Origin of the sequence: Pseudarthrobacter sp. LT1 (genome assembly GCF_035621795.1) — a bacterium.
GTDB lineage: Bacteria > Actinomycetota > Actinomycetes > Actinomycetales > Micrococcaceae > Arthrobacter.
Genome location: NZ_CP141830.1, coordinates 1 through 112,660 on the forward strand (window position 1 = coordinate 1; position 112,660 = coordinate 112,660).

Here is a 112,660-nt window from a genome sequence, read left to right on the forward strand (position 1 = left end):
GACTGTGCATAACCCTGTGGATTAAGCTGGGCCAGCACCCTGGTTCCGGACTTGGGGCTGCAGGCAATGCAGGCATAGCAAGTTTTGAGGGAACCGATTGATGACAGTAGACGAAGCCAACCACGCCAATACTGTCGGAAGTTCCTGGCGCCGGGTTGTCAGCCTGCTGGAACAGGACCACCGCGTATCACCCCGCCAGCGTGGCTTTGTCATCCTTGCCCAGGCGCAGGGTCTCATTGGTTCCACGCTTTTGGTTGCCGTACCCAACGAACTCACCCGCGAGGTGCTCCAGACCCAGGTCAAGGAAGCCCTTGACGATGCACTTCACAATGTCTTCTCCGAAGACATCCGCTGCGCCATCGACGTGGACACCGATCTGGTCCCCATCCACGAGGAACCCGAAGCCACCGTCGAGCCGGCTTTCGCACCGGACCAGGTCGTCGAGCAGAAACCGCAGCCCATGCTGCCCAGCACCTCGCACGAATTCGGCCGGCTGAACCCCAAGTACGTCTTTGACACCTTCGTGATTGGTTCCTCGAACCGTTTCGCCCACGCCGCCGCCGTTGCTGTTGCCGAAGCGCCGGCCAAGGCCTACAACCCACTCTTCATCTATGGTGACTCCGGCCTGGGCAAGACCCACCTCCTGCACGCCATCGGCCACTACGCCCGGAGGCTGTACAGCGGGATCCGCGTCCGCTACGTAAATTCCGAAGAGTTCACCAACGACTTCATCAACTCCATCCGCGATGACGAGGGCACGAGCTTCAAGACGACCTACCGCAATGTGGATGTCCTGCTGATCGATGACATCCAGTTCCTGGCCGGCAAGGACCGGACGCTGGAGGAGTTCTTCCACACGTTCAATGCCCTGCACAACAACAACAAGCAGGTGGTCATCACCTCGGACCAGCCGCCCAAGCTGCTGGCCGGCTTCGAGGACCGCATGAAGTCACGCTTCGAGTGGGGCCTGCTGACGGACATCCAGCCGCCGGAACTCGAGACCCGAATCGCCATCCTCCGCAAGAAGGCGCTCAGCGAGGGCCTGTCGGCGCCGGACGACGCCCTCGAGTACATCGCGTCCAAAATCTCCAGCAACATCCGCGAGCTTGAAGGCGCACTGATCAGGGTAACGGCGTTCGCCAGCCTGAACCGCCAGCCGGTGGACGTGGCCCTTGCCGAGATGGTCCTGAAGGACCTGATTACCGACGACGGCGCCCAGGAGATCACGTCCGCCCAGATCCTCCAGCAGACCGCTGACTACTTCAAACTCAGCATGGAAGAACTGTGCAGCAAATCCCGGACCCGGACGCTGGTAACTGCACGGCAGATCGCCATGTACCTCTGCCGGGAGCTGACGGACATGTCACTTCCCAAGATCGGCCAGGAACTCGGCGGCCGCGACCACACCACCGTCATCCATGCCGACCGGAAGATCCGCGAGCTGATGGCGGAGCGCCGTGTGATCTACAACCAGGTGACCGAGTTGACCAACCGGATCAAGCAGCAACAGCGCGACTCCTGAATCCACACTGCGCCCGGCACTCTATACCTTATTAACAGGGGCATGTGGATAAGCCTGTGGATACTTAAGGGGACAAGCGCGGTTAATGGGCTTAAAACCCTTAAGCCGTCTGTGGATCGTTAAAAATGGCCCTTTGCGTTGTCCCCATCCACACCCTGTTTAAAACCCACTTAACGCACAGCCGGTGAACAGGGCTTAAGCGCGGAACCGCGCGGCAGAACTGGGTTATCCACAGTTTCCACAGCAGTTATTAACACTATTAATCCCAAAAAATTGAAATCCCTCAAACAACAAGAACGATCCGCACATCCGGCAGAGGGGGCCTGCGGGCCCCCGGCGGGCTGGACCGGACCCCGGGGGATGGGTTAATCCCCGATCTTCCGGCTAAGCTGTCAGCAGCGCTCCCATCCCTGGGTTTTCGTGTGGTTTCCGTCTTCGCGGACCATGCACCAGCCGGGGTGCGCCCAACTTCTTCCGGAGTTTCCTGCGAAATTCCCGGGTTTTACATGGCAGCAGCAATGAAAGGCGGCACCCTTCCGTGAAGTTCAGAGTCGATCGGGACGTCCTGGCAGAAGCCGTCACCTGGACAGCCCGGTCGTTGTCTCCGCGGCCGCCCGTACCTGTCCTCTCCGGCCTGCTTTTGAAGGCTGAAGCGGGAACCGTCAGCCTTTCGAGCTTTGACTACGAGACCTCGGCACGGCTCGAAATCACGGCCGACATCAGGGACGAGGGCACCATCCTGGTATCCGGCCGGCTGCTCGCCGACATCTGCCGGAGCCTGCCTTCTGCTCCCGTGGACGTGGAAACCGACGGCAACAAGGTCACGCTCACCTGCCGTCGAAGCAGCTTCCATCTCGCCACCATGCCGGAAGCCGAATACCCGCCCCTGCCTTCTCTGCCGGCCATCAGCGGAACCGTCCCCGGCGATGCCTTTGCGCAGGCCGTCTCACAGGTCATCATCGCGGCAAGCAAGGACGACACCCTCCCCATCCTCACCGGTGTGCGGATGGAGATCGAGGACGATCTGATCACCCTGCTGGCCACCGACCGTTACCGGCTCGCCATGCGCGAAGTTCCGTGGAAGCCGGTCACGCCCGGCATCTCCACCAGCGCCCTGGTCAAGGCCAAAACCCTCAACGAGGTAGCCAAAACGCTTGGTAACAGCGGCGACATCAACCTCGCCCTGTCCGACGACGACAGCCGGCTTATCGGCTTCGAAAGCGGCGGGCGCACCACCACATCACTGCTGGTGGACGGGGATTATCCGAAGATCCGTTCTCTGTTCCCCGAGTCCACACCCATCCACGCCACAGTGCAGACCCAGGAGCTGGTTGAAGCTGTCCGCCGTGTATCGCTCGTGGCAGAGCGCAACACTCCGGTCCGGCTGGCCTTCACGGCAGGCCTGCTGAACCTCGATGCCGGCACCGGTGAGGATGCCCAGGCATCGGAAGAACTCGAAGCCCAGCTGTCCGGTGATGACATCACGGTCGCCTTCAACCCGCACTACCTGATCGAGGGACTCAGCGTCATCGAGACTAAGTTCGTCCGGTTCTCATTCACCACCGCTCCGAAGCCCGCCATGATCACGGCCCAGGCGGACGCAGACGGCGAAGACCAGGATGACTACCGCTACCTGGTGATGCCGGTCCGACTCCCCAACTAGGCCCCACCCACCGCCAACCCGGTTCCTCCCACTAGCGCAGAAAAGAGTTCCACCATGCACATTGGACTGATCGGCCTCGGCAAAATGGGATTCAACATGCGTGAGCGCCTGCGCAAGGGAGGCCTGGAAGTCACCGGCTACGACCGGAACCCTGACGTCACGGATGCCGCCAGCGTTGATGACCTGATCGCTGCCGTTCCGGCGCCCAGGATCATCTGGGTGATGGTGCCCTCGGGCCCCATCACGGACGCCGTCATCACTGAGCTCAGCGAGAAGCTGGAAACCGGCGACCTCGTCATCGACGGCGGCAACTCCCGGTTCACCGAGGATCAGAAGCACGGCGAACTCCTCGCCGCCAAGGGAATCCGCTTCGCGGACTGCGGCGTGTCCGGCGGAGTCTGGGGCCTGCAGAACGGCTACGGGCTCATGGCCGGCGGCGACGCCGCGGATATCGAACGTGCCCTGCCCGTCTTCGATGCGCTGCGGCCGGAAGGTGAAAGGGCGGACAGTTTTGTCCACGTCGGCGGCATCGGGGCCGGCCACTACGCCAAGATGGTCCACAACGGAATCGAATACGGCCTGATGCAGGCCTACGCCGAAGGCTACGAACTGCTCGCCGCCAAGGACATCGTCACCGACCTTCCCGGCACGTTCAGGGCATGGCAGAAGGGAACGGTAGTCCGTTCATGGCTCCTAGACCTCATGGTCAAGGCCCTTGACGAAGATCCCGGTTTGGCCACCATTGACGACTACGTGGAGGATTCCGGCGAAGGCCGGTGGACCGTGGAGGAAGCCATCGCCAACGCGGTCCCCGCCCCGGCCATCACCGCCGCGCTGTTCGCCCGGTTCGCATCCCGGGAGGACACCTCGCCCGCCATGAAGATGGTTTCCGCGCTGCGCCACCAGTTCGGCGGCCACGCAACCCGTCCCGCCAAGTAGTACCCACCGGGAACCAGCAGAGTTCCCAGAATTGCCGAAAACCGCGTGTATCTGGAACACCTTTCCCTGACCGACTTCCGCAGTTATGCCCAGGTTGACCTCACCCTGGGACCGGGCGTCACCGTCCTGGTGGGTTACAACGGCATCGGCAAGACCAACCTGATGGAGGCCATCGGGTACCTGGCCACGCTCAGTTCCCACCGGGTCAGCTCGGACGCGCCCCTGCTCAGGTTCGGGACGGAACGCGCACTGGTCCGCGCGCGGCTGGTCCGCGGCACGCAGACCACGGTCCTTGAGCTGGAAATCAACGCCGGCCGCGCCAACCGGGGACGCATCAACCGCAGCAACCCCGTCCGGGCCCGCGACATACTCGGCATCTGCCAGACGGTCCTGTTTGCCCCGGAGGACCTGGCACTGGTCAAGGGGGATCCATCGAACCGCCGCCGCTTCCTGGACGAGCTGCTGGCAAGCCTTATCCCGCACCATGCTGCCACCCGCAGCGACTATGACCGGGTCCTGAAACAACGCAACGCCCTGCTCAAATCGGCGCGCGCGGGCAGGTTTACCGCCGCACACGAATCCACCCTGGACGTGTGGGACCAGCACATGGCCCGGGCGGGAGCGGAGTTGCTGCACGCGCGGCTGGAACTGGTCGAACGGCTCCGCCCGTATCTTGCCCGCGCCTACGCCCAACTCACGGACGCCTCCAAGCCGGCGGATGCCACCTACCGGTCGACGCTCCAAAGCCAGATGGACGACGACGGCGTCCCTGCGGGAAGTGCGCAGCGCTCCGCAACAGGAGGTGCTTCAGACGGCCAGGATGATCTTCGCCTTCTCTCCGTGGAACAGCTCACCGAACGCTACGTCCAGGCGTTCGCCGAATCCCGCAAGAAGGAACTGGAACGGGGCATATCCCTGGTTGGACCGCACCGAGACGAACTGGAACTCATGCTCGGGCAGGCGCCCGCCAAAGGATATGCGTCGCATGGTGAGACCTGGTCCATGTGCCTGTCCCTCCGGCTGGCCTCGTACTACGTAATGCTGGACGACGCCCGGACCGGAGGTTCTGCCCCCATCCTCATCCTTGACGACGTCTTTGCCGAACTGGACGTCCAGCGGCGGCGTAAACTGGCGGCAATAGTCTCCGGCGCGGAACAGGTCCTGGTGACCGCCGCCGTCGACGCCGATATTCCGGAGGAACTGTCCGGGCGGCGGGTGAAGGTCATCCCGGGAGGTATCGATGAGCAGTGACCAGGGCGGCGGGCTCCAGCCCGGACGCGAGCCTGACGACATCGATGCGCCGCAGGCGGCGCTGAACCGGATGCGCGAAGCGGCGGCCGCGCGGGGCGAAGTGCGCCGGAAAGTTGCACGGCCCGGTTCCCCAAAGGCTAAAGGCAGTATCCGGGACACCCGCGGCTTCAGCCAGTTCCACGCCACCGGCCGGGACCCATTGGGCCTGGGGAAGGTGGTCGGACGGCTGGTTGCCGAGCGGGGCTGGACTTCACCTGTGGCTGTCGGATCGGTCATGGCCGAGTGGCCCACGCTGGTGGGGCCGGAAATCTCTGCCCACTGCACGCCGGAAAGCTTCACCGACACCACCCTGCACGTGCGGTGCGATTCCACTGCCTGGGCCACCCAACTTCGTCTTTTGAGCAGCAGCCTGCTCGACAAATTCCGCCGCGAACTGGGCGACGGGGTGGTCACCAGCATCCAGGTGCTGGGACCCTCCGCACCAAGCTGGCGCAAGGGCGGACGCAGTGTCAACGGCCGTGGTCCGCGGGACACGTACGGATAGTCAGGACGGCGGCTCTTGAAACTGCGCGCAACGGCGTGTAGGGCGCTGTAAGCACCGCGGCGTGTATAGGCACCCGGAGGCCGTACCGCTGGGCCGCCCTAGGCGCGGCCAAGAGCCTCGCACAGCCATATTCACCGGCGCTGAAGGCTCCGGAATGCGGGAATATGTCCTGGTTCACGGTAGAATTGGTGCAGATAACTGGGCGCGGATGAAACGTTGACTTCAGTCCGTTCTGCGCGCGCTCTCCGCGCGCGGAGCGCGGACCACCAACCGTCAGCAGGTCACCGGCGCCATAAGTTTGTGCCTGTTGGCGGGTGCCTTTTCCCTGGGAAAAGGCACCGGCCGGCCATCATCGAGAACAGAGGAGTCGCAGCGCCTGTGGCTAACGACAATACAGATATTCTGGCAGCAGATACAGCAGTCGAGGATGGCCGCACCCCTGATACTCCACCCGCGCCAGCCACCCCAAGGGAGTACGGCGCCAGTGACATCACCGTGCTGGAGGGCCTTGAAGCTGTCCGCAAGCGTCCGGGCATGTACATCGGCTCCACCGGTCCCCGTGGCCTGCACCACCTGGTCTACGAAGTGGTGGACAACTCTGTGGATGAGGCGCTGGCCGGTTACTGCAGCCATATCGAGATCGTCCTGCAGGCCGATGGCGGCGTAAAAGTGGTCGATGACGGCCGTGGCATTCCGGTGGATATGCACCCCACGGAACACAAACCCACCGTCGAGGTGGTCATGACCATCCTGCACGCGGGCGGCAAGTTCGGCGGCGGCGGATACGCCGTTTCCGGTGGCCTGCACGGCGTGGGCATCTCGGTGGTCAACGCACTGTCCAGCCGCGTGGATACCGAAGTGCGCCGCCAGGGGCACGTGTGGCGGATGTCCTTCGCTGACGGCGGCAAGCCGCAGGGCAGCCTGGTCAAGGGCGAAGAGACAGACGCCACCGGCACCACCCAGACCTTCTACCCGGACCCGGCGATTTTCGAAACCACCGAATTCGATTTCGAAACGCTGCGCGCCCGCTTCCAGCAGATGGCCTTCCTGAACAAGGGACTGCGCATCACCCTGACGGATGAGCGTGCTGCAGCCAGCGACGACGCCGACGGTGACCTGGACCTCGACGACCTCAGCACCGAGGGTGAGGTCAGCGCCGAACACCGCACCGTGGTGTACCAGTACAACGAAGGCCTGCTGGACTACGTCAGGCACCTGAACTCGGGCAAGAAGGTGGAGGTGGTCCACGAGGACGTCATCGCCTTCGAAACCGAGGACACGGAGCGCCGCATTGCCCTGGAAATGGCAATGCAGTGGACCAGCGCCTACTCGGAAAGCGTCCACACCTACGCCAACACCATCAACACCCACGAGGGCGGCACGCACGAAGAAGGCTTCCGCGCCGCCATGACCTCCCTCATCAACCGGTATGCCCGCGAAAAAGGCATTATCAAGGAGAAGGACGACAACCTCACGGGCGACGACATCCGCGAGGGCCTCACCGCCGTCATCTCGGTCAAGCTGGCCGAACCCCAGTTCGAGGGCCAGACCAAGACCAAGCTGGGCAACTCCGAGGTTAAGGGCTTCGTCCAGCGCGTGGTCACTGACGGCCTGGGCGACTGGCTGGAGCGCAACCCCGGTCCCGCCCGCGACGTGATCCGCAAGGCGATCTCTGCCGCGCAGGCCAGGATGGCGGCACGGAAGGCCCGCGACAACGCCCGGCGCAAGAGCCCGCTGGAATCCTTTGGCATGCCTGGCAAGCTTTCGGACTGCTCCTCCAAGGACCCGGAAAAATGCGAGGTCTACATCGTGGAGGGTGACTCGGCCGGCGGCTCCGCCAAGCGCGGCCGCAACCCCGAGACCCAGGCCATCCTTCCCCTCCGCGGCAAGATCCTGAACGTGGAGCGCGCACGCCTGGACAAGGCCCTGGGCAACGCGGAAGTGCAGTCCATGATCACTGCCTTCGGTACCGGCATCGGCGAGGACTTTGACCTGGCCAAGCTGCGGTACCACAAGATCGTGCTCATGGCAGATGCCGACGTGGACGGCCAGCACATCACCACGCTGTTGATGACACTGCTGTTCCGTTACATGCGGCCCCTCATCGAGAACGGCTACGTATACCTGGCCCAGCCGCCGCTGTACCGGATCAAGTGGTCCAACGCACCGCACGATTATGTGTACAGCGACCGCGAACGCGATGCCAAGCTTGTGTCCGGCCAGGCCGCCGGCCGCCGCATCCCCAAGGACAACGGCATCCAGCGCTACAAGGGCCTTGGCGAGATGGACTACACCGAGCTCTGGGACACCACCATGGACCCCGACCACCGCACCCTGCTGCAGGTGACCATGGACGATGCCCTGGCTGCCGACCAGATCTTCTCCGTCCTTATGGGCGAAGACGTCGAATCCCGCCGCAACTTCATCCAGCAGAACGCCAAGGACGTCCGGTTCCTGGACATCTAAGGATCCGCTCCAAAGTATTCGGAACCAGACATATACCTGAAACGGAAAATATTTAATGAGCGACGAAACCCCCGAGAATTCCGCCCCTGAGGCCGGAACTCCGGACACCGTTCTTGAAGGCGACGTGCTGATCGACCGTGTGGAACAGGTGGACCTGCAGACGGAAATGCAGCGGTCCTACCTGGACTACGCCATGGCCGTCATCGTGGGGCGTGCCCTCCCGGACGTTCGCGACGGCCTCAAGCCGGTGCACCGCCGCGTGCTCTACGCGATGTTCGACGGCGGTTACCGCCCCGACCGGTCCTTCAACAAGTGCGCCCGCGTGGTCGGCGAGGTCATGGGCCAGTACCACCCCCATGGCGACACCGCGATCTACGACGCCCTGGTACGCCTCATCCAGGACTGGACCATGCGCTACCCGTTGGCGCTCGGGCAGGGCAACTTCGGCTCGCCGGGCAACGACGGCGCCGCCGCACCGCGGTATACCGAAACCAAGATGGCGCCCCTGGCCATGGAAATGGTCCGGGACATCGACGAGGAAACCGTTGATTTCCAGGACAACTACGACGGCAAGAACCAGGAACCCACCATCCTGCCGGCACGGTTCCCCAACCTGCTGGTGAACGGTTCCTCCGGTATCGCTGTTGGCATGGCCACCAACATCCCGCCGCACAACCTCCGCGAAGTGGCTGACGGCGTGCAATGGTACCTGGCCAACCCCGGTGCCACGCGCGAGGAACTCCTCGAGGAATTGCTGGTGCGGGTCAAGGGCCCGGATTTCCCCACCGGAGCCACCATCCTTGGCCACAAGGGCATTGAGGACGCCTACCGGACCGGCCGCGGATCGGTCACCATGCGCGCAGTGGTCGCAGTAGAGGAACTGCAGGGCCGCACGTGCCTGGTGGTCACCGAACTTCCGTACCAGGCCAACCCGGACAACCTGGCCATCAAGATTGCCGAACTGGTCAAGGACGGCAAAATCTCCGGCATCGCCGACCTCCGCGATGAGACCTCCGGACGCACCGGCCAGCGCCTGGTCATTGTGCTGAAGCGTGACGCAGTTCCCAAGGTGGTGCTGAACAACCTCTACAAGCACACCGAACTGCAGAGCAACTTCTCCGCCAACATGCTGGCCATCGTTGACGGTGTGCCGCGGACGCTGAGCCTCGATGCGTTCATCCGCCACTGGGTGACGCACCAGATGGACGTCATTGCGCGCCGCACCCGGTACCGCCTGCGCAAAGCGGAAGAGGAAGCCCATATCCTCCGTGCCCTCCTGAAGGCACTGGATATGCTCGACGAGGTCATCGCCCTCATCCGCGCTTCCAACACCACCGAAGCCGCCCGCGACGGGCTGATGGAACTGCTGGACATCGATGAGCTGCAGGCCCGGGCCATCCTGGACATGCAGCTGCGCCGCCTGGCCGCACTGGAACGCCAGAAGATCCAGGACCGGCATGCCGAACTTGAGGCCCTGATCGAGGAGTACAACGCGATCCTGGGTTCCGAGCAGCGACAGCGCGAGATCATCAGCGTCGAGCTGGGCGAAATCGTGGACAAGCACGGCGACGACCGGCGGACCAAGATCCTCATGGGCTACGACGGTGACATGTCCATGGAGGACCTGATCCCCGAAGAGGAGATGGTGGTCACCATCACCCGCGGCGGCTACGTCAAGCGCACCCGCAGCGACAACTACCGGTCGCAGCAGCGCGGCGGAAAGGGCATCAAGGGTGCCCAGCTTCGTGGTGACGACGTGGTGGAACACTTCTTTGTCACCACCACCCACCACTGGTTGCTGTTCTTTACCAACCTGGGCCGCGTCTACCGTGCCAAGGCGTACGAACTGATGGAAGCGGGCCGGGACGCCAAGGGCCAGCACGTGGCCAACCTCTTGGCGTTCCAGCCGGATGAACATATTGCCCAGGTTCTGGACCTGAAGGACTACCAGCAGGCGCCGTACCTGGTGCTGGCCACCAAGAGGGGCCTGGTGAAGAAGACCAGGCTGGAGGATTACGACACCAACCGTTCCGCCGGCGTGATCGCGATCAACCTGCGCGACGGCGACGAACTGGTCTCCGCCCAGCTGGTGTCGGAAACCGACGACCTCTTCCTGGTTTCCCGCAAGGGCCAGTCCATCCGCTTCACCGCCACCGATGACGCACTGCGCCCCATGGGACGTGCCACATCCGGCGTTACCGGCATGAAGTTCCGCGAGGACGACGAACTGCTGGCCGCCGACGTGGTCACCGACGGTTCGTTCGTGTTCATCGTGACCGAAGGCGGGTACGCCAAGCGCACGGCAGTGGAGGAATACCGCCTGCAGGGCCGTGGCGGACTGGGTATCAAGGTCGGCAAATACCAGGAAGAACGCGGCCACCTGGTAGGTGCGCTGATCGTCCAGGAAGAAGATGAAGTCCTGGTGGTCATGGAAGGCGGCAAGGTTGTCCGTTCCTCCGTTACCGGGGTTCCGGCCAAGGGCCGCGACACCATGGGCGTCATCTTCGCCAAACCGGACAAGAATGACCGGATTATCGAGGTGGCACGTAACAGCGAACGCGGTCTTGAGGACGAGGAATCCGCCGGGGATGACGTAACGTTGGCTGAAGATGGCGGGACCGCTGGGGAATCCGCCGCGCCAGCAATGGCAGAAGAATCACCGGCCGTTGAGTCAGAGGACGCCTCGGGCGACGCTGAGCCGAACGAAGACAACACGGAGGTAACGAGTGAGTAATTCCGACTCATTTCCCAAGCCGAACAGTACTGTTCCCGACGGGAACCGGCCTTCAGCGGCACCCCGCGTGAACGCCCCCGTTCGTCCGCAGCAGCGCCCCGCGGCGCCAGCCGGCGCTCCGGGCCAGCGCCCTGCCGTCCCTGGCCAGCGGCCGCAGCAGGGCGACCGCCCCGTGCAGCCCGGCCAGCGCCCCTTCCAGGGCCAGCCCGGACAGCGTCCTGCGCAGGGCGCCTCCAGCCAGGGAACCCCTGGCCTGGTGAAGCCGGCGCCGAAGGCAAAGGTCCGGCGGGCCCGGCTCCTTATCAGCAAGGTGGACCCGTGGTCCGTCCTGAAGATGGCATTCCTGCTGTCCGTGGCACTGGGGATCGTGACTGTGGTGGCCGCCATTGTCCTGTGGACGGTCCTGGACCTCACCGGGATCTTCGACCAGGTGGACAGCCTGCTCGGCACGCTCGCCGGCTCGGAAAGCGGCGGCTTCGAACTGAAGAAGGTGGCTTCGCTGGGCCAGGTTGCCTCGTTCGCCACCATCATCGCCGTGGTTAACGTTGTCCTGCTGACAGCACTGTCCATGCTTTCGGCTGTCCTCTACAACATCTCTGCCACCCTGGTGGGCGGCATTGGCGTGACCCTCACCGACGATTAGGAACCATTTTCGCCGGGCCCGCACCGGCGAAAAGGCCCGATTTGAGATCGGGCCGGGGTGTGCTGTAGAGTCATGTCTCGGCCCGATGAGGGTTTGAGGGCGTATAGCTCAGGCGGTTAGAGCGCTTCGCTGATAACGAAGAGGTCCCAGGTTCAAGTCCTGGTACGCCCACGGAACCTGTGCAGGTTTCAAACGGAGGTTTGGTCCGGATTCATCCGGTACCGGATCGGAACGGGGAGCATTGTGAAAAAGTTGCTTGTACTGGCAGCGGCAATCGCAGGCTTCCTGGTCTACCGGAAAGCACAGGAATCCGAAGCCCGGAAGACAGTCTGGAGCAAGTCAACCGATACGGTGGACTAGGCCGGACACCCCCTCTGGGAGCCTGTCAAGGGCTTCCTGGTTCTAGGGTATGATGGACGGGTTGCTTCTTATGGGGGCATGGCGCAATTGGTAGCGCACCTGCTTTGCAAGCAGGGGGTTCGGGGTTCGAGTCCCCGTGCCTCCACCATAAGGAAGTCCCGGTCAGCGGAAACGCCGGCCGGGACTTTTTGCTTTCCATCTGCGCAAGGAACCAGCACCAAGGGGGCTGCATTGAACTTCTTCTTCGCTGCCCTGGGGGTCCTGGGCGTTGCATCATCCGGGCCCTTGATCGCGGCCACGCTCGGCGCCACGAGTGTCAGCGCCCTTGCCATCGCCTTCTGGCGCAACGCCATCGGCGCCGCCGTCATGGCCTCCCCCACTCTGGTCCGGGAGCCCGGCCAGTTCCGCAGGATCAGCCGCCGCGAGTTCCGCTGGTCGATGCTGGCTGCCATCGCGCTTGCGCTGCACTTCGCCTGCTTCATCACATCCCTTCAGCTGACATCCGTTGCAGCTGCCACCGCGCTGGTCTGCCTGCAGTCAGCCTGGATTGCCGTCTTCCAGCTCTTCCGCGGCGTCCGCCATCGCTGGCAGGTCCTGGCGGGGCTGGGAATCGCCTTTGGCGGGGTTGTGGCGATCACCGGCTTCGATATGGGCTCTTCCCCGCAGGCCCTCACGGGAGACCTGCTGGCGATGGCCGGGGGCGCCCTTGCCGGCCTTTACACGCTCGCGGGTGGCAAGGCACGGCAAAGCATGACCACAGGAACCTACACCACGCTCTGCTACGGAATGTGCGCCGCCCTCGTGGCCGTCCTTGCCCTGTTCGCGGGCCAGCCCCTGACAGGGTTTGAGCCGGCCGGGTGGCTGGGCATCGCAGCAATCACCGTCTGCGCACAATTGGTTGGCCACACCGCCTTCAACCACCTGCTGGCCACCATGAGCCCGCTCATCGTCTCCATGATCATCCTCCTGGAAATCCCGGGGGCAGCGCTTTTGGCAGCCGTGTTCCTGCACGAGACCCTGCCCGCAGGCACCTATGCCGGGCTCGGCCTGATCCTGGCGGGACTCGCCGTCGTGGTCCTCGGTCAAAGGAACAGCAGAAGTCAAAGGAGCAGCAGGGGCCAGGGGAGCGGCAGGCGCGGCAGCCGTGGAACGGCACCCACGGAGGAACCGCCGTCGGACCGCCTGGCCGGGCTGGGAACTGACTGAGCGCTACTGTCCGCCGCGGCGGACCGGCTGCGCAGTGTTGACCGTGTGGATGGCCCTGAGGAGCTTGGCCGGAAAGTACACCGAGAAGAAGACCACCATGGGGGCCTTGAGCGCCATCTTCCTGACGTTGTGGGCTTTGTAGGTCCGGTCAAAGCGGGTGACGTAGTAGCGGTAGTCCCGCGGTGAATCCTCCAGGCGGCGCGCGGACATCCCGGACACCATTTGCGGCCAGTAACGCACCGGCAGTTCATGGTCGGCCAGGTGCAGGGACAGGTCGATGTCCTCGTGCATCTCGTCCTTCTCGTCGCGGCAGGTCTCGGAACGGATGGTCTCCCAGGCGGTGCCCCGCAGGGCCATGTTGGAGCCGAACAGGAAATGGTACTGGTGCTTGGCCAGCTTCAGCATGAGCTGGCGCATTTTGTCGTCCGCCTTGAGTCCGAACCGGCGCATCGGCATGTCGTAATAGACCACGGGGCCGGTGGCGGCCTGGACCGACTGGTCAGCGAAGGCCTTCTGCACCTGTTCAACCCAGTCGGGTTCCACGATGGAGTCAGCGTCAATCCGCCCCAGGATGTCCCCGGTGGCACTGTCCAGACCGAAGTTCCTGGTGGGGATGAGTCCCTGCTCCCGGTCCTGGCTCAGGAGGATGATGGGGCTTTCCGGATACTCGAGCTGCATCTGGCGCACAATGTCAGCGGTCCGGTCCTTCGAAAGGTTGTCCACCACGATGACCTCGTGGGCGGGAACGGACTGGTAGATCGCAGCTATCAGGCACTGCCTGATCACGCTCTCCTCGTTGTACGCCGGGATGACGATTGACACGCGGAGCTGTACGGCTGCGTCGTTCACGGCATCCCCAGAGGATCGATTGGCTGACATCACTTCAAATCTAGCATCCGGGAAACGTCCTGCCACGGTCACCGCGGTCCGGATGAACCGCGGTCAGGGGGTCTGGGACAGCCGGTTTCCAGGGCCTGTCCGGGCATGCAAAAGGGGCCCCGTCGCAAAACGGAGCCCCTTGCAACAGCGTGAGAACTAGGCCTGGCTGCTGCCCTTGTCTTCATCGGCAACCGTCTTGGCGCCGCCTTCGGTGTCGTCGGCAACGTGCTTGGCCTTGTCGGCAGCTTCTGCGGACTTTTCCTTGACCGCGTCCGCTGCGTCGGCGGACTTGTCGGCCACGGCACCGGCACCGGAAGCAGCCGCGGAAGCACCCTTGTCAGCGGCGTCAGCAGTGGTTTCCTTGACATCGCTGACGGTGGTGGCCGGAACCGGCGCAGGAGTCGGCGTGACCGGCGAGGGGGTCTTCCACGGGTCTTCCACGGGCTTGGATGCCTTCCATGCGGCAACGCCCGCGGCAACGGCAGCGGCCACGACGCCGAAGATCAGCCAGCCACGCTTCTTGGGCTTCTCCGGCTGGGCAAGCTGCACATCGACGGCGCGGCTTGCTCCTGCCGCGGCTGCCTTCAGCTGCGTCCCGGTGGCCTGGGCCTGCTCCTGGAGGGCGTGGATGATTCCCACGTCCCCGAGCTTCTGCGCGACTGCGTCAACCCGTGCCGGGGTGTTTTCCAGGGTGCGGTGAACGGCGCCGGACGCCACGCCAATCTGGTCCGAGAGCTTGGGCAGGTACTCCACCACTACCCGGTCACGGGCATTCAGGACCACCGGGGTGGCCTTGTCCAGGGCTTCGTGCAGCCTGGGCGATGCGCCTTCAACCACGTCATTGATCTTCGGGGCCAGGTGGGCCAGTCCGTCCTGGATCCGCGGAGTCACAGTGGCCACGCCGTCGGCCAGGCTGTGGGCCGCCGTCTTCAGTCCTTCCTGGATCTTGGGAGATGCGCTGTCCAGGCCCTGCTGCAGCCGGGGAACAGCCCAATCCACGGCAGCTTCCACCCGGGGGGCCGCCCAATCCTTGGCGTTTTCCACCGCACTGGTGACCGACTGCTCAAGGTCACGGGCAATACGATCCGATTTCTTCACAACTACCTCCCGATTAATGTGACGGTTCTGTCGCTAGCCTACGTGCCCAGATCACCACGGGCTATTCACTCTGCGGATTTTAGGGTGATTTCACCCAGCGCGGAACTGCCCCAACCGCCGTGGCTGCCCAGGACCGGCATGGGAGAATCAACCCATGACTGCCATCGCAACTGCAAAAGCAACCATCCACACCAGCCTCGGCGACATCGTGGTTAACCTCTTCGGCAACCACGCGCCCAAGACGGTCAAGAACTTCGTTGGCCTTGCCACTGGCGAGCAGGCGTGGACCCACCCGGAAACCGGTGAGGACAAGACCGGCACGCCGCTTTACAACGGAACGATCTTCCACCGCATCATCAAGGACTTCATGATCCAGGCCGGCGATCCCCTGGGCCGTGGAACCGGTGGCCCCGGCTACCGCTTTGACGACGAGATCCACCCTGAACTGAGCTTCAACCAGCCTTACAAGCTGGCCATGGCCAACGCCGGCATCCAGATGGGCAAGGGCACCAACGGTTCACAGTTCTTCATCACCACCATTCCCACGGACTGGCTCCAGGGCAAGCACACCATCTTCGGTGAAGTGGCTGACGAGGAATCCAAGAAGGTCGTAGACGCCATCGAGGGTGTCCGCACCGGCATGGGTGACCGCCCGGTCGAGGACGTCACCATCAACAGCATCGACATCGAACAGCTGTAACGCCCCGCCATGAGTTACGGAATTCCGTCGGCTGAGCCGTCCGCCCAGGTCCCGGTTTGCCCCCGGCACCCGGACCGGCCGTCCTATGTGCGCTGCCAGCGCTGCGGGCGCCCCGCCTGCCCGGACTGCCAGCGGGCGGCCGCCGTCGGATTCCAGTGCGTTGACTGCGTGAACGAAACAAAACGTACGACGCCGGAAGTACGGAGCGTCTACGGCGGTGCCGTTGCCACCGGCAGACCTTTGGTGACGTACGGCATCATTGCAGCCTGCGTTGTCGTCTACGCGCTGCAGATGCTGATTCCCGGGGACTGGGTATATAAACAGTTCGCGTACAACAACATCTTTGCCGCCCCCCAGTACGGCGCCTTTGAGCCGTGGCGGATGGTGACCTCGGCCTTCCTCCATTCCCCGGATTCGCTGCTGCACATCCTCCTGAACATGTACACGCTGTGGATTTTCGGCCAGGCCCTGGAGCCCATCCTTGGCCGGGTCCGCTTCCTGGCGCTGTACCTTATCTCCGCCTTTGGGGGTTCAGTGGGCTACCTGCTGATGAACCCTGTGCTGGTGCCAGGGCAGGGCCTGGTGGGGTTGGTGGGCGCCTCCGGTGCCATCTTCGGCCTCTTCGGCGCCATGCTGCTGGTCCAACGGCAGCGCGGCGGGGACACACGGCAGTTGTGGGTTCTGATCGCCATCAACGGCGTCATCGGCTTCCTGATTCCGCATATCGCCTGGCAGGCCCACCTGGGCGGGCTCATCACCGGCGGCCTCTGCGCCGCAGTCCTTGCCTACACACCCCGGGGACGCCGCCAGGGCCTGCTCCAGGCACTGGGGCTGGCCGCCGTTTTTGCGCTGCTTGTGGCCGCGAGCTGGGTGCGCGTGACGCTTTAGGCGCCGCTGGTCCACAATCAACCGGAATGCCCCCGTCACCAATGGTGACGGGGGCATTCGTGTTTTCCACAGTGCTTTTCCACAGTGTTGGTAACTTACATAGCTGTAGTTCAGGTGCCAATTTGGCCCATACCAGCCCCTGGCAGCTGATATCGATCCAACTGCCGGCGCTTCTCCACAGTTGTGGATAACCTGTGGGGATATTGCTGTGCGTAAGTGGATAAGCCGTACTTTGTGAGCGCTTCTGTGGAAAAGCTGGTCCATGGAACGCCCGCAGGACCGCTCTGCCGTCCTTTGCGGCAGGTTTTCGACACCGGTATCCACACTGTTAATAAGTCACAATGCTGTGGTTCGGATCGCCGTGCGTCCCGCGGCAGTAGGGGCGGCCCCGGCCAGGGGCGCGGATTTCCACGCGGTTTCCCACAGCTGTGGATAACTTGTGGGTATCGCGTTGTTGGTAAGTGGATAACACCACGGGCCGGGACGTGGAGGCCTGCCTATGATGGTTGCCTGCCAAGCCGTTCAACCGACAAGGACATCTGTGACCACCACCGACCACCTGTACCTGGATAAACAGCATCCGGCCCTGTGGAGGGCGATCAGTGGCCTGGGCCTCAAGGTGCAGGAAGCCGCAGAAGACGCCGGGATCGCGAGGGGCTTGCTGGAACTGCTCAACGTGCGGATCTCCCAGATCAACGGCTGCGCCTATTGCCTGGACCTCCACGTGCGGAAGGCCGGCGAGGCGGGAGAAAGCGCGCAGCGGCTGGCGGTGTTGCCTGCATGGCGTGAGACTGCCCTGTTCACGGACCAGGAGCGGGCGGCGCTGGCCCTGGTGGAAAGCATCACCGAACTCGGGGATGAGGAGGCTCGGGAGCATGCAGAGGCGTATGCGCGGGAGCGCCTGTCTGCTGATGAGTTTTCAGCGGTGAGCTGGGTTGCAGTGACCATGAACGCGTTCAACAGGGTGTCCATCACCAGCCACCACCCGGTCCGGCGGAACCGCCCGTAGCCTCAAGGGCCGGCACTCCGCGGATGTGTACCCTTTTAGGCTCCTGGACTTATCCACAGGTATTCCACACTGTTAATAACCACATCTTGCGGGCACGTTTTGGCGGAAGGGGCGCTGCAGGGGCATGCTGGCGCCTTCTGCAGAAACCAGGGGAAGGTTGTCCACAGTGTGGATAACCTTCCCAACAGTTGGGGATAACGGGCGGCGGTAGGGTCTTTAGGCCTGCATGGACCAGATTCCGGAGGAGCCGCGACGGTGGCTGTCCAGCAGATGGGTGTCCACGATTCCCACGGCCTCCATCAGGGCGAACATGGTGGTGGGGCCTACGAAGGAGAAGCCGCGTTTCCGGAGCGCCTTGGACAGGGCCACCGATTCCGGCGACTGCGTGGGGATATCGGCAGCCACCGCGGGCTCCGGGGTGGCTGACGGGCGGAAGCTCCAAACAAAGTCGACCAGTCCGCCATCGTTGCGAAGTTCCAGGGTGGCCTGTGCATTTTTGACTGCGGCAAGGATTTTGAGCCGGTTCCTGATGATTCCCGGATCCTGCATCAGCCGTTCCACGTCCGCGCCGCTGAACAGGGCCACCTGCTCGGGGTCGAACCCGGCAAAGGCGGCACGGAAGGCAGGGCGCTTGCGCAGGATGGTGGCCCAGGAAAGACCGGCCTGAAAGCCCTCCAGGCAGATGCGCTCGTACATGCCCTGCTCGTCAGTGACGGGCAGTCCCCATTCCTGGTCGTAGTAGTCGCGCATGAGCGGATCCGTGGCGGCCCAGGCAGGACGGGCCAGGCCATCCTCGCCAACGATCACGCCGCTGGAATCGGGAGCCAGTGTGGTCCTCCTTGGAACAGTTCCGCGGCAGGCGCTAGGAGCGCCAGCGGGTGGTCATCAGGAACCCGACGATGGCGATGCCGAAGCCTGCCACGATGTTCCATGACTGCCAGGCCTGGACCGGGAAGCGTCCCTCGCTGATGTAGAAGGTGATGATCCAGAAGAGCCCGATGATCATGAGACCGAACATGACCGGCTTGAACCACACGGGGTTGGGCTTGTACGCCTGCGGGGATGCCGGCTGGGCGGTGCTGGCGGTCTTCCTGCGAGGCTTTGACTCTGGCACTGGCTCTCCTTGGCGGGCTGGGCAAGCTCGGCGGTCCGGGCTTGGTATCCTGCAAGAAGGAACTTGCCAGCGGTCTGCGCGATCTTGGTCAAATCTGGATTCTTACTAGCAGCCAATTCTAGCCGCAGTTGATGGGCACCCGGTGCCCAGGGTGAATGCCCGGAGGGGAACGCGTGGTATTGCAGGAGAAGGCGGAGCCCGCCACTGCGCCCGCGCGCCGTCGTGCCCTCCTCAGTGGCACCATCTCTGTGCTGGGCGAGCTGCTGATTACTGCCGGCGTCATCCTCCTGCTCTTTGTGGCGTGGCAGCTGTGGTGGACCAACGTGGAATCCGATGCCAAGCAGAGCCAGGTCATCAAGGAATTCGCCCAGGACCTGGGCAGTGCCGCTCCCGCGCCGGCAGCCTCAGCCCCCGCGGCGCCACCTGCCGGCGGCGAGGATTTTGGAAAACCCATGGTGGGGACCGCTCCCGGCCACGCCGGCACCATCGGCATCATGTACATCCCCCGGTTCGGCCCCACCTACACGCGTCCCATCGTTCAGGGGACCAGCCAGGATGTCCTGGACACGCTCGGCCTGGGGCACTACAGCAATACGGCAATGCCCGGCGCGGTGGGTAACTTTGCCGTCGCAGGGCACCGGCAGACGCACGGGGCGGTGCTGGACAACATCCACACGCTGGTGCCCGGCGACAAGATCTACGTGCAAACCAAGGACGGTTACTACGTCTACGTCTTCCGGAACAACCAGATCGTGATGCCCTCCCGCACTGACGTCCTGGAACCTGTCCCCACCCAGCCGGGCGTCGCGCCCACCGAAAGCTACCTCACCATGACCAGCTGCAACCCCCGTTTCGGCGCGGAAGAACGCATCATCGCCTACGCCCTGCTGGACAGTTGGCGGCCGGCAGCGGCAGGGCCGCCGGCCGAGATCGCGGCGCAGGTTGCAGCAGCCACCGGAAGGAGCTGACCGTGTACGCCTGTATTTTCCGCCACCTTCCCGGGCCGCTCTGGCTCAGGATCATCATCTCGCTGGCGCTGATCTTCGTTGCCCTGGTCCTGATGGTCCAGTTTCTTTTCCCCTGGATGTCCCACTTCACCCAATTCACCGACTCAACGATTGGTTCCGCACACCAGCCATGACCACAACCAAGATCCTTGTAGTGGATAACTACGACAGCTTCGTCTACACCCTGGTGGGCTACCTCCAGGAACTCGGTGCCGAGACCACGGTGGTCCGCAACGATGACGTCACCCTGGCCGAGGCCATCGAGCTTGCCAGTACCCGGGACGGCGTCCTCATTTCCCCCGGTCCCGGAAATCCTGCGGAGGCGGGCGTCTGCATCGAGCTGATCAAGTGGTGCGGTGAGAACAGCGTTCCCATGTTCGGCGTGTGCCTGGGCCATCAGGCCCTGGCAGAGGCCTTCGGCGGCAAGGTGACCCACGCCCCCGAACTCATGCACGGCAAGACGTCCCAGGTGGAGCACATCGGCACCAGCGTGTTCGCCGGGCTCCCCTCCCCCGTCACTGCCACCCGCTACCACTCGCTGGCGGCGGTCCGGGAGTCCATTCCCGATGTTTTGGAAGTGACGGCGCAGACCGCGTCCGGCGTGGTCATGGGGCTGCAGCACCGGACTGCACCGTTGTGCGGGGTGCAGTTCCATCCTGAATCGGTCCTCACCGAAGGCGGGTACCAGATGCTCGGCAACTGGCTGGAGTCGCTGGGCATGAAGGGCGCGGCCGCGCGGGCTGCGAAGCTGAGCCCGCTGATCCAGCACTAGCAGGGCCCGCACCCGCCAGGCCGGGCGTCAGCCCTTCCTGGTCGGCTTCGGCGTCGGCGTCGGCGTTGCTGTCGGCGTGGGCGTTTCCGTGGGGGTTTCCGTGGGCGCCGGTGGTGGCGGCGGAGCCTTGGCCACCACGATGGTGATGGTCTTTCCCTGGTCGACGGCGGCGTTGACGGGGTCGCTCTGGTCCGTGACCCGGCCTGGCTCCACCTGTGAGTTTTCCGCCTCGACCACTGAAGCGACCAGGCCCCGTTCCTTCAGTGTGGCCTCGGCCTCTTCGCGGGTCATGCCGCGCAGTTCGGGGACAACCACCTTGCCGGTGGAGACGATGAGCTCCACGCTGGTGCCGACGCCGACGCTTTGCCCCGGTGCCGGGTTGGAGGTGATGACGATTCCGGCCGGGACAGTGGCACTGTTGGCGGTGGTGGTTGACGGAGCGCCAACCAGCCCCACCTGGCGGAGGATGTCCCGTGCTGCTGCCTCGGTCTTGCCGGGGAGGCTGTCCGGGATCTTCACCGAGCTGGGGCCGTCAGAGACGTTGAGGATTACCTCGGCCCCCGGATCCAGGGAACCGCCCGCCGCCGGATCCGTCCCGATGGCGGTCCCCTTGGGCACCGTGTCGTTTGCCGACCTGGCGATCCTGGGGCGAAGGCCCGCGTTGTACAGTTCCTGGAGTGCAGCGGTTTCCGTCATGGACGCCACCGATGGGATTGCTACCTTTGGCGGAGCGGGAGCTGGCCGGTTCACCGTTTGGTACAGCCACAGCCCGCCGCCCGCAAGAATCAGCAGGGTGAAGATCACCAGGGTGGCGATCCAGGCACGACGGCGGGACTTCTGGCGGGTGGACCGCTCGCCTTCGGGAGCGAGGCCAAGCGGGAGCGGACCGGCCCCGAAGGCATCCGCACCATACCCATCCGGCCCGTGCCCATCCGAATCGTGCCCATCCGCCAGCTCCAGGGGAACCGCGGATCCGCCGTCGTCACCGAACAGGCTGGTGGCAGCCAACCGCCCGGTGGGCGCGTCATCAAGGAAGCCTGCCCCCGCTGCGGCGAACGCCTCGGTGGGCGGCGCCGCCTGGGGTACGTGGTCATTCGGATCGGTGGGTGCCTCAGACGCCGGCACAGCCGGGACGGCCACTCCGGCCTTTGCAGCGCGCAGGGCACGCCGGAAGGCTGCCGCATCCTGGAAGCGGTCTGCGCGGTTCTTCTGCAGGGCCTTGGCGAGGACGGTGTCCAGTGCCGGTGACACCTCGGGGTTGAGGCTGCTGGCCGGCTCCGGGATTTCGCGGACGTGCTGGTAGGCCACGGAAACCGGGCTGTCCCCGACGAACGGCGGCCGCGAGGTCAGCATTTCGTAGAGCAGGCACGCGGCGGAATAGAGATCGCTGCGGGCGTCGACGGTTTCGCCCCGGGCCTGTTCCGGCGAGAGATACTGGGCCGTTCCCACCACTGCCTGGGTCTGCGTCATGGTGGCGGAGGAATCGGCGATGGCCCGCGCAATGCCGAAGTCCATCACCTTCACGGAGTTGGTGCCCGGGCAGTACATCACGTTGGCAGGCTTGATGTCCCGGTGCACAATGCCGGCCTTGTGGCTGTATTCGAGGGCTCCCAGGACGCCCAGGCAATAATCGATTGCCTGGCTGATAGTGACCTCGTTGGCGCGGATCAATTCGCGCAGGGTCCTGCCCTCCACGTATTCCATGACGATGTACGGCACCCGCACGTCCTCGGCGGAACCGTCGTGGACCACGTGTTCCCCGGTGTCGAAAATCGCCACGATGGAGGGGTGGTTGAGGGCGGCCACCGCCTGCGCTTCACGTTTGAACCGTGCCTGGAACTGCGGATCCCGGGCCATGTCGGGCCGGAGCAGCTTGACGGCGACTGTCCTGCCCAGGCGGGTATCGGTGCCCTTGTAGACGTCCGCCATGCCGCCGCGGCCAATGAGGTTACCCAGCTCGTAGCGCCCGTTCAGGACACGCCGGTTGTCCACCGGCAGGCTGTCCTCCCGGTGCAACGGTGTGCGTGGTGACTCATTCACTGGTGGTGGTCCCGAGGCTTAAGGTGCGCAGGTCGGGGGCGTTCCCGCCGTTTGACCGGCCGCACAGGTTGCCAGGGGCGAGATGGGCGTTGGTCCCGCTACCGGGGACGAGGACGTGGGGGCAGGGCTTGGCGCCGCCGTGGTGGGCGCGGGGCTGGGAGCCGTGGCGTAGATGACGGTAATGAGCGAACCCTTGGGCACTGTCCCGGTGGGGTTGAGCTCCAGTACAGTACCGGGCGTCTCGGTGCTGCTCTCCTGCGGAAGGACGGTCACCTGGAGTCCCAGGCCTGCCAGCGCGGACTGGACCTGGCGGTAGTCCTTGCCGAGGTACGCGGCCGGTATTACGTTGACCGTGGCCTGGGTGGGCTGCGTGGTGGGTGTGGGCGTCGGCGTGCTGCGCGTCTGCGTGGGCGTGGCCGAGGCGCTGGTCCGCGTGGGCGTTGCGGACGACGGCGGTGCGCTGCTGGCGGTGGCGGTGGAGCTGGGGGTGACGGCCGGCGAGAAGAGCCCCACCTGGTTCAGGAGGAAGCCCACCAGGGCGAAGAGGAGCAGCAGGATCAGGGCCACCAAGGGCCAGGTCCACGGACTGCGTCCCTTGCGCCGGGGCTCATCGGAGGGCGCGTCGTCGTACGTTTCCTCCTCCTGGTCCCAGTTCCGCTCGGCAGCCAATGCGTTGGCGCGGGCCAGCGGTCCCGGCGCACGCTCCCCGCCATCGGCTGATGCGCCGTGGGCGCTGGCAGCCATACCGGCGGCAGCGCCGGCCGCGGCCGCGCCCATCACCGGGAGCGCGGATGTGGCGGTGGGGGCGGAGTCACGCTGCGTGCCGATGACGCCCGTGGGGGCCGTGGCCGTGTCCACGGGTGCGGTGATGGGGCCGGTTTCGGCGTCGAAAAGAAGCATGCCGGGCACCGCGGCACGGGCCGCTCCCACATCCCCGTTGCGGATGGCTTCCGCAGCTTCGGCGAGCTTGATGGCATTCGCCGGCCGGTCCTTGGGATCCTTGGCCAGCATCGACATCAGGAGCGCGCGGACCGGCGTGGGCAGGCTCTCCGGAAGGGGCGGCGGGGCGTCGTTCACCTGGGCCAGGGCAATGGCGATCTGCGATTCGCCGGAGAACGGGCGGTGGCCGCTAAGGCACTCGTATCCGATGACGCCCAGTGAGTAGATGTCCGACGAACCGGTGGCGGTCTGGCCCGTCGCCTGTTCGGGTGCCAGGTACTGGGCGGTTCCCATGACCTGCCCGGTCTGGGTGAGGGGCACCTGGTCGGCGAGGCGGGCGATGCCGAAGTCGGTGACCTTGACCCGGCCGTCAGGGGTGATCAGGAGGTTGCCGGGCTTGACGTCGCGGTGGACAAGGCCCTGGGCATGCGCAACGGCCAACGCGCGGGCGGTCTGCGCGATGATCGACAGCGTACGGTCCGGCGACAGCACCTGCTCGTGTTCGATGATGCTGCTCAGCGGCTGGCCCGGGACCAGTTCCATGACCAGGTAGGCTGAGCCCTCTTCTTCGCCGTAGTCGAAGACGTTGGCGATCCCCACGTGGTTCAGGAGGGCAGTGTGGCGGGCCTCGGCGCGGAAGCGCTGGAGGAATCCCGGGTCGCCGGTGTACTCCTCCTTCAGCACCTTGATGGCGACGATGCGGCCCAGGACGAGGTCTTTGGCCTTCCAGACTTCCCCCATGCCGCCGATCGCAATCCGCGTGGTCAGCTGGAATCTGCCGCCGAGGGTGATTCCCGTTGTAGGCCTCACTTATTCAACACCGCCTCAAAAATCTTCTTCGCGTTAGGACTGGTCAGCTTTGCTCCCGCGTAGATGTCTACGCCTTCCATGACGATCGTGACGCTGACCTTGGGATTGTCAGCGGGGGCGAACCCGGTGAACCACGAGTTGTTGGTTCCGTTGCCGAGTTCGGCGGTGCCGGTCTTGCCCGCGACCTGCACGCCGGGCACCGCAGCACCCTTGGCGATACCGTCCGTCACCACGCTGGTCATCCATTCGGTGATTTGCTTAGCGATCTCCGGGCTGGTGGATGTCCTGAGCTGGGCCGGCTGCGGCTCATCTATGACCCGCAGGTCCGGGGACCGCAGCGTTTTGACCAGGCTGGGCGCCATCTGGACGCCGCCGTTCGCGATGGCGTTCGTCATCATGTTCACCTGCAGCGGCGTCACCCGGACATCTTTCTGGCCGATGGCGGACTGGGCCAGGCCCGGCGCGTCCAGCTTGTCAGGGAAGCCGTTCCCCGTTGCGTGGCCAAGCTTCAGCTGGTTCCCGACGTCCTCGCCGAACCCAAACTTCTTGTACTGGGCGGCGATGGCGTCGCGGCCAAGGTCCAGGGCGATGCTGGCGAACGGGGTGTTGCAGGACTGCTGCAGGGCGAAGGCAAAACCGGCGGTGTCCCTGGTGTAGCAGTTGCCGCCGGCGTAGTTGGGAAGCTTGTACTGGATGCCATCGAAAGGCATCTCTGCCGGGTTGGGCAGGACGCTGTCCTTGTTGTACTTCCCCGACGCCAGGGCCGCGGCTGTGTCCACCAGTTTGAAGACCGATCCCGGGGCGAGGAGCTCGCCGGTGGGGCCGCTGACGTTCTGGTTCAGGTTGATGCCGGGGACCTTCACCAGTTCGTTCATGTTCGCGCTTTCGGCGGCGGCATCCTGCGTGGCGGCGAGGTTCGGGTTGTAGGACGGCTTGGATGCCATGGCCAGGATGGCACCGGTCTTGGGGTTGGTGACCACGATCGAGCCGCGCTGGCCGTCCGGGATCAGGCTGTAGGCAAGCTGCTGGATCTGGGGGTCGATGGTCAGTTCCACCGAGGCGCCCTTGGGCTGGTTGCCCAGGAAGAGCTGGCCCACCCGGTCCAGGAAGAGCTGGTCCGAGTTGCCTGCCAGTTCGGCGCCCATGGCCTGTTCAAGGCCCGTGGCCCCGTAGTTCTTCGAGAAGTAGCCGGTGATCCCGGCATACAGCTCCGGCTGGGCGTAGGTGCGCTGGAACTTGCAGGTCTCCGAGCCGGTCTCCACCGACTCGGCCACGGGAGTGCCGCCAACGATGATGGCGCCGCGGTCATTGCAGTAGTTCTGGAGAATGGCGCGCTGGTTCAGCGGATTGGTCTTGAGATCGTCGGCGCCCACCACCTGCACAAAGCTGATGGCGCCGAAGAGCAGCGCAAACATGGCCACTGCGGCTACCCATGAGTGTCGGATTGCCTGGTTCACGCCTGCTTCACCGCCTCGGTTGGAGTGTCAATGCCGGTTGCCGCCGCCACGCCTGCGGGCGGGAGCGGAGTGGTATCCACGGGTCCGCGGGCGGCGTGCGAAATCATCAGGAGCAGTCCCACGATGATCCAGTTGGCCAGGAGGGACGATCCGCCGGCCGCGAGGAAGGGGGTGGTGAGCCCGGTCAACGGAATGAGCCGGGTGACGCCGCCGATGACCACGAAGCACTGGAGGGCGACCGCGAAGGAAAGGCCGCAGGCGAGGAGTTTCCCGAACGCGTCCCGGGTGCCCAGGGCGGCGCGGAAGCCACGGGTGATGAACAGCAGGTACAGCAGGACCACTGCGAACAGGCCGATCAACCCCAGTTCCTCGCCCAGTGAGGCGATGATCATGTCGCTGTTGGCGAAAGGGACAAGGTCCGGACGCCCCTGGCCAAGGCCGGTTCCCACCAGGCCGCCGTTGGCCATGCCGAACAGGCCTTCGATGACCTGCCGGCTGCCGTTCTCATAGACGTCGGGGGAGAAGGCGTTGAGCCAGCCGTAGACGCGCTGCTGGACGTGGGCGAACACCTGGGCCGCCACGAAGCCGCCGCCAATGATCAGGGCCAGCCCGATCACCACCCAGCTGATCCGGCTGGTGGCCACGTAGATCATGACGATGAACAGGCCGAAGAACAACAGGGAGGAGCCCAGGTCGCGCTGGAAGATGAGCACGCCGATGCTGACCAGCCAGGCGGTGATCATGGGGCCCATGTCCTTAAACCGCGGGAACTGCATGGGGCCGATCTTGCGGCCGGCGAGCAGAATGAGGTCGCGGTTGGAGGACAGATACCCGGCGAAGAATATGGCCAGCGTAATCTTGGCGACTTCGCCGGGCTGGAACGTCATGGGACCGACCCTGATCCACACCCTCGCGCCCAGGATTTCGCCGGCGCTGATCCCCGGGACAAGCGGCAGGATCAGCAGCAGGGCCGAGGCTGCCAGCGAAATAAAGGTGAACCGGCGCAGGATGCGGTGGTCCTTGAGGAAGAAGACCACGGCGATGGCCACCGCCATGGCGATGAGGGTCCACCGGAGCTGGTTGTTGCCGGTGTCCTCGCCAGGCGCGTCAAGTCGATGGATCATTGCCAGACCCAGGCCGTTCAGGGCAACAACAATGGGAAGTATTACTGGATCGGCATATTTAGCACGGAACCGCAGGACGCCGTGGAACACCAGGGCGGCCACCGCCAGCAGGCTCGACTGGAACCAGAAATCGGAGTCGAAGGCCTTTTCCTGGTCCACGCCCACCATCATGTTGGCGCCGATGCCTACGGCAAGGGCCAGCAGCAGCAACGCAAGTTCCACGTTGCGGCGAGGCTTGGGCATGGTGCTTACCTGGCTCATTTGGCCGCCTCGCAGGTGATGGTGGGAGTAGGTGAGGGTGACGGTGCAGACGGCGCCGGGGCAGGAGCGGACGCATCCGGTGCCGGTGGCGGCGCCGCTGCACTGGCAGGGGGCGCACTGCTGGAGGGTGCCGGGGCACTGGCGGACGCGGAAGGCTTGGGGCACTCTTCCTCGGGCGAAGTTGTCCCGGTGAGCTCCAGGTTCTTGACGATCCGCTGGGCGTCGTAGAGGTCATTGGCGGGAACCGTCTGGCGCACGCGCTGCTGCGAGAACGGCGGGAGGGAGTCCATCCGGATATCCGTCACTGCTTCGAGGGAGGAAAGCTGGATGGGACCCAGCCTCTGCGACACCCCGTTGTAGATGGCCACCCGGGAGTCGAACTCACCCACGTAGTAGCGGGTCTGCGTCCACGCGTAACCAAGCCAAAGGCCAACGGCCACCACAACCAGCACGGCGGCCGCGATGGACCAGGTCAACCAGCGGCGGGGACGCAGTGGCGGCAGGGTGTCTTCCCCGTCAGCCGGTTCCGCCTTGTGCGTGAGGAGCGTTGCTGCCCGACGGGCCACGGTACGGCCCGCGACGGTGGGGATGGAACCGGACTCTGCGGCAGCAGCGGCGGCGCCCACCAGCTCATGCGGGCGGGAGGCAAGTTCTTCGCGCAGGACCTCAGCGGAGAGGTGTTCCCCAAGGTGGGGGTCGGTGCCGCCGGAGTCAGCCGGGTTGGCGTCGCCGTCCCTGGCGTCGGCGCCGCCTGCCGATTCCTTGGCAGGCCCGGAGCCCGGCCTGGCAGCTCCGGATTCCGAACCGGCTGCCTCCTGGCCATCGGGCGGGGCGGCGGCAGCAGCCTGGGCCGCCGGGGAAGCATCCGCCGCGGCAGCGGGCCTGCTGCCCTGCACCGGGGGGACAATTTCGACGGCGGCCGTGCTGACGTCGTCGGGCGTTTCCTCCACGATGTCCACCATGACCACGGTGACGTTGTCCGGGGAACCGGCCTCGAGGGTCAGCTCAACAAGGGTTTCGGCGCACTCATGCAGGTTGTGGGTTTCGCGGACAGTCCGCTCCACGGCATGCGCGGCTACGTAGTTCAGGCCATCCGAGCACAGCAGCCAGCGGTCCCCGGGCCGGGCATCCAGGGTGTCCAGGTCCAGCTCCGGGCTGGCGTCAACGTCACCCAGGACGCGCATGAGGACGTTCTTGTGCGGGTGCGTTTCCGCTTCCTCAGGCCGCAGCCGGCCTTCGTCGATGAGCCGCTGGACGAAAGTGTGGTCCACGCTGACCTGCTTGAACTCGCCATCGCGGAGCCGGTAGGCGCGTGAGTCGCCGATGTGGGCGAAATGCAGTTTGCCATCCGCCAGCAGGAGCGCGGTGACGGTGGTGCCCATACCCGCGAGCTTGGGGTTGATGTGCACCAGTTCAGAGAGCAGGGAGTTGGCAGTTTGGATCTCGTCGGCCAAAACGGTCCCGGCGTCCTCGCCGTGGTCCGCGCTGTCCAGGTGGATCATGTCCAGGACGGTCGCGGCTGAGGCAACATCGCCGCCCGCGTGGCCGCCCATGCCATCCGCGACCACTGCGAGGTGGCGGCCGGCGTAGGCGGAATCGTCGTTCTTGGAACGGATCCGGCCGACGTCCGACCGCGCGGCGAAGCGCATGATGAGGGGCCGCTGAGCCGGACTCGAGCCGGTTGCGGGGTTTTCAGCCTCGGCCACAGTTACGGCCTCAATTCAATGACCGTCTTGCCGATTCTCACGGGTACCCCTGGCTCGACAGGCAGGGCACGGGTAAGTTGCTGGTCTCCCAGGTAGGTTCCGTTGGTGGAACCAAGATCTTCGATGAACCAGCGGCTGCCCTGCGGGAAGAGCCTGGCGTGGCGGCCGGAGGCGTAATCGTCCTCAAGGACCAAGGTGGCTTCCTGGGCGCGTCCCAGCAGGATGGGGCTGGCAGCCAGGGGCAGGGTCCGGCCCTTGAGCGGACCCTCGAGCACCACCAGTTGCCGGGCCTGCTGCTTAACAGGCTGTGGCGGCGCTTCAGCCAGTTCCGGGTTGCGCCGGAGCTGCCGGGCCGTGGGCGCGCCGGCGGCAGCCTTGCGGCCCAGCATCAGGTCCCGGCGCATGGCGGAGACGATGCTGAAGATCAGGACCCAGAGGAGCAGCAGGAAGCCGAACCGCAGCGCGGTGATGGTGAGGTCGCTCATGCGTGGCCACCCTGGTTGGCAGGAAGCAGGCGGAAGATGATCTTTGTCCGTCCCATCGTGATGGTGGAGCCGTCTGTGAGTTCGGTGCTTCCGGAGACCTTCTGGCCGTTGACGTAGCTGCCATTGGTGGATCCCAGGTCCACGGCGCTGGTGACACCGTTGGCCGTGCGGATCTCCAGGTGGCGCCGGGAAACGCCCGTATCTTCGATGTGGATATCTGCCTCTGAGGACCGGCCCAGGACGATGGACGGGGCGTTGAGCGAATAGCGCTGGCCGTCAATGTCCAGCACCGGCTGGAGCCTGACAGGCTGCCGGCTCGGGGCCGCGGGAACGTTGGGCTGGGGCTTCGGCTGGGCGGCTCCGGATCCCTGGGACTTTTCGGTGGAGGAAGCTATTTCGAAATCGCCGGCGCGAAGTTCGGAGTCGCGCCGGAACGAAATGCGGACGGGGCCCTGGAGGGTGTAGCCCTGGCTGCGGACGTGGTTGATGACCACGTCGCAGAGCTCTTCGGCCAGCGGCGTGCCCCATTCCTGCGCGCGGCCAAAGTCATCGTCACTGAGCTGGACGTCGAAAACGTTGGGTACCAGCGTGCGCCCGGCAGCCACCGTAAGGGCTTTGTGGTCCACCTCGCGGCGGAGCCGGCTGGCGATCTCAACGGGCTCAACCTGTGCTTTGGAACCGGTGGAGAAGACACCGCGGACGGCCTTTTCAATGCCACGTTCAACCTTGTCCAGCAGACCCATGGTTCTTCTCCTTTCCCCCCGGCTCCGGGGCAGTAGTTGTTGCTGGCCAGCACCTGCAGGGCAGTCCACCGATGTGCGGTGATGCCCGCGGGCAGTGGCCACTCCTACATCCGATACTAATGGCCAGCCCTGCGAATGACCTTAATCCACAACGGCCGGGCGCCGGCAAAAGTTCGGATGCTTGACTGCTCCGGCCTGTTGCGGCGGGGAATGACGGACGCGGCCGATTGCCCGGTGATCCCTGCTTTTGCGCGGTTTTTTGCCTGGTGTGGAGGTATGCGGGGGCGTGGACGGGGGCCAATTGGTAATTTGCGGCATCTGTCCGTTATGCTTGATCTCGCTGCTTTTACGAGGCGCGGAACGGGAAACCGGCCCCGCTGAGTGGAAGAAGTTGCGCGCGAGTGGCGGAACGGCAGACGCGCTGGCTTCAGGTGCCAGTGTCCGAAAGGGCGTGGGGGTTCAAATCCCCCCTCGCGCACGCAAATGGAAGAGCCCCGGTCTTGGACCGGGGCTCTTTTGCGTTTCGCGCATGGATCGGCGGTTCTGAAGGATTGCACCCGCGCACGGACTTTGCACCCGCGCGTTCCAGGGTGGTTCGTCCGGTGGCGGGTGCGTTGAGCGCCTGTCCGGCACCGCAAACTGACGGGGCTCTAGCTGGACGGGCGCGCCGAAGCCTTGAACCGGCGTCGTGAGTTGGCCAGATGGCTGCGCATGGCTGCCGCCGCGGCAGCCTCGTCACGGTCGGCGATCGCCTCCAGGATGGACCGGTGCTCCTGGACCACCTGGTCAAAATGGTCCCGGGCGTAATGCTCGACGCCGGTCATCAGGCGGGTGCGGGGCATGGCAATCATGGTCTGGCCCAGGGCCGCCAGGCAATCCGAGTAATAGGGGTTGCCGGATGCTGCAGCCACGGCCCGGTGGAACTCAAAGTCCGATTTCATGGCATTGGCAGGATGGCCGGCGCTTCCGTTGAAGGCGTCCAGTGCCGTACCGACGGCGCGCAGTTGCCGGTCCGTGTGGTTCCGGGCGGCCAGGGCCGCAGCCTCCGTCTCCACGCCCATGCGGAAGGCCAGCAGGTGCAGCCGGTCCTCTGTCGTGGCCACGGGGCGGGCTCCGGGCACTGCCAGCGGCCCCTCCGCGGGGGGAGTAAGGGCGAAGCTGCCGCGGCCGCGCTCGGTTTCGACGAGGCCCTCCGCCTGCAGCCGGGTGAGGGCGGCCCGGACCACAGTGCGGCTGACGCCGAAGTCGCTGATGAGCGTGTTCTCGCTGGGCAGCTTTTCGCCCGGCTGGATCACGCCGTCCACGATGCGGTTGCGGAGGTCAGCGGCAAGGTCCGCGGTGAGGTTCCGGCTCATGGCTCAAGGGTACGGGTTCGGGGTTACGCGCCGAACTCCACGCTCTCGGTGGTCCAGGCGCGTGCCTGGTCGCTTAGTGTGACGCCCAGGCCGGGGCGGTCCGGGACGATCATCCGGCCGTCCTTGGTTTCCAGGCGCTCGTTGAACAAGGGGTCCAGCCAGTCGAAGTGCTCCACCCAGGGCTCGCGCGGGTATGCGGCAGCGAGGTGGAGATGGATCTCCATGGCGAAATGCGGGGCAAGTCCCAGTCCGCGCTCGTCCGCAAGGGCGGCGAGGCGGAGGAACTGGGTAATGCCGCCGACGCGCGGGGCATCCGGCTGGATGATGTCGCAGCCGTTCGCGGCAATGAGGCCCTTGTGCTCCGCCACGGAGGCAAGCATTTCGCCGGTCGCAATAGGGGTGTCCAGGACCTGGGCCAGGTGGGCGTGGCCTTCGAAGTCGTAGGCGTCCAGCGGCTCTTCAATCCAGATAAGGTCGAATTCCTCGAGGCGGCGGCCCATGCGCAGGGCAGTGGCGCGGTCCCACTGCTGGTTGGCGTCCACCATGAGCGGAACGTCAGGGCCGAGGTGGTCTCGGATTCCGGCAACGCGGCGCAGGTCTTCCTTGCTGTCCGGCAGTCCCACCTTGATCTTGATGCCGCCGATGCCCTCCTCGATCGACTGGGTGGCGCGTGCCTTTACTTCCTCCAGCGTGGCATTCAGGAAGCCGCCGGAGGTGTTGTAGGTCCGCACGGAGTCGCGGTAGGAGCCAAGGAATTTGGCCAGCGGAAGTCCGGCGCGCTTCGCCTTGAGGTCGTACAAAGCGATGTCGACGGCGGCGAGGGCCTGGGTGGCGACGCCGGACCGTCCCACGGACGCGCCTGCCCAGAGGAGCTTGGTGTAGATCCTGGCGATGTCGTTGGGGTCCTCACCGATGAGGCCTTCGGCAACTTCTTTGGCATGGGCATACTGGGCCGGTCCGCCGGCGCGCTTGGAATAACTGAAGCCGATTCCGGAGTGGCCGAGTTCGGTGGTGATCTCCGCGAACAGGAACACCACCTCGGTCATGGGCTTCTGCCGGCCGGTGAAGACCTTGGCGTCACTGATGGGAACGGCGAGGGGAAGCCTGGCGGTGGACAGCTTAACGTGCCGGATGAGATCGACGGTGCTCATTTATTCTCCTTGGGCGGGACGGGGCTCCTTCGCCCACCTTTTTAGGATATAAGTTACCTACTTGTATTACAAGAAGGTGGGGCTGTTCGTGCGATGCACCACTAACGGTGCGCAGCCGGAATAGCTGCAGGCCAGGAGGCTGTTGATGCAGGCATGAAGGCGATCACTTACAGCGAATATGGCAGCCCTGACGTCCTTGAGCTCACTGAGCAGCCAATGCCGAAAGTGGGACCCGGCATGGTCCTGGTCAAGGTCAAAGCGGCTTCGGTGAACCCTGTGGACTGGAAGATCATGGCCGGTTACCTGGATGCTGCGATGGACGTGCAGTTCCCGGTGGTCCCGGGATGGGATGTGGCGGGCGTGGTGGAATCCGTGGGAATTGATTCCCGGCAGTTCCAGCCCGGGGATGAAGTCATCTCCTATGGCCGGAAGGATTATGTCCACAGCGGCAGCTTCGCCGAATACATTGCCCTTCCTGAACGGCTCCTGGCCCGAAAGCCCGCCTCCCTCGAATGGAACGAATCGGCAGGGCTACCGTTGGCGGGATTGACTGCCTACCAGGTCTTGAACCGTCTTGGCCTCGCGTCCGGCGAGACCGTGCTGATCCACGGCGGAGCCGGCGGCGTGGGATCCCTGGGTATCCAGATCGCTGTGGCCCTGGGTGCCCATGTCATTGCGACGGCGTCGGAAAAGAACCACGATTTCCTCCGGTCCCTGGGCGCGGATCCCATCACCTACGGCGACGGCCTTGCCGACCGGGTCAGGTCGCTCCGTCCGGACGGGGTTGAGGTGGTTGCCGATTTTGTCGGCGGCAATCTCGGGGCCACCCTCGCGGTGCTTGCCGACGGTGGCAGGCATGCCTCCATCGCCGACAGCGACGTCGAGGAACATGGTGGAACCTGGATGTGGGTAAGCCCCGTGGGCGCCCAGCTCCAGGAGCTTGCCGACCTGGTGGACGACAGGAAGATGCGCGTGGAGGTTGCCGAGGTATTCCCGCTGGACCAGGCCGCAGACGCATTCCGGCTCAACATGGCCGGGCATACCCGCGGCAAGATTGTTGTGGCAGTGGACCAAACCCCCTGACGCCCGGGGCAGCCGCTAGGTCCTGATGGCCCCGAACCCGGCAATCAGGGCCTCGAGCCCCAGTTGGAAGGCGGTGTCGGCCGGGCGGCCACGTTCCTGCCCGGCCGGCTTGTCCTGCCCCTGGGCCGAACTCTGCACGGCCGCCGTGAAATGGGGCGTGGACCCGGCCATGGAGCCGGAATCGAAGATGTCCTCCGGTGCCGTGACGTCGTACGCAGAGCCGAAAATAAAGGACTCCAGTGCCACGATGGCGGGGACAATGCGCTCCCGGGGGAACCCGGCGTCGGAAAACCCCTTGCTGACGGTTTCATACATGGCAAGGGTCTGCGGGGCGTCCGTCACCGGCAGGACTGCGATGACGGGAATGAGCGGGGTATGTTCGGCGAAGACATCCCGGTAGCTCCACGCCCAGGTGCGGACGGCGTCTTCCCAGCTGCCGTCCCCGAAGCCTGAGACGTCCACCAGCGACATCAGATGGTCCTCCACCAGGAGCAGTACGTCCTGTTTTGATGCCACATGGTTGTAAAGGGCGGAAGGTGCCACGTCGAGCAACTTGGCCAGCGCTGCCATGGTCAGGCCGTCGTAACCTTTGCGGCTTACCAGTTCCAGGGCGGCTGCGGTGATCCCCGCCTTGTCCAGCACTGCAGCCGACGGCCGGCCTGCCCGCCTCCTTTGTGCGCCGCCATTGCTGGCGGAGCGCCCCTGTGCGGCTGATACTGCCGGCATTGCTGCCCTTTCGTCGGTGTCCCCTGCATTATTCCATCCAGCACTTCCGCTCCCGGCAGGCACCGGCTATAGTTCTAGCTAAATGAATGATATTCATTTAGTGGTCCCCGTCACCAAGGGCCGCAGAGAGGACATCATGCTGAACCTGAACCGCGACGTCGTGGTCGTTGGAGCCGGGCCGTCCGGACTCACCGCCGCCCGTGAACTGAAGAAAGCCGGCCTCACCGTCGCCGTGCTCGAGGCCCGCGACCGGGTGGGCGGCCGCACCTGGACCGACACCGTGGATGGCGCCATGCTCGAAATCGGCGGCCAGTGGGTCTCTCCGGACCAAACCGCCCTCCTGGAACTGCTCCAGGAACTGGGCCTGGAGACCTACCCGCGCTACCGCGAAGGGGAGTCCATCTACATCGGCGCCGACGGCTCACCCGTGCGCTACACCGGGGACACCTTCCCGGTGAACCCGGACACCGCCGTCGAAATGGACCGCCTGGTGGCGCTGCTGGACGGACTCGCCGCAGAGATTGGACCAACCGAACCCTGGGCACACGCCAAAGCGCGCGAACTGGACACCATCTCCTTCCATCACTGGCTGCGGCAGAACTCAGCCAACGAGGAAGCCTGCAGGAACATCGGCCTGTTCATCGCCGGCGGCATGCTCACTAAACCCGCGCACTCCTTCTCCGCCCTGCAGGCCGTCCTGATGGCCGCCTCCGCCGGATCCTTCACCCACCTGACGGACGAGGACTTCATCCTGGACCGCCGCGTCGTGGGAGGAATGCAGCAGGTCTCGCTGCTGCAGGCACAGGAACTGGGGGAAGACGTGGTCCTTGGCTCCCCGGTACGCACCATCAACTGGGAGCCGGATGCCGACGGCGGCCACCGCGTCACCGTTGAATCCGACCGGGCCACAGTGAACGCCCGGTTCGTCATCATGGCCGTTCCGCCCAACCTGTACTCCCGTGTCTCCTTCAACCCGCCGCTGCCGCGCCGCCAGCACCAGATGCACCAGCACCAGTCCCTGGGCCTGGTCATCAAGGTGCACGCCGTCTACAGCACCCCGTTCTGGCGGGACAGGGGACTCTCCGGGACCTGTTTCGGTGCCGACGCCCTGGTGCAGGAGGTCTACGACAACACCAACCACGGCGACGCCCGCGGCACGCTGGTGGGCTTCGTCTCCGATGAGAAGGCCGACGCCGTTTTCGAGTTGAGTGCCGAAGAGCGCAGGAAGGCGATCCTTGACTCGATCGCCGGTTACCTGGGTGCGGAAGCCCTGGCGCCGGAGGTCTACTACGAGTCCGATTGGGGCTCCGAGGAGTGGACCCGCGGCGCCTACGCTTCCAGTTACGACCTGGGCGGACTGCACCGCTACGGGAAGGACCAGCACGCGCCCGTGGGGCCCATCTACTGGTCATCCTCCGACCTCGCCGCCGAGGGCTACCAGCACGTGGACGGCGCCATCCGGATGGGCCGCATCACCGCTGCCCGCATCGCCGAGGTCGCGAAGGTGCCGGTAACCGCCGGCTGGTAAATAAGCATGCTTACTAATAGGCTGGCGGCGGGGAGCGTCCCCGACTTTCGACGAACGAGGTGAGGCATGACTGACGCCCAGAGCATCAGCAAGGTTACAGACATCATCAACGATTCCAAGATCGGGATGGTCACCACCATCAACGAAGAAGGCGCCCTCGTCAGCCGGCCGCTGGCCGTCCAGGAAGTGAAGGACGACGGCGACATGTGGTTCTTCACGGGCCTTGGCACGTCCCAGGTTGCGCATGTCCGGGCTGATTCGCGCGTCAACGTCGCCTTTGGCAAGAGCACTGAATGGGTGTCCGTGGCCGGAACCGCCGAGGTGGTCACGGACCGGGCCAAGATCCATGAACTGTGGAACCAGGCGGTTGAAGCCTGGTTCCCCGACGGCCCGGATACTCCCGAGGTGTGCCTGCTGCGCATCGATTCGGACTCTGCCGAGTACTGGACCAGCCCGGGCGGCACGGCCGCCACGGTTCTGCAGTGGGTGAAGTCAAAGGTCACCAACAGCCGGATGAGCGTCGGCGAAAGCGGCACTGTGGAGCTGTAGCGCGGGCTGTTGACAAGGGGCGGGGCGGCTACTGCTGCTCCGCCCCTTTCAATGTCTCCAGGACTGCAGGCAGCAGCACGTCATTGCGGCCCCACACAGGATCCAGGATTTCCACATACCAGGAATCCGCGAGCAGGAGGGCCAGTGCATCGTTGGTCTCCCCGGCCCAATCCTGGATCTGGGCCTCCTCCACGGGGTTCTCGCTGGAGCCGAGCACCGTGGCGATCTCTGCTCCGGCCAGGGTGACGGGAATGGCGGCGCTGCTTGCCTCACCGGGAGCGTGGGCTACCGTCACCAGCTCGGTCCGGGTGGAAAGTGCCAGCAGGCCGCGCGCGGTTTCCGCGCTGCAGAAGCCAGTGATGTACTGCCGCTGCGCCGCCCCATCGGCCAGGATGCCCGGCTGGGACTCCTTGGTGAACAGTCCGCTGCGGTTCAACTCCGCCAACTCCGCGGCCAGTGGTTCCGTCTCGGCGTCGAACGCTGCAGCGAAATGGCCCGGCTGGTACGAACTTCCGCCTTCCAGCCACCGTGCCGTCAGCTCGCCGGCCGCCTCCAGCGTGGTGGCCTGCCGCCAGACTCCGCGGTCCTCCAGCAGCCGGCCGTACTCGTCATGGACAGGCAGTTCCTCAGGCTTCATCTTGGGATGCTATCGCCGGGCCTCCGCGCCGATCCAACCCCTTCGACACAGCCGTTAACCTCAGCCGGCCTGCTTCACCACCGGCATGGCCGCCGGAATTCCCGCCGCCCGTTCCGCTGCTGCGAGCGATGCAGCCAGGCTTCCGACGGCGTCCGGGTAGCCCTTGTGCGTGGCCGTCCGCAGCTGGTCAGCGGTCCGCATGGCCTTGATCAGCGCGGACGTTTCCGGCAGCCGCACGTCGGTCAATGCCGGGTAGTCGATGCTGCAGCCAGGATCCAGTTCGTAGCGCCGCCAGCGAAGCATGAGCTCGTCGTGCTGTATCCGCGCGGCCTGATGGGCGGTGAGCTGTTCCCGGTGTTCACGCCGGGCGGCGCGCCACGCCAGGAACTTCGGGCTGCCCCGGTAGGCCGCAAGGCCCGAAGCCGCAGCTGCCCCGGCGAGCACCAGCCCCGCCCAGGGCGAAACCAGGGCCGGGATCAGAAGGGCCGGAAGCGCCACGCAGGAACCAAGGAAGAGGTCCCAAAACAGCTGGTCCGGAGCCTCCGGAGCACCGCCTGCGGACGCCAGGGACCGTCGTCGTACAACGAAAACCGTGGCCGCGACGCTGGCAACCAACACGGGACCGCACAGCAGGACCACCCCCGCACCTTGAAGCAGTCCCTGGGTCAAGGACTCCGCCACGACTGACATCCTGCACCTCCCGCGCCCGTCATTCCCCACAAAGACTTGGCCCCGGCCGGAAAGCCCGGGCTGGTCCTTCCATTGGACCGTCTTCCGGGCACAGCGTCAATGGCTGCAAAATGCGGAGGCAGGCACTCCAAAGGGCGCCATGATGGGCGGTAGCGTGGGACCATGCGACTCAAAATGTGCAGCATCCACGTCCAGGACCCCGCAGCCGCCCACGCGTTCTACACCGGCACGCTCGGCTTTGACACGCTCATGGCCATGCCGGAGTACAACCTGTACATCATCAAGGATCCGGGGGCGGCCGACAGTTCGGTGGGGCTGCTCCTGGAACCCAGCGACAACCCGATCGGCGCCAGCTACATGAACGCCGTGCGTGAGGCCGGCCTCCCCGCCATCGTTTTCGGGGTAGCCGACGTCCAGGCAGAGTATGACCGCTTGTCGGCTGCCGGGGTCAGCTTCAAGACCCCGCCCACCACCGATTCATTCGGGACCAGCGCCGTGTTCGACGACGGCTGCGGCAACTACATCCAGATCCACCAGGACTGAGGGCCCGGGACGAACGGAGTGGCTGCGCCTGTTACGCCTGCGCGCGGTCCTTCTTGGCCTGCTTCTTCGCGGCCTCGTCCTTGACCCGCTGGGCTTCGGCGCGGACGGCAGCGTGCGTGGCGCGTTCGGTGACGAGCCACTGCGGGGGAGCCTGCAGCAGCGCGGTGATCTCCGCCGTCGTAAGCGCTTCCTCCACGCCGCCGCGTGCCAGGCCGCTGATGGACACGTTCAGCTTCTGGGCCACCACGGGGCGGGGGTGCGGCCCGTTGCGGCGGAGTTCGGCAAGCCATTCCGGCGGGTTGGCCTGGAGTTCGGCAAACTCCTCGCGGGTAATGGTTGAATCCTGGAACTCCTGCGGGGTGGCCGGCAGGTAGATGCCAAGTTTCTTGGCAACGGTGGCCGGCTTCATGGACTGGGAGTTTGCAGAGGTCATGCTTCAAGGGTATCCGGGCGGCGGGTACTGTGAAGACGTGCCCGCCGACGATACCCCCACGCCTGATGCCCAGCCCGCCCCTGACGAGGCGGCCCCGCGGGTGCTGCGCATCGCGTATGTGGCAGGGGTGACGCCGGGCAAGTGGATCCGCCGCTGGGAAGAGCGGATGCCGCATATTCCCCTTGAAGCATTCATGATCGACGACGACGCCCAGCGTGAAGTGCTGGATGACGGCAGAGCGCATATGGGCTTCGTCCGCCTTCCCATTGACCGGGAGGGCCTCAGCGTCATCCCCCTGTACGAGGAACAACCGGTGGTGGTTGCTCCGAAGGGCCACGAGATTTCCGTGTTCGAGGAAGTGGCGCTTGCCGACCTCGCCCAGGAATCCTTCCTCGATGCTGCTGCCCTGGGCGGACCCGAGGCGGCGCTCCAGGTGGTGGCCTCCGGGGCCGGGCTGCTGATCCTCCCGATGTCAGTGGCGCGCCACTTCAACGTCAAAGACACCGTGGCGCGCAGGCTCACCCGGGCTGAGGGGACCGAGATCGCCCTGGCCTGGCCCGCGGAGGCCACCGACGACGTCCTGGAGGAATTCATTGGCGTCGTGCGCGGCCGCACCGCGCAGAGCTCCCGGCAGCCCTCCGCCCAGCCGCAAAAGGTGAAGAAGGAACCCAAACCCGACCGCCGCGGCACCGGCACCAAGAAAGCGCCCAAGGTGGCCCAGCGCTATGCCCCCAACCCGGACAAGGGCCGCGGCAAGGGGTCGCGGAAGAAGGGCAAGCGCTAGCCCAGGGGCCTCCAGGTATTTGGTGGGTGGCCGGATAACAGAAAGCCGGCCCCGCATGATGCGGAACCGGCTTTGCTGCAGTCCGTTGCTGCCCGCGCGGACTAGGTGTTTTGGATGTTGTCTTTGGCGTCTGTGGCGCGGTCTTTGACGTCGGAGGCTGCGTATTGGCCTTCGGTTTTGACGTTTTGGGCGGCGTCGGTGGCGGTGGCCTTGACGTTTTCCATGGCTTCCTGGGCGGGTTCCTTGAGGTCCTGGGCCATGGTTTTGGCGGCTTCGGTGACCTGGGTTGCCAGGGGCTGGGCTGCGGTTTTGAGTTGGTCCGCGGCTTCGCGTTCTTTGTCGCTGGCCGGGATCAGGGAGGAGATCAGCATGCCGGCGCCGAACGCGATGAGCCCGGCGGCCAGGGGGTTGCCGGCGGTTTTGGCTTTGACCTGGTCCGGGGCGTGGGAGACGGCCTGGCCGGCGTCGGAGAGTTTCGCGGAGACGGTGTCCGAGGCCTGGTGCAGGCTGTCGCCGGCGGTGTTCATGGCGTTGGTGGTGTGCCCGGCGCCGGTGGCGGTGGTGTCGTGGACTTTGGTGGTGGCGGTGTCTGCTGCTCCCATGATTTTCTCCTTCACCCCGGTCACGGCGTCGCGGACCTTGTCTGTTTGGCGGTGGACGATGTTGGACGGGGTGACTTTGTCGGCCACGGCGTCCACGTTGGTGCCCAGGCGTGCCCGGGTGGCTTCTATGTCTGCGCGGATGACGTCAGGGTTGTCGCTCATCGGTTTACCTCACGTGGTTTTAGGGTTGGGGGAATTTCTGAGAGGGTTTCCCCGGTTTGGGGCAGGCCCTTGATCTGCTTGAGTTCCTTGCGGCCGATGGAGGCCAGGACGGCGGCGATGATGGCCCAGATCACGGCGACGATCAGCGCGGACCAGCCCAGGGGCATGATGGCGCCCAGGGCCCACATCAGGGCCAGGGAGAGGAAGAGCAGGACGAAGTGTCCGCCGATCCCGGCGCCGGCGAGCATGCCGGCGCCTTTGCCTGCGCGGGAGGTGGATTGTTTGAGTTCGGCTTTGGCCAGTTCCACTTCCTGGCGCATCAGGGTGGACAGGTCACGGGTTACGTCCCCGAGCAGGTCACCGAGTGAGGCGTTGTCCGCTTTCACATGCGCCGCGCTGGGCGGCGGCTCCGGAATCTGACTACTCATCACAGACCACCCGTGCCGTGACGGCCGGTGCCGGAGGTGCCTTCGCTGCCGAACGGTTCGTCGTCGTTGTAGACGCCGTTTTCGGCCCGGTAGGGGTCGTCATCAAACCGAAGCGGGGTCTCCTCGGCGGTACCCGAGGGCAGGGTGCTGGTGGAAACCGGGGCCCCGCTGCCTATCGTTGGCTCTGCGAAGAGGTCATCAGTTCCGGCTGCGTACACGGTCTCCGGGTGCAGGGGCGCTACGGGCGGTGACTGCACGGCGCGGTGCTGGCCCAAGCCCTGCTGGCCGGAAGCCCGGACCTGTGCCTGTGATTCGGGGGCGCCTGCGGTGAGGCCGCGGGTGAGGCGTCCGGCGAGGACGCCGGCGCCGGCGGCGAGGAGCAGGAATGTTCCGGGCCGGTTGCGGGCGAACCGCTGGACCTCGTTCAGGAGATCACCCGGCTCCCGGTTTTCCAGCCAGGTAGCCATCGAGGAAGTGCGCTCTGCCGCCTGACGGACCAGGTCGCCGGCCATGCCCTGCTGGTCCGGGGCGCTGGCCATGCTGTGCAGCTGGGAGGAGATGTTGCGGATGCCTTCCGCGGCCTTCTGCTGCTGGGTGCCTGCCTGGCTGGTGAGGCCGGACTTTGCCTGGTGCAACAGGTCCTGCGCATTGGCCTTCGCCTCATGCGCCACGTTCGCGGCTTCTTCCTTCGCCGTCTGGGCTACTCCCTGGGCAGCGGATGCGGCCTGACCGGCAACGTTGGACGCCTCCGCCTTGGCTGCCTGGGTCTTGGAGGTGTCACCCGAAGTAGTGGGGTAGGAGGCCTGCCGGGGAGCTGCCTCCGTTGCGCCATACGGATCGGCGATGGCCGGATCGTTGGCGGTATGGGGGGTCTGGGGCCATTGGTTCTCTGTCATCTTCGCTCTCTTTCAGAAAGGGTTAGCTGGCGATCAAGAACCAGCATGCTGGCGAGTTAGTAAGCAGGGTTACTAATTAGATACTAAGCACACTTCCCATTTGGATTGCAAGGGGCAGTGCTGCAGTTTCGAAGTCGCGGGGCGCCTGGCGATAGGGTTGGGTGGCCGCTGGATAGTAAGCCTACTTGCGAATATGTTGCTAAGCATGCTTATTGTAGTGGTGTAGCGACGCAGGGTGACCAGCACTTCGCCACCTACAGGAAGGCCGCGGCCGATGACCAGCAATCTCGATCCGGACGCCCGGAGCAGCTACCGCCTGATCACTTTGGCGGCCCGGCTCATCCAGCGGCGCCAGGACGATGCACTGGCCCCCCTTGGCCTCACCCGTGCCGCAGTTATTGCACTGGAAGGCCTGACGGGGGGCCCACTGAACCAGGAACAGCTTGCCGATGCAATAAGGGTCCAGAGCCAGACACTGGGCCGGGTCCTTACCCGGCTTGAGGGGACGGGGCTCATCACCAGGACCCGGCACGCCTCGGACCGCCGGCAGTTGAAAGTGGAGCTGACGGACGCCGGTGTTGCCGCCGTCGAGGCGGCGCGCCAAGCGGAGGTCAACGCCTATCCGGACGATCCGGACATCGGCTGGAAGGAACTCCGGGAGGAACTCACCAAGTTCGTCCGTGCCGTCCCACTCCACCGCGATAGCGGCGTCGTTCCGTTTGCTCCGCCGGAACACCGGGCCGGGCACCGGCCCCAGACCGGGCGGGCAGCCGGAATGCGTGGCTGGGAACAGCCACACCAAAACTGACAGGGCCGGCAGGGAGCCGGAGGCGGTTCCTCAGGAAGCGGAGGCGGCGCGTTAGTACCGGCACCGCCTTTTCCTACTCCTTGTCCTCTTCCTCCTCCAGCAGGCCCCGTTGCGCAAGGTCTGCGGCATCGGATGCCTCCGGCGGCAACGGATCCGTGGCCGATGGAACGTCGGCCGGGGCGTAGTCAGCCAGCCCCGCGGCAACCCGTTCCTGCTCGACTGCCCTTTGGTAATCGTCGTCGTCAATTTCTTCGGGCATCTTGCCATGCCCAGTGCGCGTGGGGTTGGGCAGCGCATCCTCTTCCGGAACCATGACGCTGTCCAGCGCCTTATCCGGGTTCTCATCTGCAGTGTTCATGGTGCACCTTCCAATCGCTGGTTTCCGGGCGGACAGGCAGCAGGGCTTACGACGACGGGACGTCCGGTCCCGAGGACCAGCGCAGAAGTGCCGCGATATGCACGCCCTTCGGCAGGACCGGTCCCGGAACCAGGAGAACCCGTGCGTCGGTAAGGGCGGCCGCGCGAAGCAGCGCCGCAGGGGCCGGCACTTCTCCCAGGATGCCGGCAGTCAGGGCTTCTTCCCTGGCTGTGGCAACCCACGGTTCCGCATCCAGGGCCAGCAGGGTCCGTCCGGACAAGGCGGCATCATCAAAGATCAGGACGTCCGCCTGCGCCTGCTGGAGTGCATGCACAACCGCTCCGATGCCGTGCGCTGCCTCCGGATTGGCCTGGCCCTCCTGGACGGCCAGCCTGTCCATGACGGCCTGCTGCTCCTCCGCCCACAGTTCAGCAACGTGCTGGTTGACGTGGTCCTCCAGGTTGGCGCTGCCAGCCCCGGCGGTATGGGTGTGGGACTCCACCTCCGACACCAATGCCCTGCCGGCTTCGGAGAGGTTGTCCTTGACCAGGCCCCGGGCACGGATGTCACCGGCGAGCACGATGAGCCGGGCGCCGCTGGCCCTGGCCACCCTGTCGACTTCGCCTGCCACTTCGTCGGCGTTACGGCGCCAGACGTCCTCGGTATGGTGCTGGAACCGCAGTTCGGACCAGCCCCCGCCATGGAACTTGTGCACGTGTTCGGATTCGCCTTCCACGTCCTGCACAATGGCGGGAACCCTGGCCCCCGCCCGGTACAGCCGGATTTCGCCGTGTTCCCGGCTTACCTCCGCCACCACGTAGGCAAGGTCTTCGGGCCGGTGCTTGACCAGCGGCAGCAGGTCCGGGACGGGCTCCACTGCGAGCCGCTCCGGCAGGACGGGATCGCCGGGAAGCACCTCATTGACTACGGCCTTCCCTGCGTGGACCAGGACGAAGCGTGCCACGGGGGAGGGAATCCCGGCGGCCGGCTGGAGGGCCTGTTCCATTGCCTCGATATCAGCGGAGGTTGCCCCCTGTGCTTCAAGCCGGGCGCGTGTATTTCCGGCCCTGACATCCCCGGCTTCAAGGGTGTCCACTGTTCCGGTTCCCGCGTCCACGTAGGCCGTGCACCAGGGGCCGGGAGTGCGGTAGAGACCGGCATATTTCTGCAGGTTCGTGGTCATTCTTCCTCCTCCCCGATGCGTGGGGCTGAGGTGGTTTTGCCGCGTTCTGCCATGACGATCTCCTTCGCGCGTGGCGTACTGCCACAGGCTTACTGGTTCGTCATTTCACCGTAGCAGCGGCGATCCGGGCGCTGAAGGGCCTTCCGGCCCCTTGCCGGTCAGCCGCTGCAGGCGTCCTGCAGGGCCCGGACGGAGTCTGCCGGCACCTGGTCCCCGGCCTCCGCAATCCGGCCCAACGGCGTCGTGATCTCTGCAGGAACCCCTGCCGTCCGCGCGGCCGAAACCAAGCCGGCCAGCGCCTGGCGGTCTTCAGCGCTGACCAGGCCGTCCTTGACCACTGCGCAGATTTGCCGGTTGACTTCCTGCGCGGCGGCCGAGGCCGCCCTGGAGGCGGCGTCGCTGGCCGCGGTGCCTGCGGCTTCCCCCACGGCGCCGCATCCCGTCAGCAGCAGGGCGGCGGCAAAGGCAGTGGCGGCGGCGGGGCGAAGTGTCATGCCTCCAGCGTACCGGCGGCTTCTACCGGCGTGCCGGCACCCCGAGGATGCTGTCCAGCAGGGCATTGCGGAACTTGCCCTCGGGGTCATGGCCGGCCGCAAAGGCACGGAAATCGGCGAAACGCGGGTACAACGCCTCCCAGTCATAACCCTCCGGCGTGAACAGCTTGCCCCAGTGCGGCCGGGCACCAAAGGGCCGCAGGGCTTCCTCAAGGACCGGGAGGAAGCCTTCCACCTCAGGCTGCAGCGGCTTCCACGTGAAGTGCAGCGCCGCGCTTTGCTGCCGGTAGAAGGGGCTGAGCCAGAACTCATCGGCGGCGCCGGTGCGGATCTCCGAGACGAACAGCAGGGGCGAGAGGTCCTCAGCCAGCGCACGGACTGCCTGGAGGGCGGCGGGGGCCTGCTCCAGGGGAAGGATGAACTCGCTCTGGAGTTCGTCTCCGTTGCTTGGGGTGAACTCGTGCCGGAAGTGCGGCAACCGGTCCAGCCACAGCCCGGGTTCGTCCAACTGGGCCGTGCAGTTCTCCGCTGACATGTCCGGGAGGGGGTGCCGGGGATGCAGCGCGGCGGTTGCCCCGAACAGGTTTGGAAGCGGCACCTCGCCGTCGAGCGCCTTGAGCCAGACCTGGTTGATGCTGCTGCCCGCGTAGTCCGTGAAGAGGCTCACGCTGTAGGCGCTGGACACGATGCCGGCGAATTCTCCCAGGGCGTTGTCCCACGGCAGGTCCTCCAGAACCCGCTGGCGCATCCTGAAGCTGGGCCGCACCGCCAGTTCCAGCCCGGTGACAATGCCCAGGGCCCCGATGCCCACCACGCTTGCAAGGAACTCATCGCCGTCATCCCTGGTCAGCGTGACCTGCTCTCCGGAGGCCCGGACCAGGTCGATGGACTCCACGGCACCGGCGAGGGACGGGTTGTTCACACCGGAGCCGTGCGTGCCGGTCTGGACCGCGCCTGCCACCGAGATGTGCGGCAGCGAGGCAAGGTTGTGGATGGCAAGGCCGGCCTCTTGGAGCGTCCGGCAGAGCGCCCCGTAACTCACGCCCCCGCTGACACGCACTGTTCCGCGGCCGGAATCCAGTTCCACCTGCTGGGGCAGGGCATCGAGCAGCACGTGCACGCCGTCGGTGTCCGCTACCCGGTTGAACGAGTGCCGCGACCCCAGGGCCTTGATCCGTGGCGAAGCGGCCACGATGGATGCCAATTCCGCTACGGATTCCGGCCGCCTGACATCCGTGGAGGAGTATTCGAGGTTTCCTGCCCAGTTCTTCATCGAGTGGCTTTCGCTTGGCATCGGTTTCCTCCCACTGTCAGCGCTAACAATCGAGGCTGTCAAGGCGCTTCCGCTGGGTGGGCGGGGATGTGGCGTGGTCGTGATCCGCCTGCCTCCAGCCGCCGCGGGCAGGGCCGAAGGCAGGCGGACACCGAAGCCGTCCAGTCAGGAGCTTCTTTCGTTGCAGGGTGTGGTGGTGCGGGGCGGGGGCATGCGGCGGCTCCCGGTGGCTTCGATGGCCGCGGCGAGCCGGAGCAGGGCGGTATCGCTATAGGCCTTGCCGGCGATGGTGAGGCCCACCGGCATGGCGATGTCCGCCGCGATGCCCATGGGGACCGTGACCGTGGGTATGCCAAGGTGCCGGGGGACCAGGTTCCCGTTGGCCACCCACACACCGTTGCGCCAGGCGGTGTCCGCCGAGGCGGGGTTGGTGTCCGCGTCTGCCGGGGCAACATCGGCTGCCGCCGGGAACACCACGGCGTCCAGGCCCAGCTGGTCCATCCATTCCTCCAGGTCCACCCGGCGGGTTTCCTCCAAGCCTGCCAGGCCCCCGGGCAGGTGCGGAATGTCGGCCAGGACGGGCACGCCGTGCCCGCGGATCCAGCCGGGATAGTCGCTGATGTCGTCATCGAAGCCGTCGTAGCGGTCCGGAAGGGCGCCGTCCGGGGCCGGGAAGATGGCGGCACCGTCGACGTCGGCAAGGCGGTTCAGCTGCGGGTCGCCGTTGGCGTCCAGGAAGTCATTCCACGCCCAGGCCGACAGGTCCACGATTTCCCGGCGCAGGTATTCCGGGGACACCAGCCCCCGGGTGGCGATGGTGGGCGCGCCGGGCCGGTCGCCTTCGTAGTTGGAGACCACGGGGAAGTCCACCTCCACCACGTCGGCGCCTGCGGCTTCCAGGTCCCGGCGGGCCGCGTTCCACAGCTCCACGATGGACGCGCGGGTTTCAATCCGCTGCCCTGTGGGCCCGCCGACGCCTGGCGCTTCGGCAGTGCCGGCTTCCGGGTCCGCGTTGATGTACATGCGGGGCACGCCCAGTCGCTTTCCTGCGAGTACGCCTGCCGCCGCGGCGGCGTCCGTAACGGTGAGGTCAAGGTACGACGCCGGCCGAACGGTGGATGCCTTGGGCACCCGGATCCAGGGCTGGACACGCCAGAAGTCACCGCGTGGTTCGACGTCGTCCGCCACCACCACATCCAGGACCTCCAGCAGGTCGGTCATAGTGCGGGTATGCGGAACCACTACATCCATGGTGGGCACCAGGGGCCAGTTCCCGCGCACGGAGATGACGCCGCGGGAGGGCGTATAGGCGCAAAGGGCATTGTTCGACGCCGGCGCCCGGCCTGAGGACCAGGTCTCCTCCGCCAGTCCGAAGGCTGCGAAGCTGGCGGCCGTCGCCGTTCCGGACCCGTTGGATGAACCGGACGCGAAGGCCGCGGTGAGGAAGTCCGCGCTGTAGGGACTCTCGGCGCGGCCGTATACCCCGCGCTGCATACCTCCGTTGGCCATGGGCGGCATGTTGGTCAGTCCGATCAGGACGGCGCCCCCGGCCCGCAGCCGCTCGATGGTGAAGGCGTCGCGCTGCGCCACCAGGTCCTTGAAAGCGGGTGAACCGGCAGCCACGGTAAGGCCTTTGACCTGGTAGCTGTCCTTTGCGGTGTAGGGGATGCCGTCCAGCGGGCCGAGAGTGTACCCGGCGGCACGGCGGCGGTCCGATTCCTGCGCCTCGGCGATGGCCTCCGGGTTCATCACGACGAGCGAGTTCAAACGTATTCCTGATGAGTCATACTTCTCGATGCGCGCCAGGTAGAGGCGGACCAGGTCTTCACTGGTGACCACACCCGCGTCAAGGGCCGCCCGGAGCTGGCTGATGCCGGCCTCCACCACGTCGAAGGTCCCCGCAGCGGCCGGTGGACGAGTGGCCTGCGCCTGCTTCATGCTGCATCGCCTTTGCGCAGGGCCGGCTGCTGCTGGGTGATGCAGTGGATGCCGCCGCCGAAGGCGAAGATGTCCCGGGCATCCACCAGTTGCACGGTGCGTCCGGGGTAGGCGCGCGCCAGGATGCCGGCGGCGATGGTGTCGTTGGGATCGTTGAAGCCGCAGAGCACCACCACGTTGTTGGCCACGTAGTGGTTGATGTAGGACCAGTCCACCCAGCCCTCGTCATCCTTGAGCGTGGTGGGGGCCGGGACATCGATGATGCGCAGCGGCCGGCCCTGGGCGTCCAGTTGCCCGGCAAGGACTGCCTTCAGCTGCAGATAGACGGCATGGTCCGGGTGGGCGGGGTCGTCCTGGCGGTGGAGCAGGATGGTTCCCGGGCCGGCAAAGGCGGCCACGATGTCTACGTGGCCGCGGGTGCCGAACTCGTCATAGTCCCTGGTGAGTCCGCGCGGAAGCCAGATGGCCTTGGTGGTGCCCAGGGCTGCATGGACTTCTGCCTCGACGGATTCTTTGGTGGCGCCGGGGTTGCGGCCGGGATCGAGCTGGACCGTTTCGGTCAGCAGTACCGTGCCTTCACCGTCCACATGGAATCCGCCGCCCTCGTTTACCAGGGAGCTTCGCCTGACTGGCACGTTGGTGCTGGCTGCCACGCTCCGGGCCACGTCCTGGTCCTTGGCCCAGGCAGCCCAATCCTGCGCGCCCCAGCCATTGAAGATCCAGTCGACCGCGGCAAGGGAGCCGTCCGCCGCATGAACGAAGGTGGGGCCGCTGTCCCGCAGCCAGGCGTCGTCCAGCGGAACGGCCAGGACGTCGATGCCCTGGCCGAGCCATTCCCGCGCGGCGGTGGCATCGCGCGGATCGGCGACGACCGTAACGGGCTCGTACCTTGCAATGGTCCGGGCCACCGTGGTCCAGGCGGCCCGCGCCCGGTCCAAGGTGGAGCTTCCCACCGGCCCGAAGGTCTCATTTGGCGGCGGGAAGGCCATCCAGGTCCGCTGGTGGGCTTCCCACTCGGCGGGCATGCGGGACGCGGTACTGACGGCCGCATGGTCAGGGGCGGCGCTGCCACCGACTGCTGTCGTATAAATGAATGCCATTCATTTATTATGGAGACGGCGCCGTCCGCACGCAAGGGTTTTTCAAACCTGGCGGGGATTGGTCCGGTCAACGGCCGCCAGGATGGCCCGTGCCAGCTGCTCCGGCTTGGTGAACTGCGGCCAGTGCCCGGTGGGCAGGTCGATGTACTCCACGTCATGGACCTTGGCCAGCTCGGCGACGAAGGGGTGCCCGGCCACGATCCATTCCCGGATCATGGCGGAAGGGAACTCGCAGGCGATCACGGTGGCGGGGACCTCGTAGCGGCGTTCGTCATGCAGTTGCTGCTTGCCATACGCCACGCCCCGGGGTTCCGGAGTGGCGCGGTCACGGAAGGCCTGGCGAAGCCCGTCATCGAGATCCACCAGGTCGGCGTCGTCGAAATTCCCCCACGGCGGCAATGGCACCTCGTCTCCAACGGCCGGCAACTGGTCATTGATGACGCCCCCATCACCGAGTGGTCCACTGTCCACGTACACGGCGCGCGCCACCTTGTCCGGCCGCGCATCCACCACGCCGTGGATGATGGCACCGCCGCCGGAATGGCCCACCAGGACCACCTTGCCGGGGAAGCCGTCCAGGACCTCCACCACCGCGTCGATGTGGTCCTGCAGATTGATGCCCGCCCTGGCGGCGTCCACGGATTCCTTCCCCGGGAGGGTGAGGGGGTGGGGGCGGTGCCCTGCCGCCTCCAGGAGAGGGGTCACCTCCTCCCAGGATGAGGCGTCCAACCAGAAACCGGGAACCAGGATGATGTCCATGACCGAACCCTACTCCCCGCCCCCACGCGGGAATACGGTCTCTCCTACCGCTTCCGCTTACGGTCCTTCCCCGCGGTCCGGCCTTGGCGTTCGGAGGCCTCGCGTTCCGCCCAGCGCTGCGATTTTCCGGCGGACACCACCTTCTGGTGCCACTCCCGGTGGTAGGCGCGCTGGGCGGCGACGTCGGAGCGGCGTGCCAGCGAGGCCAGTTCGCGCTGCATCTTCAGGTAGGAGTTCCAGCGCCGTTCCTCCAAAACGCCGCCGTCAATCGCTTCCCGCACCGCGCAGCCGGGCTCACCGCCGTGGCCGCAGTCCGCGAAGCGGCAGCCGGCGGCCAGTTCCTCCACATCGCCGAACATCCCGCCCAGGCCTTCGCCGGCGTCGAACAAACCGAAACCCCGCACACCGGGCGTGTCCATCAACACCGTGCCGTTGGACAGCGGCACCAGCTCGCGGGCGGTGGTGGTGTGCTTGCCCTTGAAATCCCCGGACCGTACCTCCCCGGTCTGCTGGACCTCGCGGCCCACCAGCGCATTGATCAAGGTGGACTTGCCCGCGCCGGACGGACCCAGGAGCACGATGGTGCCGCCGGGCTGGATGCGGGACATCAGCTGGTCGATCCCGTCGCCGTTTTCAGCGGACGTGGTGACCACCTCCACGCCTGCCGCCTGCAGGATGACCTTCCCGACGACGTCGTCCGCCACATCAGCCAGGTCCGCCTTGGTGACAATCACCAGCGGGGTGGCCCCGGAGTCCCAGGCGGCAACGAGGGTGCGTTCCAGCCGGTTGTGCGTGAGCGGCCGGTCCACGGGCACCACCACCCCCACGGTGTCCATGTTCGCGGCCAGGACCTGTTCCTCGGAGGAATCCTCGAACGCGCGTTTGCGGCTGAGCTCCGAGCGGCGGGGAAGCACTGCCAGGATCTGGCGGTCACCGCCCCGGTTGGGGCCGATCCAAACCCAGTCGCCGGTGACGGCGGGCTCCCCGGACAGCGGATACGGCAGGTGGAGCAGGCCGTCCTCGACCGCGACCAGCAGCAGGGTGCGGTCCACGCGGACCACCCGTCCGCGTTCCGTGGCGCCGGGGCAGGGGTACTGGTCGAAATGGCGGGCGACGGCGTGGATGTAGCCGTAAGCGCAGGGGCCGCCGGTTGGTTGGGTGGTACTTGGGGTGTTGTCCAGGGGGTTGCCTGAAGAATTGTGCACTGTGGTTTCCTTGCGGGGTCCCCGGTGCAACAGCGCCGCTGCTGGCAACTGCCGACAGGTCAGGCGGGTGCAGCCGGGAGGATGGATGATGTGATGGGTGCGGAGCGCTCTGGGCGCGCGGCAACTGCAGTCATCAAAACCACCTCCATTCCCTCGCGGGTTCACCGTCCTCCTGCCGGGGACGGCAGGGTCTGAACGGGTCCCACTTTAGCGCCCGCCGCCGTCGGGGACCAGGCCTAACGGCTGTCTCCTAAAGACGGCCTGCGGGGCGCCCGCGCTCGCGGTAACGCATCACGGCATCGGCGTTGCCGCACCGGGCGGAGCAGTAGGCACGGCGTCCGCCACGGCTGGTGTCGGCGTAAACCTTCGGGCAGCCATCCCTGGCGCAGGTACCCAGCCGGCCTCCCGCTGCCTCCGTGACGAAGAGGGCCAATCCACCTGCGGTGAGGGCGCGCACGCGCTCAACGAGGCTGTCGCTGGTTTCAGCAAAGTGAAGGTGTGGGCCCAGTCCGTCGTGGACCGTCAGGAACACACGCTTGACCCCCTGTTCGAGCAACGAGTTCACCGCGGCACAGCGGTCCCCCTCGCTGTCCGACTCAAAGACAGCGCGCAGGCGTACTGTCCACTCCTGCAGGAGCGCTTCCTCCTTCGCGCCCACCTGCGGATTGTGGAAAAGGTGGTCCGCCAAAAGGTCCTCCAGAGCACCTTCGTCCCAGCCTCCGCCGCCCAGCATGTTGACCAGTGCTTCCGCCACCCGGACGCCAGACATATTGTCATGGTTGAACTGCATAAACCCATGACACCACACTGGGCATGACGGCGGGCTGCCCCAGAGGGTCCTGCCACACCCCACGTTTTCCTGACCAGGAGCCAGATCCTTGACCACCTCCTCCGAAACCACTCGGTCCCTGCAGTCCCGCATGCGCAGGACGCTGGTGTCCGCCCAAATCTTTTCCGGGCTGGGCAACGGCTCCACGCTGGCCTTGGGTTCTATCCTGGCCGTGGATTTGTCAGGCTCCGAGGCCTGGGCAGGCTCAGTCAACACGTTCCTGACGCTGGGAACGGCAGTGACAGCCATACCGCTGGCGCAACTGGCGCTCTCCCGCGGCCGCCGTTTTGCCCTTGCTTCAGGGCTTGTCGCTGCGATTGCCGGTACCGCCCTGATGGTGGGCGCCGTGATCACGGGGCTCTTCCTCCTGCTGCTCGCCGGTGCCTTCCTGGTAGGCGTGGCTTCGGCAGTGAACCTCCAGGCCCGCTTCGCGGTGACGGACCTGGCCGAACCCGCGCACCGCGGACGTGACCTTTCCCTGGTGGTGTGGGCCATCACCGTCGGGGCAGTAGCCGGACCCAACATGGTAGGTCCCGGCGCGGTGCTGGCCGGTTGGCTGGGCATTCCTGCCGCAGCAGGGCCGTTCCTCATCTCGGCGGCCGGCATGGTCATCGGTGCTTCGATTGTGTGGCTCTTCCTCCGGCCCGACCCGCTGCTGACCCGCCGCACCATGGATGGTGCTGATTCCGGTAACAGTGTCCGGCGCCGGGGGGCCCTGCAGGCCGGATGGCGCATCGTGCGGGAGAACCGCACCACCCGCGGGGCGGTGGTTGCCGTGGTGGCCGCGCACGCTGTGATGGTGGCGGTGATGTCGATGACCCCGCTGCACATGCAGCACCGGGCCGGAGCGGCCGCGGGCCACCCGGACACCATCGCGCTGATCGGGCTGACCATCTCCCTGCACATCGCGGGGATGTACGCCCTGTCGCCGCTGGTGGGGTGGCTCACGGACAGGATGGGGCCCGCCCGGATGGTGCTGGCGGGTCTGGCAACCCTTACGGCCGCACTGGCACTCACGGGATTGGCACCGGAGTATCCAGCGGCCGTGACCATCGGGCTGGTCCTGCTGGGCCTGGGCTGGTCCGCCACCACCGTGGCCGGATCCACGCTGCTCGTCGCTGCCTTGGCACCCTCCCAGCGGATCCCCGCCCAGGGTTTTTCGGACGCCGCCATGTCTCTCGCGGCAGCGCTGGGCAGCGCGGCCGCAGGGCCGGTCATGGGCATGACCGGGTATTCGGGAATCAGCGCCGCCGCAGCCATCCTGGTGGCAGCGGGCGCGGTTGCCCTGCTGCGGCTTCCGGAACTGGGCCGCTGACTTCCGGAACGGCCGTCCCTACCGCCGCAGCTCCAGCGCACGCTTCTGGCGGGCGCTGATGGACGAGACGTAGCCGCAGTTGGTGCAGGTGATCCGGTATTTCCGGGACACGGTAAGCACCGGGATGAAGAACAGCGTGAACCTGGTGGCCTGCTCCTCAAGGAGGTGGTGGATGAAGGCGCCGCAGTGCGGGCAGGTAGCGGTCCGTCCCGGCAGGGCCTTGTGCACGGTCTTGAACCCAAAGAGAAGAAGCATGGCGGCCTTTCGTGGTCCGGTGGCTAAGCACCACCCTAGGCGAGTTTCGAAGGTCGCGATCAGGGGTACGGAAGCTTCTGCAGTGTCTGTGTGAAATGCAATACTTGCGTGAGCAGCAATCGCCGCGTTTGGGGGGACTTCTGGCACATGGTTCTGGATACGGCAACCCTGCGCATCGCTTTTGGCCTGATGGCCCTGGTGCTGGTGGTTCTGTTCTATTTTTCCGCCTACCGGGTGACGCGCTCGCCGTACAGTGCCTGGTGGTGCGGTGCCCTGCTGTTCTTCCTGTCGGGATCGGCCTGTTTCCTCCTCGATGGCACGCCCCACCAGTGGTGGGCCAACCCGGTGGGGAACACCTTGCTGGTCCACGGCGGGGTCGCGGTGTGGGCGGGGGCACGTTCGCTGCGGACCGTGCGGCCGCCCAAGTGGGCCTTCACGGGTATTCCGCTGATCACCCTGGTGGCCTCCCTGCTTGACCATCCCGCTACGAACACCTGGTCCGGCGGTCCCGTCTTCCTGGCCGCGATGAGCTTGACCGTTGGCCTGGCGTCCCGTGAACTGTGGCGCCTTGAGCCGGGGTATTCACGGGTGCGCATCCCCATGGCGGTGGCTGCGGGCGGACTTTCCGTTTATTATTTCTTCCGCTGGCTGGCATTCCTGGTGGAGGGCCAGGATGGCCCCGTGTTCGTTAATGTCTTTGGATCGGCCATCACCACGCTGGTCACCATGGTGTTGCTGGTGGTGGTTTCCTTCAGCATGGCGGCGTTGAGCAGTGAACAGCAGACACGTGCCCTGCGCGTGGTGGCCACCCGGGACGACCTCACGGGGCTTTTAAACCGCAAGGCCTTCATGGACCTTGCTGCAGAACAGCTTGCCGACCGCAGCATCACGGGCGGCTCGGGAGCCCTGATCCTTGCCGACCTGGATCACTTCAAAGCGGTCAACGATACGTACGGCCATGCCGCCGGGGACCTGGCGCTTCAGGCCTTCGCCGACGCCTGCGTGGCAACTGTCCGCTCCACTGACCTGATCGGGCGGTATGGCGGGGAGGAGTTCGTCATCCTGGTTCCGGGGGCAAGCGCGGAACGGGCAGAGACGATCGCGGAGGAAATCAGCAGGCGCCTGGCCGGCGCGAAAGCACCGGATGGCATGGAGATGCCCACCGCGAGTTACGGGATTTCCACGTACGACGACGGAACTTACGATGCGGATGACCTGGTCGCCTCGGCGGACGCGGCTTTATACAGGGCCAAGTCCCAGGGCAGGAACCGCGCCGCCCGCAGCGATCGGCTGCACTAGCCCTGCTGCTTCGGCGGCGCGGTTCCGGACACCGGCCTACTTGGACTGGAGCGCGTCTGCCTGCTCAGCCAGGACCGTCAGCTCCACGCTGTCAGGCCGCTCAACGGTGCTTTGGATGGCCACCGCCGTGCCCTTGTGTGCGGATTCCAGGACGGATTCCATGACCTCCAGGGCGTGGTAGGCCAGGGCTCCGCCGGCCCGGGGTTCCTTGCCCTGTGGAGTGGCGGCCAGGTCCGCGATGCCGAACCCGCGGCCGGAATCAACGTAGCCGGCGGACACGGGCAGGGTTTCCCAGTCCTCGGCGCCCAGGGAAAACAGCTGGACGTCGCCGTCGAAGTGGTTGGGGTCCGGTACCACCAGGGAGCCGCGCTCACCGTGGATCTCGATGTTGGGGGATTTGGACTTCACGGCATCGAAGCTCATGAAGAGCGTGGAGAGCGCGCCGGATGCGTGGACCAGGACGCCGGTGACGTGGGAATCGATGTTCACGGGTACCTTTTCGCCCTGGCGGGGCCCCGAGCCGATGGTCCGCTCATTCCGGGTGTGGCTGGCGGCACCCATCACCGACACCACGGGGCCCAGCAGCGTCACGAGTGCCGTGACGTAGTAGGGGCCCATGTCCAGGAGGGGGCCGCCGCCGGGCTGGTAGTAGAAGTCCGGGTTGGGGTGCCAGCGCTCGTGGCCCGGCGTCACCATGGTGGCGGACGCCGAGATGGGTGCGCCGATCAGTCCGTCATCGATGGCTTTGCGGGCGGTCTGGATGCCGGTGCCCAGCACGGTGTCAGGTGCACAGCCGACGACGACACCTGCCTCCCGCGCCGCCTCCAGCACCCGGCGTGCTTCTTCGGTGGTGGCAGCCAAGGGCTTTTCGCCGTAGACGCTCTTTCCTGCGGCGATCGCCTTCAGCGCCACCTCCGCGTGGGCGGCAGGGATGGTCAGGTTCAGGACCAGGTCCACGTCCTCCGCGGAGAGCAGTTCCTCCACCGTGACGGCGCGGACGCCGTCGTAGTCATCCGCAACTGCCTGCGCACGTGCCGGATCCAGGTCCGCCACGGCCACCAGCTGGATCTGGTCCAGGCGGCGGAAGTTGGTGAGGTACTGCGCGATGATGGCTCCGCAGCCAACGATTCCGACTTTCAACGGCTTGCCCACAGCAGGCCCCTTTCGATGATGGTGCGTACGTTCCGGTCCTGGAGGATTTCCACGCGGTGCCCGGGGGTGGACACGAAGATCCGGCCTTTGCCCCACTGGCGGGTCCAGATGGCGGGGGATGTCACTTCGCGGTTCCAGGGGTCCCACTCGCGGACTTTTTGGGTGGTGGTGGCCAGGACGTCGATGTAATCGTCAGAGAGGACCCAGTACTGCTCGGTGACCAGGTCGAAGTCCTTGATGCCCTTGGTGATGGGGTGGTCGGCGGCGGCCGGCAGCATGTTGACGGTGTAGGGCACGTAGTTGTCCGACTGCTCACCGATGCACTCGTCCGGGTGCTTGCCGGGGTGGCAGGCGAACTGGCCGCCGATCAGGTGCAGGTAGTCGGAGGTGTTCCGGTAGGAATCGGCAATCCCGCCGTGCCAGCCGGCCAGGCCGGTGCCGTTCTCCACGGCTGCCCGCAGTCCGGCGAATTCGTCCTTTTCGATGGTGGTCATGGTCATGCACTGCATGATGAGGTCCACCCCTGCCATGTAGGCAGCATCGGCGTAGACCTTGGGGGATTCCTCCACCCGGACGTCGTAGCCGTTGTCCTTGAGGTAGGGGATGAAGAGCTCTGTGGCCTCGTAGGGCTGGTGGCCGTCCCAGCCGCCGCGGACCACCAGGGCGTTCTTGCGTTCTGTCATTGGAGTTTCCTTTGGTTGGCTGCCGGCTCTTGCCGGCAAGGCGTGGGGTCAGCGGCTGGCGAAGGCGGCGTCGAAGGCTGCTGCCGGCGCGGCGATCCGGGCCAGGTGCTGGACCATGGCCAGCGCCTGCGGGGCGCCGATGAGCCGGTCCATGCCGGCGTCCTCCCACTCGATGCTGGTGGGGCCCTCGTAGCCGATGGCGTTCAGGGTCCGGAAGATCCGGTTCCACTGCACGTCCCCGTGCCCTGCCGTGACGAAATCCCAGCCGCGCCGGGGGTCGGCCCAGGCCAGGTGCGAGCCCAGGCGGCCGTTGCGGCCGTCGAGCTGGCGGATGGATTCCTTGACGTGGACGTGGAAAATCCTGTCTGCGAAGTCCTGCAGGAACATCACGGGGTCCAGGTCCTGCCAGATGAAGTGGGAAGGGTCGAAGTTCAGGCCGAAGTTTTCCCGGTGGCCGATGGCTTCGAGGGTGCGCTTGGCGGTCCAGTAGTCGTAGGCAATTTCGGACGGGTGGACTTCGAGGGCGAACCGGACACCCACTTCGTCGAAGACGTCGAGAATGGGGTTCCAGCGGTCTGCGAAGTCCTGGTAGCCGGCGTCAATCATTTCCTGGGAGGCGGGCGGGAACATGGCCACCGCCTTCCAGATGGAGGAGCCGGTGAAGCCGGTGACGGTCTTCACCCCGAGGCGGGCAGCAGCCCTGGCGGTGTCCTTCATGGCTTCCGCTGCCCGGCGGCGTACGCCTTCGGGCTCGCCGTCGCCCCAGACGTCCGCTGACAGGATGCCCTGGTGGCGTTCGTCGATGGGGTCGTCACACACTGCCTGTCCGGTCAGGTGGTTGGCGATGGCGAACACCTTCAGGTTGTTCTTTTCGAGGATGTCCAGCCGGCCCTGGAGGTAGTTGTCATCCTCGGCCGCGCGGTGCGGATCCAGATGGTCGCCCCAGCAGGCGATCTCCAACCCGTCGAAGCCCCACTCGCCCGCGAGCCGCGCCACTTCCTCGAAGGGCAGGTCGGCCCACTGGCCGGTAAACAGCGTGATTGGTCGTGTCATGTCTATTCCTTGGATCGCTTGAAGCTGGTCAATGCCGTGCCGAACTGCCGCTCAGACTTTTTGCCACTGGCTGGAATTTGCGGCACTGGACTCCACGGCGGCCAGGACCCGCTGCACCTGCAGGGCGTCCGCGAAGGACGGTTCCGGCTGGCGGGCTTCGCCGATGGCCGTGACGAGGTCCACCACCTGGTGGGTGAAGCCGTGCTCATACCCCAGGCCGTGGCCGGTGGGCCACCAGTTTCCGACGTAGGGGTGCTCGGGCTCGGTGACGAAGATCTTCCGGAACCCGGCGTCGGGGGATTCGGCGGCGTCGTAGAAGGACAGGACGTTCATGTCCTCGAAATCGAAGGCGAGGGAACCCTTGGTGCCGTTGACTTCCAGCCGCATGGCGTTCTTCCTGCCCAGGGCGTACCGCGTGGCTTCAAAGACGCCGATCGCACCCGAAGCCGTGCCGCCGTCGAACCTGGCAGTGAAGATTGCCGCGTCATCAACCGTGACTTTTCCGCGCGGAGCATCACTGCTGAGGTCGCCGTGCCCGCCGAGGCCCACCAGGTCGCCGGCCAGCGGGCGTTCCTGCACAAAGGTCTCCAGCAGTGCCGAGACCCCGCTGATGTTCAGGCCCGTGACCCACTGCGCGGCGTCGATGCTGTGTGCTCCGATGTCACCCAGGGAGCCGGATCCGGACTTGCTCTTGTCCAGCCGCCAGGTCATGGGGGCGTTGGCATCGGTGAGCCAGTCCTGCAGGTATTGGGCCCTGACATGGCGGATGTCGCCCAGCCTGCCCTGTTCCACGAACCGCTTGGCCAGCGCCAGTGCCGGAGTTCGGCGGTAGCTGAAGCCGCACATCGAGAAGACGCCGTTCTTCGCAGCGGTTTCCGCGGCGAGCGTCATCCGTTCGGCTTCCTCGACGGAGTTGGCCAGCGGCTTCTCGCACAGCACGTGCTTGCCGGCTTCCAGGGCGGCGATGGCAATATCGGCGTGCGTGTCGCCGGGCGTGCAGATATCGATGAGGTCGATGTCGTCGCGCTCGATCAGGCGGCGCCAGTCCGTTTCAACCGATTCCCAGCCGAGCTTGTCTGCCGCGGCACGGACGCCCTCGGCATTCCTGCCCGCGACCGCGGTCAGCTGGGGCTGCAGGGGCAGGTCGAAAAACCGGGGTGCGGTCCGCCAGGCGTGGGAGTGGGCTGCACCCATGAAGGCGTAGCCCACCATGCCGACCCGCAGGGGTTGTGCGGTGGTCATGGAGATGTCCTTTCTACTTACTGAAGCCCGCGGTCAGGCCTGCGAGCAACTGGCGCCGGCCGATGACGTACAGCACCAGGATGGGCAGGGTGCTGAGCACCACGGAGGCGAGCACGGCGGGAATGTTGACGCTGAATTCGCCCTGGAAGGTCCACAGGCCCAGGGGCAGGACCCGCAGGCCGGGGCTCTGGGTGAGGACCAGCGGCAGCAGGAACCCGTTCCAGACGTGCAGGCCGTTGTAGATGGCTACTGTCACGATGGCTGGCCGGGTGAGGGGCAGCGCGAGCCGCCACATGGTCTGCCATTCGCTGCAGCCGTCCAGCCGCATGGACTCGAACAGTTCGTTCGGGACGTCGCGGATGAAGTTGGAGAGGATCAGCACCGTCAGCGGGATGGCGAAGGCAATGGACGGCAGCATCAGCGCCAGCAGGCTGTCATACAGGTTGAGCCGGATGATCATCAAGTAGATGGGAATGATCGTTGCCTGCAGGGGAATGGCAAGCCCCATGAGGAACACGCCGTTGACCAGCTTGAGGAACCTGCCGCTGCCACGGACGATGGCGAAGGAAGCCATGAAGGAAACCAGCACCGTGGGGATCACGGAACCGAGCGTGACGATGGCGCTGTTCATGAAGTACGTTGCGAAATCCGCCTCGAGGACCATCTGGTAGTTCTCCAGCGTGGGCGAGGTGGGCAGGGCCAGGGGATTCTGGCCAAAGTAGCCTGCCTGCGTCTTCAGGCTGGTGATCACCACGTAATAGACCGGCAGGATGATGATGGCGAGCCAGAACCAGCCGCCAAGGCCGCCGGGAATGTTCAGCCGCTTCAGCCGTGAACCGAGTCCCCTTGTGGCGGCCGGTGTGCCGCCAATGGATCCGGTCCGGTCCTCCCGCGTATTGCTCTTCAGGACGGTACTCACCCTACAAACCTTCCAATTGGCTGCCCTGCTTGTCCTTGCCTCCAAGGCGCTGGAGGAACAAGGCAAGTGCAAGGCCGATGATGACGAGAATGACGGCGATGACGCTGGCAGGGCCCATGAGGTTGGCCCGGAAGCCCCGGAGGTACATGTCCAGGGCCAGGATCCGGGTGGAGTTTCCGGGTCCGCCGCCGGTGAGGACGAAGATCAGGTCGAAGTACGTCAGCGAGCCCACCACCATCAGCGTGGAGGAGGTGATGATGGTGTACTTCAACTGGGGCAGGGTGATGTGGAAGAACTGCTTGATGGTTCCGGCGCCGTCGATCTGGGCCGCTTCATACAGCGACTTGGGGATCTGCCGCACGCCGCCCTGGTAGATGAGCGTGTGGAACGGCACGAACTGCCAGGCGATGACGAAGATGACCAGGCCCAGGGCAAGGTGCGGAACCCCCAGCCAGTCCTGCGCCAGGAAGGGCAGGCCCAAGCCGGTTGCCAGGCCGAAGTTCGGGTCCAGCAGGGCCTTGAAGGCGATGGCGACGGCGGCCGAGGACAGCAGCAGGGGCAGGAAGTACAGCACCGCCAGGGCGGCACGGTACCGCTGGCTTCCTGCCGTGAAGACCCCCAGCAGGAGGCTGATGGGGGTCTGGACCAGCCACGAGACGATCATGATCAGGAAGGTCAGGCCCAGGGCGTTGTACAGCCCCGGGTCTGCCAGCACGGAGAACCAGTTGTCCAGCCCCGCCGCCCCGATGGCACCGATCCCGTCCCAGCTGGTGAAGCTGAGGATGAGCACGCCGGCCAACGGGATGACGGCGAACACCAGGAAGAAGAACAGGGCAGGCAGTGTCAGCCAGGCCAGGGCGGCCTTGCGCTGTTCGGTCTGCCTGGATTCCTTGATCCTGGCAGTGGCCCGCGGGGCGGTGGAGACGGCGTTACTCATTTCCCGAGGGTGCCGTTCATGTTCTCGGCGAACTGCTGCGGCGTAATCGACTTCAGGAAGAGCTGGTCGATGTTGTTCAGCAGGGCTTCGGCGGCGGTGGGGCTCAGCGCCTGGTCCCAGGACTGCTGGAAGTTCGGGGCGTTCTTGGCCATGTCGTAGACAAAGTTAAGGAACTCTTTGTCCTCGGACGTATTCAGCTTGTCTTCGATGCCGTTGACGATGGGCACCGAGCCGGAGTTGATGTAGGCGTCGATCACGGTCTCGGTCAGGATGCCGTCCTTGAAGAACTTCTTGGCGGATTCCTTTTCCTTGTCGCTGGCCTTGGAGGAGATGGACATGTAGGCCGCGGGGTTTCCCACGCCGTTCTTCGGATCGCCCTTCCCGCCGGCAATGGTGGGGAAGGGGACGAAGCCCAGTTTGCCGTTCTGGACGAAGTTCTGGCCGGCCTTCTTCATGGCACCGTAGGTCCAGGAACCGTGCAGCATCATGGCGGCCTTGCCGGAAAACAGCAGTGCCTGGTCTGCCTGCGAGTCAGCGGTAATGGAGGAGAAGCCCTTGATGAAGCCGTCGGCGGAGACCAGCTCCTGGACCTTGGTGCCGGTCTCGATCACCGCCGGGTCCATCCAGGCATTGGGCTTGCCTTCGAAGATCGCCTTGAAGACTTCCGGGCCGCCAATGCGGTCCAGCAGGTACTCAAGCCACATCATCGAGGTCCAGCGCGACTGGCCGCCCAGGGAGAAGGGAGCCACGCCCATGTCGTTGAAGGTCTTGACCAGGGACATGATGTCTTCCCACGTCTTGGGCGGCTGGACGCCTGCCTTCTGGAACAGGTCCTTGTTGTAGAACAGGACAATCGGGGCCACGTACTGGTTGGGCAGGGCGTAGATCTTGCCGTTGATCGTGGCGGCACCGAAGGAGGATGGGAAGAACTTGTTCTTCACGTCCGGGTTCTGCTCGAACCAGCTGGTCAGGTCCTCGACCTGGTTGGCCTCTGCGTAGGTCTTCAGGCCACCGCCGCCCCAGCCGTAGATGATGGTTGGCGCCTGGTTGGCGCCGATGGCGGTCTTGATCTTGGTCTTGTAGGCGTCGTTCTGGAAGTAGGTGACGTTGATCTTGTCAGCGGAGTTGGCCGAATTGAATGCATCCACCGCCTTCTGCATGGTGGTCTGGTTCGGCTCACCGGACAGATACCACATGCTGGCGCCTCCACCGCCGCTCGAGGCGCCCGGACCTGACGTTCCGCAGGCAGTGGTTGCGGCAACGGCAAAGGGAGTAAGGGCAGCGAGGGCGAGGAAAGAGCGCCGGGACGTCTGGGGTTGCTTCATTGCTTCTCCATTGTGAATTTGCGGTCGAGGTACGGGGCATCGGCTCCGACGTTCATTCGAAACATTTCGAACGGTGATATAAGTCACGCTGTAAACTAAAGCCCTAAATATTCGCGTGGTCAAGGGATCGTAGAGGATCTTTTTTGGCTCAACACCATAAACCGAGCCGAGCTTGACGTTTCGAAGTCGCCTTCCCCAAAATGAATCCACTCTCCATTTTCGAAAGATTGCGAACCAATGACGACCAGATTGCCTGAGCGGACAAAGCCCACGCTCGCCACCGTTGCCAGGCAGGCAGGGGTCTCGGCTCCAACTGTTTCCAAGGTGGTGAACGGCCGGGACGACGTGGCGCCGGAAACCAGGGCGCGGATCCTCGCGGTACTGGAGCAGGCGGGGTACCAGTCGCCCGTGCAGCGCCGCGCAGCCACGGAAAGTGCCACCGTGGTGGAAGTGGTCATCGACGTCCTTGATTCCGCCTACACCATCCAGGTCCTGAACGGCATCCTGCAGTTCGCAGCCGACGCCGACGTCGAAATCCTCGTGAGTGTGACCGGCCAGTCCACCGTTGGGCCGCACAGCCCCGAACGCCGTGCCCAGCGCATCCTGGAAGAGGGCAGGGCGGGAATGATCGTGGTCACCTCAGCCTTCAGCGAGGCCCAGCTGAATGCGTTCCGGCGCCGCCAGATTCCGGTGGTGGTCATCGACCCGCTCAATCCGCCTTCCGCTGACGTGGTCAGCGTCGGCGCGACAAACTGGGCCGGCGGCAAGGCGGCCACCGAGCATCTGCTGGGGCTGGGGCACCGCCGCATCGCCTACATCGGCGGGATTGAGGGGGCCGAATGCAACCAGGCGCGGCTTCACGGTTACATGGCTGCCCTCATGGCTGCCGGCGTGCCGGTGGACCCCCGGTACATTGTCTCCGGGGGCCGGTTCCGGACCGAGAGCGGGGTCAAGGGACTCAAAGCCCTGCTGCAGCTTGATGAACTTCCCACAGCAATTTTCGCGGGAAGCGACACGATCGCGCTGGGGGTCCTGAGCGAGGCGCGGCACCACGGGATCAGGGTCCCGGAGGACATCAGCCTCATCGGTTTCGACGGCACCAACCAGGGCGAGCAGTCCGTCCCCTCATTGAGCTCGGTGGCTCAGCCCCTCGAGGAGATGGGACGGGCTGCCCTGAGGTCGCTGCTGCGCCAGGCACGCGGGGAAGTCCTCGATTCCCACCGGGTGGAGCTTGCCACCCACGTGATTGTCCGTGAGTCCACCGCCCCTCCAGCCGCCTGAGTGCGGGGGGCGGGGCGAAGCGTCAGGCCGGCTTTCCCGCCAGCTGTTCGCGGCCAGGCTTCCCGGTAGTGGCCGGGCACGGCCCCACTGACCCACGCCGCACCAGGGTCGCCGTGAACTGTGCGGGAGCGGCAGGCGGGAGCCCCTCCATTTGCCGGATCAGCGCCTTCGCCGCCGCCACTCCCATGTTGTAGACGGGCTGGGCGATGACTGTGAGGGGCGGGGTTGTAAGCCTGGTCCACGCAAAGTCGTCGTACATCAGGAATGAAACATCCGCTGGAATGGACAGGCCCAGTTCCTGGACCGCTTCCACAACGCTGAGCGCGATGAGGCCGTCCGACGCCACCACGGCCGTGGCCCGGTCCGGCCCCCTGAGCACTTCCCGGGTAATGCTGCGGATGGAGTCTTCATCGCCCGCATTCAACCGGACCAGGTCCTCCGGAAAAGCCAGCCCGGATTCCAGGAAGGCCTCCCGCATGCCTTCGATACGGTCGGCGATCTGGGAGGACTCCAGCGTCATTCCGGGGGTGTACGGGGCATCGGTCCTCAATGTGGAAATGAAGGCGATCCGGCGGTGCCCCGCATCCAGCAGGTACCGCGTAGCCTCGCGCGAAATCCGCGCCATGTCCACGGCCATGGTCTCAACCGGCATGTCCCCGGCAGTGCGGTCGATGAAGACCATGGGCCGGCCGGACCGGTGCACCTCCTGGAGATGTCCGGTGTCCACCGATGACGCAGGAGCGACGATCAGCCCGTCCACGCGCTTGTCCAGCAGCACCCGCACGGCGTCCACTTCCGCCTCGCGGTCTTCGTCGGTATTGACCAGGATGACGTTGTAGCCGGCCTTCTTTGCCGTGTCCGTGATGCCCCGGGTTGCCAGTCCAAAGTGGGGGTTTTCGATGTCTCCCACCACCACGCCGATGGTGTGCGACTTGCCCGTGTTCATGCTGCGCGCAAGCTCATTGGGCCGGTAGGAAAGGGCCTCCGCCGCGGCCAGGACGCGCTCGCGGACGTCGTCACTGACGGCGCCGTAATTGCCCAACGCGCGGGCGGCCTGGGCCTTGGAGACCTGGGCTGCCTTTGCGACGTCCGCAACGGTGACGTCCCGCCGTCGTGCTCCTTCAGCGCTCATCTTCACCTTTCGAAGAGGCTGTTGACGCCCCCTGTGACTTCCGCTACATTTCTATCCATCGATGTGAGTCCGGTCTCAATCCTAGGGTGTGAGACCGGACTCAACAAGAGCATCGGCGACTTTCTTCGGCGGCCCTGACAGCACCGCCTCCCTCCCAACGATTGGACAACGCTGTGAAGAAAAAGAACCTCCGCCCGGCCGGAATCGCCGCCGCGGCACTGGCTGCGGTCCTGGCGCTCTCCGGCTGCAGCTCCACCTCCCCCGCTTCCACCACAGAGAACAACCCCTACGGACTGATCCAGCCGGGCACCATCCGCGTGGCCAGCCTGGGCGACTCCAAGCCGTACACCTTCGCCGACGCGTCCGGTAATTTCACCGGCTTCGACGTCGAACTGTTCAAGGATGTGGCCCACCGGGCCGGTGTGGACAACGTCGTCTTCACCGGACAGGACTTCTCCGGCCTCCTGGCCGCAGTGGCCAACGGGCAGTTCGACGCCGGGGTTGCCGCGATCGGCATCACGGACAAGCGGAAGGAAACCGTGGACTTCTCGGACGGCTACCTGGCCGGTTACCTGACGGTGATCACCACCAAGACGTCGGGCATCACGAGCGCCGAGGGCCTGGCCGGCAAGCGCCTGGGCGTGGTCCAGGGGACCCTGCAGGAAGCGTACGCCGTCAAGAACTTCACCTCAGCCAGCCTGGTCCGCTTCCCGGACAACAACACCGCCATCGCGGCCGTGAACAGCGGCAGCGTGGACGCCCACTTCATGGATTACGAGGCAGCGAAGGCTTACGAGGACCAGCACGGCCTGGTCAGCGCCGCGGACATCCCGTCCTTCGACGCTCCGGCCGGGTTCGCCGTCGCCAAGGGCAAGACCGCCTTCAAGGAAGCCCTGAACAACGGACTCGCCGCCGCCATGGAGGACGGCACCTGGAAGAAGCTCTACCAGAAGTGGTTCCCGGGCTCCCCGATGCCCAAGCAGTACCTGCCCAAGGCCGAACAGGCCGCCTCCGCCTCACCGGCACCCAGCAAGTAGCCCGCGAGCACCAGCCCTCCGGCTTCACGGCCGGGGCGGGCCCGCGGCCCGCCCCGGCACCTCCACTCAATCTACGTCTGAGAGCAACCATGGACTGGTTCAACACCATCATCCGTACTTTCTTCGACTTCGGCGCTATGGCCGAGGTCCTGCCCCAACTGTTGGCGGTCGGCCTGCTGAACACGCTGATCATCTCCATCGCCGCCACCGTCCTTGGCACGGTGCTGGGGATGGTGGTGGCCGTCATGGGCATCTCACCCTCGAAATGGCTGCGGGTTCCGGCCCGGATCTACACGGACCTCTTCCGGGGCCTGCCGGCCATCCTGACCATCCTGCTGATCGGCCAGGGCTTCGCCCGGCTCAGCCAGTCGATCTTCGGCCCGTCCCCTTACCCGCTGGGCATCATCGCGCTGAGCCTGATCGCCAGCGCCTACATCGGGGAGATCTTCCGCGCCGGCATCCTCAGCGTGGACAAGGGCCAGGGCGAGGCCTGCCGCGCCCTGGGGATGAGCTACGCCAAGTCCATGGCGCTGGTGGTGGTCCCGCAGGGCGTACGCCGGGTCCTGCCGGCCCTGGTGAACCAGTTCATCGCGATCGTCAAGGACTCCTCCCTGGTGTACTTCCTGGGCCTGCTGGTCACCGAACGCGAACTCTTCCGCGTGGGCCAGGACGCCGCCGTGCTCTCCGGCAACCTCTCACCCCTGGTGGCGGCGGGCCTGTTCTACCTGGTGATCACCGTCCCGCTGACACACCTGGTAAACCACTTCGACAACAAGTTCCGCACCGGACGCCGCCGCGCCGCGCCGCCCACCAGCGGCCTGAAAGAAGTCAAGGAACTCGACGCGGCCTCGCCGCTCACCACCGGGAGCAACACATGAACACCCCCACAAAGAACGCCACCACAGCAGGGCCCGCGGAGGCCCCCACATTCCACGGCTCCAGCCTGGAACTGCGCAACGTCACCATGGCATACGGCGACATCGACGTCCTGCGCAACGTCAGCCTCACGGTTACCCCCGGAACAACCACCTGCATCATCGGTCCCTCCGGCTCGGGCAAATCCACCCTCCTGCGGGGCATTAACCGCCTCCACGAACCCAAAAGCGGCGACGTGCTGCTCGCCGGCGACAGCATCCTGGGCACCAACCCGGACACCCTGCGCACCCGCATCGGCATGGTGTTCCAGCACTTCAACCTCTTCCCGGACCATACTGCGGAAGAAAACGTGGCCCTGGCACTCTGGGCCGTGAAGGGCATGCCCAAAGGCCAGGCCATGGATCGCGCCCGTCAACGCCTGGCCGAAGTAGGCCTCGCCGAACGCGCCGACCACAGACCCCGCGACCTCTCCGGCGGCCAGCAGCAGCGCGTCGCCATCGCCCGCGCCCTGGCCATGGAACCCGAAGTCATGCTCTTCGACGAAGCAACCAGCGCCCTGGACCCGGAGCTGGTCAAGGGCGTCCTGAACCTCATGGCGGGCCTGGGCGGCCGCGGCATGACCATGCTGGTGGTCACCCACGAAATGGGCTTCGCCCGCAAAGTCGCCGACCAGGTGGTCTTCATGGACGAAGGCGAAGTGGTTGAAGCCGGAACCCCCACCCAACTCTTCGACAACCCCCGCAGCGAACGCCTTCAACGCTTCCTCTCCGAGGTGCTCTGATGCGTACGGTTACCGCTGCACCCATCCGGACCGCCGTCGTCGGCTTTGGAATCTCCGGAAAGGTCTTCCACGCGCCGCTGATCGCGGCCAACCCGGACTTCTCGCTTGACGTGATCGTGACGGCCCAGCCCGGGCGCGCCGCCGAGGCGGCACGCCTCTACCCACGGGCACGGATCGTTGGAACTCCGGAAGAGCTGTTCGCCCTGTCCGCGGACCTGGACCTGGTCATCCTGGGCACCCCGCCGCACACCCACTTCGGACTGGCCGCGACAGCCATCGCCCACGGCCTGCACGTGGTGGTGGACAAGCCGTTCGTGCCCACGTCCGCCTTGGGTGAGGAGCTGATCAGCAGGGCGGACGACGGCGGGGTGCGGCTCACGGTGTTCCAGAACCGCCGGTGGGATGCGGACTTCCTGACCCTCCGGAAGATCCTGGCCTCGGGAGCGCTGGGGCAGGTCAGCAGCTTCGAATCACGGTTCGAATGGTGGCGGCCGGAAGGGTTTGGGAACTGGCGGGACACCGTGTCCCTCTCCGAGGGCGGCGGCATCCTGCACGACCTGGGAGCCCACCTGATCGACCAGGCCATCCAGTTGTTCGGCCCGGTGGACCGGAGCTACGGCGAGACGGCCAACCGCGGGCCACATCCGGACGCTCCCGACACTGAAGCCTTCGTGTCACTGCTGCACGCCTCCGGAGTCCGCTCCCGGCTGTGGATGAACGGCATGGCCGCCCAGGCGGGGGCCCGCTTCCACGTCCTCGGCTCCGAGGCCGGGTACACCAAGTGGGGCCTTGACGGCCAGGAACCTGCCCTCGCGGCGGGGATGCCGCCGTCGGACGCTGCATATGGCCTCGACCCCCAGGAGTCTTGGGGGCTCCTGGGCATCGATGGTGCAACGTCCCCCGTTCCTGCCCAACGTGGCGCCTACCCCCAGTTTTACGTGCAACTGGCCGCAGCCCTGCGCGGGGAGGGGCCGCTGCCCGTCGACCCCGCCGGTCCCCTCGAAGTACTGAGAGTCATTGAGGGGATCCACGCCCTGGCGTGAGGTACCCCACCCAACTCTTCTCCATTGACGCACCGCTCGCGTCCCATCAGAACCACGAATTCCACAGAAAGGGACTCCAATGTCCTCTGCTCCAGCCACCAAGCGCGTCGCGATCATCGGCGGCGGCATCCTGGGCGTCTCCACCGCCGTACACCTGCTCCGCGAAGGCGCCTCGGTCATCCTGCTGACCGAGCGGGGCCTTGCCAGCGAAGCCAGTGGGCGCTCGCTGTCCTGGCTCAATTCCGCCGGCGAACGGTCAACCCCCTACCACCAGTTGCGGGTGGCCGGCGTGGACCGCTACCGCACGCTCTTCGCCTCCAACCCCCGGCGGGAGTGGCTCCAGTTCGGCGGCGGCCTCATGTGGAACGTGGCCGGCCAGTCTGAAGCGACCGAAGCCCGGCACGCTTACGAGAAGTCCATCGGCTACGACTCCAGGCTGCTCGCTCCGGAAGAGATTGCATCAGCCACCCCCGGCATTGATTCCAGTGCCGTACCGGACAACGCCATCTTCAATCCCGGCGAAGGCTGGGTAAGCCTGCCGGACCTGATCGACTTCCTGATGGAGGAGTTCCACTCACGGGGCGGCGAACTGGTCCTCAACGCCGGCAAGGCCTCTGTCATGGTGGAGGGCGGCCGCACCACCGGGGTGGAGACTGCGGCGGGCGGGACCTACCCTGCCGCCGCGGTCCTGGTGGCGTGCGGCGCCGCGACGCCCGCCGTCGTCCAACCCCTGGGCGTGCACATCCCCAATGGTTCGCCCGTGTCCATGCTGGTGGTGACCAAGCAGGTGCAGCACGACGTCACCGCCGTGATGAACACTCCGCGCGCCGCGCTCCGGCCCAACCCCGGCGGCACGTTCGCGCTGGACCACGACTGGTATGAGGAACACATCACCGAGCACGCGGACGGTTCCTTCACCATTCCGGAAGAAGTGGTGCAGGAACTGGCTGATGAAGCCTCCAGGCTGGTTGCCGGCAATCCGGAACTCAAGCCGGCCTCCTGGAAGATGGGCTACAAGCCGATCCCCGGCGACGGCGAACCCGTCCTGGGGGAACTGGGCCAGGTGCCGGGCTGCTTCGTTGCCTTCACGCACTCCGGCGCCACCCTGGGCCTCATCGCCGGTGAGCTCCTGGCCGGCGAGATCCTGACGGGCCGGAAGCACCCCATGCTGGCAACGTTCCGGCCGGGGCGTTTCTCCTAGTTCTCCAACAGGGAGGGGCGGGGCCGCGGCCCCGCCCCTTCCGCGCACGCGCTGCTGCTCAGGCGCCCAAGTGCCCCGTAAGGCGCCGGTGGAACCTGGTGCTCCGCTCATCGAGGCCTTCAATGGCCACCGCGGCGCCGTGGTGCCCGTACTTGGTTTCGATGGAGTCCAGGGCAGCGACCGTTGACGCGTCCCAGATCTGGGCCCGGCTGAGGTCAATAGTCACCGAAGCGGGATCGTCGGCGTACGCGAAATGCTCCACCAGGTCATTGCTGCTGCCGAAGAACAGCGGTCCCACCACCTCGTAACGCACGCTCCCGCCGTCGCCTGCCAAAGTCCGCTCGACGGTGATGACGTGGGCCACCCGGCGGGCGAACAGCACCATCGCCAGGACGACGCCCACCAGGACGCCGTAGGCAAGGTTGCCCGTGAAGACGACGACGGCCACCGTGACGCCCATGACGATCGTCTCCGGCAGCGGCATCCTTTTCAGGGTGGAGGGCTTCACGCTGTGCCAGTCGACGGTGGTGACAGCCACCACCATCATCACCGCGGCAAGGGCAACCATGGGGATCTGCCCCATGATCGAGCTGAGTCCCGTCACCAAGGCCAGCAGGAACAGTCCGGCCACGAACGTCGAGATCCTGGTGCGGGCCTGGCCTGTCTTCACGTTGAGGACGGTCTGGCCGATCATGGCGCAGCCGGCGATGCCGCCGTAGAACCCGGCGAGGATGTTCGAGACGCCCAGGCCCCAGGACTCGCGGCCCTTGTGCGAGGGGGTCTCCGTAATGTCATCGACCAGTTTCGCCGTGAGGAGGGTTTCCATGAGGCCGACAAACGCCACGCTCAGCGCCGTGGGCAGGACCAGCTTGAAGGTCTCAGCGTCAAACGGAACCAGGAAGGGGGTGATCCCGGGCATCCGGCCCGTGAGGGGACCCTCGTCGGCGACGTTCGGAACGGAGAGGCTCGCAATGATGGCGATCGCCGTGACGACGACGATGGCCACCAAGGGCGACGGGACCACCTTGGTGAAGCGGGGAAGAACGAAGATGATGGCCAGCGTCAGGGCAAACAGGACGTAGGCGAGCCAGGGGACATTGAGGACATGGGGCACCTGCGCCATGAAAATCAGCACGCCCAGGGCGTTGACGAACCCGATCATCACCGATCGCGGGATGAACCGCATCAGGCGGGCAAGCCCGGCCAGGCCGAAGACCACCTGGATCACCCCGGCAAGCAGCACCGCCGGCAGGACGTACTGGACCCCGTGCTCGTGCACCAGCGGGGCGATGACCAGGGCGACGGAGCCAGCTGCCGCCGTTACGACGCCGGGCCGTCCGCCAAGGATGGACATCGCCAGGGCAAGCACGATGGAGGCGACAAGGCTGACCATCGGATCCACCCCGGCCACGATCGAGAACGAAATGACCTCCGGGACGAGCGCAAGGGTGGTGACCATGCCGGCGAGGACTTCGCGTGTCAGCTGCCGCGGAGAGCGCAGCGCGGCCATGACGGTGTTCGGCGGCCGGGTGGGGCGGGGGCGGTCGGCGACGGCCAAGGAGCGGCTCCAGGGACTTGGCTCTCAGGAAAGAGGGGTGGGCAACGTTGTGCGCGCCACGGTGCGCAAGGGTCCAGCCCTGCCATGGAAGACAATTGGGGTGGAGAGAAAAGGCGCCGGTGACTGCCGGCTGCGCATGCAACACTACCCTAACGTGAGGGTTGAGCCCGGATTGGTGACGTGATGGTGAAAGAGATGACCGCCGAAGAAGTGGTGGCCACGATGCATATTGGCGAACTGGCGGACCGTTCGCAGATATCCCTGCGCACCATCCGCCACTACGACGAGGTGGGCCTGCTCAAACCGTCCGGCCGCACCGACGGCGGATTCCGCCTCTACACCGAGCGTGATTTCACGCGCCTGCTGCTGATCCGCAGGATGAAGCCGCTGGGGTTCACGCTCGAGGCCATGGCCGGGCTCTTGAAGGTCATTGACGCATTGGAGGCGGCCGCGCCCGGCGAGGATGTTACGGACATCAGGACTGAGTTGAACGGTTTCATTGAAGAGGCAGCACGGCGCCGTGCGAAGTTGGAGGAACAACTCGGCATGGCCGACGAGTTCCTGGCGCTGCTGCGTGCACGGTAGGGAACCCGCCGCTGTTGCCAAACTGTGCCTTGCCGCCCGGCCATGGCCCCGGGCAGCAGTAAGCACGGCTGATAAAATGACCGGGTTGCAGGGCGGCCCGGAGAGCCGGTGCAACCAGTGCCGTAACAAAGTAGGGGACCACACAATCATGACGGCAGGCGGGTCACACCTTGAGACGTCGGAGAGTTGGCCGGGCAAACCGGTCGACGCCTCCGCGCCCGCCAGGGGCCGCGCCTACCTCGCCACCATCGAAGGTTTCGTCGGCGCCCTCATGATGTTTGTCGGCTCCATCGGCACGGGTTGGATCGCCAACGGCTCGCCCATGATCCGGCAGCCGGTGGTCATCGCGCTCCGCACCGAGGGGTGGGGTGTTGCCGTATCCACCGTGCTGCTGACGGCCGGCGCCATGCTCCTGATGCGCTCCTGGCTGAGGTTGGGCCAGCGGCTGGGGGACTGGGGGCAGTCCTCGTTGCGGTCCGTGGTGGTGGCCATCTCCGCCTGGTCCCTGCCGCTGCTGTTCTGCGTCCCGGTCTTTTCCCGCGACGTCTACGCGTATACCGGCCAGGGCCGCCTGGTCCAGGAGGGCCAGAACCCGTATGAGGTGGGCATTTCCACGCTCAACAACTGGTTTTCGTTGGGCGCCGACCCCGCCTGGGCCGAGAACAGGACCCCCTACGGACCGTACTTCCTGTGGCTGGCACGCGCCGTCGTGGGGCTGACCGGTGCCCAGCCTGACGCGTCAGTCCTGCTCTTCAGGCTCCTGGCCGGCGTCGGCGTCCTGCTCTGCGTCATCTACGTCCCCAAACTGGCCGAACTGCACGGCATCAACGGTGCGCGGGCCCTCTGGATCTCCGTGGCCAACCCGTTGTTCCTCATCAGCTTCATCGCCAGTGCCCACAACGACGCACTCATGGTGGGGCTCGCCGTCGCCGGTGTCTACCTGGCCGCCACGCGCCGCTACCTGCTGGGCATCCTCCTGGTCACCGCCTCCATCGGCATCAAGCCCATCACCGTTCTGCTGCTGCCGTTCATCGGGGTCATGTGGGCGGGCCCCTCCGCTTCCTGGCCGCGCAAGTTCCTGATGTGGGGCGCGACGGCGGGCATCAGCTTTGGCGTGCTGGCCCTCAGCGGCATCCCCTACAACCTCGGCATCGGCTGGACCTGGGCCATCATGGACCCCACCCCCGGCTACACGGGGTACTCCCCGTCGGGCTTCCTGGGCCAGCAGGTGGAGATGCTCGCCAACGCGCTGGGCCTGCCCGGGGGAACGCTGGCCACCTGGCTGAGGACGGTCATGAAGTGGGCCGCGATCGCCCTGGTCCTGCTGCTGATGTTCCGCGGCGACTACTCCCGGGCGGTGCGCCGGATGGCCCTGGCGTTCACCGCCGTGGTGATGCTCTCACCCATCATCCAGCCCTGGTACATCCTGTGGTTCCTGCCGTTCCTCGCGGTCACCGGCATCCGGGACGACTGGCAGATCCGCTCGCTCTACGTGGGCGTGACATTCTTCGTGGTGTTCGGCGCCCAGGACCAGCTCTCTGTCTGGTCCTTCGTGGAACTGCCCATCGACGCGTCCTCCCTGGCGTTCTTCACCGCCCTCGCGTTCACGTTCTACCTGCTGGTGCTGGACGTCCACACCCGGAAACTGCTCATCGAGGGAAAGCCCCTGGACCTGGCCCGGCGCGGGTGGCAGTGGGCCGTGGAGCGGCGGGCGGCACGCCGCACCCGTGCACCCCAGGCCCCCGCCGCCGTCGACCGGTCCGAAAGCCGCTAGCCGGGCGACCGGCCACATAAAAAGCTAGGCTTCCGCCGGCACCCGCGTGGACGTCTTGCGGCCCAGTTCCGCCGTGCGCTTCACCGACCACCACAGCAGCACCACCAGGAGCACGTTGCGGGTGGTGAGGATGGCCGCCATGACCGGGTGGGCGTGGATCAGCGGCGTATAGAACAGCGGGTAAATCACGAACGTGGTCATGGCGATGCCCATCAGCAGGGCAGCGGGTACCTTCCAGCGCTCCCAGTCGTGGGTCAGGCCGGCGATGATCACCGGAGCCAGCCAGATGATGAACTGCGGCGAGCCCACCTTGTTGAACACGATGAACGCGGTGACCATCATGAGGGAGCCCTCGAGGAACAACTCCTCGCGCTCGGCGCCCCGCCGCATGGCACGCACCAGCAGGATGGCAGCGGTCACGGCGGCGAGGACCAGCAGCGGCTGCATCAGGAAAGCTGCAGTACTGGCTCCGGGGCCGTAAACCTCGGTGGAGTTGATGGCCGTGTTGTCCGCCATTTTGGAACCGGCGATGTGGAAGACGCTCAGCCAGACCCACGGTGTGGAGAAGGTGGCCTCGAGCTGCATGCCGCGCTCGCCCTGGTTGAGCAGGAAGTCCATGATGTGCGGCAATCCGCCGGCCAGCCAGGTCCCCAGTCCAACGACGGCGGTCACGGCGGCGCCGGCGAGCACCACCTGGATGCGCTTGTGGCTGGCGATGACGATGGGTACCAGCACGGCTGCAGGCCACACCTTGATCCAGGTGGCCACGCTGAGCAGGACGCCGGCCACCACGGGCCGCTCGGCCGCGTAGAGCAGCGCGATCAGCACGATGGGTGCGGTGATGCCTTCCACCCGGGCGAAGCTCAGGTAGCCCATGAAGACGGTGAAGAACAGCCACCACCAGGCCGGGGCCACGCCCGTCACCTTCCGCGGGCCGCGGGTGAGGTAGAGCAGGCCGACGGCGTTGAGCGCCGTGATGATCAGGAACCACACCAGCAGGTAGAGGCTTGGCCCGGCGATGTTCGCCAGGAAGATGGGGATCTGCGCCAGCACGGGGTAGACCCAGGGGCTGATCTTCCCGGTCAGGTCCGCCGGGTTGTACCCGGCCGTGGCCCACTGCCGGTACTGCTCGGTGTCGCTGAACGTATCGCCGTTCAGGAAGAAGGACGCCATCCAGCCCAGGAAGTACAAGTGGACGACGGCGAAGCCCCACCACACGCTGGACGGGCGGGCGAACCAGTCCACTACCTTGGCCGGCAGGACTTTGCTGCGGACCGTCACCAAACGGTCAAAGAACCTTGTGGAAATTTCAGGTCTCCTTGAGCGCGGGGGCGGGTGCGGGGGTCTTCTTGCCCAGTGAATACAGGCGGCGGACGCTCCACAGGAACAGGACCACCAGCAGGACGTTGCGGATGGTCAGCACCAGTGCCATCCACGGGTTGTTGTGGCTGAGGGCGTCGTAGAAGAGGGGGTAGATGAAGTAAGTGGCCACGGCGATCGCGATCAGCATCAGTGCCGGGACGCGCCATTCGCGCCAGCTGTGCGCCAGGCCGACGGCGACGGCGGGGCCCAGCCACACCATGAACTGGGGCGAACCCACCTTGTTGAAGACCACGAAGGCGGCGGCCAGGGCGAGGGCGCCGGCGAGAAGCAGCTCGGTCCGGTCCACGCCGCCTGCCACCTTGTGCTGCTTGCCGTTGTGGAGCGCCCAGAAGGCCAGGCCCGCCACGAGCAGGGCGGCCAGGACCAGGAGCGGCTGCATCAGCACGGACATGGTGGCGGTGCCCGGACCGTCCACCTGCATGGAGTTGATGTCCGTGTTCATGTACATGCGGGAGCCGCCCACGTTCAGGACGGACAGCCAGAGCCACGGGGTGGTGAAGGTGGCCTCGAGCTGCATGCCGCGGTCGCCCTGCTGGGTGAGGAAGTTCAGGAGCTTGGGGACGGTGCCAAGGGCTGCTGCCAGCGCAACGACGCCCGCCGTCGTCGCGATTCCTGCCAGCACCACCAGCAGGCGGTTCTTGACGACGGCGAAGAGGGCCAGCATGATGGCCGCCGGCCAGACCTTCACCCAGGTGCCGATGGCCAGCAGGACCGAGGCGATGAACGGGCGCTGGACGCCGTATGCCAGGGCAACGAGGACCAGCGGTGCGGTGAGGCCGTCAACGCGGGCGAATCCCAGCCAGCCCATGAGGAACGTAAAGGCCAGCCACCACCAGCCCGCGGGGATGGCGTTGGTGATGCGGCCGCGTCCGGTGAGTTTCAGCAGCGCCCAGCCGTTGAGGAGCGTTGTCATGAGGACCCAGAGGAAGAAGAACGGTCCAGGACCTGCGAGGCCCGCAATGGCCATGGGGATCAGGGCCAGGATGGGATAAACCCAGGGGCTGGGGCCGCCCCGGAGGTTGGCGTCGTTGAAGCCGGCCATGGCCCAGTCGCGGTAGATAAAGGTGTCGCTGAATGCCTCACCGCGCAGGGAGAGTGAAGCTGCGAAGACCAGGAAGACAAGGTGGACCACAATGAAGCCGCCCAGCAGTCCGCGCCCGGAATTCAGTGAACTCCGCACGGGAGTGGGGAGGATGACATTGCGGATCCTGGTCAGATTGCCGAAGAGAGCGTCGGTGGAAATGGCGGAATCCTTGTCAGGTCGTTGCACAGTCAGCGGTCGCGCAATAATGGCTCGGTGGGCCGCGAGGCGGGTTTCAAAGGCAGATGGAAGCCCCGAAAACCGGCTCCCACTCCCTTTCAACTCTAATTGACGGCGCCCTGCGGCCAGTAATTGTCAGGACAAATGGTGGTGCGCAAGGCGCTGACCTGCGTCATTTATCTAAAGTTGCTGGCCCATTTTTGCTCAGGCACCATGGTCGAGGCGCGAAAGCGCCGACCGCCTATGCAGCCAGGGGGAGCGCTGGGCGGAGTATGCCCACCCATCCCCTGAAAGACACAGGCAATATCCATGAACTTCCCCCTGACCCTTACCGTCTCCGACCGCCACAGCATGGACACCGAGCTCGACGCCGCGGTCGCAGCCGCCAAGGCCCACGCATTGATCGGCCGCCGCCACGGAATCCTGGTGACCCGCCATGGCGCTGACAAGTTCACGGTGGACCTCAGTGACGCCGTCCCCTTCGGCCTCACCCGCGAACACCAGGCCTGGTAGGCCCCTTCAGTCGGCGGCTGGCATAGCCGGCCCCCGAACTTAGACTGCCCCTGACGGCGGTGCTTTGGCGCCGCCGTCAGTGCCGGCGTCGCCCGTTTAGCCCGTCTAGCTGCCGGTGCTGCTGTCCCCGTCGCCGCCCACGCGGTTGCTGCGCTGCTGCAGCCGGTCGATGTGCTTTGACGCCTCCGCCTTGCTCAGGTCCGCCGGAAGTTCCTCCCCTGCCTCGCGTGCAAGGGTATCGAGGTAGCTGCGCTGGGCCGCCGTCATGGGCTCGTCCCCGGTCACCCAGTCTTCCGGGTCCCTGTTGAGGCCTGCGTTGGGTTCCGGTTCCGGGCTGCCGATCGTTTCCTGGTTGCTGTCGCTCATGGGTACGAGTCTAGGCCGGGGCGCAGACATTCCGCCGGAGCGTGCGTGCTGGAATGCCTCCCCTTGAATAAGTCGGGGAATCATGGAGACGTTGAGTAGGTAGACGCCAGACACCAACGCAGCCAGGAGAATGACTCGATGGATACCAAGCTCAAAGTCGCAGTGCTCGGGACGGGAATCATGGGAGCGGCCATGGCCCGGAACCTCCTGCGGGCGGGCCACGAGGTTTCGGTGTGGAACCGGGATGCGGCCAAAACGGAACCCCTGGCTGCTGACGGCGCCCGGCGTGCCGCCAGCCCGGCCGACGCCGTTGAGGCGGCCGACGTGGTCCTGACCATGCTCTACGACGCCGCCGCGGTGGAAGAAGTCGTTCGGGCTGCAGCCTCGGGCTTCCGGCCGGGCACGGCCTGGGTCCAGTCCACCACCGTGGGTGTGCAGGACGCGCCCGCTGTGGCCAAACTGGCCGCGGAGCTCGGCCTGGACCTGGTGGAGGCGCCTGTGTCCGGCACCCGCGCGCCCGCGGAAGCCGGCCAGCTTCTGGTGCTGGCCGCCGGGCCTGACGCGGTGCGACGGCGGGTGGCACCGGTGCTGGATGCCATTGGCGCCCGGACCATCTGGACAGGGCAGGACCCCGCGGAAGGGTCCGCCGCACGGCTCAAACTCGTGGTGAACAGCTGGGTTATTGCCGCCTCCAATGCGGCCGGCGAGGTGGTTGCCCTGGCTGAGGCGCTCGGCGTCGATCCGCAGCAGTTCCTCAACGTGATCGACGGCGGCGGTCTGGACCTTCCCTACCTGCGGACCAAGATGGGCCTCATTTTGGATGAGGGACTCGAGCCTGCGTCCTTCGCCGTGGACACCGCCTGCAAGGATGCACACCTGATCGTCGATGCCGCCGCTGAGCAGGGCCTGAAGCTTGACGGCGCCGAAGCGTTCGCCGCCAGGCTGGACCGGGTGGCAGAACAGGGCCGTGCCAAGCAGGACATGGCTGCGGCGTACTTCGCGAGCCGGTAGCAGGGACGTCCCGGCGGCTCCACAGCAGGCCGGATAGCGCTTGCCCGTTGACGTAACGCACGTCACCTTCTATATTTGATGAATCGATTCAAGAGCTGACGCACAAGCCCCTCTCCGGCGGTTTGCGGCGCAGACACCGCCACAACTGTTTCCAGCGGTTCCGGTTCCTTGCCAAAGAAGACGAAGGACAAGCACATGAGCACCACCCCAACCCGCGTGGCCCCTTCCAGCCCAGCTGCCGGTGCGGTTTTGCGGGATCCGAAGAAGGCGGCCATGAGCGGCTGGATCGGAAGTGCCCTTGAGTACTACGACTTCGCGCTGTACTCGCTGGCCGCCACGCTGATCTTCCCCACCATCTTCTTTCCCGCGGAAAACCCCACCGTCGGAATCATCGCCTCCCTTGCAACCTACGCGGTGGGCTACGTCTCCCGCCCGGTAGGCGCCGTCGTCCTCGGCGCCTACGGGGACCGGCACGGGCGCAAGAAAGTGCTCGTCTTCGCCATGCTGCTCATGGGCTTCGCAACCTTCGCGGTCGGGCTCCTGCCCACCTACGGGCAAGTGGGCCTCCTCGCCCCCGCCCTGCTGGTGATCCTCCGCCTGATCCAGGGCTTCGCGGTGGCCGGCGAACTCGGCGGTGCCAGCGCGATGATCGTCGAACACTCGCCGGACGCCCGGCGCGGCTTCTTCGCCAGCTTCAGCCTCCAGGGCACACAGGTGGGGTCAATCCTGGCCACCGCCGTCCTGCTGCCGCTCGCCGCCCTCCTCCCGGCTGACCAGTTCGGTGCCTGGGGCTGGCGCATCCCCTTCCTGCTCAGCGCCGTCGTCATTTTTGCCGGCTACCTCATCCGCCGCCGGGTGACCGAGCCCCCTGCCTACACCGCGGGTACCGAGGGAACCAAACACCGCTTTCCGCTCGCCGAGCTCCTGCGCACCCGGCCGGGCGCACTGCTCCGCTGCATCCTCATGACCTTCACCAACGTCATCGGCATGGCCACCCTGATCTTCGGCGTCTCCTTTGCCACCCAGAAGGGCTACGGCAACGGCTTCTCCAGCAGCGAGTTCCTGTGGGTGACGCTGGTGGCCAATATCGCGGCCGTGGCCACCATTCCGGTGTTCGGCGCGCTCTCGGACAGGATCGGCCGGCGGATGCTGATGGCGGCCGGCGGCGTTATCGGCGGCGTCCTGGTGACCGGATACCTGTGGGCGATCGAGCAGGGGAGCCTCCCGCTGGTCTTCGTCTGCGTGGTCATCGTGCAGGGCATCTTCTTCCAGATGTGGAACGCCACGTTCGCCACGTTCTTCCAGGAGCAGTTCCCCATGCGGATCCGGGTAACCGGCTTCGCTGTCTCGCAGAACATCGGACTCATGATCGCGTCGTTCTTCCCGAGTATCTTCACCGCCATCGCTCCTCCCGGCTCGGCCAACATCCCCCTGACCATCGGGCTGGTCACGCTCGGCATCTGCCTGGTCTCCGCGGTGGCCACCCTCATGTCCTCCGACACCAAGGGCACGTCTCTCGAGGACCTCGAGGCGCAAAAGACCGGACGAATCGCAGGCCGCGTTTAGGTCCGCAGTCAACCAGCCAGAAGGAGGGGCAGCGCGTGCTGCCCCTCCTTCTTCGTGGGCCGGGCCTATGCCCCGGGCAGGGCGGCATGCACGCAATGACGATTTGTATAGATGTATACAAGTATGATGACTGGCGGAGGTACAAACGATGCCAGAGTCACCCGCCCGGAACACCGGCGCACACTTTGTCTACCAGGAACTCAAACGCCGGATCCTGAGCCTTGAGCTGAAGCCGGGGGAGCGCATCTACGAACCGGCGATGGCGTCGGCGCTGCAGGTGAGCCGCACGCCGCTGCGCGAGGCCATCCGGCGCCTCATCAGCGAGGACCTGCTGGAACAACAGCCCACAGGCGGGGTGCTGGTGCCGGCCCTGGATGAAGCTGCCCTATCAGAACTGTATGAGGTCCGCGCGGCAATGGAATCCCTGATGGCCCGCAACGCCTGCCTGAAAGCGACGCCCGCTGATATCGAAGCCTTGCACGGCATCCTTCAACGTAACGCCGCCATGGTCACGTTCGCCGACGATGCCATGCAGCAGGGCATGGCATTGCATGCCAAAATCGCCGCGATCGCCGGAAACTCGTGGGCCCGCCGTTTCCACGGTCAGATTTCCAGCCACATGGAGCGGTACCGGCACTTCACCAACAGCACGCAGGAGCGCCGGGACCAGGCCCTGGCCCAGCACCGGACCCTGGTGGATGCAGTGGCCGGCGGCGAGCCGGACAAGGCTGCCGCCATCGCGTTCGATCACGTGATGGGCGCCCGGGACGCCGCGGTGCGGGCCATCTCCGGCACCGCCACAACCGGCGCATGATCGGTGAACTCGGACGGCGCACGTCCACGGCCCTGCTGGTCCATTCCGCGCTCATCCAGGCCGTCACGTTCCTGGTCCGCCCGGCAGCCACCTACCGGGCATTGGAGCTGGACGTTCCCGGCTTCGCCCTGGGGCTGCTGGCCGCCAGCTACGCCGTCTTTCCGCTGCTGCTCGCCGTGCCCACGGGCGGCCTGGTGGACCGCCTGGGTGAGCGCCGGCTCATGGCGATCGGGTCCGCCGTCGTCCTTTCCTGCTCGGTCTTCCTGCTGCTGTGGGGCTCCTCGATCGTGGCCCTGGTCATCGGAACCGCGCTGCTGGGCGCCGGGCAACTGGCCTGCGTTGTGGGGCAGCAGGCGGTGGTGGCCAACAATGCCGCCTCGTCCCGGATGGATTCCGCGTTCGGATACCTGACGTTCGCCGCGTCCCTGGGGCAGGCGCTGGGGCCGTTGGCGATTTCCCTGGTGGGCGGCGCTTCCGTCCGTCCCGATACCCAGGCGATCTTCCTCCTTTCGGTCGTCATGAGCCTGGTGCTGTTCGCCACTACCTTTGTTGTCCCGGCCCACGTCAGCGCCGGGAAAAGGAAGGCCGTTTCCGCCGGTACGGGCAGCGCGGTATCGCTCCTGAAGTCGCCCGGCGTGGCGCGAGCCCTCGCCACCAGCGCCACCGTCCTGGCCGTGGTGGACCTGACCATGGTCTACCTGCCGGCCCTCGGCGCCGACCGTGGACTCACCGCGGCAACCGTGGGCGCCATGCTGACGGTCCGCGCCGTCTTCTCCATGGTGTCGCGGCTCCTGCTGGGCCGGGTGTCCCGGAGGATCGGCCGGATGCGGCTGCTGGTAGTGAGCCTGGCCCTGTCCACCGCGGCGCTGGCAGCCGCAGCCATTCCCATGCCGGCGTGGCTGCTCTTCATTGTGATGGCCCTGCTGGGGCTGGGCCTGGGCATCGGCCAGCCGCTGACCATGTCGTGGCTTTCGGCGCAGGCACCGGCCGGGCAGCGCGGCCGGGCGCTGGCCCTCCGGCTCGCCGGCAACCGGGTGGGACAGGTGGTCCTGCCCAGTGCCATCGGCGTCGTTGCCGCCGGACTGGGCGCGGGCGGCGTGTTCCTGGCGTCAGCCGTCGTGGTGGGCGGGACGCTCCTGCTGCTCCGCGGCGTGCAGCTGGACTAGCGCGTCCGCGCGTCACGCCGGGCATCCTTTCAGGCAACGCACGACGGCGGGTCCCCGGGTTTCCGGGGTTTCCCCGCCTATGGTGGGCCGAAAGCCTGCCGTGCGTGATACCGTCGGCCGTCTTTTAGCGGCGGCGGACGGCGGGGTCAGTAGACGGAGCCCTCCAGCAGCTCAGAGAGCCGGCCGGCGGCGCGGCGCAGCTCGGGGACCCCGGCTTTCAAGGTCGCCTCACTGGCCGCTTCCACTGGGCTGGTGAGCGAGATCGATTCGGTGGGCCGGCCCGTCCGGTTGGGCACGGCCATGGCCACTGACAGGACGCCCGTGGCACGCTCATCGGCGGAGAACGCGAAGTCGGTTCCCGGCGCGGGGAGCCGCGCGCGCAGTTCCTTTGCCGTCAGGTCCGCGTCTTCCTGGCCGGCTGCCGCGGCTGCCGCCACCGCCTGCTGAAGTTCGTCATCGGACGCCGATGCGAGCAGGATCTTTCCTGCAGCGCCGAGCGTCAGGGGCAGCCGCTTGCCAAGCGGGAGGTCGTAGCGGAGGGGCGCCTCGCCGTCGACGCGGGCCACCAGGATGCGCTCGAAGCCGAGCCGTGAGTACAGCGACGCCGTCAGTCCGGTCTGCGAGGCCACCTGCTGCAGGACGGGGCGGGCGGCGACCACCAGGGGATCGTTCTCCAGGAAGCTCCGTGCGGCGGGCAGGACGGCGGGACCAATCCGGTAGGACTTATCCGTCTGGCTCACCATTCCGAAATCCTGCAGCACCCGGAGGATCCTCAGCGTGGTGGGCAGGCTCATGCCGCAGTTCCGCGCCAAGTCACTGAGCCGCTGCGGCCGTTCGGCCCGCTGCAGTTCGGCGAAGACCTCCATGGCCCTCGAGAGGGAGCGCATATTCGAGGACTTGGGGCCCTCTTCTGCCGTGCCGGCCGTACTGGAAGTCGTCATAGCCATTCTTTCATTCTATGTAAGTTTCTTGCGCTTGACAGTCCTTGTGTCTCCTGTCACTATTTCTCAGTACGCAATATAGTTTCATTCTATGAAATGCAATGACGCGCTGTGAAAAGGAAACTCATGACAACGGAGTCAGTCACGACAAAAGCAGGGAGCACCATCCGGGTCGCGCCCGGTGTGCTGGCGGGGATCGGCGCCTTCGCCGCCGTCGGCGTCTATGTCTTGGTCAGCTCGGTCGGCCTGGGGCTCTGGACCTCACTCGGCCCGGGCGCCGGAATGTTCCCCTTCGCGATGGGGACGCTGCTGGTGGCGATGTCGGCCGTCTGGCTCCTCCAGGAACTCCGCAGGCCCAGCGCCAGGGGTGCGGGCGTGGACAAGGAGGTGGTCATCTCCGTCGTGACCAGCCTCGTCATCCTGGCGGCCGTGATGGACCTGCTGGGCTTCCAGCTGAGCATGTTCGCGTTCCTGCTCTACCACCTGAAGATCCGTGGACGCCGGACGTGGGTGCCCTCACTGATCATCGCCCTGGCGGGAAGCGTCGGCGCCTTTTACGCCTTCAACTACGGACTGAACGTGGCCCTTCCCGTCTCGGCATTTACTCCGCTGAACCTGATCGGACTCTAGGCATGGAAACCCTCAACGAACTGCTTGGCGGCTTTGCCACCGCCATGACCTGGCAAAACCTGCTGTTTGCCTTCCTCGGCTGCCTGCTCGGCACCATCATCGGCGTCCTGCCCGGCGTCGGACCCGTCGCGGGCGTGGCACTGCTCATCCCACTGACGCTCAACCTCGACCCCGCAGGGTCCATCATCATGCTGTGTGCCATCTTCTACGGCACCCAGTACGGCGGAACCATTACCAGTGTCCTGCTGAACACTCCCGGCGAAGCCTCCTCAGCCATCACCACTATCGACGGCTATGCCATGACAAAGATGGGGAGGGCCGGAGCGGCGCTGACGCTGGCCGCCGTCGGCTCCTTCATCGGCGGCACCATCGCCACCGTCGGCTTGGTCGCCGCTGCCAAGCCGCTCGGCGAGATGGGCCTGCTGGTCGGGCCGCCCGAATTCTTCGCGCTCATGGTGGTCGGCATCTCACTGCTGGTCGCATTGGCTGGAAAGTCCATGGTCAAGGCCCTGATCTCCGGCGCCCTGGGCCTGCTGATCTCCATGGTGGGCATCGATCCCGTGGCTGGAGCGCCGCGCTTCACCTTTGGCATCGACAACCTGATGGACGGGGTCAGCTTCGTCGCCGTCATCGTCGGCGTCTTCGGGCTCTCCGAAATCCTCTCCTTCCGCCGGAACGAGCCCACCCCGGTGGTGCATGCCCCCGGTTTCCGGCAGCTGTTCCCATCCAGGACCGAATGGCGCCGCAGTGCACCCGCCATGGCCCGTGGCACGGGCGTCGGCTTCGGCCTGGGCCTCATTCCCGGCATGACCGGCTCCGTGTCCTCGCTCCTTTCCTACGCCACGGAGAAGAGGTTCTCCCGGTTCCGCAATGAACTCGGCAAGGGGGCCGTCGAAGGCGTCGCCGGTCCGGAGACCGCCAACAATGCCCACGCCAACGCTGCCCTCATCCCGCTGTTCACCCTTGGCATCCCCGCCTCGCCCACCATCGCCGTGCTGATGGGCGCGTTCCTGCAGCAGGGCCTCACCCCGGGACCCAGCCTGTTCACGGAACATTCGGAGATCGCCTGGGCCATCATCGCCAGCCTCTTCATCGGAAACGTCCTGCTGCTGCTGCTGAACGTCCCGCTCGTGGGCCTGTGGACCTCCATCCTCCGCGTGCCCACCCCGATCCTGACCGCAGTGATCCTCGTGTTCATGGTCATCGGGGCCTACACCATCAACTTCAGCGTCTTCGATGTCTACGTCATGATCGGCTTCGGCCTCCTTGGCCTGGCATTGCGGAACCTCGACATTCCGCTGGCCCCGATGGTGCTCACCCTGGTGCTGGGGCCGCTGATGGAACGCTCCCTGCGCGAATCCCTGGAAATATCCCAGGGCGACTTCACCGTCTTCACCAGCCGTCCCATCTCCGCCGTGCTGATCGGCCTTGGCCTGCTCATCATCTGCAGCCCCCTGCTCAAACTCCGCAAACCCAAGGCCCTCATGGAGGACCCGGAAGCCTGATTCCCCACCACAACCCACATTTCCCGCACCGCTTCAAAGGAGAAGAACCATGTCACGCAAGAAGATCTTCGCAGCCGTCGCAGCAGCGTCCCTGCTCGCCCTCACCGGCTGCGGCGCCAACGCCGGAGCCAGCAACTCCGCCGCAGCCGCCGGCGACTTCCCAAAGAAAGGCAAGTCAATCGACCTGATCGTCGCCTTCTCTTCGGGCGGCGCCGTGGACACCGCCGCCAGGCTCATCCAGCCGGTCCTCGAAAAGGAACTCGGCACCAACGTTGAGGTCATCAACAAGCCCGGTGCCGGCGGCCAGATCGGCTACACCGCCCTGACCAGCGCCAAGCCGGACGGCTACACCATCGGCGCCACGGGATCCCCCTCGGTGGTGGTCTCACCCCTGGATCCGGCCCGCGGCGCGAAGTACACCAGGGACAGCTTCCAGCCACTGGGCCGGCAGGTGATCGACCCCACCGTCATCGCCGTCCAGCCGGACAGTCCCTACCAGACCCTGAAAGAGCTGCTGGAAGCGGTCAAGGCCAAGCCGAAGTCACTCACCGCCAGCACCACCGGCATCCAGACCGGCGAACACTTCGCCCTGGCCCAGATCCAGGAGAGCACCGGCTCGGAGTTCGCACCGGTCCACTTCTCGGAGGGGGCCTCGCAGGCCACCACCGCGTTCCTGGGTAAGCACGTAGACGTCCTGGTGGCCAACGTGAGCGACGTGAACGACCTCAGCAAGCAGGGCAAGGCGCGGGTGCTGGGCGTCATGTCCGGGGACCGCGCCCCCTCGCTGCCGGACATCCCCACGTTCAAGGAATCCGGCTACGACCTGACCGCCGGGACCGCCCGCGGCTACTCCGCTCCCGCAGGGCTCCCTGCTGACGTTGCCAAGAAGCTCGAAGCCGCCATCGAGAAGGCCATCGAGGACCCCGCCGTGGTGCAGAAGATGAAGGACCTGGGCCTGCAGACCAGCTACCTCAACGGCACCGACTACCAGAAGTTCTGGGCAGGCCAGGAAGACGACTTCAAGAAGGTCCTTCCGCTGGTCCAGAAAAAAGACTGACCCACAGCTCCTAAGGAACCGACCATGACAACTCCAGCCATTGACACCAGCGCCGACTTTGCCCGCCCCGACCAGGGGATCGTGGACCGGCTCGCCAAGCTGCCCGCTGCCAATATCGGTGACGCCATGGACCGGCTCGGCGTCGCGGACTCCGCCATCCAGGCCGTGTGGCCCGGTGCGAAGCTGGCCGGACCGGCGTTCACCGTATGGACCCGTCCCGGCGACAACAAGGGCATCCACGCTGCCCTGCAGCTGGCCCGTCCCGGAGACGTCATTGTGGTCGCCGGCGGCGCCGATGAAACCCGCGCCCTCCTTGGTGAACTGATCGGGGAGCGCGCCATCAACCTCGGCGTCGCTGGCTTCGCGCTGGACGGAGCAGCGCGCGACGCCGAGGCGCTGGGTGAGATCGGCATGCCGGTCTTCGCGCGGGCTACTTCGCCCGCCGGCCCCTACAAGGACGGCCCCTTCAGGCTGGGAACCGCCGTCGCCTTCGGCGGCGTCCCCGTCCTGCCAGGCGATGTCATTGTCGGTGACTCCGACGGCGTGGTGGTCGTCCCCCGGGAGCAGGCCGCCGCCGTCGCCGAAGCCGCCGAAGCGGTGTTCGCGGACGAGTCCGGCCGCCGCCAGGCAATCGTCGCCGCCCGCAACTGAACCGCACCACCCCCACAACGTCCCAGAAGGAACAGAGCAAATCATGACAGCGTGCACCGTCATTGGCCTCGGCGAAGCCGGAGCCACCTATGCCGCAGCGCTCGCAGCTGCGGGCCACCAGGTCACCGGGTTCGATCCCGTGGCCCCCACCACCCCGGAGGGCGTGATTCGGGTGGCCACCGCGGCCGAAGCATGTACCGGGGCTGACATCGTCCTGGTGATGACCGGCGCTGCCGCGGCACGCAGCGTGGCGCAGGAGTGCCTGCCGGTCCTTGGCGCCGGCAGTGTCTATGCCGACTTCACATCCTCCTCCCCGGGCGTCATGCAGGAACTTGGACAGCTGCCCACCAAGGCCGGCTTTGCCGACGTCGCCATCCTTGGCCCGGTCTCCGCGCTGGGGGAAAAGACTCCGCTGATGGTGAGCGGTCCAGGCGCCCAGGCCGTTGCCGGCCTGCTGCGTCCCCTCGGCGTGCAGGTTGAAATCGCCGAGGGCGAGCCTGGATCGGCGATGGCCCACAAACTCCTGCGCAGCGTCCTCATGAAGGGCCTGGCATCCGTGGTGGTGGAAGCGGTCACGGCCGGTAAGGCAGCCGGCCTGGAGGACTGGATCCGGGGCCAGATCGCGAACCAGCTGGCAGGCGACGGCCAGGCTGTCATTGACAGGTTCCTCACCGGAACCGCCAAGCACGCCGTCCGCCGCTCCAAGGAAATGCAGGACACCGCCAGCTACCTCTCGGACCTCGGCGTCCCGGCCGAGATGACCACCGCCTCCGCCGCCGCCCTTGCCCGGATGACGCAGGACACGGAGCCGGCCTTGCGCTGACCGCGCAGCAGGGCACAATCAGGAACGGGAAATACGTGATTTCAACAGCAACCGGCATTCCGCCGTCAGGAGCAGCAGCATGATCGGCATCTGGGCACTGGGCGCCTACCTTGCCGTCATCCTGCTTTGGACGACTGCAATCAAGCGCAGCGTGGGGGAGGCCATGATCCTGGGCTTCCTGGTGGTCCTGCCGTTTACCGGGGCCGCCGCGGCGCAGGTTGGGTGGTCGGCCTTCTATTCGGCGGCGACCGACGAGATTGTCTACGCCACCATGGCATTCGTCTTCATGGGCTACCTGTTGGATAAGGGCGGCGTGCTGGATCGGCTGATCGACCTGCTGAACTCGCTGATCGGCGGAGTTAAGGGCGGTCCGGCCTGGGTCTCCACGGTAGCCTCCGCAGGCCTGGGCGGAGTGGTCCACAACCAGGCGGCCATCGCCGCGACGGTGGGCTCAGTGACCATTCCCTGGATGGAAAAGTCCAGGCTCGACAAGCCTGCTGCCGCAACCCTCGTGGCCGGGAACGCCGGCATGGGCATCACCTTTCCGTTCAGTGCCTCCATGTTCGTCCTGGTCGGTTCCGCCACGGTGGGGCCCCTGCTGGACATCAACGCCCTCGTCCTTCCCCTGCTGTTCGGCGGCCTGTGGTGTTTCCTGCACCGGCTCATCGTCACCTGGATGCTCATCAGGAAGAGCGGGATGGCGCCGCTCGACGCCGCCCACCGCCTGTCTGTCCGGGCCGCCTTCGGCCAGGGGTGGGCCACGCTCCTGCTGTTCGTCGTCGTCGCCATTCCCCTGGCCATCACCTCCGGGTTCCTCACCCCGGCGCTCTCGGACTGGACCGGCGGTGACGTCAGCAAGTCCGTCAGCGTCATCGTCTGGATCCCGGTGGTCCTCCTCATCACCGGTGCGCTGTTGGGCAGGAAGCAGCTGCCCCGCACCGGGCGCGACTGGGGAAACCTGCTGCAGGGCTCGGCTCCGCGGTTCGGCATCGTGGGCGTCACCGTGCTCTTCGCCTTCGCCGGAGCCAACGCTCTGGCCGCCACCGGCCTTCCCAAGCAAATGACCGCCCTGCTGAACGGGATGAACCTTCCCCTCTGGCTGCTCGCCATCCTGATCGGGCTGATCGTCATCGCTGTCGCGGCCCCGCTGTCCGCCACGGCCACCATGGCCGCCGTCGGAACGGTCGGCGTCGCCGCCCTCGTCGCGGCCGGTGTTCCGGCCACCACCGCGGCCGTGGCTGTCCTGGTGTTCTCCTCCTGCGAGGCCGCGGTCCCGCCCGGCGGGGCACCGCTCTATGTTGCCTGCGGCATCGCGGACGTCAACCCCATCAAGACCTTCGCCCGCCTGCTCACCCACTATGCGCTGCCCCTGCTGGTCATCGGCGTGCTGATCATCCTCGGCGTCCTGCCGATCTAAGGAACCACCATGAACACATCCCGCAGGATCACCGGAACCGTCTTCACCCTCACCCTCGCAGTCCTCCTCATCGGCGGCGTCCTGTTCGTGGCCGGGCAGGCCGCGGGCCTTGTGGCCGGGCAAAACGGCTGGCTCGAGTTCTTCAACAACGTCATCAAACCGCCCCTCTGCATTGCCGCATCGGCGTGCGCGGTGGCAGGCTTCCTGCTCAGCTACGGGCAGCCCCGGAAAGAGGCCGGGGAGAAACAGGAAGCAACCAGCCGATGACTGCCCACAAACCATTTCCCACCTTCGCGGAACTCCTGGCGAGGGAGGGCAACCTGGCGGGAACATCCTGGGGCCTCTTTCCGGCCCCGGACAGGGGTACACCGTCCTTCATCACCCCCGCGGCCGTCCTGGAAGCCAGGAACAGCATCCGGACCGGCACCGTGTTCGGGTTGGACTATCCCGCTGACGCCTTTGATCCGGGCATGTCGCTCAAACGCGGTGCGCCCCGGCACACCATGTACTCCTCCCATCCGGCCCACCGGGACGACTATCTGGACGGGTACTTCCTCCAGGGATCGACCCAGATTGACGGGCTCCGGCACCGCCGGGCCGATGACGTGGGGTTCTACAACGGCGTCCCGGACCACCGGATCACCGAAGGCACCCGGGACCTGGGGATCCAGGAATGGGCCGAACATCCCATCACTGGCCGGGGCATCCTGGTGGACCTCGACGGATTCCGGAACGGCCTGGGCCAGCCCATAGACCACGCAGCCGGGGAACCTTTGGGCCTTGACCTGCTCCATGCGGCCCTGGAGTCCCAGTCCCTGGCCACCCGTCCCGGCGACATCCTCATGCTCCACACCGGGTGGTGCGAATGGTTCCTCGCGCTGGATCCGGGGGAGAAGCAGCGGCTCCGTGAGAGCCGGAAGGCAACGGGCGTGGCGCAGTCGCAGGAGTTCGTGGCCTGGGCGTGGGACAGCCGGTTTGCCGTGATTGCCGCCGACAACTTTGCCTTCGAGTGCCTCCCCGCGGTCCCGGGAAGCCCCTACCGGGAGTCCGCGTTCAACGACCACGGCATGATGCACCAGCAGCTCCTGGCCAAGCTTGGCCTGCCCCTGGGCGAGCTGTGGCGGCTCGGCCCGCTGGCTCGGCACATGCGCAGCACGGGCAGGTGGGACGCGTTCATCACCATCAAGCCGCTGAACATCACCGGCGGCACCGGCTCCCCGGCCAACGCCACCGCCATCGTGTGAGCTGAGGCCGCGCCGCGTCACGCCGGGCATGCTTTCAGGCAACGCACGACGGCGGGATCCCGGGTTTCCGGGGCTTCCCCGCCTATGGTGGGCCGAAAGCGTGCCGGGCGTGACGCCGTCGGCCGCCACAACACCCGGTTCCACTGGACAGAAGCCACCCGTTGCCCGTGGGCCGGTTGCCGGGCAGGCTGTGTGAATGACGAAGCTGCAGCCCGCCGCCAACCATTCAGGCCTCGACGCCGACGCTGTTGCCTCCGGGATCGAGCCGAACCCCGCCGGGGTCATCGCGCTGGAACCGGCGCTGGCCGGGATCTGGGAACTCGCTGCGCCGTACTTGACGATCCGGGACAACGACGCCCATACCCTGTACGCCTTCGGCCTGGCCCGCGCCCTGCTGGACGCCCACCCGGACGCGGACGCCGCCGTCGTGCTCCCCGCCATCCTGCTGCACGACATCGGCTGGTCACAGGTCCCGCCCGGCGACGTCCTGGCCGCCATTGCACCGGGCGGCGGCAGGCCGGACCTGGTGCTGCTGCACGAAAAGGAGGGGGCGCGCCTGGCCGCGGACATCCTCGCGGAGTGCCGTTACGACCGCACCAGGATCCCCGCCATCCTGAACATCATCGACGGCCACGATTCCCGGCGGGAGGCCCTCTCCATCGAGGACGCCATCGTCAAGGACGCGGACAAGACCTGGCGCCTCAGCCCGCACGGGATCGACACCGTCATGGACTGGTTCGGGCTGGACCGCGGACAGGCCCTGCGGCTCTGCTCGCAGCGCGTGCACGGCCACCTGTTCACCGCAGAGGCCCAGGCAATGGCGCGGGCACTGTCGGCACTGGAATCGGTCACCCTCTGGCCGCAGCGGCAACGCCTGCTTGGCTGAACTGGAAACCGGCGCGGCCCGGAGCCGTTCCCGCGCTTAGACTCTTTCCGGACGCTGCCGGCACCCTGGGCCCAGCGCCAGGAGCGAGGAGGCCCCCATGGCCGGCGGCAGCCGCGACCCCGGACGCACCGTGACGTCCAAAGTGCTGTCCATCCTGGAAGCCTTCGAGACCTCCCGCGGCGCCCTGAGCCTGACCGACATCGCGGACAAATCCGGGCTGCCGCTCAGCACCGCGCACCGCTTGGTGAACGAACTGACCGACTGGGGATTCCTGTCGCGGGAACCGAACGGCCGCTATCAGCTGGGCATCCGGCTGTGGGAGCTGGCGCAGAACACCGGCCGCCAGCTGCGAGATGCCGCCCATCCCTACATCCAGGACCTGTTCTCGCTGACCGGCGAGACGGCACACCTGGCCATCCGGGCCGGCAATGAGGTCCTTTACATCGACCGCGTTTACGGCTCCAAGCGCGTGCCCCGCGCATCCCGGGTGGGCGGCCGCCTGCCCATGCACGCCACCGCCGTCGGGAAAGTCATCCTGGCGTTCGAAGACGACTGGGTGCGCGACGCCTACCTGCACCGGGACCTGGAACGCGCCACCGCCCACACCCACATCGACCCGCAGAAATTCACCGCCGAGCTGGCGGACATCCACGCGCAGGGCTACGCCACCACCCTCGAGGAAGTGCGGCTTGGCTCATGCTCCATCGCGGTCCCGGTGTTCCATACAGGCCGGATTGGCGCCGCCATCGGCCTGGTGCTGCCCACCGCCCAGGCGTCCACCATGACCAGGTACCTTCCCGTCCTCAAGGGCATATCGGCCCAGATCGAAAAGGCCACAGCACGCATCCCCCTGGAGACACTGATCGGCGTCCACAAAGGACCTCGCGGCTGAGGCCATTCGTTTCCGTCCAGTGGAAGCCCGCGCTGTCCCTGCCCGGTGATGTGGACCACACTGGTCACTAAGAACCCCCCGCCGCCCTGAGGCGCCGGACGGAGCCAAAGTCACCAGGAGTCACCATGTCATCGTCGACAGAAACGGCTGGCCGCTGTCCTTTCGGGTACGGCGCCGAAGCCCCCGCCGGGCACCACGGCTACGAACCCTTCCAGATGAAGGATCCCTTCACCGCCTACGCAGAACTCCGGGCCGAGCAGCCCGTGATGTTCGATGAACGTACCGGCCTCTACGTCGTCTCCCGCTACGACGACATCAAAGCCGTCTTCGAGGACTGGGAAACGTTCTCCAGCGAGAACGCACAGGCCCCGGTCCGGGAGCGGGGACCCGCCGCGAAAAAGATCATGGAGGACGGCGGGTTCACCGCCTACTCCGGCCTGTCCGCCCGCCGTCCGCCGGAGCACACCCGCATCCGCGCCGTGGTGCAGAAGGCCTTCACGCCCCGCCGGTACAAGGCCCTGGAACCGTTCATCCGGCAGAACGTGGTGGACCTGCTCGAAAAGATGCTTTCCCGTGAAGAGCGCCGCGGGGACCTGGTCAAGGACCTGGCCTACGACGTTCCCACGATCACCATCCTCACCCTGATCGGGGCCGACGTTTCCCAGGTGGACACGTTCAAGCGCTGGTCGGACTCCCGGGCCGCCATGACCTGGGGCGACCTCAGCGACGAACAGCAGATCCCGCATGCCCACAACCTGGTGGAGTACTGGCAGGAATGCCTGCGCCTGGTCCGGGTGGCCCACGAACAGGGCGGCGACAACCTCACCGCAGACCTGGTCAAGGCCCAGCAGGACGGCGCCGAGATCTCGGACCACGAGATTGCCTCGGTCCTGTACAGCCTGCTCTTCGCCGGCCACGAGACCACCACCACCCTCATCTCCAACGCCCTGCGCGAGCTCCTGGCGCGACCGGAGCAGTGGCAGCAGCTGGTGGACGATCCTAAGAAGATCCCCGCCGCGATCGACGAGGTCCTCCGCTACGCAGGCTCCATCGTCGGATGGCGCCGCAAGGCCCTGAAAGACACCGAGGTGGGCGGCGTTCCCATCGAGAAGGGCTCGCAGTTGCTGCTCCTGATGGGCTCGGCCAACCGCGATGAAACCAAGTTCACCGCCGGCGAGGACTTCGACATCACCCGGCCCAATGCCCGCGAGCACCTTTCCTTCGGATTTGGCATCCACTACTGCCTGGGCAACATGCTCGCCAAGCTCCAGGCAAAAATCGCGCTCGAGGAAGTGGCCCGGCTCGCCCCCAGGCTGCAGCTCGACGCCCCGGAGGACATCGCCTTCCGCGAAAACCTCTCCTTCCGTGTTCCCGAGACCGTTCCTGTCACCTGGAAGGCCTAAGCACCATGCACAGCAATGACTATGTCCAGTTCTTCGACGGCGGCATTGAGCCGAAGCTTGAAAACCTCGGCGGCAAGGGCGCGTCCCTGGTCACCATGACGTCCGCCGGCATGCCCGTTCCGCCCGGATTCGTCGTCACCACCGCGCAGTTCGATGCCTTCATGGACGAAGCCGGCATCACGGCGAAAATCCACGAACTGCTCGCCGGCCTCGACCCGGAGGACACGCGGCAGGTGGACCAGGTGTCCGCAGCCATCCGCGAGGACATTTGCTCCCGCCCGGTACCGGAGGCCCTGCGCAGTATGACCATTGCCGCTTATGAATCGCTGATGGCCCGCTTCGACGCCCCCGTCCCGGTGGCAGTGCGCTCCAGCGCCACCGCCGAGGACCTGCCGGACGCTTCCTTCGCCGGCCAACAGGACACCTACCTTTGGCTGGATGGCGTCAAGGCAGTCACCGACCACATCCGCCAGTGCTGGGCGTCGCTCTACACCTCCCGCGCCATCATCTACCGGCTCAAGAACAGCATCCCCAACGAAGGCCTGTCGATGGCCGTAGTGGTGCAGAAGATGGTCAACTCCAAGGTCTCCGGCGTGGCCATCACCATGGACCCCACCAACGGCGACCGGTCCAAGATCACCATCGATTCCTCCTACGGCGTGGGCGAGATGGTGGTCTCCGGCCAGGTCACCCCGGACAACATCGTGCTGGACAAGGTGACCCTCGCCGTCGTCAGTGAGCACCTGGGCGACAAGCACGCCGAGCTGGTCCCGGACGCCGGTGCCAAAGGGCTGGTTGAACGCGAGGTCGACGACGAACGCCGGGGCCGCCGCAGCCTCACCGACGCCGAGCTCACCGCCGTCGCCCAGATGGCCAAGCGGGCCGAGAAGCACTACAAGTGCCCGCAAGACATTGAGTGGGCCCTCGACGCCGACCTCCCGGACGGCGAAAACCTGCTCCTCCTGCAGTCCCGGCCGGAAACGGTCCACTCCTCCAAGCCCGCACCGGTGACCGCGCCCCAACCGGTCGTCACGGGCGGCTACTTCAGCGGACTGAGCACCCCCGCGCTCAAGCCGACTGCCTGACCCCCATCCGAGGCTTCACCCCCACCAAGGCTCACCGCCGAGCCCTCCTGAAAGGACCGCCATGTCCATGAAGTCGTTCCCCAAGCCCTCCGAGCTGCCGGTTCCCGCCGGGGCCGAAGGCTGGGAAAAGATCTACCCCTACTACCTGGTGTTCCAGGACAAGCTCAAGGAGCAGGAGGACGCCAAGTTCTGGTTCTGCGACAGCCAGCACTGGCCCACCGTGTTCAAGCCCTTCGAGACCATCGGCGGCGAATTCGCGGTCAAGTGCCTGGGCCAGTACAACGCCCGGCACCTGATGATCCCCAACGCCAACGGCATCGAGTTCCGCATCCACCTGGGGTACCTCTACATGTCCCCCATTCCCGTCCCGGAGGATCAGATTGCCGCCCGTGTGCCGCTGTTCGAGCAGCGCGTCGGCCACTACTTCCAGAACTGGGAGCAGCTGCTCAAGGAATGGCACGTCAAGGTCAAGGGCACCATCGCCGAGATGGAGACCATTTCCTTCCCCAAGCTGCCGGACATGGTCCCCATGGAGGACATCACCTCCGGCAAGGGCAAGGACGGCTCCGAGAAGCTCCTGGAAAGCTACGACCGCCTCATCCAGCTGGCCTACCAGAACTGGCAGTACCACTTCGAGTTCCTGAACCTGGGCTACATCGCCTACCTGGACTTCTTCAACTTCTGCAAGCAGGTCTTCCCCAACATCCCGGACCAGTCGATCGCCAGCATGGTCCAGGGCGTGGACATGGAACTGTTCCGCCCCGATGACGAGCTCAAGCAGCTCGCCAAGCTTGCCGTCGAACTGGGCCTCCAGCCCCACTTTGGAAACACGGACGACGTCGAGGCTACTTTGGGTGCCATCGCCGCCGCCCCGGGCGGGGACCGCTGGCTGGCCCAGTACGAAGGTGCCAAGGACCCGTGGTTCAACTTCACCGTGGGCAACGGCTTCTACGGCCACGACAAGTACTGGAACGTGAACCAGGAAATCCCGCTGGGCTACATCGCCGACTACATCCGGCGCGTGGACGAGGGCCAGGAGATTATGCGTCCCGTCGAGGCCCTCATCGCCGAACGCGACCGCATCATCGAGGAATACCGTGACCTCCTTGAAGGCGAGAACCAGGCAGTCTTCGACGCCAAGCGCGGCCTCGCTGCCACCGCCTACCCCTACGTGGAGAACCACAACTTCTACATCGAACACTGGACCATGGGCGTCTTCTGGCGCAAGATCCGCGAACTCTCCCGCATGATGCATGCCGAGGGCTTCTGGACCCAGCCGGACGACCTGCTCTACCTGGGCCGCAACGAGGTCCGCGACGCCCTCTTCGACCTGGTCACCGGGTGGGGCGTGGGTGCCAAGCCCATCGGCCCCGACTACTGGCCCGAAGAGATCGAACGCCGCCGCGGCATCGTGGACGCCCTCAAGACCGCCCGCCCCGCGCCGGCCCTGAACACCCCGCCGGCATCCATCACCGAACCCTTCACCCGGATGCTCTGGGGCATCACCACCGAACAGGTCCAGCAGTGGCTGGGAGCCGGTGAAGAAGTGGAAGGCGGCGGACTGCGCGGCATGGCCGCCTCACCCGGCGTGGTGGAAGGCCTGGCCCGCGTGGTCACCGACGCCGACCAGCTCTCCGAGGTGCAGCAGGGCGAAATCCTGGTGGCCACGGTGACGGCTCCCTCCTGGGGTCCCATCTTCGGCAAGATCAGCGCCACGGTCACGGACATCGGCGGCATGATGAGCCACGCCGCGATCGTGTGCCGCGAATACGGCCTGCCTGCCGTCACCGGCACGGGCTCCGGATCCACCACCATCAAGACCGGCCAGCGGCTGCGTGTGGACGGCACCAAGGGCACGGTCCAGATCCTGGACGCCGAGGACGACCTCGTGGTTGCCGGACCCGGCGCCCACAGCCACAGCCATGTCTGAACGGGACATGCCCTCAGGCGAATATTCCGCTGAAGGCATGAACGAAAAGACGGTCCTTATCACCGGCGCCGCGGGCGGGCTGGGCAGGGCGTTCGCGCTCGGTTTTGCCGGCCGTGGATACCGGGTGGCGGTGGCGGACATCAATCTCGAGGGTGCCGAACAGACCGCCAAGCTGGTCCGTGAAGCGGGCGCCCACGCCGCTGCCTTCGCCGCCGACGTGACCGACGTCGACTCCACGGAGCAGCTAGCCGCAAGCTGCGTGGAGTTCGGCAACGGCCGCATCGACGTCGTCCTCAACAACGCGGCGGTGTACGCGGGGGTGACCCGCAGCCGCTTCGAGGACATCAATCCGGCCGAATGGGACCTGGTGATGAACGTCAACCTCAAGGGACCCTGGCTGGTGACCCGTGCCGCGAGCCCCTACCTGGGGGAAGGCGGACGCGTCATCAACCTTTCCAGCGCCACGATCTTCAGCGGCTCCGAGCAATGGGCGCACTACGTCGCCTCCAAGGGCGGCGTGGTGGCACTCACCCGGGTCATGGCCAAGGAACTGGGTCGGCGGGGGATCACGGTGAACGCGATCGCCCCCGGCTTCACGCTCACCGAGGCCAGCTACGGACTGATGGAAAACGCCGAGAACTACGGCGTGGACCGCGGCGCCATCAAACGCGCCAGCCAGCCCGAGGACATTGTGGGCGCCGCCCTGTTCCTCGCCGGGCCTGACAGCTCTTACTACACCGGCCAGACCATGGTGGTGGACGGCGGCCGGCAGTTCATCTGACCGGCCACCCCCGCCCCCATCCAACCAACTTCAAGCAAGGAGGACCACAATGCCAACGGTTCACTTCACCGACGCAGAAGGCACCGTCCGGGACGTCGAAGGCAATGCAGGCGATTCGGTCATGGAAACCGCGGTGCGCAACGGCGTTCCCGGCATCGTGGCCGAGTGCGGCGGTTCGCTGTCCTGCGCCACCTGCCACGTCTTCGTCCGCGAGGACTGCGCCTCGCAGCTGCCCGCCATGGAGGACATGGAGGATGAAATGCTCTATGGCACTGCCGTGGACCGTGAGGACAACTCCCGGCTGTCCTGTCAGCTCCGCCTGACGGAGGAGCTGGAACTCTTCGTCACCACCCCCGAAACCCAGGTGTAGCCATGGGAACGCAGGCAGTAGAGCAGGAAGCCGGAACGGCCACGGTTCCCACCAGGACCGGGCTCCTGATCATCGGCGCCAGCCAGTCCGGCGTGCAGTTGGCGGTATCGCTCCGGGCGCTGGGCTTCGACGAACACATCACCCTGCTGGGGGACGAGGACCACCGCCCGTACCAGCGGCCGGCGCTGTCCAAGGAGTTCCTGCAGGGCACCGTGGAAAGCGAATCCCTCATCTTCCGGTCCAACGACTACTGGGCCGAGCACAACGTGGACCTGGTCAAGGGCGAATACATCGTCCGGATCGACAAGGACGCGGACGGTTCCGGGGTGGCGCATGCGTCCTCGGGCCGGGAGTTCCCGTTCAAGCGGCTGGCCCTCACCGTCGGCGCCCGTGCCCGGAAGCTGGAGATTGACGGCAACGGCCTGGACGGCGTGCTCTACCTCCGCAATGCCGACGACGCCCTGGCACTGAAGGCAAGAGTGGGCGACGCCACGGATGTGGTGGTGATCGGCGGCGGGTTCATCGGCCTGGAGGCCGCGTCATGCCTGCAGAAAATGGGTAAAAATGTCACCGTGCTCGAGTTCGGGCCGCGGCTGGTCGGCAGGGCCGTAGGGGAGGAGACCGCCGAATACTTCCTGCAGGCCCACCGGTCCCGCGGCCTGGATATCCGCCTCAACACCAGTGCGGCGCGCTTCACCGCTGACGACGGCGGCACCCGGGTTGCCGCCGTCGAACTCCAGGACGGGACGGTACTGCCGGCACAGATCGTCCTGATCGGCATCGGCGTCATTCCCAACACGCAGCTGGCAGAACAGCTGGGCCTGGCCGTGGACAACGGCGTGGTGGTGGACCGGTTCGCGCTGGCCTCCGACGGCACCACGGTGGCCGTGGGGGACGTCGCCAACATGCCCAACCCCGTTCCCGGCTCCGAGCCCGGGGAACGGATCCGGCTGGAAAGCGTCAACAACGCCATCGAGCACGCCAAGGTGGCCGCCTATTCGCTGACCGGACGGCGCGAGGAATACGCCGGCATCCCGTGGTTCTGGTCCAACCAGGCGGACCTCAAGCTGCAGATCGCCGGCCTGTGCAACGGCTACGACCAAACCGTGGTCCGGAACGACCAGGAACGCGGAAAATTCAGCGTCCTCTACTACCGCCAGGGCCGCATCATCGCCGCGGACTGCGTCAACGCACCACTCGACTTCATGGCCGTCAAGAACGCGCTCGCCAAGGGCCTCAACATTCCCGCCGATGCCGCCGCAGACCCCGGCACCCAACTCAAGACCATCACTACGGACAGCTAGCCGCGAGGCCGGCCAACCCGAAGGAGCATTATGAGCACCCCCAAGACGCCGTTTGCCCCGGCGGAGCCCGGCACCGCCGCCGGCAGCGCCCCCGGCACCGCACCGGACACGGGCGACGCCCTGGCCGATGCCTTTGCCGCTGAGTACAGCGTCCGGCCCATTCCCGCCCCGGGACCCGTGGATACCACCCCCATCACGGGCACCCCCGCGGCCCTGGACTCGCTCGACGCGCTCTGGAAAGCAGTGGTCCACGAAACCAGGACCCGCGGCAACGACATCCACCTGCCCATCTCCCTTGCCTTCGCCGAACGGCTGTGCCGGGCCTACCCGGACGCGGACGCCGAACTGGTCCGGGTGGCAACGCTGCTGCACGACACCGGCTGGGCCCACGTGGATGAGTCCCGGATCCTCTCGGAAGGGTTCACGGGGGACTGGCGCAAGGCCACCATCCGCTATGAGCACGAGAAGCAGGGCTGCGACGTGGCCCGACGGGTCCTCCCCGGACTGGGCTACGCCCCCGGCTTCGTGGACCAGGTCTGTGCGATCATCGACGGCCACGACACCCGGCCCGTGGCCCGCTCACTGGAGGACGCGCTGATGCGTGACGCCGACAGGCTGTGGCGGTTCGACCACGCCGGCATCGCCCTGGCCTCATCCTGGTTCGGGATGGACCCCGCCACCTACACGGACCGGCTGGCCGCCGAAATCATCCCGGAACTCATCACTGAGGCTGCCCTGGAGATGGCCACCGCGGACCTCTGCCGGTCCAACGCCCTGCTGAAGACGGCGGTGATCCGATGACCTCCGCCACGCATGACGCACCGGCCCTGGCCACACGGTCCGGCCTTGCCCTGCCGCACACCCACGTGGACACCATCTACTTCGACGGCGCCTGGCAGCGGTCCCGGGGCACCGGCCGGAACCCGGTCACCGACCCCGCCACCGGCGAAATCTGGGGCTCGGTCCCGGACGGCACCCCGGAGGACGTGGATGCCGCCGTCGGCTCCGCCCAAAAAGCGTTCGCTGGCAAATGGCCCCGGCTGGCACCGTCCGGGCGGGCCGCCTACCTGCTCCGGATCGCCGACGAAGTGGAGAAGCGCGCTGACGAACTCTCCCTGACCAACTCGCGGGAGAACGGATCGCCGGTGGCCGAATCGTCCGGTGCTGCCGCCAACGCCGCCGGGATCCTCCGCTATTTCGCCACCCTGGCCGGATACCTGGAACAGGAGGACGTCCGGCCCTTCCCCCGTGGCGGCGGCGAATCGGTGGTGCGGCGCGATCCCCTGGGCGTCTGCGCCCTGATCGCCCCGTGGAACTTCCCCATCAACCTGGTGATGATCAAGCTGGCGCCGGCGCTGCTGGCCGGCTGCACCGTGGTGATCAAACCCGCGTCCCCCACCCCGCTGTCCATCCGCGTGATCATCGACGCCATTGCCGCAGCAGGCGTCCCGGCCGGCGTCGTCAACCTGGTCACCGGCTCCGGCCGCCTGGGTGACGTGCTGGTCAAGCACCCCGGAGTGGCCAAGGTAGCGTTCACGGGTTCGACGCCGGTGGGCCGCAAGATCGCCGCGGCCTGCGGCGAGCTGCTGCGCCCTGTCACGCTGGAACTGGGCGGCAAGTCCAGCGCCATCGTCCTGCCGGACGCGGACCTGGACGCCATGTCCCGGGTGCTGATCAAGTCCTCCATGCGCAACACCGGGCAGACCTGCTACATCTCCACGCGCATTCTGGCCCCGGCCAGCCGCTACGACGAAGTGGTGGACATGGTTACTGCCACCATCGCCGCCGGGAAACAGGGTGATCCGCTGGATCCCGAGACGGTGTTTGGCCCCTGCGCCACCGAACCGCAGTACCGGACCGTCATGGAGTACGTCGAGTCCGGGCTGGCTGAAGGCGCCCGCGCCACCACCGGAGGGCGCGCTGCGTCGCTGACCGGAGGGTTGGAGAACGGCTACTTTGTGGAGCCAACTGTGTTCGCCGACGTCACCCCGGACATGCGGATCGCCCGCGAAGAGATCTTCGGGCCGGTGATCACCATCCTCAAATACAACGACGCCGGCGGCAGTGTCGAGGAGGCAGTGGCGCTGGCGAACAACACTGAATTCGGCCTGGGCGGCCTGGTGTTCGGCCGGGACGAGGACGCCGCGCTCGCCGTGGCGGACCGCATGGACACGGGCTCGGTGGGACTGAACTTCTTCGCCTCCAACCACTCCGCCCCGTTCGGCGGCCGGCACGACTCCGGGCTGGGCACCGAGTACGGGATCGAGGGCCTCAACGCCTACCTGAGCTACAAGTCGATCCACCGGAAAAGGTAGGGCGCGGCAGGCGTCGCGCCAGGCATGCTTTCAGGCAGCGCACGACGGCGGAAGCCAGGATTTCCGGGGCTTCCCCGCCCAAGGTGGGCCGAAAGCGTGCCGTGCGTGACGCCGTCGTCCGTCTTACGTCTTGCAGGGCGGGGCCTGCTACGGCAGGCGGGACGGACGGAGGACGCTCGCCTCGCCTGCCCGGGCAGGGTCCAGCGGCACCGGGCTGACCAGCACGGCAGGACCCTGGTGCAAAAATCCACTGGAGACGGCCCGGCAGCGGATGCCGCCACGGCCGCGCATGGCCGGATGGGCGCCGGGGGCGAGCATTTCGTTCATCCAGGCGCAGGGCTGGGCGTGCCGGCCGCCGTGCAGGGTCACCGAGGAGCCGCCGGATTCCAGCACGAAGTCCTGCCCCAGCAACGGCACCAGCTGGGCTCCGCGCAGCACCACGTTCCGGCGGGTCAGCAGCGGATCGAACGGCGCCGTGCCCAACTCGGCGGCGATGGCTTCGAGGGATTCGACGGCGAACAGGGTCACCGCAGCATCCATGTGGGCGGCCTTGCCGAAGAAGCGGTCGCCCACGATGCCCTTGCCGGCCACCACCTCGGCCTGCGGAGCATCAGTGGTGGGAACGCTGGCGGCACCGTCCCGGGCCCGGCCAAAGTAAGCGTGCGCGGGGGATACCAGCAGGTGCAGGATCTCGACGTCGTACCGGAACTTTTCGGGCATACGGCCAGCGTAGGCCAGCCCGGCATTGAAATCCTGCCGCCGGATGGAAGGATCAGGAACCATGGAGACCTCACCTGCCGGCCAAGCCAGCGCGCTGCCCAGGAAACGGACGGCCCTTTTCTGGGCATCGGCAGGGTGCGCCGCCGCCCTGACCGGCGTTGCGCTGTGGATGCTGGCAGGGAACTCGGCTGTCCTGGGCGGCCACCCGCTGCTGCCGGGCATCCTGCTGGCAGCGGCTGCCGCCGGTGCCGGCTGGGCAGCTCTGCTCTGGCGCCGCCGCGATGTCCCCCGGCCCCGCTCCCGCGTCCGGGCCGTCGCGGCGTGGGCCGGCAGGGTTGCCGTCCTGGCGCTCGCCGCCGGGCTGGCCTGGCTCAGCCCCTTCGCCTACCAGCCGGGCCCAACGGCGGAGGCCGGGCCGGCATCGGACCTCACTGTCACCGAAACCAGTACCGCCATCACCATGTCACCCGACGCAGCAAACGCCACCAAAGGACTGGTCTTCTACCCGGGCGCACGCGTGGACGCCCGGGCCTACCAGGACATCCTGGGCCCCGTGGTGGGCGCCGGGTACCGGGTGGTCATCCTGAAGGAGCCGCTCGGGCTGAGCCTGCTGGACGGCAACCAGGCCCGCAGCGCCATCGAGGACAACCCGGACATCACCACGTGGGCGGTGGGCGGCCACTCCCTGGGCGGGGTGTCCGCATCGTCATTCGCCCTGGCGAACACCGACATTAATGGCCTGGTCCTGTACGCCTCCTACCCGGTGGAATCGCTGCGGGGACGGCCCGGCCTCTCCGTCCTGTCCGTCTCCGGGACCAAGGACGGTCTCAGCACGCCGGACAAGATCCAGGCCTCCCGGGAACTCCTGCCCCCGGACACGGAGTTCGCCGCCGTCCAGGGCGGAGTGCACGCGTTCTTCGGTGACTACGGCGCACAACCGGGCGACGGCCAGCCCGGCATCAGCCGCAGCGCCGCCCAGCAGCAGGTCGCCGCCGCCACCGTCAGCTTCCTGGGTCAGCTGCCAGGCGGACGCTAAGCAGGGTCCAGCGGCTTCAGGCCCCGACGTACGCCGCCAGATGCTGGCCGGTGAGCGTGGCCCGGCCGGCCACCAGGTCAGCCGGGGTGCCCTCGAAGACGATCCTGCCGCCGTCGTGCCCTGCTCCCGGGCCGATGTCGATGATCCAGTCACCGTGCGCCATCACCGCCTGATGGTGCTCGATGACGATCACGGACTTTCCTGAATCAACCAGCCGGTCCAGCAGCCCCAGCAGCTGTTCGACGTCCGCCAGGTGCAGCCCCACCGTGGGCTCATCCAGGATGTAGACGTCTCCGGACTCCGCCATCTGGGTGGCCAGCTTGAGCCGCTGGCGCTCGCCGCCGGACAGGGTGGTCAGCGGCTGGCCCAGGGAGATGTAGCCCAGGCCCACGTCGGCCAGGCGTTCCAGGACCTTGTGCGCGGCGGGCGTTTTGGCCTCGCCCTCGGCAAAATACGCCAGTGCCGCATCCACCGACATGTCCAGGACGTCCGCAATGTTCTGGCCGCCCAGAGTGTATTCGAGGACGGCGGGCTGGAAACGGCGCCCCTCGCAGTCCTCGCAGGTGGACTCGACCGTGGCCATGACGCCCAGCTCGGTGAAGATCACGCCGGCGCCGTTGCAGGTGGGGCAGGCACCCTCTGAGTTGGAGCTGAAGAGCGCCGGCTTTACGCCGTTGGCCTTGGCGAACGCCTTTCGGATGGGCTCCAGCAGGCCCGTGTAGGTGGCCGGATTGCTCCGTCGGGACCCCTTGATGGCACCCTGGTCGATGACGACCACCCCTTCGCGTTTTGCCAGCGAGCCGTGGATCAGGGAGCTCTTGCCGGAGCCGGCCACGCCCGTCACCACGCAGAGGACGCCGAGCGGCACATCGACGTCGACGTCCTGCAGGTTGTTCGTTGACGCGCCGCGGACCTCGAGGGCGCCGGCGGCCTTCCGGAAGGAGTCCTTCAGGCGGGCGCGGTCGTCCAGGTGCCGGCCGGTAATGGTGCCGCTGGAACGCAGCCCGTCCACATTGCCCTCGTAGACAATCTCGCCGCCGCCGGTACCGGCCTTGGGACCGAGGTCGACGACGTGGTCGGCGATGGCGATCATCTCCGGCTTGTGCTCCACCACCAGGACCGTGTTGCCTTTGTCGCGCAGCTGCAGCAGGAGCGTGTTCATCCGCTCGATGTCGTGCGGGTGCAGGCCGATGCTCGGTTCATCGAAAACGTAGGTGACATCGGTGAGGGAGGAGCCCAGGTGCCGGATCATCTTGGTCCGCTGCGCCTCACCTCCGGAGAGGGTGCCCGCCGGGCGGTCCAGGGAGAGGTAGCCGAGGCCGATCTCGGCGAACGAATCCAGCAGGTCGCGCAGCCCGGCGAGCAGCGGCCGCACGGAGGGCTCGTCCAGCCCGCGGATCCACTGTGCCAGGTCGCTGATCTGCATGGTGCACAGGTCCGCGATGTTCTTGCCGTTGATCCGGGAGTTGAGCACTTCCGGGGTCAGGCGGGTTCCGCCGCAGTCCGGGCAGGTGGCGAACGTGACGGCGCGCTCCACGAACCGCTTCACGTGCGGCTGCATCGCCTCCACGTCCTTGGAGAGCATGGACTTCTGGATCTTGGGGATGACCCCTTCGAACGTGAGGTTGACGCCTTCCACGTTGATCTTGGTGGGCTCGGCGTACAGCATCGTGTCCAGCTGCTTCGCCGTGAACTTGGCGATCGGCTTGTCCATGGGCAGGCCCATGCCCTCGAACAGGCGGCCGTACCAGCCGTCCATGGAGTAGCCGGGAACGGTGAGCGCGCCCTCGTTCAGGGACTTTGACTCGTCATAGAGGGCGGTCCGGTCGATGTCGCTAATGTTCCCCATGCCCTCGCAGCGCGGGCACATGCCGCCCAGGTAGGTGACTTGGCGTACCACGTTCTTCTCCACCCGGCCACCTTTCTCGGTGCTCATGATGCCGCTGGCCTTGCGGGTGGGCACGTTGAAGGAGAAGGCCGTGGGCGGGCCGACGTAGGGCTTGCCCAGCCTGCTGAACAGGATCCGCAGCATGGCGTTGGCGTCGGTGGCCGTGCCTACGGTGGAGCGCGGGTTGGCGCCCATCCGCTCCTGGTCCACGATGATCGCCGTGGTCAGCCCCTCCAGCCGGTCCACGTCCGGCCGGGCCAGGCTGGGCATGAACCCCTGCACGAACGCGCTGTAGGTTTCGTTGATCATCCGCTGCGACTCGGCGGCGATGGTGGCGAACACCAGCGAGCTCTTGCCGGAGCCGGAAACACCCGTAAACGCGGTCAGCCGGCGCTTGGGCAGCTCCAGGCTCACGTCCTTCAGGTTGTTCTCCCGCGCGCCCTGCACCCGGATCAGGTCGTGGCTGTCGGCAACGTGCGCTCCCTGCCTGGTTTCCATGTCTGCTTCCGTGCTCAAAGTGTCCCCCTTCTTCCTGGAGCGGCGCCGAAGCGGAGCTGCGCTGGCAGCCCCCGTTCCGGCGTCGTCCGGTATATACGTGTCTGTTTATATGCCTAGGGCTGCTGGTTGATGCGGACCGTGTTGCCGGCCGGGTCGCGGAAGGCGCAGTCGCGGATGCCGTAGGGCTGGTCGATGGGTTCCTGGACCACATCGGCCCCGGTTGCCTCCACCTTGGCGAACGCGGCGTCCACGTCGGGGGAGGAGAGGACGATGGTGGCGTAGGTACCTTTGGCCATCATCTCGGTGATGGTGCGGCGCTCACTCTCGGTGATGCCCGGGTCCACGGCGGGCGGGTGAAGGACGATGGAAACGTCCTTCTGGCCGGCGGGGCCTACGGTAATCCACCGCATGCTGCCGCGGCCTACGTCGTTGCGGATTTCGAAGCCCAGGGCGTCGCGGTAGAACGCCAGGGAGGCGTCCGGGTCTGTGGCGGGAAGGAAGGTTGAGGAAATGTTGATGTCCATGGCAGTCATGCTAGTGACGGCTCACGGGCCGGCGCTTCTCGATTCCTGACCGGTCTGGTGACCTGTTTCGCCACGCAGGCCGGGATCCCCGCCGTCGACTCCGCTGCCTCCTGTTTGTAGACGCTCGGCGGCATGCCCACCAGTTCGCTGAAGCGGGTGCTGAAGGTGCCCAGCGAGGAACAGCCGACGGCGAAGCACACCTCGGTGACGCTGAGGTCACCTTTGCGGAGCAGCGCCATGGCCCGTTCGATCCGGCGGGTCATGAGGTAGCTGTACGGGGATTCGCCGTAGGCCAGCTTGAAGCGGCGGCTGAAATGGCCGGCCGACATATGGACATCCCTGGCAAGGGATTCGACGTCCAGCGGCTGGGCATATTCGCGGTCCATCCGGTCTTTGACGCGCCTCAGCTGGGTGAGTTCGCGGAGGTAGGGATCGGAGGCAGGACTGCTGGTCACAGCTTCGATCGTGCTACGCCGCGCAGGCCTTGTCCAGACGTGGGGAGTATCACGTATCGGCAGTAATTTGGGCGTCAGCGCGCAGGATATGATTATGCCGCCGGCCAGCGTAAGAGGTCCTCGCCCGAACAGGGCTCGAGTCAACGCAGAGCTGGATGATGCAGATTCCCACGGAACGGCATCCGGCGAAACCACCCTTGAACCACCTCTTGAGCCCTGCCCTGATACTGCGCAGGCACCACCTTGGAAGGACGCCATGGAACTGCTGTGGGAAATTGCCGGCTGGGCAGGCGCGGTTGCGATTCTCAGTGCGTACCTGTCTGTTTCCATGGGGTGGCTGAAGGCCGGGAAGGGCTTCCAGACCGCCAACCTGTTCGGTTCGGTCGCCTTCATCATCAACGGAACGCTGCACGGCGCCTGGCCGTCAGTGGTTACCAATATTGCCTGGTTCCTGATCTCTGCCGTGGCGCTGGTCCGCATGCGTTCGGAGGAAGCGGCCGCCGAGCCGGTTGAAGCCGCGCATGTCCAGTATCCGGGTGTTCCGGACTCCACCGGCCAGCTGGCCGTCGTCGAGGCATTCACTGACGCCCTGCCCGTGGTCAGTTCCGCGCCCGTCCTGTCGGACGGGCCCCGGCTGGCCGTCTAGGCCAATGACGGCGTCCGGCGGTTACAGCAGGGGGTGGCCCTGGTTCTCCGGATCTCCGGCGCGGACGGTGGCGCGGTCAACGATGTCCTGCGCAACAGCGTAGACCTTGCGGTTTGTGTCCTGGCTCAGTTGGTTGATGAGCCCGTAGGCCTGGTCGGCGGTGACTCCGGTGCGGCCCATCAGGACGCCCTTGGCTTGTTCGATGACCGCCCGGTTGAGGGCCGACGCCGCCACCGCCTCGGTGGCAAGCTGGTGCCGGTCCGTATGGATTGACGTGGTGAGGTCCACCACCACGCCCCAGACGCCGATCGGGGTGTCTCCGTCCATGATGTAGTCAGCAGAGTAAAGCAGCTTGTGCTGGCGGTCCTTGCGGTCCCGGATGGACAGGTAGAGGGATGACGGTCCGCCATGGGTGGACACATGGTCCCAGTATGCCTGGACCCTTGGCCGGTCTTCGGGCTCGACGTGGGGAAGAACCATCTCCATGGTCGGGACCACCTCGCCCCGTTCGTACCCGTACATCCGGTACAGCCCGTCTGACCAGCGGAAGACGCCGTCCGCGAAGTAGTACTCGACGAATCCGGTGGGGCAGTTGAGGAAATCGGTGGGCGGGACTTTCCCCTGTATGGAGTCTGGGTGTGCACTGTTGGGAATCACTGAAGGGCCGTTCGACGTGCTGTAGCCCGGCTCCCCTGCGCCCAGGCCTGAAAACACCAGAATATAGCAGCGGGCCCGCGGCTGGGCCCGCAGGCCCGGGCGGCTTAAACAGGGCCGGGCGAACAGCGGACTTAGTGCGGAGACTCCTCGGCGGAGGCGGTGCCCAGATTGGCAATGGCCTGCCGTACCGCGGCCAGGTCCTGGTCGCCCAGGCCCTGCGCCACCAGTTCTGCGTACAGGTCGACGCCAGCGGAAGCCATGGGTGTAGCGGTGCGGGCATTGGCGGCGCTTTCCAGCACGAAGGACAGGTCCTTGTGCATGAACTTCGCCGGTCCCGTCGGCGTGTAATCCTTTGCCGCGAGCCGGGGGCCCACCAGATCCAGCACCCTGCTGGCAGCGAGGCCGCCAGCCAGGACCTCGAAGAGGGCACTGACGTCCAGGCCGGAGCGTTCCGCAAGCTCGGCAGCTTCGGCGAGTGCCGCCGTCGTGGTTCCCACGATCAGCTGGTTGCATGCCTTGGCCAGCGAGCCGGCACCCAGGTCCCCCAGCCGGCGGACGGAGGTCCCCATTGCTTCCAAAGCCGGGAGGGCCCGGTTGAAGTCTTCCGGGGATCCGCCGGCCATGATGGCCAGGGTCCCCCGTTGCGCTCCGTCCGTTCCGCCGCTGACCGGGGCATCGAGCACTGAGGCGTTCCCGCCGCTGGCATCCGCAACAGCGAGCCCGAAGGCCCGCACCGCGACCGGGGACACGCTGCTCATCACCACAACGAGTGTCCCGGCTGCGGGCGGTTCCGCCCGCCACGCTTCCAGGAGCCCCGCCGCAGCGTCCTCGATGAAGGGGAGGTCGGGGAGCATGAAGATGATGACGGGCTCGTCCCGAAGGTCCGCAACGTGGCTGGCGCCGGTCCCGCCCAGCGACTCGAGGTCGCGGACCGCGGCGGGGGAGCGGTTCCAGCCCGTGACCTGCCACCCTGCCGTGAGCAGGTTGGCGGCCATCGGTGCCCCCATCAGCCCCAGCCCGACGAACCCCGCGCGCTTGGGTGCGGGATCCGCCGGGCCGGGGTTGCCGTTGTTCACCTGGCGTCCTCCACGAGGACCAGGTCGCGGCCGTTGGTTTCCGGGGTGAAGAACGTGGTGGCGAACGAGATTGCCGCCAGGACCAGCGAGTAGATCGCGGGCACCAGCCAGGAGTGGTTGGTGGCCGCCAGCAGTGCGACGCCGATCATCGGGGCAAAGCCGCCGGCGAGCACCGCGGAAAGTTCGCGGCTGAGCGCCACGCCGGTGAAGCGGTGCTGGGAGCCGAAGAGTTCCGGGAGCAGGGCGCACTGCGGACCAAGCATGGACTGCACGCCGAGGGCGATGCCTACCACCATGACCGCCCAGACCAAGGCGACGTTGCCGAGCGTGACCAGGTAGAAGGCCGGCAGGGCGATGACGGCCTGGAAGAGCGCGCCGTAGCGGTACACGGGAACCCGGCCGAAGCGGTCGGACAGGGCGCCGAAGGCAACGACCAGCACCGCTGCGAAGCCCGCGGCGATCAGCAGGCCGGTGGGGCCGATGAACTTGTCGCCGGGGAAGACGCCGGCCGGCATGCTGATGAAGGACACCAGCAGCGCGGAGTAGATGGACGAGTTGCCGTTTTCGCCCATGCGGAGGCCAATGCCCACCAGCACGTTTTTCTTGGAGTGCTTCCAGATCTGGCCCACCGGGTTCTTGACCACGGCCTTGTGCTTCTCCAGTTCCTGGAAGACGGGGGTCTCCTTGAGGCGGAGGCGGATGAACACGGCAATCGCGATCAGGATGATGCTGGCCAGGAACGGAACGCGCCAGAGCCAGCCCTGCAGGACCTGCTTGTCCGCCAGGGCCATCAGGGCGAAGGTGCCGGCGCCCAGGAGGGTGCCGAGCTGGATGCCCACGAACGGCAGGGAAGCGAAGAAGCCACGACGACGGCGCGGGGCCACCTCGGAGATGAGGGTGGTGGCGCCCGCCTGCTCGGCGCCTGCGCCCAGGCCCTGCAGGATGCGCAGCGTCACCAGGAGCACCGCTCCCAGCATTCCCGCCTGTTCAAAGGTGGGCAGGAGGCCGATGGCGCAGCTGGACAGGCCCATCAGGCCGATGGTCAGGATGAGCACCATCTTGCGGCCGAAGCGGTCCCCGATGTGGCCGAAGACCACGCCGCCGAAGGGCCGCGCCGCGAAGCCGACGCCGTAGGTGGCGAAGGAGGCGATGACGGCTCCGCTCTCGCCGAGCGGCGCGAAGAACAGCGGGCCAAAGATCAGGGCCGAGGCCAGGCCGTAGATGTAGAAGTCGTAGTACTCCAGGGCGGATCCCACGGAGCTGGCAAGTGTTGCCCTTCGCAGCTGGTCCGGATCGACGACGGCGCCGTCCGTGGTGGCCTGCGGTGAGTTAGTACGAGTTGTCACGAGAACTCCCTCTAATGCACTCCAGGCCCCCGTTGGCCTGGTGGGATAGCGACAACACGTGTTGTGTCGGTCACTATGCTGAACACAATACAGCAAGCTGAACAACGAGCAACAGTTTTTGGTTTTGAGTTACGAAAAGCCCGTCCGGTTGGCGCGTTCCTAGCCCATCGGGTTGCCCAGGGAGTGGGCAAGTTCCTGCAGTTCCTTGACCATTTGGGAGCCCTGCTCCGGCGTGTAGGTGGCCTTGAGCGCTGTCACGGAAAGGCCCAGGCTGGGACCGTGGGCGCCGCGGGTGGGGACGGAGACGGCGAGGCACACCACGCCGGTGGTGGATTCTTCGTCCTCGAAGGCAAAGCCCTGCTCGCGGATCTCCTTCAGCTGCGCCTTCAGTTCCGCACCCGTGCGCAGGGATTTGGGTGTGAGCACCGGCAGTTCAGCGTCGTCCGGGAACATTTCCTCCAGGTCATGGTCACGCAGCCGCGCAATCAGCGCCTTGCCCACGGCGCACAGGGACACCGGCATCTTGTCGCCGATGTTGGACGTGAGCCGCACCGCGGGATGGCCCTCGTACCGGGCCAGGTAGATGACGTTGGTGCCGTCCAGCATGGCGATCCGCACCGTCTCGCGGGAAAGGACGGAGGCCTGTTCGCAGTAGCGGTAGAACTCCTGCACTTCATCCATCCGGCCAAGGTAGGCGGCGCCCAGTTCCACCAGCTTGCGGCCCAGGGTGAACTCCGAGCCCTGCCGGCTGATCAGCCGGGCCTCCTCCAGTGCCAGCAGGAGGTTGGAAGTGGAGGACTTGGGGATGCCCACTTCGCGCGAGAGGTCGCTCAGGGTCAGGCGGCCGGTGGCCGAGGCGGCGAGGGCATCCAGGACGGCTGCTGCCCGGGTGACAGCCGGCGCCGGCGAGGTGGCTCCGGCTTTGTCGGATGAAGCGGGGGCATGGGAATCGGCCATGATTCTCCTTTGGGTCGCCAGGGCAGACTTTGGTGTCGTTCAGTCGACTGAACGCAATCCATCATAAATGCGGCGGCCGTACCCCGGCGCTGTCAGGCCACCGGGCTGCTCAGGGTGCCAATGCCCTCCACCACAATCTCCACCCGGTCCCCGGGCTCGACGGGTACCACTGTGGCGGGCGCTCCGGTCATCACCACGTCGCCTGGTTCCAGGGTCAGCCATGAAGTGACGTAGATGAGGCATTCCACTACCGAGGAGGGGAGGTTGAAGGTCCCGGAGGTGGCCTTGGCTGTCCCGTTGACGTAGACGTCGATGGCCACCTTTTCGGGGTCCGGGAGTCCGGTTTCTATCCAGGGGCCGATAGGTGTGTAGTTGACGCCGGCCTTGCCTTGGAAGTTCCGCTCGTCCACCGCGTTCTGGTCCACGTTGGTGACGTCGTTGACGCAGGTGTAGCCGAGGACGTGATCCAGGGCGTTTTCTGAAGTCAGGTTGGCGGCTGTCCTGCCGATCACGACGGCGAGTTCACCCTCGGCATTGACCGTGCCTTGGCCGCGGACTGCGGTGATGGCGTCGCCCGGCCCGGCGACGGTGTGGACGGACTTGTGCCACGCCTGGATGGGCAGGGGATGGTCATTCAAGGTCCGGTTGTGGCCAATGCCCAGGACGACGGCGGGCGTCACCGGGGCGAGGAACGTGGCCTCGCTGTGTGTGGTGGCGCCGCCGGTGTAGCGGAGGGTTTCCTCAAACGGGTCGATGACGTGGTGCCATTCCCCGTCCCGTTCGATTGCGTGCTGCGGGCCTGCTGCTGTTTTTAGTCTTGCGATGCGCACCGGTTCTCCGCCCAGTCCTAGTAGAAGTGGACCGTGTCCACGAGGTGGGGGAGGTCCCCGCCGTCGAGGAACGTCCGGAGATTGCTGCAGAACCGCTCCGTGATGAGGCGGTTCTCGGCGGCGCTGAGGGCCGAGGTGTGGGGTGAGACCATGACCTTGGGGTGGTTCCACAGGGGGCTGTCCTGCGGCAGTGGTTCCACGGCGAAGACGTCCAGGCAGGCGTAGCCCACCTGGCCGTTGTCCAGTGCCTCCAGCAGCGCATCCTCGTCCACGACCGTTCCGCGGCCCACGTTGACGAACGTGGTCCCGGGCTTCATGGCGGCGAACATCTCCCGGTTGAACAGCTTTTCCGTGTAGGCGGTGCCGGGCAGAGTGTTGACGACGGCGTCTGCCGTGGCCAGGAGGGCGGGGAGGCCTTCGTTGTCCACGACGTGGTCGATCCCGTCGATGGGCTCCACGGTCCGCTTGGTGCCACTGACCTTCATGCCTAGCGCCCGGGCGATCCGGGCGGTTTCCAGCCCGATTTCACCCAGACCGCTGATGACCAGGTTTGATCCGTTGACCAGACGGGTGGGGACCCGGAGGCTGGGCCAGGCCTTCGCAGCCTGGTCCTGCGCAAGTTCGGCGCTGCGCTTGAAGCCGTTGAGGATTCCCATCGCCGCAAACTCTGCGAGGGGAAGGGCGTGGACTCCGGCGGAGGTGGTGATCCTGAACTTCTGCAGGACATCCTGGTTCAGCCCGGATGCCTTGACGGCTCCGCCCGCCCCGGCCGCCATGGCGTGGACCCACTGCAACCTTGGGTTTTCCCTGGCGACGCGTGCCAGGCCGTCAGGGCTCTCGTTGGGGAAGCCGTACAGCACCTCGGCGCTGTTGAGTATCTCCCAGTAGCGCTGTTCCTGTTCGTCCGTCCGTTTGAAGGCCGGATCCCCTGCGTGGTCGGCCGGGAAACGTTCGGGCGGCAGGAGGTCCGGCTGGTAGAGGACGTTGATGGACGGGTCAACGGCGCGGATCTGGTCCACAAGCTCTGCTTCGAGCGGGACGGCGATGGCCACTGTCTTGATGGAAGTCATGCGTACAGCATATTGGGCGTCGTCCTAAATAGTGAACACATATTTCGCTCTGGATGCTTTGTTCGGGATCTGAGGCCGCCGAACGCAACACTTTGGCGCTGCCGCATTGGACTCCGCCCTTTCGTGCGCCCATGGCCTAAATCACTTTTGCCCCTTGATAATGACGAATCTAGAATCTACACTCTAGAAAACGGCCCGATGTGGCCGTCATCACTGAGAGGGAAAGCAATGTCGCTTGCGCTAGCCGCGTTGTCACACGCGCCGTCATTTGGAAACGTCGATCCAGGCGGACACACCTTCGCGGAAATCAATGAAGCCCTG

Annotated in this window: 111 protein-coding genes and 3 tRNA genes (1 of these 114 cut by a window edge); 61 read left to right on the forward strand and 53 right to left on the reverse strand. The window is 66.1% G+C overall.

Going from position 1 to position 112,660, the window contains the following annotated elements:
* Positions 1-100 precede the first annotated feature (100 nt).
* The 12 genes from dnaA (at position 101) to VIK36_RS00060 (ending at position 13,328) form a co-directional block, all read left to right on the forward strand.
* On the forward strand, positions 101-1,522 hold the full coding sequence (gene dnaA, locus VIK36_RS00005; RefSeq protein ID WP_324643625.1) for a chromosomal replication initiator protein DnaA: 1,422 nt from the start codon (positions 101-103) through the stop codon (positions 1,520-1,522).
* A 538-nt stretch (positions 1,523-2,060) separates the two neighbouring features.
* Positions 2,061-3,185, forward strand: coding sequence for a DNA polymerase III subunit beta (dnaN, locus tag VIK36_RS00010; protein WP_214945168.1), 1,125 nt, complete (start codon positions 2,061-2,063; stop codon positions 3,183-3,185).
* Positions 3,186-3,239: 54 nt separating this feature from the next.
* On the forward strand, positions 3,240-4,124 hold the full coding sequence (gene gnd / locus VIK36_RS00015) for a phosphogluconate dehydrogenase (NAD(+)-dependent, decarboxylating) (RefSeq protein WP_324643627.1): 885 nt from the start codon (positions 3,240-3,242) through the stop codon (positions 4,122-4,124).
* Between the two features lie 45 nt (positions 4,125-4,169).
* A complete protein-coding gene (gene recF / locus VIK36_RS00020; protein ID WP_324643628.1) occupies positions 4,170-5,375 on the forward strand; it encodes a DNA replication/repair protein RecF in 1,206 nt (401 codons plus the stop codon).
* Positions 5,365-5,919 carry a DUF721 domain-containing protein gene (locus tag VIK36_RS00025; RefSeq protein ID WP_255173839.1) on the forward strand — a complete coding sequence of 185 codons (555 nt, stop codon included), beginning with the start codon at positions 5,365-5,367 and terminating at the stop codon, positions 5,917-5,919. The genes recF and VIK36_RS00025 overlap by 11 nt, the downstream gene beginning before the upstream one ends.
* A 378-nt stretch (positions 5,920-6,297) precedes the next feature.
* A complete protein-coding gene (gene gyrB / locus VIK36_RS00030) occupies positions 6,298-8,385 on the forward strand; it encodes a DNA topoisomerase (ATP-hydrolyzing) subunit B (RefSeq protein ID WP_303694134.1) in 2,088 nt (695 codons plus the stop codon).
* Positions 8,386-8,440: 55 nt separating this feature from the next.
* A complete protein-coding gene (gene gyrA / locus VIK36_RS00035) occupies positions 8,441-11,119 on the forward strand; it encodes a DNA gyrase subunit A (protein WP_255173840.1) in 2,679 nt (892 codons plus the stop codon).
* Positions 11,112-11,762, forward strand: coding sequence for a DUF3566 domain-containing protein (locus VIK36_RS00040; RefSeq protein ID WP_275181754.1), 651 nt, complete (start codon positions 11,112-11,114; stop codon positions 11,760-11,762). The genes gyrA and VIK36_RS00040 overlap by 8 nt, the downstream gene beginning before the upstream one ends.
* Before the next feature lie 97 nt (positions 11,763-11,859).
* Positions 11,860-11,933 (forward strand) — tRNA-Ile (locus VIK36_RS00045).
* Positions 11,934-12,005: 72 nt separating this feature from the next.
* Positions 12,006-12,122 carry a DLW-39 family protein gene (locus VIK36_RS00050; protein ID WP_210411329.1) on the forward strand — a complete coding sequence of 39 codons (117 nt, stop codon included), beginning with the start codon at positions 12,006-12,008 and terminating at the stop codon, positions 12,120-12,122.
* A 72-nt stretch (positions 12,123-12,194) separates the two neighbouring features.
* Positions 12,195-12,270 (forward strand) — tRNA-Ala (locus tag VIK36_RS00055).
* An 83-nt stretch (positions 12,271-12,353) separates the two neighbouring features.
* Positions 12,354-13,328 (forward strand): DMT family transporter, encoded by a 975-nt coding sequence (locus VIK36_RS00060; protein WP_324643630.1) that lies wholly within the window; start codon positions 12,354-12,356, stop codon positions 13,326-13,328.
* A 3-nt stretch (positions 13,329-13,331) separates the two neighbouring features.
* Here the strand turns inward: VIK36_RS00060 and VIK36_RS00065 are convergent, their stop codons facing one another.
* Together VIK36_RS00065 and VIK36_RS00070 are read right to left on the reverse strand one after the other, a co-directional pair.
* Positions 13,332-14,207 carry a glycosyltransferase family 2 protein gene (locus VIK36_RS00065; RefSeq protein WP_324643631.1) on the reverse strand — a complete coding sequence of 292 codons (876 nt, stop codon included), beginning with the start codon at positions 14,205-14,207 and terminating at the stop codon, positions 13,332-13,334.
* A 156-nt stretch (positions 14,208-14,363) separates the two neighbouring features.
* Positions 14,364-15,305 (reverse strand): hypothetical protein, encoded by a 942-nt coding sequence (locus tag VIK36_RS00070; protein ID WP_255173842.1) that lies wholly within the window; start codon positions 15,303-15,305, stop codon positions 14,364-14,366.
* 154 nt (positions 15,306-15,459) lie between these two features.
* Between VIK36_RS00070 and VIK36_RS00075 the strand changes: the two genes are divergently transcribed.
* From VIK36_RS00075 to VIK36_RS00085, 3 genes are all read left to right on the forward strand, one after another.
* Entirely contained in the window at positions 15,460-16,005 is a 546-nt protein-coding gene (locus VIK36_RS00075; RefSeq protein ID WP_255173843.1) for a peptidylprolyl isomerase, read from the forward strand.
* Between the two features lie 9 nt (positions 16,006-16,014).
* A complete protein-coding gene (locus tag VIK36_RS00080) occupies positions 16,015-16,893 on the forward strand; it encodes a rhomboid family intramembrane serine protease (RefSeq protein ID WP_324643632.1) in 879 nt (292 codons plus the stop codon).
* A gap of 541 nt (positions 16,894-17,434) precedes the next feature.
* The gene (locus VIK36_RS00085; protein WP_324643633.1) at positions 17,435-17,902 is read left to right on the forward strand and encodes a carboxymuconolactone decarboxylase family protein; all 468 of its coding nucleotides are present in this window, start codon (positions 17,435-17,437) and stop codon (positions 17,900-17,902) included.
* Positions 17,903-18,118: 216 nt separating this feature from the next.
* On the opposite strand, the gene VIK36_RS00090 is transcribed toward VIK36_RS00085, so the two are convergent.
* Both VIK36_RS00090 and VIK36_RS00095 read right to left on the reverse strand, forming a co-directional pair.
* Positions 18,119-18,709 carry a DNA-3-methyladenine glycosylase I gene (locus VIK36_RS00090; RefSeq protein ID WP_420716234.1) on the reverse strand — a complete coding sequence of 197 codons (591 nt, stop codon included), beginning with the start codon at positions 18,707-18,709 and terminating at the stop codon, positions 18,119-18,121.
* Positions 18,710-18,764: 55 nt separating this feature from the next.
* The gene (locus VIK36_RS00095; RefSeq protein ID WP_141158788.1) at positions 18,765-19,016 is read right to left on the reverse strand and encodes a cell division protein CrgA; all 252 of its coding nucleotides are present in this window, start codon (positions 19,014-19,016) and stop codon (positions 18,765-18,767) included.
* Positions 19,017-19,189: 173 nt separating this feature from the next.
* On the opposite strand from VIK36_RS00095, the gene VIK36_RS00100 reads away from it, so the two are divergent.
* From VIK36_RS00100 to VIK36_RS00110, 3 genes are read left to right on the forward strand one after another with little or no spacing between them, the layout of a single operon-like run.
* Positions 19,190-19,984, forward strand: coding sequence for a class E sortase (locus tag VIK36_RS00100; RefSeq protein ID WP_324643634.1), 795 nt, complete (start codon positions 19,190-19,192; stop codon positions 19,982-19,984).
* 2 nt (positions 19,985-19,986) lie between these two features.
* Complete coding sequence (locus tag VIK36_RS00105) at positions 19,987-20,157, forward strand: hypothetical protein (protein ID WP_324643635.1); 171 nt, start codon at positions 19,987-19,989, stop codon at positions 20,155-20,157.
* Complete coding sequence (locus tag VIK36_RS00110) at positions 20,154-20,795, forward strand: aminodeoxychorismate/anthranilate synthase component II (RefSeq protein WP_255173846.1); 642 nt, start codon at positions 20,154-20,156, stop codon at positions 20,793-20,795. Before VIK36_RS00105 ends, VIK36_RS00110 begins: the two co-directional genes overlap by 4 nt.
* Before the next feature lie 27 nt (positions 20,796-20,822).
* On the opposite strand, the gene pknB is transcribed toward VIK36_RS00110, so the two are convergent.
* From pknB to VIK36_RS00145, 7 genes are read right to left on the reverse strand one after another with little or no spacing between them, the layout of a single operon-like run.
* Entirely contained in the window at positions 20,823-22,835 is a 2,013-nt protein-coding gene (pknB, locus tag VIK36_RS00115; protein WP_324643636.1) for a Stk1 family PASTA domain-containing Ser/Thr kinase, read from the reverse strand.
* A gap of 18 nt (positions 22,836-22,853) precedes the next feature.
* Positions 22,854-24,584 carry a serine/threonine-protein kinase gene (locus VIK36_RS00120; RefSeq protein WP_324643637.1) on the reverse strand — a complete coding sequence of 577 codons (1,731 nt, stop codon included), beginning with the start codon at positions 24,582-24,584 and terminating at the stop codon, positions 22,854-22,856.
* A complete protein-coding gene (locus tag VIK36_RS00125; RefSeq protein ID WP_255173848.1) occupies positions 24,581-26,041 on the reverse strand; it encodes a peptidoglycan D,D-transpeptidase FtsI family protein in 1,461 nt (486 codons plus the stop codon). Before VIK36_RS00125 ends, VIK36_RS00120 begins: the two co-directional genes overlap by 4 nt.
* Positions 26,038-27,426, reverse strand: a complete 1,389-nt coding sequence (locus VIK36_RS00130; RefSeq protein ID WP_324643638.1) for an FtsW/RodA/SpoVE family cell cycle protein — start codon at positions 27,424-27,426, stop codon at positions 26,038-26,040. The genes VIK36_RS00125 and VIK36_RS00130 overlap by 4 nt, the downstream gene beginning before the upstream one ends.
* On the reverse strand, positions 27,423-29,132 hold the full coding sequence (locus VIK36_RS00135) for a PP2C family protein-serine/threonine phosphatase (RefSeq protein WP_420716235.1): 1,710 nt from the start codon (positions 29,130-29,132) through the stop codon (positions 27,423-27,425). The genes VIK36_RS00130 and VIK36_RS00135 overlap by 4 nt, the downstream gene beginning before the upstream one ends.
* Positions 29,133-29,134: 2 nt before the next feature.
* Positions 29,135-29,617: an FHA domain-containing protein FhaB/FipA gene (locus VIK36_RS00140; RefSeq protein ID WP_255173850.1), complete on the reverse strand. Its 483-nt coding sequence runs from the start codon at positions 29,615-29,617 to the stop codon at positions 29,135-29,137.
* The gene (locus VIK36_RS00145; protein WP_324643639.1) at positions 29,614-30,360 is read right to left on the reverse strand and encodes a DUF3662 and FHA domain-containing protein; all 747 of its coding nucleotides are present in this window, start codon (positions 30,358-30,360) and stop codon (positions 29,614-29,616) included. Before VIK36_RS00145 ends, VIK36_RS00140 begins: the two co-directional genes overlap by 4 nt.
* A gap of 395 nt (positions 30,361-30,755) precedes the next feature.
* Between VIK36_RS00145 and VIK36_RS00150 the strand changes: the two genes are divergently transcribed.
* Positions 30,756-30,838 (forward strand) — tRNA-Leu (locus VIK36_RS00150).
* A 172-nt stretch (positions 30,839-31,010) separates the two neighbouring features.
* Here VIK36_RS00150 and VIK36_RS00155 read toward each other — a convergent pair.
* Positions 31,011-31,715, reverse strand: a complete 705-nt coding sequence (locus VIK36_RS00155; protein ID WP_255173852.1) for a FadR/GntR family transcriptional regulator — start codon at positions 31,713-31,715, stop codon at positions 31,011-31,013.
* A 23-nt stretch (positions 31,716-31,738) separates the two neighbouring features.
* On the reverse strand, positions 31,739-32,866 hold the full coding sequence (locus VIK36_RS00160) for an L-talarate/galactarate dehydratase (protein WP_324643640.1): 1,128 nt from the start codon (positions 32,864-32,866) through the stop codon (positions 31,739-31,741).
* Positions 32,867-33,019: 153 nt separating this feature from the next.
* On the opposite strand from VIK36_RS00160, the gene VIK36_RS00165 reads away from it, so the two are divergent.
* On the forward strand, positions 33,020-33,949 hold the full coding sequence (locus VIK36_RS00165) for an NADP-dependent oxidoreductase (RefSeq protein WP_255173854.1): 930 nt from the start codon (positions 33,020-33,022) through the stop codon (positions 33,947-33,949).
* Positions 33,950-33,964: 15 nt separating this feature from the next.
* Here the strand turns inward: VIK36_RS00165 and VIK36_RS00170 are convergent, their stop codons facing one another.
* Entirely contained in the window at positions 33,965-34,675 is a 711-nt protein-coding gene (locus tag VIK36_RS00170; protein WP_324643641.1) for a TetR/AcrR family transcriptional regulator, read from the reverse strand.
* Between the two features lie 82 nt (positions 34,676-34,757).
* Between VIK36_RS00170 and VIK36_RS00175 the strand changes: the two genes are divergently transcribed.
* Positions 34,758-36,203, forward strand: coding sequence for an NAD(P)/FAD-dependent oxidoreductase (locus tag VIK36_RS00175; RefSeq protein WP_324643642.1), 1,446 nt, complete (start codon positions 34,758-34,760; stop codon positions 36,201-36,203).
* A gap of 66 nt (positions 36,204-36,269) precedes the next feature.
* Positions 36,270-36,752, forward strand: coding sequence for a pyridoxamine 5'-phosphate oxidase family protein (locus tag VIK36_RS00180; protein WP_324643643.1), 483 nt, complete (start codon positions 36,270-36,272; stop codon positions 36,750-36,752).
* A gap of 28 nt (positions 36,753-36,780) precedes the next feature.
* On the opposite strand, the gene VIK36_RS00185 is transcribed toward VIK36_RS00180, so the two are convergent.
* Together VIK36_RS00185 and VIK36_RS00190 are read right to left on the reverse strand one after the other, a co-directional pair.
* Positions 36,781-37,389, reverse strand: coding sequence for a DUF6919 domain-containing protein (locus tag VIK36_RS00185; protein WP_324643644.1), 609 nt, complete (start codon positions 37,387-37,389; stop codon positions 36,781-36,783).
* Positions 37,390-37,449: 60 nt separating this feature from the next.
* Positions 37,450-38,079: a hypothetical protein gene (locus VIK36_RS00190; protein ID WP_324643645.1), complete on the reverse strand. Its 630-nt coding sequence runs from the start codon at positions 38,077-38,079 to the stop codon at positions 37,450-37,452.
* Between the two features lie 162 nt (positions 38,080-38,241).
* Here VIK36_RS00190 and VIK36_RS00195 point away from each other — a divergent pair, with 162 nt between their 5' ends.
* On the forward strand, positions 38,242-38,622 hold the full coding sequence (locus VIK36_RS00195) for a VOC family protein (RefSeq protein ID WP_255173859.1): 381 nt from the start codon (positions 38,242-38,244) through the stop codon (positions 38,620-38,622).
* A gap of 31 nt (positions 38,623-38,653) precedes the next feature.
* On the opposite strand, the gene VIK36_RS00200 is transcribed toward VIK36_RS00195, so the two are convergent.
* Positions 38,654-39,055, reverse strand: a complete 402-nt coding sequence (locus VIK36_RS00200) for a DUF5997 family protein (protein WP_159629326.1) — start codon at positions 39,053-39,055, stop codon at positions 38,654-38,656.
* Here VIK36_RS00200 and VIK36_RS00205 point away from each other — a divergent pair.
* Positions 39,018-39,839, forward strand: a complete 822-nt coding sequence (locus VIK36_RS00205) for a LysR substrate-binding domain-containing protein (RefSeq protein WP_324643646.1) — start codon at positions 39,018-39,020, stop codon at positions 39,837-39,839. The two genes, VIK36_RS00200 and VIK36_RS00205, sit on opposite strands and share 38 nt — an antisense overlap.
* 101 nt (positions 39,840-39,940) lie before the next feature.
* On the opposite strand, the gene VIK36_RS00210 is transcribed toward VIK36_RS00205, so the two are convergent.
* From VIK36_RS00210 to VIK36_RS00220, 3 genes are read right to left on the reverse strand one after another with little or no spacing between them, the layout of a single operon-like run.
* Positions 39,941-40,603 (reverse strand): DUF3618 domain-containing protein, encoded by a 663-nt coding sequence (locus VIK36_RS00210; protein ID WP_324643647.1) that lies wholly within the window; start codon positions 40,601-40,603, stop codon positions 39,941-39,943.
* Positions 40,600-41,031 carry a phage holin family protein gene (locus VIK36_RS00215; protein ID WP_324643648.1) on the reverse strand — a complete coding sequence of 144 codons (432 nt, stop codon included), beginning with the start codon at positions 41,029-41,031 and terminating at the stop codon, positions 40,600-40,602. Before VIK36_RS00215 ends, VIK36_RS00210 begins: the two co-directional genes overlap by 4 nt.
* Positions 41,031-41,927: a hypothetical protein gene (locus VIK36_RS00220; protein WP_324643649.1), complete on the reverse strand. Its 897-nt coding sequence runs from the start codon at positions 41,925-41,927 to the stop codon at positions 41,031-41,033. Before VIK36_RS00220 ends, VIK36_RS00215 begins: the two co-directional genes overlap by 1 nt.
* A 274-nt stretch (positions 41,928-42,201) precedes the next feature.
* Here VIK36_RS00220 and VIK36_RS00225 point away from each other — a divergent pair, with 274 nt between their 5' ends.
* Positions 42,202-42,735: a MarR family winged helix-turn-helix transcriptional regulator gene (locus tag VIK36_RS00225; protein WP_255173865.1), complete on the forward strand. Its 534-nt coding sequence runs from the start codon at positions 42,202-42,204 to the stop codon at positions 42,733-42,735.
* Positions 42,736-42,808: 73 nt separating this feature from the next.
* On the opposite strand, the gene VIK36_RS00230 is transcribed toward VIK36_RS00225, so the two are convergent.
* The 9 genes from VIK36_RS00230 to VIK36_RS00270 all read right to left on the reverse strand — a co-directional run bounded on the left by VIK36_RS00230 (position 42,809) and on the right by VIK36_RS00270 (position 51,814).
* Positions 42,809-43,093 (reverse strand): hypothetical protein, encoded by a 285-nt coding sequence (locus tag VIK36_RS00230; RefSeq protein WP_324643650.1) that lies wholly within the window; start codon positions 43,091-43,093, stop codon positions 42,809-42,811.
* 46 nt (positions 43,094-43,139) lie between these two features.
* Positions 43,140-44,276 (reverse strand): Vms1/Ankzf1 family peptidyl-tRNA hydrolase, encoded by a 1,137-nt coding sequence (locus VIK36_RS00235; RefSeq protein WP_324643651.1) that lies wholly within the window; start codon positions 44,274-44,276, stop codon positions 43,140-43,142.
* Positions 44,277-44,434: 158 nt separating this feature from the next.
* Positions 44,435-44,770, reverse strand: coding sequence for a hypothetical protein (locus tag VIK36_RS00240; protein ID WP_255173868.1), 336 nt, complete (start codon positions 44,768-44,770; stop codon positions 44,435-44,437).
* Between the two features lie 22 nt (positions 44,771-44,792).
* Positions 44,793-46,043 (reverse strand): D-arabinono-1,4-lactone oxidase, encoded by a 1,251-nt coding sequence (locus tag VIK36_RS00245; RefSeq protein ID WP_324645334.1) that lies wholly within the window; start codon positions 46,041-46,043, stop codon positions 44,793-44,795.
* Between the two features lie 165 nt (positions 46,044-46,208).
* Positions 46,209-47,981, reverse strand: coding sequence for an amidase (locus VIK36_RS00250; protein WP_324643652.1), 1,773 nt, complete (start codon positions 47,979-47,981; stop codon positions 46,209-46,211).
* Positions 47,978-49,081, reverse strand: a complete 1,104-nt coding sequence (locus VIK36_RS00255) for an agmatine deiminase family protein (protein WP_255173870.1) — start codon at positions 49,079-49,081, stop codon at positions 47,978-47,980. Before VIK36_RS00255 ends, VIK36_RS00250 begins: the two co-directional genes overlap by 4 nt.
* Positions 49,082-49,123: 42 nt before the next feature.
* Positions 49,124-49,840, reverse strand: a complete 717-nt coding sequence (locus tag VIK36_RS00260; protein ID WP_255173871.1) for an alpha/beta fold hydrolase — start codon at positions 49,838-49,840, stop codon at positions 49,124-49,126.
* Between the two features lie 44 nt (positions 49,841-49,884).
* Positions 49,885-51,045, reverse strand: coding sequence for a ribosome small subunit-dependent GTPase A (gene rsgA / locus VIK36_RS00265; RefSeq protein ID WP_324643653.1), 1,161 nt, complete (start codon positions 51,043-51,045; stop codon positions 49,885-49,887).
* Between the two features lie 250 nt (positions 51,046-51,295).
* Positions 51,296-51,814, reverse strand: a complete 519-nt coding sequence (locus VIK36_RS00270; protein ID WP_255173873.1) for a CGNR zinc finger domain-containing protein — start codon at positions 51,812-51,814, stop codon at positions 51,296-51,298.
* Between the two features lie 109 nt (positions 51,815-51,923).
* Between VIK36_RS00270 and VIK36_RS00275 the strand changes: the two genes are divergently transcribed.
* On the forward strand, positions 51,924-53,189 hold the full coding sequence (locus VIK36_RS00275; RefSeq protein WP_324643654.1) for an MFS transporter: 1,266 nt from the start codon (positions 51,924-51,926) through the stop codon (positions 53,187-53,189).
* Between the two features lie 18 nt (positions 53,190-53,207).
* On the opposite strand, the gene VIK36_RS00280 is transcribed toward VIK36_RS00275, so the two are convergent.
* Positions 53,208-53,444: a zinc-ribbon domain-containing protein gene (locus tag VIK36_RS00280; RefSeq protein ID WP_324643655.1), complete on the reverse strand. Its 237-nt coding sequence runs from the start codon at positions 53,442-53,444 to the stop codon at positions 53,208-53,210.
* A 147-nt stretch (positions 53,445-53,591) separates the two neighbouring features.
* On the opposite strand from VIK36_RS00280, the gene VIK36_RS00285 reads away from it, so the two are divergent.
* Positions 53,592-54,743 carry a GGDEF domain-containing protein gene (locus tag VIK36_RS00285; protein WP_324645335.1) on the forward strand — a complete coding sequence of 384 codons (1,152 nt, stop codon included), beginning with the start codon at positions 53,592-53,594 and terminating at the stop codon, positions 54,741-54,743.
* 36 nt (positions 54,744-54,779) lie between these two features.
* Here the strand turns inward: VIK36_RS00285 and VIK36_RS00290 are convergent, their stop codons facing one another.
* Genes VIK36_RS00290 through VIK36_RS00320 form a run of 7 tightly spaced genes read right to left on the reverse strand, consistent with a single transcriptional unit; the run spans position 54,780 to position 62,054 of the window.
* Positions 54,780-55,895 (reverse strand): Gfo/Idh/MocA family oxidoreductase, encoded by a 1,116-nt coding sequence (locus VIK36_RS00290; RefSeq protein WP_324643656.1) that lies wholly within the window; start codon positions 55,893-55,895, stop codon positions 54,780-54,782.
* Positions 55,880-56,578, reverse strand: a complete 699-nt coding sequence (locus VIK36_RS00295) for a ThuA domain-containing protein (protein ID WP_159634894.1) — start codon at positions 56,576-56,578, stop codon at positions 55,880-55,882. The genes VIK36_RS00290 and VIK36_RS00295 overlap by 16 nt, the downstream gene beginning before the upstream one ends.
* Before the next feature lie 48 nt (positions 56,579-56,626).
* A complete protein-coding gene (locus VIK36_RS00300; RefSeq protein ID WP_324643657.1) occupies positions 56,627-57,631 on the reverse strand; it encodes a sugar phosphate isomerase/epimerase in 1,005 nt (334 codons plus the stop codon).
* 51 nt (positions 57,632-57,682) lie between these two features.
* Positions 57,683-58,873, reverse strand: coding sequence for a Gfo/Idh/MocA family oxidoreductase (locus VIK36_RS00305; protein WP_324643658.1), 1,191 nt, complete (start codon positions 58,871-58,873; stop codon positions 57,683-57,685).
* Between the two features lie 13 nt (positions 58,874-58,886).
* Positions 58,887-59,792: a carbohydrate ABC transporter permease gene (locus tag VIK36_RS00310; RefSeq protein WP_324643659.1), complete on the reverse strand. Its 906-nt coding sequence runs from the start codon at positions 59,790-59,792 to the stop codon at positions 58,887-58,889.
* A gap of 1 nt (position 59,793) precedes the next feature.
* Complete coding sequence (locus VIK36_RS00315; RefSeq protein ID WP_159634882.1) at positions 59,794-60,729, reverse strand: carbohydrate ABC transporter permease; 936 nt, start codon at positions 60,727-60,729, stop codon at positions 59,794-59,796.
* A complete protein-coding gene (locus tag VIK36_RS00320) occupies positions 60,726-62,054 on the reverse strand; it encodes an extracellular solute-binding protein (protein WP_159634879.1) in 1,329 nt (442 codons plus the stop codon). The genes VIK36_RS00315 and VIK36_RS00320 overlap by 4 nt, the downstream gene beginning before the upstream one ends.
* A 237-nt stretch (positions 62,055-62,291) precedes the next feature.
* On the opposite strand from VIK36_RS00320, the gene VIK36_RS00325 reads away from it, so the two are divergent.
* Positions 62,292-63,335, forward strand: coding sequence for a LacI family DNA-binding transcriptional regulator (locus tag VIK36_RS00325; protein ID WP_324643660.1), 1,044 nt, complete (start codon positions 62,292-62,294; stop codon positions 63,333-63,335).
* A 22-nt stretch (positions 63,336-63,357) separates the two neighbouring features.
* Here VIK36_RS00325 and VIK36_RS00330 read toward each other — a convergent pair whose 3' ends face one another.
* Entirely contained in the window at positions 63,358-64,467 is a 1,110-nt protein-coding gene (locus tag VIK36_RS00330) for a LacI family DNA-binding transcriptional regulator (RefSeq protein ID WP_324643661.1), read from the reverse strand.
* 173 nt (positions 64,468-64,640) lie between these two features.
* Here VIK36_RS00330 and VIK36_RS00335 point away from each other — a divergent pair, with 173 nt between their 5' ends.
* From VIK36_RS00335 to VIK36_RS00355, 5 genes are all read left to right on the forward strand, one after another.
* Positions 64,641-65,504, forward strand: a complete 864-nt coding sequence (locus VIK36_RS00335) for an ABC transporter substrate-binding protein (protein ID WP_324643662.1) — start codon at positions 64,641-64,643, stop codon at positions 65,502-65,504.
* Between the two features lie 89 nt (positions 65,505-65,593).
* Positions 65,594-66,382 (forward strand): amino acid ABC transporter permease, encoded by a 789-nt coding sequence (locus tag VIK36_RS00340; protein WP_159634867.1) that lies wholly within the window; start codon positions 65,594-65,596, stop codon positions 66,380-66,382.
* On the forward strand, positions 66,379-67,161 hold the full coding sequence (locus tag VIK36_RS00345; protein WP_324643663.1) for an amino acid ABC transporter ATP-binding protein: 783 nt from the start codon (positions 66,379-66,381) through the stop codon (positions 67,159-67,161). Before VIK36_RS00340 ends, VIK36_RS00345 begins: the two co-directional genes overlap by 4 nt.
* Positions 67,161-68,204, forward strand: coding sequence for a Gfo/Idh/MocA family oxidoreductase (locus VIK36_RS00350; RefSeq protein ID WP_324643664.1), 1,044 nt, complete (start codon positions 67,161-67,163; stop codon positions 68,202-68,204). Before VIK36_RS00345 ends, VIK36_RS00350 begins: the two co-directional genes overlap by 1 nt.
* 79 nt (positions 68,205-68,283) lie before the next feature.
* Positions 68,284-69,405, forward strand: a complete 1,122-nt coding sequence (locus tag VIK36_RS00355) for an FAD-binding oxidoreductase (protein ID WP_324643665.1) — start codon at positions 68,284-68,286, stop codon at positions 69,403-69,405.
* 58 nt (positions 69,406-69,463) lie between these two features.
* Here VIK36_RS00355 and VIK36_RS00360 read toward each other — a convergent pair whose 3' ends face one another.
* The gene (locus tag VIK36_RS00360) at positions 69,464-70,963 is read right to left on the reverse strand and encodes a SulP family inorganic anion transporter (RefSeq protein ID WP_324643666.1); all 1,500 of its coding nucleotides are present in this window, start codon (positions 70,961-70,963) and stop codon (positions 69,464-69,466) included.
* A gap of 183 nt (positions 70,964-71,146) precedes the next feature.
* Here VIK36_RS00360 and VIK36_RS00365 point away from each other — a divergent pair, with 183 nt between their 5' ends.
* Together VIK36_RS00365 and mptB are read left to right on the forward strand one after the other, a co-directional pair.
* Positions 71,147-71,548, forward strand: a complete 402-nt coding sequence (locus VIK36_RS00365; RefSeq protein ID WP_324643667.1) for a MerR family transcriptional regulator — start codon at positions 71,147-71,149, stop codon at positions 71,546-71,548.
* Positions 71,549-71,696: 148 nt separating this feature from the next.
* Positions 71,697-73,322: a polyprenol phosphomannose-dependent alpha 1,6 mannosyltransferase MptB gene (gene mptB / locus VIK36_RS00370; protein ID WP_324643668.1), complete on the forward strand. Its 1,626-nt coding sequence runs from the start codon at positions 71,697-71,699 to the stop codon at positions 73,320-73,322.
* Between the two features lie 24 nt (positions 73,323-73,346).
* On the opposite strand, the gene VIK36_RS00375 is transcribed toward mptB, so the two are convergent.
* Together VIK36_RS00375 and VIK36_RS00380 are read right to left on the reverse strand one after the other, a co-directional pair.
* On the reverse strand, positions 73,347-74,603 hold the full coding sequence (locus VIK36_RS00375) for a glycosyltransferase 87 family protein (RefSeq protein ID WP_324643669.1): 1,257 nt from the start codon (positions 74,601-74,603) through the stop codon (positions 73,347-73,349).
* 28 nt (positions 74,604-74,631) lie between these two features.
* The gene (locus VIK36_RS00380; protein ID WP_420716236.1) at positions 74,632-75,975 is read right to left on the reverse strand and encodes a glycosyltransferase family 87 protein; all 1,344 of its coding nucleotides are present in this window, start codon (positions 75,973-75,975) and stop codon (positions 74,632-74,634) included.
* 300 nt (positions 75,976-76,275) lie between these two features.
* Here VIK36_RS00380 and VIK36_RS00385 point away from each other — a divergent pair, with 300 nt between their 5' ends.
* On the forward strand, positions 76,276-76,479 hold the full coding sequence (locus VIK36_RS00385) for a hypothetical protein (protein WP_159634846.1): 204 nt from the start codon (positions 76,276-76,278) through the stop codon (positions 76,477-76,479).
* Between the two features lie 105 nt (positions 76,480-76,584).
* Here the strand turns inward: VIK36_RS00385 and VIK36_RS00390 are convergent, their stop codons facing one another.
* On the reverse strand, positions 76,585-76,845 hold the full coding sequence (locus VIK36_RS00390; protein ID WP_255173891.1) for a DUF3072 domain-containing protein: 261 nt from the start codon (positions 76,843-76,845) through the stop codon (positions 76,585-76,587).
* Positions 76,846-76,983: 138 nt separating this feature from the next.
* On the opposite strand from VIK36_RS00390, the gene VIK36_RS00395 reads away from it, so the two are divergent.
* From VIK36_RS00395 to VIK36_RS00410, 4 genes are all read left to right on the forward strand, one after another.
* Positions 76,984-77,856: an NAD(P)-dependent oxidoreductase gene (locus VIK36_RS00395; RefSeq protein WP_255173892.1), complete on the forward strand. Its 873-nt coding sequence runs from the start codon at positions 76,984-76,986 to the stop codon at positions 77,854-77,856.
* Positions 77,857-78,051: 195 nt separating this feature from the next.
* Positions 78,052-79,422, forward strand: coding sequence for an MFS transporter (locus VIK36_RS00400; protein WP_324643670.1), 1,371 nt, complete (start codon positions 78,052-78,054; stop codon positions 79,420-79,422).
* A 148-nt stretch (positions 79,423-79,570) separates the two neighbouring features.
* The gene (locus tag VIK36_RS00405) at positions 79,571-80,236 is read left to right on the forward strand and encodes a GntR family transcriptional regulator (RefSeq protein WP_324643671.1); all 666 of its coding nucleotides are present in this window, start codon (positions 79,571-79,573) and stop codon (positions 80,234-80,236) included.
* The gene (locus VIK36_RS00410) at positions 80,233-81,402 is read left to right on the forward strand and encodes an MFS transporter (protein WP_324643672.1); all 1,170 of its coding nucleotides are present in this window, start codon (positions 80,233-80,235) and stop codon (positions 81,400-81,402) included. The genes VIK36_RS00405 and VIK36_RS00410 overlap by 4 nt, the downstream gene beginning before the upstream one ends.
* Positions 81,403-81,548: 146 nt before the next feature.
* On the opposite strand, the gene VIK36_RS00415 is transcribed toward VIK36_RS00410, so the two are convergent.
* Positions 81,549-82,349 (reverse strand): IclR family transcriptional regulator, encoded by an 801-nt coding sequence (locus VIK36_RS00415; protein ID WP_324643673.1) that lies wholly within the window; start codon positions 82,347-82,349, stop codon positions 81,549-81,551.
* Between the two features lie 120 nt (positions 82,350-82,469).
* Between VIK36_RS00415 and VIK36_RS00420 the strand changes: the two genes are divergently transcribed.
* The 18 genes from VIK36_RS00420 to VIK36_RS00505 all read left to right on the forward strand — a co-directional run bounded on the left by VIK36_RS00420 (position 82,470) and on the right by VIK36_RS00505 (position 100,636).
* Positions 82,470-82,973 (forward strand): tripartite tricarboxylate transporter TctB family protein, encoded by a 504-nt coding sequence (locus VIK36_RS00420; RefSeq protein ID WP_255173907.1) that lies wholly within the window; start codon positions 82,470-82,472, stop codon positions 82,971-82,973.
* A gap of 2 nt (positions 82,974-82,975) precedes the next feature.
* A complete protein-coding gene (locus tag VIK36_RS00425; RefSeq protein WP_324643674.1) occupies positions 82,976-84,478 on the forward strand; it encodes a tripartite tricarboxylate transporter permease in 1,503 nt (500 codons plus the stop codon).
* A 49-nt stretch (positions 84,479-84,527) separates the two neighbouring features.
* The gene (locus VIK36_RS00430; protein ID WP_324643675.1) at positions 84,528-85,535 is read left to right on the forward strand and encodes a tripartite tricarboxylate transporter substrate binding protein; all 1,008 of its coding nucleotides are present in this window, start codon (positions 84,528-84,530) and stop codon (positions 85,533-85,535) included.
* Between the two features lie 24 nt (positions 85,536-85,559).
* A complete protein-coding gene (locus tag VIK36_RS00435) occupies positions 85,560-86,186 on the forward strand; it encodes a methyltransferase (protein ID WP_324643676.1) in 627 nt (208 codons plus the stop codon).
* Positions 86,187-86,229: 43 nt separating this feature from the next.
* The gene (locus tag VIK36_RS00440; protein WP_255173911.1) at positions 86,230-87,009 is read left to right on the forward strand and encodes an NAD(P)-dependent oxidoreductase; all 780 of its coding nucleotides are present in this window, start codon (positions 86,230-86,232) and stop codon (positions 87,007-87,009) included.
* A 79-nt stretch (positions 87,010-87,088) separates the two neighbouring features.
* Positions 87,089-88,426 (forward strand): TRAP transporter large permease subunit, encoded by a 1,338-nt coding sequence (locus VIK36_RS00445; RefSeq protein ID WP_255173912.1) that lies wholly within the window; start codon positions 87,089-87,091, stop codon positions 88,424-88,426.
* Positions 88,427-88,435: 9 nt separating this feature from the next.
* Positions 88,436-88,693 (forward strand): hypothetical protein, encoded by a 258-nt coding sequence (locus VIK36_RS00450; RefSeq protein ID WP_255173913.1) that lies wholly within the window; start codon positions 88,436-88,438, stop codon positions 88,691-88,693.
* Positions 88,690-89,670, forward strand: coding sequence for a cyclase family protein (locus VIK36_RS00455; RefSeq protein ID WP_255173914.1), 981 nt, complete (start codon positions 88,690-88,692; stop codon positions 89,668-89,670). Before VIK36_RS00450 ends, VIK36_RS00455 begins: the two co-directional genes overlap by 4 nt.
* 196 nt (positions 89,671-89,866) lie before the next feature.
* A complete protein-coding gene (locus tag VIK36_RS00460; protein ID WP_324643677.1) occupies positions 89,867-90,556 on the forward strand; it encodes an HD domain-containing protein in 690 nt (229 codons plus the stop codon).
* A 97-nt stretch (positions 90,557-90,653) separates the two neighbouring features.
* Positions 90,654-91,448 carry an IclR family transcriptional regulator gene (locus tag VIK36_RS00465; protein ID WP_324643678.1) on the forward strand — a complete coding sequence of 265 codons (795 nt, stop codon included), beginning with the start codon at positions 90,654-90,656 and terminating at the stop codon, positions 91,446-91,448.
* 125 nt (positions 91,449-91,573) lie between these two features.
* Positions 91,574-92,851 carry a cytochrome P450 gene (locus VIK36_RS00470; protein ID WP_255173917.1) on the forward strand — a complete coding sequence of 426 codons (1,278 nt, stop codon included), beginning with the start codon at positions 91,574-91,576 and terminating at the stop codon, positions 92,849-92,851.
* Between the two features lie 5 nt (positions 92,852-92,856).
* Entirely contained in the window at positions 92,857-93,936 is a 1,080-nt protein-coding gene (locus VIK36_RS00475; protein ID WP_324643679.1) for a PEP/pyruvate-binding domain-containing protein, read from the forward strand.
* A gap of 61 nt (positions 93,937-93,997) precedes the next feature.
* Positions 93,998-95,866 carry a PEP-utilizing enzyme gene (locus VIK36_RS00480; protein WP_324643680.1) on the forward strand — a complete coding sequence of 623 codons (1,869 nt, stop codon included), beginning with the start codon at positions 93,998-94,000 and terminating at the stop codon, positions 95,864-95,866.
* A 37-nt stretch (positions 95,867-95,903) separates the two neighbouring features.
* A complete protein-coding gene (locus tag VIK36_RS00485; protein ID WP_324643681.1) occupies positions 95,904-96,647 on the forward strand; it encodes an SDR family NAD(P)-dependent oxidoreductase in 744 nt (247 codons plus the stop codon).
* Positions 96,648-96,696: 49 nt separating this feature from the next.
* Positions 96,697-97,017: a 2Fe-2S iron-sulfur cluster-binding protein gene (locus tag VIK36_RS00490; RefSeq protein WP_110542213.1), complete on the forward strand. Its 321-nt coding sequence runs from the start codon at positions 96,697-96,699 to the stop codon at positions 97,015-97,017.
* A gap of 2 nt (positions 97,018-97,019) precedes the next feature.
* Positions 97,020-98,321, forward strand: coding sequence for an NAD(P)/FAD-dependent oxidoreductase (locus tag VIK36_RS00495; protein WP_324643682.1), 1,302 nt, complete (start codon positions 97,020-97,022; stop codon positions 98,319-98,321).
* A gap of 30 nt (positions 98,322-98,351) precedes the next feature.
* Positions 98,352-99,122, forward strand: coding sequence for an HD domain-containing protein (locus VIK36_RS00500; RefSeq protein WP_255173922.1), 771 nt, complete (start codon positions 98,352-98,354; stop codon positions 99,120-99,122).
* Positions 99,119-100,636, forward strand: coding sequence for an aldehyde dehydrogenase family protein (locus VIK36_RS00505; protein WP_324643683.1), 1,518 nt, complete (start codon positions 99,119-99,121; stop codon positions 100,634-100,636). Before VIK36_RS00500 ends, VIK36_RS00505 begins: the two co-directional genes overlap by 4 nt.
* 147 nt (positions 100,637-100,783) lie before the next feature.
* Here the strand turns inward: VIK36_RS00505 and VIK36_RS00510 are convergent, their stop codons facing one another.
* Complete coding sequence (locus tag VIK36_RS00510; RefSeq protein WP_324645337.1) at positions 100,784-101,356, reverse strand: MOSC domain-containing protein; 573 nt, start codon at positions 101,354-101,356, stop codon at positions 100,784-100,786.
* Between the two features lie 61 nt (positions 101,357-101,417).
* On the opposite strand from VIK36_RS00510, the gene VIK36_RS00515 reads away from it, so the two are divergent.
* Positions 101,418-102,392, forward strand: a complete 975-nt coding sequence (locus VIK36_RS00515; RefSeq protein ID WP_324643684.1) for an alpha/beta hydrolase — start codon at positions 101,418-101,420, stop codon at positions 102,390-102,392.
* 16 nt (positions 102,393-102,408) lie between these two features.
* On the opposite strand, the gene VIK36_RS00520 is transcribed toward VIK36_RS00515, so the two are convergent.
* The 3 genes from VIK36_RS00520 to VIK36_RS00530 all read right to left on the reverse strand — a co-directional run bounded on the left by VIK36_RS00520 (position 102,409) and on the right by VIK36_RS00530 (position 105,757).
* Entirely contained in the window at positions 102,409-104,778 is a 2,370-nt protein-coding gene (locus VIK36_RS00520) for an excinuclease ABC subunit UvrA (RefSeq protein WP_324645338.1), read from the reverse strand.
* Positions 104,779-104,891: 113 nt separating this feature from the next.
* On the reverse strand, positions 104,892-105,311 hold the full coding sequence (locus tag VIK36_RS00525; RefSeq protein ID WP_324643685.1) for a VOC family protein: 420 nt from the start codon (positions 105,309-105,311) through the stop codon (positions 104,892-104,894).
* Positions 105,308-105,757 (reverse strand): helix-turn-helix transcriptional regulator, encoded by a 450-nt coding sequence (locus VIK36_RS00530; protein WP_324643686.1) that lies wholly within the window; start codon positions 105,755-105,757, stop codon positions 105,308-105,310. Before VIK36_RS00530 ends, VIK36_RS00525 begins: the two co-directional genes overlap by 4 nt.
* A gap of 256 nt (positions 105,758-106,013) precedes the next feature.
* Between VIK36_RS00530 and VIK36_RS00535 the strand changes: the two genes are divergently transcribed.
* Positions 106,014-106,403, forward strand: a complete 390-nt coding sequence (locus tag VIK36_RS00535) for a CBU_0592 family membrane protein (protein ID WP_324643687.1) — start codon at positions 106,014-106,016, stop codon at positions 106,401-106,403.
* Positions 106,404-106,424: 21 nt separating this feature from the next.
* Here VIK36_RS00535 and VIK36_RS00540 read toward each other — a convergent pair whose 3' ends face one another.
* The 6 genes from VIK36_RS00540 to VIK36_RS00565 all read right to left on the reverse strand — a co-directional run bounded on the left by VIK36_RS00540 (position 106,425) and on the right by VIK36_RS00565 (position 112,339).
* Positions 106,425-107,117, reverse strand: a complete 693-nt coding sequence (locus tag VIK36_RS00540; protein WP_324643688.1) for a PAS and ANTAR domain-containing protein — start codon at positions 107,115-107,117, stop codon at positions 106,425-106,427.
* 74 nt (positions 107,118-107,191) lie between these two features.
* Positions 107,192-108,136, reverse strand: a complete 945-nt coding sequence (locus VIK36_RS00545; protein WP_324643689.1) for an NAD(P)-dependent oxidoreductase — start codon at positions 108,134-108,136, stop codon at positions 107,192-107,194.
* Entirely contained in the window at positions 108,133-109,482 is a 1,350-nt protein-coding gene (locus tag VIK36_RS00550) for an MFS transporter (RefSeq protein ID WP_255173930.1), read from the reverse strand. Before VIK36_RS00550 ends, VIK36_RS00545 begins: the two co-directional genes overlap by 4 nt.
* Before the next feature lie 159 nt (positions 109,483-109,641).
* A complete protein-coding gene (locus VIK36_RS00555) occupies positions 109,642-110,439 on the reverse strand; it encodes an IclR family transcriptional regulator (RefSeq protein ID WP_324643690.1) in 798 nt (265 codons plus the stop codon).
* A gap of 92 nt (positions 110,440-110,531) precedes the next feature.
* Positions 110,532-111,269, reverse strand: a complete 738-nt coding sequence (locus VIK36_RS00560) for a fumarylacetoacetate hydrolase family protein (protein ID WP_324643691.1) — start codon at positions 111,267-111,269, stop codon at positions 110,532-110,534.
* A gap of 17 nt (positions 111,270-111,286) precedes the next feature.
* Positions 111,287-112,339, reverse strand: a complete 1,053-nt coding sequence (locus tag VIK36_RS00565) for a D-2-hydroxyacid dehydrogenase (RefSeq protein ID WP_324643692.1) — start codon at positions 112,337-112,339, stop codon at positions 111,287-111,289.
* 228 nt (positions 112,340-112,567) lie between these two features.
* Here VIK36_RS00565 and VIK36_RS00570 point away from each other — a divergent pair, with 228 nt between their 5' ends.
* A protein-coding gene (locus VIK36_RS00570) for a 3-carboxyethylcatechol 2,3-dioxygenase (protein WP_324643693.1) crosses the window boundary here: on the forward strand, positions 112,568-112,660 show its beginning. Its footprint extends 849 nt past the window's final position; only the first 93 of its 942 coding nucleotides appear in the window; its start codon is at positions 112,568-112,570; the stop codon falls past the right edge of the window.

Bases quoted from the DNA above. Each gene is read 5' to 3' on its own strand.
- dnaA (WP_324643625.1), top strand. From the start codon at position 101: ATGACAGTAGACGAAGCCAACCACGCCAATACTGTCGGAAGTTCCTGG.
- gnd (WP_324643627.1), top strand. From the start codon at position 3,240: ATGCACATTGGACTGATCGGCCTCGGCAAAATGGGATTCAACATGCGT.
- VIK36_RS00025 (WP_255173839.1), top strand. From the start codon at position 5,365: ATGAGCAGTGACCAGGGCGGCGGGCTCCAGCCCGGACGCGAGCCTGAC.
- gyrA (WP_255173840.1), top strand. From the start codon at position 8,441: ATGAGCGACGAAACCCCCGAGAATTCCGCCCCTGAGGCCGGAACTCCG.
- VIK36_RS00065 (WP_324643631.1), bottom strand. From the start codon at position 14,207: ATGTCAGCCAATCGATCCTCTGGGGATGCCGTGAACGACGCAGCCGTA.
- VIK36_RS00075 (WP_255173843.1), top strand. From the start codon at position 15,460: ATGACTGCCATCGCAACTGCAAAAGCAACCATCCACACCAGCCTCGGC.
- VIK36_RS00080 (WP_324643632.1), top strand. From the start codon at position 16,015: ATGAGTTACGGAATTCCGTCGGCTGAGCCGTCCGCCCAGGTCCCGGTT.
- VIK36_RS00110 (WP_255173846.1), top strand. From the start codon at position 20,154: ATGACCACAACCAAGATCCTTGTAGTGGATAACTACGACAGCTTCGTC.
- VIK36_RS00130 (WP_324643638.1), bottom strand. From the start codon at position 27,426: ATGAGCCAGGTAAGCACCATGCCCAAGCCTCGCCGCAACGTGGAACTT.
- VIK36_RS00140 (WP_255173850.1), bottom strand. From the start codon at position 29,617: ATGAGCGACCTCACCATCACCGCGCTGCGGTTCGGCTTCCTGCTGCTC.
- VIK36_RS00145 (WP_324643639.1), bottom strand. From the start codon at position 30,360: ATGGGTCTGCTGGACAAGGTTGAACGTGGCATTGAAAAGGCCGTCCGC.
- VIK36_RS00155 (WP_255173852.1), bottom strand. From the start codon at position 31,715: ATGAGCCGGAACCTCACCGCGGACCTTGCCGCTGACCTCCGCAACCGC.
- VIK36_RS00160 (WP_324643640.1), bottom strand. From the start codon at position 32,866: ATGAGCACCGTCGATCTCATCCGGCACGTTAAGCTGTCCACCGCCAGG.
- VIK36_RS00165 (WP_255173854.1), top strand. From the start codon at position 33,020: ATGAAGGCGATCACTTACAGCGAATATGGCAGCCCTGACGTCCTTGAG.
- VIK36_RS00170 (WP_324643641.1), bottom strand. From the start codon at position 34,675: ATGCCGGCAGTATCAGCCGCACAGGGGCGCTCCGCCAGCAATGGCGGC.
- VIK36_RS00175 (WP_324643642.1), top strand. From the start codon at position 34,758: ATGAATGATATTCATTTAGTGGTCCCCGTCACCAAGGGCCGCAGAGAG.
- VIK36_RS00180 (WP_324643643.1), top strand. From the start codon at position 36,270: ATGACTGACGCCCAGAGCATCAGCAAGGTTACAGACATCATCAACGAT.
- VIK36_RS00185 (WP_324643644.1), bottom strand. From the start codon at position 37,389: ATGAAGCCTGAGGAACTGCCTGTCCATGACGAGTACGGCCGGCTGCTG.
- VIK36_RS00190 (WP_324643645.1), bottom strand. From the start codon at position 38,079: ATGTCAGTCGTGGCGGAGTCCTTGACCCAGGGACTGCTTCAAGGTGCG.
- VIK36_RS00195 (WP_255173859.1), top strand. From the start codon at position 38,242: ATGCGACTCAAAATGTGCAGCATCCACGTCCAGGACCCCGCAGCCGCC.
- VIK36_RS00200 (WP_159629326.1), bottom strand. From the start codon at position 39,055: ATGACCTCTGCAAACTCCCAGTCCATGAAGCCGGCCACCGTTGCCAAG.
- VIK36_RS00210 (WP_324643647.1), bottom strand. From the start codon at position 40,603: ATGAGCGACAACCCTGACGTCATCCGCGCAGACATAGAAGCCACCCGG.
- VIK36_RS00215 (WP_324643648.1), bottom strand. From the start codon at position 41,031: ATGAGTAGTCAGATTCCGGAGCCGCCGCCCAGCGCGGCGCATGTGAAA.
- VIK36_RS00220 (WP_324643649.1), bottom strand. From the start codon at position 41,927: ATGACAGAGAACCAATGGCCCCAGACCCCCCATACCGCCAACGATCCG.
- VIK36_RS00225 (WP_255173865.1), top strand. From the start codon at position 42,202: ATGACCAGCAATCTCGATCCGGACGCCCGGAGCAGCTACCGCCTGATC.
- VIK36_RS00230 (WP_324643650.1), bottom strand. From the start codon at position 43,093: ATGAACACTGCAGATGAGAACCCGGATAAGGCGCTGGACAGCGTCATG.
- VIK36_RS00235 (WP_324643651.1), bottom strand. From the start codon at position 44,276: ATGACCACGAACCTGCAGAAATATGCCGGTCTCTACCGCACTCCCGGC.
- VIK36_RS00240 (WP_255173868.1), bottom strand. From the start codon at position 44,770: ATGACACTTCGCCCCGCCGCCGCCACTGCCTTTGCCGCCGCCCTGCTG.
- VIK36_RS00245 (WP_324645334.1), bottom strand. From the start codon at position 46,043: ATGAAGAACTGGGCAGGAAACCTCGAATACTCCTCCACGGATGTCAGG.
- VIK36_RS00250 (WP_324643652.1), bottom strand. From the start codon at position 47,981: ATGAAGCAGGCGCAGGCCACTCGTCCACCGGCCGCTGCGGGGACCTTC.
- VIK36_RS00255 (WP_255173870.1), bottom strand. From the start codon at position 49,081: ATGGCATTCATTTATACGACAGCAGTCGGTGGCAGCGCCGCCCCTGAC.
- VIK36_RS00260 (WP_255173871.1), bottom strand. From the start codon at position 49,840: ATGGACATCATCCTGGTTCCCGGTTTCTGGTTGGACGCCTCATCCTGG.
- VIK36_RS00270 (WP_255173873.1), bottom strand. From the start codon at position 51,814: ATGTCTGGCGTCCGGGTGGCGGAAGCACTGGTCAACATGCTGGGCGGC.
- VIK36_RS00280 (WP_324643655.1), bottom strand. From the start codon at position 53,444: ATGCTTCTTCTCTTTGGGTTCAAGACCGTGCACAAGGCCCTGCCGGGA.
- VIK36_RS00285 (WP_324645335.1), top strand. From the start codon at position 53,592: ATGGTTCTGGATACGGCAACCCTGCGCATCGCTTTTGGCCTGATGGCC.
- VIK36_RS00295 (WP_159634894.1), bottom strand. From the start codon at position 56,578: ATGACAGAACGCAAGAACGCCCTGGTGGTCCGCGGCGGCTGGGACGGC.
- VIK36_RS00300 (WP_324643657.1), bottom strand. From the start codon at position 57,631: ATGACACGACCAATCACGCTGTTTACCGGCCAGTGGGCCGACCTGCCC.
- VIK36_RS00305 (WP_324643658.1), bottom strand. From the start codon at position 58,873: ATGACCACCGCACAACCCCTGCGGGTCGGCATGGTGGGCTACGCCTTC.
- VIK36_RS00315 (WP_159634882.1), bottom strand. From the start codon at position 60,729: ATGAGTAACGCCGTCTCCACCGCCCCGCGGGCCACTGCCAGGATCAAG.
- VIK36_RS00320 (WP_159634879.1), bottom strand. From the start codon at position 62,054: ATGAAGCAACCCCAGACGTCCCGGCGCTCTTTCCTCGCCCTCGCTGCC.
- VIK36_RS00325 (WP_324643660.1), top strand. From the start codon at position 62,292: ATGACGACCAGATTGCCTGAGCGGACAAAGCCCACGCTCGCCACCGTT.
- VIK36_RS00330 (WP_324643661.1), bottom strand. From the start codon at position 64,467: ATGAGCGCTGAAGGAGCACGACGGCGGGACGTCACCGTTGCGGACGTC.
- VIK36_RS00340 (WP_159634867.1), top strand. From the start codon at position 65,594: ATGGACTGGTTCAACACCATCATCCGTACTTTCTTCGACTTCGGCGCT.
- VIK36_RS00345 (WP_324643663.1), top strand. From the start codon at position 66,379: ATGAACACCCCCACAAAGAACGCCACCACAGCAGGGCCCGCGGAGGCC.
- VIK36_RS00350 (WP_324643664.1), top strand. From the start codon at position 67,161: ATGCGTACGGTTACCGCTGCACCCATCCGGACCGCCGTCGTCGGCTTT.
- VIK36_RS00355 (WP_324643665.1), top strand. From the start codon at position 68,284: ATGTCCTCTGCTCCAGCCACCAAGCGCGTCGCGATCATCGGCGGCGGC.
- VIK36_RS00365 (WP_324643667.1), top strand. From the start codon at position 71,147: ATGGTGAAAGAGATGACCGCCGAAGAAGTGGTGGCCACGATGCATATT.
- mptB (WP_324643668.1), top strand. From the start codon at position 71,697: ATGACGGCAGGCGGGTCACACCTTGAGACGTCGGAGAGTTGGCCGGGC.
- VIK36_RS00385 (WP_159634846.1), top strand. From the start codon at position 76,276: ATGAACTTCCCCCTGACCCTTACCGTCTCCGACCGCCACAGCATGGAC.
- VIK36_RS00390 (WP_255173891.1), bottom strand. From the start codon at position 76,845: ATGAGCGACAGCAACCAGGAAACGATCGGCAGCCCGGAACCGGAACCC.
- VIK36_RS00395 (WP_255173892.1), top strand. From the start codon at position 76,984: ATGGATACCAAGCTCAAAGTCGCAGTGCTCGGGACGGGAATCATGGGA.
- VIK36_RS00400 (WP_324643670.1), top strand. From the start codon at position 78,052: ATGAGCACCACCCCAACCCGCGTGGCCCCTTCCAGCCCAGCTGCCGGT.
- VIK36_RS00405 (WP_324643671.1), top strand. From the start codon at position 79,571: ATGCCAGAGTCACCCGCCCGGAACACCGGCGCACACTTTGTCTACCAG.
- VIK36_RS00410 (WP_324643672.1), top strand. From the start codon at position 80,233: ATGATCGGTGAACTCGGACGGCGCACGTCCACGGCCCTGCTGGTCCAT.
- VIK36_RS00415 (WP_324643673.1), bottom strand. From the start codon at position 82,349: ATGGCTATGACGACTTCCAGTACGGCCGGCACGGCAGAAGAGGGCCCC.
- VIK36_RS00420 (WP_255173907.1), top strand. From the start codon at position 82,470: ATGACAACGGAGTCAGTCACGACAAAAGCAGGGAGCACCATCCGGGTC.
- VIK36_RS00425 (WP_324643674.1), top strand. From the start codon at position 82,976: ATGGAAACCCTCAACGAACTGCTTGGCGGCTTTGCCACCGCCATGACC.
- VIK36_RS00430 (WP_324643675.1), top strand. From the start codon at position 84,528: ATGTCACGCAAGAAGATCTTCGCAGCCGTCGCAGCAGCGTCCCTGCTC.
- VIK36_RS00435 (WP_324643676.1), top strand. From the start codon at position 85,560: ATGACAACTCCAGCCATTGACACCAGCGCCGACTTTGCCCGCCCCGAC.
- VIK36_RS00440 (WP_255173911.1), top strand. From the start codon at position 86,230: ATGACAGCGTGCACCGTCATTGGCCTCGGCGAAGCCGGAGCCACCTAT.
- VIK36_RS00445 (WP_255173912.1), top strand. From the start codon at position 87,089: ATGATCGGCATCTGGGCACTGGGCGCCTACCTTGCCGTCATCCTGCTT.
- VIK36_RS00450 (WP_255173913.1), top strand. From the start codon at position 88,436: ATGAACACATCCCGCAGGATCACCGGAACCGTCTTCACCCTCACCCTC.
- VIK36_RS00455 (WP_255173914.1), top strand. From the start codon at position 88,690: ATGACTGCCCACAAACCATTTCCCACCTTCGCGGAACTCCTGGCGAGG.
- VIK36_RS00460 (WP_324643677.1), top strand. From the start codon at position 89,867: ATGACGAAGCTGCAGCCCGCCGCCAACCATTCAGGCCTCGACGCCGAC.
- VIK36_RS00465 (WP_324643678.1), top strand. From the start codon at position 90,654: ATGGCCGGCGGCAGCCGCGACCCCGGACGCACCGTGACGTCCAAAGTG.
- VIK36_RS00470 (WP_255173917.1), top strand. From the start codon at position 91,574: ATGTCATCGTCGACAGAAACGGCTGGCCGCTGTCCTTTCGGGTACGGC.
- VIK36_RS00475 (WP_324643679.1), top strand. From the start codon at position 92,857: ATGCACAGCAATGACTATGTCCAGTTCTTCGACGGCGGCATTGAGCCG.
- VIK36_RS00480 (WP_324643680.1), top strand. From the start codon at position 93,998: ATGTCCATGAAGTCGTTCCCCAAGCCCTCCGAGCTGCCGGTTCCCGCC.
- VIK36_RS00485 (WP_324643681.1), top strand. From the start codon at position 95,904: ATGAACGAAAAGACGGTCCTTATCACCGGCGCCGCGGGCGGGCTGGGC.
- VIK36_RS00490 (WP_110542213.1), top strand. From the start codon at position 96,697: ATGCCAACGGTTCACTTCACCGACGCAGAAGGCACCGTCCGGGACGTC.
- VIK36_RS00495 (WP_324643682.1), top strand. From the start codon at position 97,020: ATGGGAACGCAGGCAGTAGAGCAGGAAGCCGGAACGGCCACGGTTCCC.
- VIK36_RS00500 (WP_255173922.1), top strand. From the start codon at position 98,352: ATGAGCACCCCCAAGACGCCGTTTGCCCCGGCGGAGCCCGGCACCGCC.
- VIK36_RS00505 (WP_324643683.1), top strand. From the start codon at position 99,119: ATGACCTCCGCCACGCATGACGCACCGGCCCTGGCCACACGGTCCGGC.
- VIK36_RS00510 (WP_324645337.1), bottom strand. From the start codon at position 101,356: ATGCCCGAAAAGTTCCGGTACGACGTCGAGATCCTGCACCTGCTGGTA.
- VIK36_RS00515 (WP_324643684.1), top strand. From the start codon at position 101,418: ATGGAGACCTCACCTGCCGGCCAAGCCAGCGCGCTGCCCAGGAAACGG.
- VIK36_RS00520 (WP_324645338.1), bottom strand. From the start codon at position 104,778: ATGGAAACCAGGCAGGGAGCGCACGTTGCCGACAGCCACGACCTGATC.
- VIK36_RS00525 (WP_324643685.1), bottom strand. From the start codon at position 105,311: ATGACTGCCATGGACATCAACATTTCCTCAACCTTCCTTCCCGCCACA.
- VIK36_RS00535 (WP_324643687.1), top strand. From the start codon at position 106,014: ATGGAACTGCTGTGGGAAATTGCCGGCTGGGCAGGCGCGGTTGCGATT.
- VIK36_RS00555 (WP_324643690.1), bottom strand. From the start codon at position 110,439: ATGGCCGATTCCCATGCCCCCGCTTCATCCGACAAAGCCGGAGCCACC.
- VIK36_RS00565 (WP_324643692.1), bottom strand. From the start codon at position 112,339: ATGACTTCCATCAAGACAGTGGCCATCGCCGTCCCGCTCGAAGCAGAG.